The 115,343-nt window shown below is 61.4% G+C and carries 78 protein-coding genes and 2 pseudogenes (1 of these 80 running past the window's edge); 29 read left to right on the top strand and 51 right to left on the bottom strand.

Annotated elements, in window-relative coordinates; translation table 11 throughout:
* Positions 1 to 401: the 5' end (the start) of a LysR family transcriptional regulator gene (locus BV106_RS28270; protein WP_038170589.1), read on the bottom strand. The gene continues 478 nt to the left of window position 1, outside the view; the window shows 401 of its 879 coding nt (coding positions 1-401); its start codon is at positions 399 to 401; its stop codon lies beyond the left edge, outside the window.
* A 174-nt stretch (positions 402 to 575) separates the two neighbouring features.
* Between BV106_RS28270 and BV106_RS28265 the strand changes: the two genes are divergently transcribed.
* Complete coding sequence (locus BV106_RS28265; RefSeq protein ID WP_081892367.1) at positions 576 to 1,253, top strand: response regulator; 678 nt, start codon at positions 576 to 578, stop codon at positions 1,251 to 1,253.
* 121 nt (positions 1,254 to 1,374) lie between these two features.
* Here the strand turns inward: BV106_RS28265 and BV106_RS28260 are convergent, their stop codons facing one another.
* Positions 1,375 to 2,799, bottom strand: coding sequence for a class II fumarate hydratase (locus BV106_RS28260; RefSeq protein WP_038170376.1), 1,425 nt, complete (start codon positions 2,797 to 2,799; stop codon positions 1,375 to 1,377).
* A 356-nt stretch (positions 2,800 to 3,155) separates the two neighbouring features.
* Here BV106_RS28260 and rpsN point away from each other — a divergent pair, with 356 nt between their 5' ends.
* The 3 genes from rpsN to BV106_RS28250 all read left to right on the top strand — a co-directional run bounded on the left by rpsN (position 3,156) and on the right by BV106_RS28250 (position 5,229).
* On the top strand, positions 3,156 to 3,425 hold the full coding sequence (gene rpsN, locus BV106_RS28255) for a 30S ribosomal protein S14 (protein WP_038170375.1): 270 nt from the start codon (positions 3,156 to 3,158) through the stop codon (positions 3,423 to 3,425).
* Positions 3,426 to 3,492: 67 nt separating this feature from the next.
* Complete coding sequence (locus tag BV106_RS37660; protein WP_081892365.1) at positions 3,493 to 3,744, top strand: FmdB family zinc ribbon protein; 252 nt, start codon at positions 3,493 to 3,495, stop codon at positions 3,742 to 3,744.
* 36 nt (positions 3,745 to 3,780) lie between these two features.
* Positions 3,781 to 5,229, top strand: a complete 1,449-nt coding sequence (locus BV106_RS28250) for a hemolysin family protein (RefSeq protein WP_051946436.1) — start codon at positions 3,781 to 3,783, stop codon at positions 5,227 to 5,229.
* A 52-nt stretch (positions 5,230 to 5,281) separates the two neighbouring features.
* Here BV106_RS28250 and BV106_RS28245 read toward each other — a convergent pair whose 3' ends face one another.
* The 5 genes from BV106_RS28245 to BV106_RS28225 all read right to left on the bottom strand — a co-directional run bounded on the left by BV106_RS28245 (position 5,282) and on the right by BV106_RS28225 (position 10,190).
* Positions 5,282 to 5,512, bottom strand: a complete 231-nt coding sequence (locus BV106_RS28245) for a hypothetical protein (protein ID WP_038170374.1) — start codon at positions 5,510 to 5,512, stop codon at positions 5,282 to 5,284.
* A gap of 95 nt (positions 5,513 to 5,607) precedes the next feature.
* On the bottom strand, positions 5,608 to 6,549 hold the full coding sequence (gene nadA, locus BV106_RS28240; RefSeq protein WP_051946435.1) for a quinolinate synthase NadA: 942 nt from the start codon (positions 6,547 to 6,549) through the stop codon (positions 5,608 to 5,610).
* Between the two features lie 299 nt (positions 6,550 to 6,848).
* Positions 6,849 to 8,012, bottom strand: a complete 1,164-nt coding sequence (locus BV106_RS28235; RefSeq protein WP_265596158.1) for a polymer-forming cytoskeletal protein — start codon at positions 8,010 to 8,012, stop codon at positions 6,849 to 6,851.
* A gap of 138 nt (positions 8,013 to 8,150) precedes the next feature.
* Positions 8,151 to 8,669, bottom strand: a complete 519-nt coding sequence (locus tag BV106_RS28230; protein WP_265596157.1) for a polymer-forming cytoskeletal protein — start codon at positions 8,667 to 8,669, stop codon at positions 8,151 to 8,153.
* Between the two features lie 81 nt (positions 8,670 to 8,750).
* Positions 8,751 to 10,190, bottom strand: coding sequence for an FAD-dependent oxidoreductase (locus BV106_RS28225; protein ID WP_038170365.1), 1,440 nt, complete (start codon positions 10,188 to 10,190; stop codon positions 8,751 to 8,753).
* 241 nt (positions 10,191 to 10,431) lie between these two features.
* Here BV106_RS28225 and gyrB point away from each other — a divergent pair, with 241 nt between their 5' ends.
* From gyrB to BV106_RS28210, 3 genes are all read left to right on the top strand, one after another.
* Entirely contained in the window at positions 10,432 to 13,035 is a 2,604-nt protein-coding gene (gene gyrB / locus BV106_RS28220) for a DNA topoisomerase (ATP-hydrolyzing) subunit B (RefSeq protein WP_038170364.1), read from the top strand.
* Positions 13,036 to 13,118: 83 nt separating this feature from the next.
* Positions 13,119 to 15,794 carry a DNA gyrase subunit A gene (gene gyrA / locus BV106_RS28215; RefSeq protein WP_038170363.1) on the top strand — a complete coding sequence of 892 codons (2,676 nt, stop codon included), beginning with the start codon at positions 13,119 to 13,121 and terminating at the stop codon, positions 15,792 to 15,794.
* A gap of 218 nt (positions 15,795 to 16,012) precedes the next feature.
* Positions 16,013 to 16,387: a DUF2237 domain-containing protein gene (locus BV106_RS28210; protein ID WP_038170358.1), complete on the top strand. Its 375-nt coding sequence runs from the start codon at positions 16,013 to 16,015 to the stop codon at positions 16,385 to 16,387.
* A 1,510-nt stretch (positions 16,388 to 17,897) separates the two neighbouring features.
* Here the strand turns inward: BV106_RS28210 and BV106_RS28205 are convergent.
* Positions 17,898 to 18,929 (bottom strand): N-acetylmuramoyl-L-alanine amidase-like domain-containing protein, encoded by a 1,032-nt coding sequence (locus BV106_RS28205; RefSeq protein WP_051946434.1) that lies wholly within the window; start codon positions 18,927 to 18,929, stop codon positions 17,898 to 17,900.
* A gap of 17 nt (positions 18,930 to 18,946) precedes the next feature.
* Positions 18,947 to 19,549, bottom strand: coding sequence for a TPM domain-containing protein (locus BV106_RS28200; protein ID WP_081892363.1), 603 nt, complete (start codon positions 19,547 to 19,549; stop codon positions 18,947 to 18,949).
* A gap of 97 nt (positions 19,550 to 19,646) precedes the next feature.
* Here BV106_RS28200 and fabG point away from each other — a divergent pair, with 97 nt between their 5' ends.
* Entirely contained in the window at positions 19,647 to 20,393 is a 747-nt protein-coding gene (fabG, locus tag BV106_RS28195) for a 3-oxoacyl-[acyl-carrier-protein] reductase (protein ID WP_038170354.1), read from the top strand.
* Positions 20,394 to 20,665: 272 nt separating this feature from the next.
* Here fabG and vccD read toward each other — a convergent pair whose 3' ends face one another.
* The 13 genes from vccD to BV106_RS28130 form a co-directional block, all read right to left on the bottom strand.
* Entirely contained in the window at positions 20,666 to 21,250 is a 585-nt protein-coding gene (vccD, locus tag BV106_RS28190; RefSeq protein WP_038170351.1) for a Verru_Chthon cassette protein D, read from the bottom strand.
* A 44-nt stretch (positions 21,251 to 21,294) separates the two neighbouring features.
* Positions 21,295 to 22,377, bottom strand: a complete 1,083-nt coding sequence (gene vccC / locus BV106_RS28185; RefSeq protein WP_038170349.1) for a Verru_Chthon cassette protein C — start codon at positions 22,375 to 22,377, stop codon at positions 21,295 to 21,297.
* A gap of 14 nt (positions 22,378 to 22,391) precedes the next feature.
* Complete coding sequence (vccB, locus tag BV106_RS28180) at positions 22,392 to 22,889, bottom strand: Verru_Chthon cassette protein B (RefSeq protein ID WP_038170347.1); 498 nt, start codon at positions 22,887 to 22,889, stop codon at positions 22,392 to 22,394.
* A 54-nt stretch (positions 22,890 to 22,943) separates the two neighbouring features.
* A complete protein-coding gene (vccA, locus tag BV106_RS28175) occupies positions 22,944 to 27,068 on the bottom strand; it encodes a Verru_Chthon cassette protein A (RefSeq protein ID WP_265596156.1) in 4,125 nt (1,374 codons plus the stop codon).
* Between the two features lie 255 nt (positions 27,069 to 27,323).
* Positions 27,324 to 30,839 (bottom strand): autotransporter-associated beta strand repeat-containing protein, encoded by a 3,516-nt coding sequence (locus BV106_RS28170; RefSeq protein WP_038170343.1) that lies wholly within the window; start codon positions 30,837 to 30,839, stop codon positions 27,324 to 27,326.
* A 49-nt stretch (positions 30,840 to 30,888) separates the two neighbouring features.
* Positions 30,889 to 32,520, bottom strand: a complete 1,632-nt coding sequence (locus tag BV106_RS28165) for a FecR domain-containing protein (RefSeq protein WP_038170342.1) — start codon at positions 32,518 to 32,520, stop codon at positions 30,889 to 30,891.
* Positions 32,517 to 33,050, bottom strand: coding sequence for a sigma-70 family RNA polymerase sigma factor (locus tag BV106_RS28160; RefSeq protein ID WP_038170340.1), 534 nt, complete (start codon positions 33,048 to 33,050; stop codon positions 32,517 to 32,519). The genes BV106_RS28165 and BV106_RS28160 overlap by 4 nt, the downstream gene beginning before the upstream one ends.
* 310 nt (positions 33,051 to 33,360) lie before the next feature.
* Positions 33,361 to 34,242 carry a hypothetical protein gene (locus BV106_RS28155; protein ID WP_038170338.1) on the bottom strand — a complete coding sequence of 294 codons (882 nt, stop codon included), beginning with the start codon at positions 34,240 to 34,242 and terminating at the stop codon, positions 33,361 to 33,363.
* Between the two features lie 51 nt (positions 34,243 to 34,293).
* Positions 34,294 to 34,938 carry a L,D-transpeptidase family protein gene (locus BV106_RS28150; protein WP_265596155.1) on the bottom strand — a complete coding sequence of 215 codons (645 nt, stop codon included), beginning with the start codon at positions 34,936 to 34,938 and terminating at the stop codon, positions 34,294 to 34,296.
* A gap of 40 nt (positions 34,939 to 34,978) precedes the next feature.
* Positions 34,979 to 35,467: a GNAT family N-acetyltransferase gene (locus BV106_RS28145; protein WP_051946433.1), complete on the bottom strand. Its 489-nt coding sequence runs from the start codon at positions 35,465 to 35,467 to the stop codon at positions 34,979 to 34,981.
* Positions 35,464 to 36,357, bottom strand: a complete 894-nt coding sequence (locus BV106_RS28140) for an alpha/beta fold hydrolase (protein WP_051946432.1) — start codon at positions 36,355 to 36,357, stop codon at positions 35,464 to 35,466. Before BV106_RS28140 ends, BV106_RS28145 begins: the two co-directional genes overlap by 4 nt.
* A 41-nt stretch (positions 36,358 to 36,398) precedes the next feature.
* A complete protein-coding gene (locus tag BV106_RS28135) occupies positions 36,399 to 37,073 on the bottom strand; it encodes a polyphenol oxidase family protein (RefSeq protein ID WP_038170335.1) in 675 nt (224 codons plus the stop codon).
* Positions 37,074 to 37,226: 153 nt separating this feature from the next.
* On the bottom strand, positions 37,227 to 38,243 hold the full coding sequence (locus tag BV106_RS28130) for a glutamine synthetase beta-grasp domain-containing protein (protein WP_038170333.1): 1,017 nt from the start codon (positions 38,241 to 38,243) through the stop codon (positions 37,227 to 37,229).
* 219 nt (positions 38,244 to 38,462) lie between these two features.
* Here BV106_RS28130 and BV106_RS28125 point away from each other — a divergent pair, with 219 nt between their 5' ends.
* The gene (locus BV106_RS28125; RefSeq protein WP_038170332.1) at positions 38,463 to 38,885 is read left to right on the top strand and encodes a serine/threonine protein phosphatase; all 423 of its coding nucleotides are present in this window, start codon (positions 38,463 to 38,465) and stop codon (positions 38,883 to 38,885) included.
* Positions 38,882 to 39,727 (top strand): protein phosphatase 2C domain-containing protein, encoded by an 846-nt coding sequence (locus BV106_RS28120; RefSeq protein ID WP_051946431.1) that lies wholly within the window; start codon positions 38,882 to 38,884, stop codon positions 39,725 to 39,727. Before BV106_RS28125 ends, BV106_RS28120 begins: the two co-directional genes overlap by 4 nt.
* A 445-nt stretch (positions 39,728 to 40,172) precedes the next feature.
* Here the strand turns inward: BV106_RS28120 and BV106_RS28115 are convergent, their stop codons facing one another.
* A complete protein-coding gene (locus BV106_RS28115) occupies positions 40,173 to 40,721 on the bottom strand; it encodes a hypothetical protein (protein WP_038170330.1) in 549 nt (182 codons plus the stop codon).
* A 137-nt stretch (positions 40,722 to 40,858) separates the two neighbouring features.
* Complete coding sequence (locus tag BV106_RS28110) at positions 40,859 to 42,235, bottom strand: Gfo/Idh/MocA family oxidoreductase (RefSeq protein WP_038170572.1); 1,377 nt, start codon at positions 42,233 to 42,235, stop codon at positions 40,859 to 40,861.
* Between the two features lie 102 nt (positions 42,236 to 42,337).
* Between BV106_RS28110 and BV106_RS28105 the strand changes: the two genes are divergently transcribed.
* A complete protein-coding gene (locus BV106_RS28105) occupies positions 42,338 to 43,186 on the top strand; it encodes a hypothetical protein (protein ID WP_265596154.1) in 849 nt (282 codons plus the stop codon).
* A 45-nt stretch (positions 43,187 to 43,231) separates the two neighbouring features.
* Here BV106_RS28105 and BV106_RS28100 read toward each other — a convergent pair whose 3' ends face one another.
* The 15 genes from BV106_RS28100 to BV106_RS28030 form a co-directional block, all read right to left on the bottom strand.
* Positions 43,232 to 44,818, bottom strand: a complete 1,587-nt coding sequence (locus BV106_RS28100) for an ABC transporter ATP-binding protein (RefSeq protein ID WP_038170324.1) — start codon at positions 44,816 to 44,818, stop codon at positions 43,232 to 43,234.
* An 18-nt stretch (positions 44,819 to 44,836) separates the two neighbouring features.
* On the bottom strand, positions 44,837 to 45,751 hold the full coding sequence (locus BV106_RS28095) for an ABC transporter permease (protein ID WP_038170323.1): 915 nt from the start codon (positions 45,749 to 45,751) through the stop codon (positions 44,837 to 44,839).
* Positions 45,752 to 45,769: 18 nt separating this feature from the next.
* Entirely contained in the window at positions 45,770 to 46,897 is a 1,128-nt protein-coding gene (locus BV106_RS28090) for an ABC transporter permease (RefSeq protein WP_265596153.1), read from the bottom strand.
* A gap of 24 nt (positions 46,898 to 46,921) precedes the next feature.
* Positions 46,922 to 48,034, bottom strand: coding sequence for a BMP family ABC transporter substrate-binding protein (locus BV106_RS28085; protein ID WP_081892401.1), 1,113 nt, complete (start codon positions 48,032 to 48,034; stop codon positions 46,922 to 46,924).
* Positions 48,035 to 48,374: 340 nt separating this feature from the next.
* Positions 48,375 to 49,142, bottom strand: a complete 768-nt coding sequence (locus BV106_RS28080; protein WP_063768010.1) for a response regulator transcription factor — start codon at positions 49,140 to 49,142, stop codon at positions 48,375 to 48,377.
* A 19-nt stretch (positions 49,143 to 49,161) separates the two neighbouring features.
* Positions 49,162 to 50,745, bottom strand: a complete 1,584-nt coding sequence (locus BV106_RS36365) for a HAMP domain-containing sensor histidine kinase (RefSeq protein WP_051946429.1) — start codon at positions 50,743 to 50,745, stop codon at positions 49,162 to 49,164.
* Between the two features lie 12 nt (positions 50,746 to 50,757).
* Positions 50,758 to 51,600 (bottom strand): hypothetical protein, encoded by an 843-nt coding sequence (locus BV106_RS28070; RefSeq protein ID WP_265596152.1) that lies wholly within the window; start codon positions 51,598 to 51,600, stop codon positions 50,758 to 50,760.
* 188 nt (positions 51,601 to 51,788) lie between these two features.
* Entirely contained in the window at positions 51,789 to 52,469 is a 681-nt protein-coding gene (locus tag BV106_RS28065) for a hypothetical protein (RefSeq protein ID WP_038170317.1), read from the bottom strand.
* 222 nt (positions 52,470 to 52,691) lie between these two features.
* Positions 52,692 to 67,049 carry an autotransporter-associated beta strand repeat-containing protein gene (locus tag BV106_RS28060; protein WP_265596151.1) on the bottom strand — a complete coding sequence of 4,786 codons (14,358 nt, stop codon included), beginning with the start codon at positions 67,047 to 67,049 and terminating at the stop codon, positions 52,692 to 52,694.
* Positions 67,050 to 67,763: 714 nt separating this feature from the next.
* Positions 67,764 to 68,840: a hypothetical protein gene (locus BV106_RS28055; RefSeq protein ID WP_038170315.1), complete on the bottom strand. Its 1,077-nt coding sequence runs from the start codon at positions 68,838 to 68,840 to the stop codon at positions 67,764 to 67,766.
* A gap of 117 nt (positions 68,841 to 68,957) precedes the next feature.
* Positions 68,958 to 70,031 (bottom strand): SPFH and helix-turn-helix domain-containing protein, encoded by a 1,074-nt coding sequence (locus BV106_RS28050; RefSeq protein WP_038170314.1) that lies wholly within the window; start codon positions 70,029 to 70,031, stop codon positions 68,958 to 68,960.
* A gap of 661 nt (positions 70,032 to 70,692) precedes the next feature.
* Positions 70,693 to 72,579, bottom strand: coding sequence for an aspartate ammonia-lyase (locus BV106_RS28045; RefSeq protein WP_081892357.1), 1,887 nt, complete (start codon positions 72,577 to 72,579; stop codon positions 70,693 to 70,695).
* A 104-nt stretch (positions 72,580 to 72,683) separates the two neighbouring features.
* Positions 72,684 to 73,541, bottom strand: coding sequence for an SMP-30/gluconolactonase/LRE family protein (locus BV106_RS28040; protein ID WP_038170313.1), 858 nt, complete (start codon positions 73,539 to 73,541; stop codon positions 72,684 to 72,686).
* A 78-nt stretch (positions 73,542 to 73,619) separates the two neighbouring features.
* Entirely contained in the window at positions 73,620 to 74,918 is a 1,299-nt protein-coding gene (locus tag BV106_RS28035; protein ID WP_038170312.1) for an MFS transporter, read from the bottom strand.
* Positions 74,919 to 74,944: 26 nt separating this feature from the next.
* A complete protein-coding gene (locus BV106_RS28030) occupies positions 74,945 to 75,649 on the bottom strand; it encodes a C4-type zinc ribbon domain-containing protein (RefSeq protein WP_038170311.1) in 705 nt (234 codons plus the stop codon).
* 263 nt (positions 75,650 to 75,912) lie between these two features.
* Between BV106_RS28030 and BV106_RS28025 the strand changes: the two genes are divergently transcribed.
* Both BV106_RS28025 and BV106_RS28020 read left to right on the top strand, forming a co-directional pair.
* Positions 75,913 to 77,358 (top strand): tetratricopeptide repeat protein, encoded by a 1,446-nt coding sequence (locus BV106_RS28025; protein ID WP_265596150.1) that lies wholly within the window; start codon positions 75,913 to 75,915, stop codon positions 77,356 to 77,358.
* A 64-nt stretch (positions 77,359 to 77,422) separates the two neighbouring features.
* Positions 77,423 to 78,964 carry a tetratricopeptide repeat protein gene (locus tag BV106_RS28020; RefSeq protein ID WP_081892353.1) on the top strand — a complete coding sequence of 514 codons (1,542 nt, stop codon included), beginning with the start codon at positions 77,423 to 77,425 and terminating at the stop codon, positions 78,962 to 78,964.
* A gap of 303 nt (positions 78,965 to 79,267) precedes the next feature.
* Here the strand turns inward: BV106_RS28020 and nagZ are convergent, their stop codons facing one another.
* From nagZ to rplI, 3 genes are all read right to left on the bottom strand, one after another.
* Positions 79,268 to 80,380 (bottom strand): beta-N-acetylhexosaminidase, encoded by a 1,113-nt coding sequence (nagZ, locus tag BV106_RS28015; RefSeq protein WP_038170308.1) that lies wholly within the window; start codon positions 80,378 to 80,380, stop codon positions 79,268 to 79,270.
* A 942-nt stretch (positions 80,381 to 81,322) separates the two neighbouring features.
* Positions 81,323 to 82,810: a replicative DNA helicase gene (gene dnaB / locus BV106_RS28010; RefSeq protein ID WP_051946428.1), complete on the bottom strand. Its 1,488-nt coding sequence runs from the start codon at positions 82,808 to 82,810 to the stop codon at positions 81,323 to 81,325.
* A 168-nt stretch (positions 82,811 to 82,978) separates the two neighbouring features.
* Positions 82,979 to 83,473 (bottom strand): 50S ribosomal protein L9, encoded by a 495-nt coding sequence (rplI, locus tag BV106_RS28005; RefSeq protein ID WP_038170307.1) that lies wholly within the window; start codon positions 83,471 to 83,473, stop codon positions 82,979 to 82,981.
* A 117-nt stretch (positions 83,474 to 83,590) separates the two neighbouring features.
* Between rplI and BV106_RS28000 the strand changes: the two genes are divergently transcribed.
* Complete coding sequence (locus BV106_RS28000) at positions 83,591 to 83,971, top strand: hypothetical protein (protein ID WP_038170306.1); 381 nt, start codon at positions 83,591 to 83,593, stop codon at positions 83,969 to 83,971.
* A 298-nt stretch (positions 83,972 to 84,269) separates the two neighbouring features.
* On the opposite strand, the gene BV106_RS27995 is transcribed toward BV106_RS28000, so the two are convergent.
* The 3 genes from BV106_RS27995 to BV106_RS27985 form a co-directional block, all read right to left on the bottom strand.
* Positions 84,270 to 84,806 (bottom strand): NUDIX hydrolase, encoded by a 537-nt coding sequence (locus tag BV106_RS27995; protein ID WP_038170305.1) that lies wholly within the window; start codon positions 84,804 to 84,806, stop codon positions 84,270 to 84,272.
* 65 nt (positions 84,807 to 84,871) lie between these two features.
* Positions 84,872 to 86,209 (bottom strand): ATP-dependent Clp protease proteolytic subunit, encoded by a 1,338-nt coding sequence (locus BV106_RS27990; protein WP_265596149.1) that lies wholly within the window; start codon positions 86,207 to 86,209, stop codon positions 84,872 to 84,874.
* 150 nt (positions 86,210 to 86,359) lie between these two features.
* Positions 86,360 to 87,085: a hypothetical protein gene (locus BV106_RS27985; RefSeq protein WP_038170304.1), complete on the bottom strand. Its 726-nt coding sequence runs from the start codon at positions 87,083 to 87,085 to the stop codon at positions 86,360 to 86,362.
* A 178-nt stretch (positions 87,086 to 87,263) separates the two neighbouring features.
* Here BV106_RS27985 and mnmA point away from each other — a divergent pair, with 178 nt between their 5' ends.
* The 5 genes from mnmA to BV106_RS27955 all read left to right on the top strand — a co-directional run bounded on the left by mnmA (position 87,264) and on the right by BV106_RS27955 (position 93,044).
* Positions 87,264 to 88,361: a tRNA 2-thiouridine(34) synthase MnmA gene (mnmA, locus tag BV106_RS27980; RefSeq protein ID WP_038170303.1), complete on the top strand. Its 1,098-nt coding sequence runs from the start codon at positions 87,264 to 87,266 to the stop codon at positions 88,359 to 88,361.
* A gap of 734 nt (positions 88,362 to 89,095) precedes the next feature.
* Complete coding sequence (gene menB, locus BV106_RS27970) at positions 89,096 to 89,908, top strand: 1,4-dihydroxy-2-naphthoyl-CoA synthase (protein WP_038170299.1); 813 nt, start codon at positions 89,096 to 89,098, stop codon at positions 89,906 to 89,908.
* Between the two features lie 32 nt (positions 89,909 to 89,940).
* The gene (locus BV106_RS27965; protein WP_051946426.1) at positions 89,941 to 90,822 is read left to right on the top strand and encodes a 1,4-dihydroxy-2-naphthoate polyprenyltransferase; all 882 of its coding nucleotides are present in this window, start codon (positions 89,941 to 89,943) and stop codon (positions 90,820 to 90,822) included.
* A 74-nt stretch (positions 90,823 to 90,896) separates the two neighbouring features.
* Positions 90,897 to 91,859: an enolase C-terminal domain-like protein gene (locus BV106_RS27960; protein ID WP_038170298.1), complete on the top strand. Its 963-nt coding sequence runs from the start codon at positions 90,897 to 90,899 to the stop codon at positions 91,857 to 91,859.
* A 30-nt stretch (positions 91,860 to 91,889) separates the two neighbouring features.
* A complete protein-coding gene (locus BV106_RS27955) occupies positions 91,890 to 93,044 on the top strand; it encodes an AMP-binding protein (RefSeq protein ID WP_038170297.1) in 1,155 nt (384 codons plus the stop codon).
* A gap of 111 nt (positions 93,045 to 93,155) precedes the next feature.
* Here BV106_RS27955 and BV106_RS27950 read toward each other — a convergent pair whose 3' ends face one another.
* The 5 genes from BV106_RS27950 to BV106_RS38935 are packed head-to-tail and all read right to left on the bottom strand — an operon-like array spanning position 93,156 to position 99,585.
* A complete protein-coding gene (locus BV106_RS27950) occupies positions 93,156 to 94,334 on the bottom strand; it encodes a Gfo/Idh/MocA family oxidoreductase (protein WP_038170295.1) in 1,179 nt (392 codons plus the stop codon).
* Positions 94,335 to 94,380: 46 nt separating this feature from the next.
* Complete coding sequence (locus BV106_RS27945; protein WP_038170293.1) at positions 94,381 to 95,853, bottom strand: hypothetical protein; 1,473 nt, start codon at positions 95,851 to 95,853, stop codon at positions 94,381 to 94,383.
* Entirely contained in the window at positions 95,847 to 98,030 is a 2,184-nt protein-coding gene (locus BV106_RS27940; protein ID WP_038170290.1) for a c-type cytochrome, read from the bottom strand. The genes BV106_RS27945 and BV106_RS27940 overlap by 7 nt, the downstream gene beginning before the upstream one ends.
* On the bottom strand, positions 98,027 to 99,034 hold the full coding sequence (locus BV106_RS38940) for a hypothetical protein (protein WP_038170288.1): 1,008 nt from the start codon (positions 99,032 to 99,034) through the stop codon (positions 98,027 to 98,029). The genes BV106_RS27940 and BV106_RS38940 overlap by 4 nt, the downstream gene beginning before the upstream one ends.
* A complete protein-coding gene (locus tag BV106_RS38935; protein WP_038170287.1) occupies positions 99,031 to 99,585 on the bottom strand; it encodes a sigma-70 family RNA polymerase sigma factor in 555 nt (184 codons plus the stop codon). Before BV106_RS38935 ends, BV106_RS38940 begins: the two co-directional genes overlap by 4 nt.
* 430 nt (positions 99,586 to 100,015) lie before the next feature.
* Between BV106_RS38935 and BV106_RS27925 the strand changes: the two genes are divergently transcribed.
* The 8 genes and pseudogenes from BV106_RS27925 (at position 100,016) to BV106_RS27890 (ending at position 111,460) form a co-directional block, all read left to right on the top strand.
* Entirely contained in the window at positions 100,016 to 100,390 is a 375-nt protein-coding gene (locus BV106_RS27925; protein ID WP_038170545.1) for a YciI family protein, read from the top strand.
* A 21-nt stretch (positions 100,391 to 100,411) separates the two neighbouring features.
* The gene (locus BV106_RS27920; protein WP_081892347.1) at positions 100,412 to 101,692 is read left to right on the top strand and encodes a DUF6596 domain-containing protein; all 1,281 of its coding nucleotides are present in this window, start codon (positions 100,412 to 100,414) and stop codon (positions 101,690 to 101,692) included.
* 99 nt (positions 101,693 to 101,791) lie between these two features.
* Positions 101,792 to 102,349, top strand: a complete 558-nt coding sequence (locus BV106_RS36360) for an NAD(P)H-dependent oxidoreductase (RefSeq protein WP_081892346.1) — start codon at positions 101,792 to 101,794, stop codon at positions 102,347 to 102,349.
* Between the two features lie 349 nt (positions 102,350 to 102,698).
* Positions 102,699 to 103,753, top strand: a pseudogene (locus tag BV106_RS27910) (NAD(P)-dependent alcohol dehydrogenase).
* Entirely contained in the window at positions 103,750 to 104,745 is a 996-nt protein-coding gene (locus BV106_RS27905) for an AraC family transcriptional regulator (RefSeq protein WP_038170284.1), read from the top strand. The pseudogene BV106_RS27910 and the gene BV106_RS27905 overlap by 4 nt, the downstream one beginning before the upstream one ends.
* A gap of 305 nt (positions 104,746 to 105,050) precedes the next feature.
* Positions 105,051 to 106,043 (top strand): aldo/keto reductase, encoded by a 993-nt coding sequence (locus BV106_RS27900; protein WP_038170281.1) that lies wholly within the window; start codon positions 105,051 to 105,053, stop codon positions 106,041 to 106,043.
* A 728-nt stretch (positions 106,044 to 106,771) separates the two neighbouring features.
* The gene (locus BV106_RS27895) at positions 106,772 to 110,653 is read left to right on the top strand and encodes a hypothetical protein (protein ID WP_265596148.1); all 3,882 of its coding nucleotides are present in this window, start codon (positions 106,772 to 106,774) and stop codon (positions 110,651 to 110,653) included.
* Between the two features lie 150 nt (positions 110,654 to 110,803).
* On the top strand, positions 110,804 to 111,460 hold the full coding sequence (locus tag BV106_RS27890; RefSeq protein WP_038170278.1) for a hypothetical protein: 657 nt from the start codon (positions 110,804 to 110,806) through the stop codon (positions 111,458 to 111,460).
* A 90-nt stretch (positions 111,461 to 111,550) separates the two neighbouring features.
* Here BV106_RS27890 and BV106_RS27885 read toward each other — a convergent pair whose 3' ends face one another.
* Positions 111,551 to 112,852 carry an SGNH/GDSL hydrolase family protein gene (locus BV106_RS27885; RefSeq protein ID WP_051946424.1) on the bottom strand — a complete coding sequence of 434 codons (1,302 nt, stop codon included), beginning with the start codon at positions 112,850 to 112,852 and terminating at the stop codon, positions 111,551 to 111,553.
* Between the two features lie 490 nt (positions 112,853 to 113,342).
* Here BV106_RS27885 and BV106_RS27880 point away from each other — a divergent pair, with 490 nt between their 5' ends.
* Together BV106_RS27880 and BV106_RS38930 are read left to right on the top strand one after the other, a co-directional pair.
* Positions 113,343 to 114,968: an acyltransferase gene (locus BV106_RS27880; RefSeq protein ID WP_265596147.1), complete on the top strand. Its 1,626-nt coding sequence runs from the start codon at positions 113,343 to 113,345 to the stop codon at positions 114,966 to 114,968.
* Positions 114,969 to 115,163: 195 nt separating this feature from the next.
* Positions 115,164 to 115,343 (top strand): annotated as a pseudogene (locus BV106_RS38930) (hypothetical protein); the annotation flags it as partial.

Raw genomic sequence — 115,343 nt, 5'->3', positions numbered from 1 at the left:
GCGCGCTCCGTCGCTTTTGACCCTTTCTCGAACAGGACGAGCTCGATGTCCGGATAGGTCTCCTTGTAGCGCTTGATCAGGGGGACAAATAGAGTGCCGCTGAGGGGAGGGATGCCCAGGGTGAGCACCCCGCGCTTCAATCCTGCGAGGTCCGCCAACTCCGTCTCGAGAGCGGCGTGATCCCGCAGGAGGTTCTGGGCATGCCGGAAGAGGATCTTGCCCGCGTCCGTCAGCACGATGGAGCGATGCTGACGGGTGATCAGGACCTGACCGACGTCATCCTCGAGCTGCTTGATGACCCGGCTGATGGAAGGCTGGGTAAGCGCCACCTTGGAACTTGCCGCCGTGAAGCCGCCGCGGCGCACCACTTCGACGAAGACACCAAGGGAACGGAGATCCATGCCATACGGTTAATGCATGGAACACATACGTACAATGCATTTCACAAATTGATTGCTTGCGAACACAATCGCCAACGTGAGCGCAACTCCCTACTCACCAATTTCTTACGACGGCGATTTAGTTGCCGATTCCAAGATTTTCATCGGGAAACAACAACCTGACGAGGCGACAAAATGAAACTCTCTAGCGCAAAGGTCTGCGTAGTCGATCCAGATGTTTCTGGAAGGTTCCGGATATTGGAATGGCTGGATGAAGCTGGCTGTCAAGCGGAAACGTATTCGAGCGGCAGGGGATTTCTCTCTGGCTGTCAGGCTGCGAGTCCGGTCTGTGTGATCCTGGAAGTGGATCTCCCGGACATGACGGGTCTCGAATTGCAGCGGCATCTGAAGGAGAGAGGTCGAAGCGATCAGATGGTGTTCGTGACGGCGAGACCGGGAGTGGAAGCCTGTGTCTCCGCGATGAAAATGGGGGCGGTGGACTATTTTTCCAAGCCGGTGCAGCGCGAACCTTTGATGGATGCGGTGAGTCTGGCCCTCAAGCGGTCGGCCAATCTCGCGACCAAGCGGGCCATCCAGAAAGAAGCGCACACTCGGGTCTCCTCCCTGACGCAGCGTCAGATGGAGGTGATGGAACTTCTCATCCGGGGGATGTCCAATCGATCCGTGGCTCAGGCACTGGGCGCGACGGAAGCGACCATCAAGATTCACCGCCGCAGGATCATGGAAAAGATGACGGCAGACTCGCTCCCGGAGCTGGTGGCGATGGCGCGTGAGGCAGGGATCAAAGTCCCGTGGCAGATGACCTTCCGCTCAGAACTGGTGACAGGCATGTCCCTGCGTTCTGCGGATTGAGTTTCCTGTGAGCAGCATGTGCGTGGTTGCTCAAGTATTCAGATTTCAGAGAACGAAAAAGGGTCAAAGTGGCGGAAGCGCACTTTGACCCTTTAAGTTTGGGACAGGGCTGACGGGCAGACTAGCCGCCACCGGCTCCGACCATGCCAGCATCAGGGGCCGTCATGCGAGCGGGATCCAGGGCTTCGGTCAGTTCTGCTTCGGTGATGCCCAACTCCTCGAGGCGTTCCAGGCAGAGTTGCCGGACCGGAGTGCCGGTCTTGGCAGAAAGCTTGGCGATCACAGAGGCCTTGTCGTAGCCAATCTTCGAGTTCAGGCCGGTCACCATGGCCAGGCTGTATTCAATGAGCTCGGCGCAACGCTCGCGCTTGGCTTCGATGCCGTCCACGCAACGCTCACGGAAGATGCCGGCGGCGTTGGTGAGCAGTTCGATGCTTTCCAGCAGCGCGGCTGCCAGGGCGGGCATCATCACATTGAGCTCGAAGTTGCCGTTGGCGGCGCACCACGTGACCGTGGTGTCATTGCCGACGACGCGAGCGCACACCTGCATGAGGCTCTCCGACATGACGGGGTTCACCTTGCCGGGCATGATGCTGCTGCCGGGCTGGGTGGCGGGCAGGGAGACTTCACCGATGCCGCACTGGGGACCGCTGCCAAGCCAGCGAACGTCGTTGGCGATCTTGAACAAGCTGGTGGCAATGGTCTTGAGCTGGCCGCTGGCCTCGACAAGAGCGTCTTTGGCCGATTGGGCTTCGAAGTGATCTTTGGCTTCGCGGAAGGCGATGCCTGTCTTCTCGGCGAGCAGGGCGATGGCCCTGGCCGGGAAGTCTGGGTGGCAGTTCAAGCCGGTGCCCACCGCGGTGCCGCCAAGGGGCAGTTCGAGAATGGCGTTGATGGCCTTGTGGGAGCGGTCCACGGCGAGTTCCACCTGGCGGGCGAATCCTTTGAACTCCTGCCCGAGGCGCACGGGGGTGGCATCCATCAAGTGGGTGCGACCGATCTTGAGCACATCCCAAAACTCTTTGCTCTTGGCTTCAAGGGAGGCTTGGAGCTTCTGGAGGGAAGGGACGAGCTTGTGGAGCAGTTCCTGAGCGACCGCGATGTGAATGGCGGTGGGGAAGGTGTCGTTGGACGACTGCCCCATATTCACGTGGTCGTTTGGGTGAACGGGTTCCTTGGCACCAATCGGCTTGCCAGCGATCTGGCAGATCCGGTTGGAGATCACCTCGTTGGCGTTCATGTTGGTGCTCGTGCCAGAGCCGGTCTGGTAAATGTCGAGCACGAAGTGAGCGTCCAGATCTCCGGCCGCGACTTCCAGGGCGGCCTGCTCGATCAGAGCGGCTTTGTCAGCAGCGAGGATGCCGAGGTCGGCATGCACCTTGGCGGCGGCCCATTTGATAAGTCCGTAGGCGTGCACCACCGGGTAGGGGACCGGCCGGCCGCTCACGGGGAAATTGAGGACAGCGCGCTGAGTAGAGGCGCCGTAGAGTGCTTCAGCGGGCACGGGCATTTCGCCCATGCTGTCTTTTTCAAGGCGGGTACTCATGTCTGATTACATTGCACCTTTCTTCAGATATGTGAACGCGACGGCCCCCGCGACGAGAAAACAAACAGCGATGATCATTCCGATTGTCATGCTGCATGGCATAGCCGGGATTGGCGGGCTTGCCAGATCTTTTTGTCTTTCCGACGAATCGTTTTCGGAATCTCCAGATCCAGCCCGATGCTCCTGGGAAAGCCCCTGTAGGAGTCAGGCCGGGGCCTGGAAAATGGAAAGAGGTTGCGAGTCGGCTCAGAGGAGGGGAAAATGCCCGGATCCCGCTCCGCAGGCCGGAAAGAAAGCACAAACAATCTTCATTTTAGGTTGCGCGACCGCGGGTTTTATATATCTTGGCAAGCTCTATGGCTAAAACGAGCTGGATCGAACGCAACAAGCGCAAACAAAAGACGGTTGAGAAGTACGCGAAACTTCGCGAAGAACTCAAGGCTAAGGGTGACTACGTGGGTCTCTCCATGCTTCCCCGTGATGCCAGCCCGACTCGCCTCGTGAACCGCTGCCGTGTCTCCGGTCGTCGCCGCGCTTTCATCCGCCGCTTCCAGATGTCCCGTCTTACCTTCCGTGAAATGGCTTCCGCAGGGCTCATTCCCGGTGTGACCAAATCCAGCTGGTAATTTCGGTCCAGGTTACATCAATTTGACTTTGCGAAGGTGCTGCGACGCAGCACCTTTGTTTTTGTAGATGCCGACCTACCATTACATCGCCGTCATTCCTGAAAACGGCTGCCCCCGCTGCAGCAAGGGGTTTGATTTGCGACGTCCCATTAGTCGGCCGCCTCTTACGGAGTGCCCCCTGTGCAAGACGCCAGTGAGGAAAGTCATCACTTCGGTAAATACCCCCAGGGTATCTAAACCCATGTCCGTTTCCGACGCCAAAAGTGCAGGATTTACCATCCTGGAGAAGCGTTGTGATGGATCTTACGAAAAACTTTGACACTATTGAGGCGCGGAAAACGCTTCGCGCCGTCTCATGATTCTCTCTCTTTCTACTCTTGTCCTCGCCAGCGCCGCCGAACCGGTGGTCCGGGAGTGGCATCTTTCCGGGGGCCAGGTGTTGTGGCAGATCTCGGTCATCATGTTCTTTGTGCTCCTGAATGGCTTCTTCGTGGCCGCGGAGTTCGCGATCGTAAAAGTCCGGGATAGCCAGCTCCAGGAGGAGATCGACGAGGGCAATCGCGGAGCCAAGTTTGCCCGGTCCGTGACGCGGCATCTGGACGCCTATCTTTCCGCTACGCAGCTGGGCATCACCCTGGCGAGTATCGCGCTGGGGATGCTGGGCGAGCCGTATCTCTCCCACATGCTTCAGCCCCTGCTTTTCAAGGTGGGCCTGGAGAATGAAGCGGTGGTGCGGGGCATTGGTTGGGGTGCAGGCTTCGCCATCATCACCTTCCTCCACGTGGTGTTGGGCGAGTTGACTCCCAAGTCCATGGCCATTCGCAAGGCCCTGGCCACCACGCTGCTGATCAGCCGGCCGCTGCACCTCTTCTACGTGGTGCTCAAGCCCGCGATCTTCCTTCTCAATGGCACCGCCAACTGGATCCTCCGTGCGGTGTTCAAGCTCGACCCGGTGGCGGAAGGGGAGCGTGTGCACTCTGAAGAAGAGCTCAAGCACATCGTGGCGGAGAGTCAGCGGTCCGAGGAAGTAACGGAGACCGAAAAGCACATCGTGCTGAATGCTCTGGCCTTGAATGATCGCGCGGTTCGCGATGTCATGACGCCGCGCAAGGACGTGATCTCACTGGATGTGGATGAGCCCTTCGAGGCCAACTTGAAGATTGCCGTCGAGTCCAAGCACACCCGCTTCCCGCTGGTGGAGGGGCACCTGGACCACACCATCGGCCTTGTTCACATCAAGGACATCCTGAAGCTCGTTCACGAAGGGGGCAAGGACGCCAATGATCTGCGCCGCATCAAGCGCGAGCTCCTGCTCGTGCCGGAGATGATGCCGATCGACAAGCTTCTGAAGTTCTTCCTGGAAAAGCACGCGCACCTGGCTCTGGCTGTGGACGAGTACGGCGGCGGCGTCGGCATCGTTACGCTCGATAACGTGGTGGAGGAAATTGTCGGTGACATTCAGGATGAGTTCGACCTTCCGGTGAAGCCTGAGTTCCGTCGTATCAATACCGAGGAGTTCGAGGTGGAAGGCATGCTCAACCTCTATGAGCTCAATGATCTGACGGATCTTGAACTCGAGAGTGATGAGGTCACCACCGTGGGTGGCTACGTGACTCATTTCCTCGGACACTTCCCCAAACAAGGGGAGACGCTGCGGATTGAGAACTATGAGGTGACTGCCACCAAGGTGGAGGCCCGTCGCGTTGCCCAGCTTCATTTCAAGCGCGTGGAACTGCTGCCTGAAGATGAAGATGAAAAGGCGGCGCGTGAGGAGCTGGAAGCGGCCGAGGAAGTGCGCCAGTAGTCGCGGTGCGGGGAGGCCAGTGGCCCTCCTACGCCGCAATCCTGAGAGGGATTCAGGAAACAAAAATTCCAATCAACAGGGCGGCAACGGCGAGGCCGGCACCTGAGATGGCAATGGTGGCGGAGTCGTCCAAGTGATCTGCCTTGGGGCACCAATGGCCGAGAGTCAGCACTCCGATGGCTGCGCACCATACCTTGGCAACTGGCTCGTCCCATCCGATCTGGTGCAGGATCCAAAGGGTGAGCACTGGTGCGGCAATGATGATGGCCAACCAGGTGCTCATGCGGGCAGAAGGGAGAGGGTGGAAAACAAAAAAGGAGACGTGGGTGTGTGAACCCTCCGTCTCCCTTGGGCGTAGTTCGCGGAAACTAAAATCTACTAGCGGCTCAGCTCCAGCATGCGGAGGATCGGCTTCTCGGCGCGCTTGCGCACCTCTTCGGCCATCTCCACCTGCGGACGAAGATTGAGGAGACAGTTGTGAAGCTTCTCCAGGTTGTTCATCTTCATGTAGCGGCAGTCGGCGCAGCGGCAGTGGCCGGTGGGGCCGGGGATGAAGCGCTTGTTGGGAACCTCGCGCTCCAGACGGTGCAGCATGCCGCTCTCTGTCACGATGATGAAGCTCTCGGCCTCACTTTCACGGCAGTAGTGGACCATTTTCTCCGTGCTGCAGACTTCGTCGGCAAGGAGGCGCACGGCGTAGGTGCATTCCGGGTGGGCGACGACCTTGGCGTCAGGGTATTCAGCCTTGATCTGGTTGATGCTGTCGCGGGTGAACTCCACGTGCACGTAGCAGGCTCCTTGCCAGAGGTCCATCTTGCGACCGGTCTGCTCCATGACCCAGGCACCGAGGTTCTGATCGGGTACGAAGAGGATGGGGCGATCCTTGGGGGCGGCTTCGACAATCTTGACCGCGTTGCCGCTGGTGCAGATGCAGTCGCTCAGGGCTTTGACGCCAGCGCTGCAGTTGATGTAGGCGATGACGTAGTAGTTCTTCTCCTTGTGAATTTCGAGGAACTTCTCGAGCTGCGGGGCGGGGCAGCTCTGCTCAAGCGAGCAGCCGGCGTTGGCGTCGGGCAGCACCACGATCTTTTCTGGGTTCACAATCTTGGCGGTCTCTGCCATGAAGTGAACGCCGCAAAAGCAGATCACATCTGCCTTGGTTTCCTTGGCCTTGTAGGCGAGGCCAAGGGAGTCGCCCACGAAATCGGCCAGTTCCTGAATCTCACGGCTCTGATAGTTGTGAGCGAGGATGATGGCGTTGCGTTGCTTTTTCAGCCGAAGAATCTCTTCGGTGATACTTGGAGCGGCGATTTGAACCATGCTGAATATGGTACGAACGCACCGATTCGCAAGCTGCAACCACGGGTTAAAGGTTTGCGAGCATCCTCAGCAGTGCGGCGATGGGCTGCAGGTGGATGGGTTGTAACGAATTGAAACCCAAGCGTTAGTTTCAAAAACCCCAGCGAGGTCGAAGGGGGTTCCGGGCCCTGCAAAAAAAGTGGGCATAACCCGCTGGACCCGCTGCAGGGGAGCACCAAAACGGGCCCCGAGGGCCTCGGTGAGTGTCGGTGGCTCCAAAAAGCGAACCCGAAGCCAGGGGCTTCGGGTTCGAAATCGGTTTAAGGAGTGGATTTGGGGGCTGGACCGCAGCCTGAGACCAGTGACGAGGCACTGACTTGGCGCGGGGCGCTGGGTTCCACTTTCGGCTCCACGCGGAGAATATTCATGGACCCGTCGAGCTCGCCACCGGGGTCAATGCCGATGGAGCGCGCGGTGACGTCGCCATGGACGCTACCTGTCGCTGTGAGCAGAACCCGGCCGATGCACTGAATGTTTCCGGTGACCTTTCCTTGGATCTCCACTTCGGCAGCCTGGATGGTTCTCGTGAACTGGACCTCGCTACCTTTTTCGATCACCAGTCGATTGCATCGCACTTCACCATCGATCAGACCTGAGGTCTTGAGGGTGATGTCCCCGCTGCAAAAGAGGCTGGCATTCACTTGGCCCTGCTGGACGCGAAGGTCGCGGCAGCGGATTTCGGTGGTTTGCACAACGCCGTTGCGGCGGATAAGCACGTCACCACGAGTGTCGATGGGGGTGCTGTAGTCGAGATTGATGTCGAAATCCTCCATGCAGATCGTGGCGGAGCACGAGGGGCAGGTGGTGGATTTGGCGGAGCGGCCGACTTTGAACTTGTGCTGACACTTGCCGCACTCGACTTCCTTGAAGTACTGCTGGCGGTAGTAGCCCTGCTCCTTCATTTTCTGGAAGGTGCTCTGGGCAATGGGGCCCTGCACCTCGCCAGTGGGCTTCGGGCGTTCGGCTTTTTCTGAAATCTCTGTGCGCTGCAGGTAAGCTGGCTTTTTGAGCGCAGCGAGCCCGAGCGGTTGAGGCGCAGGAACCTGAGGCTGAGGTTGCTGGGATCGTGGGCGCACCCCTGACCGGGTCTGGGCACCGGTGAACAGCGAAGGTGCTGCGGGTTCGGCTTCCTTAAAGCCCATCATGTCACCGAGTCCCAGGGGCAGTTCGTCCTGCAAGGGGGCTTCGGTGGGGAGGAGCGCCTTGAACTCTTCTTGAGCTTGAATCTCAGGTTGAGCGGGCGTGGTCTCCGTCGTGGCGGGGGCGTCTGGCTTCCTTAGCTCGGCCAGGAGGGGATCCTTGGCCGACACATCCATCACCGCAGGAAAGACTGCGCTGGGATTCGGGTTGCACTGGGACGAGGCGATTGCGCGCTGCTTTTCGATTCGCAGGTGCTCCCCGCACTTCTTGCAGAAGGTTGTCACCACCAGACGCGGCTCACGCTGAGCCGCGCCGCAAATGGGGCAAGTGACTTCGATTTGATTTTTTGAGAGTGCGGATTTCTCGTCTTTCGGTTCTCTGACTAGAAATTTTCCAAGCACGTCTTTAGAAAGGGTTGTGGATTAGGGCTTCTGAGGGCCACCAGCGCCGCTGTTCGCTGCCTTGGCGGCAGCGCCTTTGCCCACCTGGGACCGGCCCAGGAAAGTGGCTCCTTCTTCAATCGCCAAGGTTGATGCGGTCACGTCGCCCACCAATACGGCATTCGACTTGAGTTCACAACGTTCTTGTACGGTGATGTTGCCTTCAACTTTACCAAAAAGGGTCACGGCGCGGGTTTTGATCTCGCCTTTGATCAACGCATTTTCGCCCACAGTCAATGCGCCATCGGAACTGACTTCACCTTCAATCTTTCCGTCGATGATCAGGTCGTGAGAAAATTTAATGGATCCTTTGATTTCGACGTCGTTGGCGAGAACGTTCTTGCTGGTGGTCATGAGTGGTTGGGTTGACGATCTTGGTGATTGGTTTGCGGAAGAGGGAGTCTGTGCTGCACCGGAAGTGGCTTGAGAAGCGGCGGAATTCTCGCTGCGCCGTTCATCTTTCATGCCTTCCGTGGGTTGTCCGATAATTTGTTTCAGCATTAGGAAAAAGTAATCATTCTGGAGGAACGGTGTCAATCAATCACTCGGATGTTTTTGACGCCCATGGAGTTATTTCTTTGGTCAAATTTTCGCATCCATTTGTTCCGCAATCTCTTCTGCGGGATAAGTCCATATCTCACTAAGTGTTGGATGGTAGTGGGGTGCGGTGGCAACTTGAGCTGCAGTGGCACCAAGGTGCATGGCCATGGCGATTTCATGGATGAGTTCAGTGGCTTCAGGACCCACTACGGAACCGCCCAAAATCTCACCTGTTTCCGGATCACCCAACAACTTCACAAAGCCTTCCATCTCATCCATCACCATGGATTTTCCATGGTCGTTGAACGGGTAGCTAGCAACGAGATAAGGGATGCGCTTTTCACGGGCTTCAGCCTCGGTAAGGCCTACAACTGCGACTTGTGGATGGGTGAAGACTCCAAAGAGTTTGCACCGGTAATCCATACGATGTTTCGGAGGCTGATTCTTCAGCTTGCTTGCGGCATTTTTCGCTGCGACTTCGCCTTGCTGAATTGCCAGATGCACCACTTCCAAGGGCCCAGTGACATCGCCAGCGGCAAACACGCGGGGATGGCTTGTGATCATTTCCGGAGAAACCGGAATTTGACCCTTGCGATCCAAGTCGATCCCGAGGTTTCCGACTTCCAAATGGGCAGTAGCTGGTGTTCTCCCAAGAGCAACTAGAATTTCTGCGACTTCTGATACTTGCTCGGCTCCTGCGTGCTGGAAATACACTCGTTTTTTACCATCTGGAGCAGTTTCCATACGAAGCAGTCGTGTGCCGCAAAAGATGCTCATTCCGCGCTGCTCGAAGGCGCCGTGCACCACGGCGGCGAGATCGGTATCCATGCCGGTGAGGAGATGGGGGCTGCGTTGAATCACGGATACTTCGCGGCCGATTCCTTCAAGGTAGTGGGCCATTTCCAATGCGATGGCTCCACCGCCCAGCACTGCGAACGAGGAAGGGATGTCCTCGGCGTCCAGGAGCGTGTCGCTTGTCCAGAATCCCACCTCATGGAGGCCGGGTACGGAGGGGACGTTGATGACTGAGCCGGTGGCGATCAGAGCTGTCCCGACCGTCAGGCGGCTGATCTGCCCGTCCTTGAGCGTGACCTTGAGGTTCACGGCGTCATCTGGGGATTCGGCAAACTGGGCCATCCCGCGGATGACGGTAAACCGGCCATCGTTGATCTGCTGCTGGCGGTACCCGGCGAAATCGGCGATGAGATGCCGCTTCCGCTGACGGATGACCCGGGTGTCCACCCCTTGGGAGGAGGCTTGCAGGCCGAATTTGGCCGCGTTCCGGATGACAAGGTTGCGGTTGGCGGACTCGATGAGGGTCTTGCTGGGCATGCAGCCCCGCAGGATGCACAGGCCGCCGAGTTCTTCCGCCCCATCGATGATGGCGGTTTTCAGGCCCAGGGCGACGGCGGTGCGGGCGGCGGCATAACCGGCGCTGCCGCCACCTAAAACGGCGAAATCGAAGTCGGTATCGGGGTGCATGGGAGGGTATGTAGCGGTGTTCTGGATACGAACCAGCGGAAACAAGGGGAACAGGGGGTGTTTCCCCGGGAAAAACCACCAGTTTTCCCTCCCAAAACCGTAAAAAAAATTGGCGCTCCGGTGCCCGCTCGCTAGACTGATCTACCCCGCTAGCGGCGCTTAATTTGCGGCATGGCACGATGGTTTGCCTGCTCGCGACCGCAGCGCTCATTTCGGGGTCGGTATTTTGAGCCAACGACCCATGTCCGACGACAATAACACCCCTGAGATCTTCAACACCGGCATCGCTGACAATCAGGCCTACGGTGCGGAGCAAATTGACAAACTCGAGGGCCTGGAGGCGGTTCGCAAGCGACCGGGAATGTACATCGGCGACCCGGACGAGCGAGGTCTCCACCACTGCGTGTTTGAGGTGCTGGACAACTCCATTGACGAGCATCTGGCCGGCTTCTGCAAGACCATCACGGTGACGATTCATTCAGACGGATCCTGCTCGGTGGAAGACGACGGACGCGGAATTCCGGTGGAAGTGCACCCGAAGTTCGGCATTCCCACGGTGGAGCTCGTGATGACGAACCTGCACGCCGGCGGCAAGTTCGGCCAGGGCGCATACAAGTACTCCGGTGGTCTCCACGGCGTGGGTGCCAAGTGCGTGAACGCCCTTTCCGAGTGGTTCAAAGCCGAGGTGTTCCGTGATGGCAAGGTGTATGCCATCTCCTTCGCTCGCGGCAAGACCGTCGAACCGCTCACGGTGGTGGGAGACCTGGAAGACCCCAGCCGGACGGGCACAAAGATCACGTTCTTTCCTGATGCCGAGATCTTCACGATCACCACGGAATTTCGTTTTGAGTTGCTGGTCAACCGCCTTCGTGAGCTTGCTTTCCTGAACCCCGGGGTGATCATCGTGCTGCGGGATGAGCGGCCTGAGCCCATCCGCGAGGAGACTTTCTTCTACAAGTTCGGCGTGGTGGAGTTTGTGGTGCAGCTGGGCGACAACAAGGTGCTGGTTCATGACAAGCCCGTGGTGCTGCGCGGACAGCGTACCATTGAGGTGGAAGACAAGCAGGACATCTGCTTTGTGGACTGTGTGCTGCAGTATAACGACAGCTACTCGGAGCAGATGCTGTGCTTTGCCAACAGCATCCCGAACCCGGACGGCGGCACGCACTTGAGCGGCTTCCGCAGTGCCATGACGCGGGCGATCAACCAGTTCGCCAAAGCGAACAAGATGGTGAAGGAGAGCGATCCGCCGATCACCGGGGAAGACTGCCGCGAAGGCATGGTGTGCATCCTTTCTGTGAAGCTGCCGAACCCGCGCTTCAACTCCCAGACCAAGGGGAAACTGGTCAACGGGGAAGTGGAAGGCGCCGTGAGCAGCGTGGTTTACGAAGGGATGCAGCAGTACCTGGATGAGAATCCAGGGGTGGCCAAGCGCATCATCGACAAGATCCTCACGGCAGCCCGGGCGCGTGAAGCCGCCCGCAAGGCGCGCGAAACGGTGCGCAAGAGCGTGATGACCGGCGGCGGCCTCCCTGGCAAGCTGGCGGACTGCACGGAGCGCGATCCCGCGAAGAGCGAGCTGTTCATCGTCGAAGGTGACTCCGCCGGTGGCTCCGCCAAGGTGGGCCGTGACCGTCGTGTGCAGGCCATTCTGCCGCTGCGAGGCAAGCTGATCAACGTGGAGAAGGCCCGTCTGGACAAGGCGCTGCAGAATCGCGAAATCCAGGCCATGATCACCGCGATCGGCACCGGGATCGGCGATGGCGCGGATGAAGGCAGCTTCCGGCTCGACAAGGCCCGCTACCACAAGATCATCATCATGACCGATGCTGACGTGGACGGCTCGCACATCCGCACGCTGTTGCTGACCTTCTTCTGCCGCCAGATGCCCGAGCTGGTGCGTCGTGGCTACATCTACATCGCCCAGCCGCCGCTCTACCTCGTGAAGCGCCGCAAGCGCGAAGAGTATGTGCAGGACGACGGGGAGTTGAACCACATCCTCATCGACCTGGGCGCGGAAGAAGTGCGCCTGCGAGTGCTCTCAGATTCGGGTGAAAATCCGATGATGGAGAAAGACAAGCTGAAGCCCATCCTGGACCTGCTTTCTCGCCTCTCGCGGTTCAACGAGGTGATCCGGCGCAACGGGGGCGACTTTGAAAAGTACATCCAGTGCCGGGATCAGGAGACCGGGGCCATGCCCGCCTTCCTGGTGCGCATCCGCGATGGCAATGAGGAGATGGTGAGTTATTTCCTGGGTGACCGGGAGCTTGCCGAGTTCGCCCACGCCAATGCTGACCTGGGCCTCTTTGGTCGCTCCATCGAACATGCTCCCGTGGTGGCTGGAACCGAAGGTGCGGAGGGTGCCGAACCCGCTGTGGCAGAGAAGCCGGCCGCGAAGGACGGACGGACTCGTCGTGCCCGGCTGGTGGAGATTCACGAGGCAAACTCGATCAAGAAGCTCCTGGGGCAGCTCTCCGAACTGGGCCTCTCCCTGGACCACTACAGCAGCCAGGACAAGCCGTTGTTTGAGCTGGTGGAAGGTGAGGGGGACAATGCAAGAGTGCACCCCGTGTTCAGCGTGCCCGGCATCCTGGAAGGCGTGATGAACATCGGCCGCCGTGGCCTTGAAATCCGCCGATTCAAAGGTCTGGGTGAAATGAACGCCAAGGAGCTCTACACCACGACGATGGAGCAGAAGACTCGCAAGCTGTTGCGGGTGAGGCTCAATGAGGAGAACGAGATCGAGGCTGACCGCATCTTCACCATTCTCATGGGTGACGTCGTGGAGCCCCGCAAGATCTTCATCGAAGAGAACGCGCTGAACGTGCGCAATCTGGACGTGTGACAAACGCCCGGCTGACCACCTGACCCCGCAGAACTGCCGGTGAGACCGGCGTTCTCAGCACCGACATCGCACTGCCAATTCTTGTGAGCGAAGACAACATCAAGCCCATCAATGTCGAAGAGGAACTCAAGGGTTCTTTCCTCGACTACTCCATGTCCGTCATCATCTCGCGCGCCCTGCCGGACGTGCGCGACGGACTGAAGCCAAGCCAGCGCCGCATCTTGTATGCGATGCATGAGCTCTCGCTCTATCCGCCGAAGAAGCACATGAAGTGTGCGAAGATCTGCGGTGACACCTCGGGTAACTACCACCCCCACGGTGAGGCGGTGATCTATCCCACGCTGGTGAACATGGCACAGCCCTGGTCCATGCGGGATCCGCTGGTGCATCCGCAAGGAAACTTCGGCTCTGTGGAAGGTGACCCTCCTGCAGCCATGCGTTATACGGAGGCCCGGCTCACCCATCTGGGCGGCCACCTCATGGATGACATGGAGAAGGAGACGGTGGATTTCGTCCCCAACTATGACGAACGTCTCACTGAGCCGGTGGTGTTTCCCGCAGCGTTCCCGAACCTGCTGATCAATGGCGGCACCGGCATCGCCGTGGGTATGGCCACGAACCTGCCTCCGCACAATCTCCGGGAGATCGTGGATGGCATTTGCGCGCAGATCGACAATCCTGAGATCACCTTGCAGGGACTGATGCAGTACGTGCGAGGCCCGGACTTCCCCACGGGCTGTACCCTGTTGGGCACGGCAGGCATTCGCGATTACTTCGAGACAGGGCACGGCTCGCTGCGCATCCGCGGCCACGCCGAAATATCGGAAACGGGCACCAAGCCCCAGATCATCATCACCGCGATTCCGTACGGTGTGAACCGCGCGGAACTGTGCAAACGCATCGGTGAGCTGGCTTCAGAGAAGATCATCCCTGAAGTGACGGCCATCCGCGACGAGTCGGATGAAAACACGCGTGTGGTGGTGGATCTCCGCCGGGAAGCCCGCCCCCAGGTGGTGTTGAACAACCTTTACAAGCAGACCTCGCTGGAGACGACCTTCTCCGTGCACATGCTGGCGATCGACAACCGGCGGCCGCGCCTGCTTTCGCTGAAGGATGCGATCAGTTGCTACATCGAGCACCGCCGCGAGGTGATCATCCGACGCACGAAGTACCTGCTCAAGCAGGCGGAGATCGATGCAGAGAAGCTGGAAGCGCTCCTGCTGGCGCTGAGCCAGCTTGATGACTTCATCAAGATGATCCGCACGGCTTCGAGTCGTGACGAGGCGGAAAGCCGGATCAAGGCCTATACCTTCACCCTGGAGGCCGCTCAGGCTCTGGGCATCCTGATCCGCTCCCAGCCGAGCATTCGTAGCGGCCGGTATGTCTTCACGGACCTCCAGGTGAAGCACATCCTCGACCTGCGTCTCTATCAACTGACTGCCCTGGAGCGGACGAAGCTTCAGGCTGACTACGAGGCCCTGCTCAACACCATCACGGACCTGATGGACATCCTGGCGAAGGAGAGCCGCGTGCTCACCATCATCAAGGATGAACTGGGCAACATCCGCACCAAGTATGGCACCGAGCGTCTCACCAAGATCGAAGCCGCAGAGGGCGAGATTAACATTGAGGACCTCATCGCCAACGAGCGCAACATCGTCACCATCACGCACCGTGGCTTCGTCAAGCGCACGCTGGCCAGTGAATTCCGCACGCAGGCACGCGGGGGCAAGGGCCTGAAAGGCATGGAGACGCGGGAGGCGGCCGGTGAAGATGATGCGGCCGACTTTGTGGAGCACCTCTTTGCCGCGAGCGCGCATGACTATTTGATGTTCTTCACCAACACGGGGCGTGTGTACGTGGAGCGTGTTTATCAGGTTCCTGAAATGGCGCGCACCGGCAAGGGGCGCAGCATCAAGAACCTGCTCAACCTCCGGGCTGAGGAGAAGATCGCTGCGGTGCTCCGTCTTGAGGTGGACAGCGAACATGAAGAGGGCGTGTGGCGCTCTGATCGCTTTGTCCTGTTCGCGACCAAGGATGGCACGGTGAAGAAGACCGAGCTGGCCGACTTCAAGAACATCCGCAAAGACGGAATTATTGCGGTGAAGTTGGATGAAGGAAATGACCTGATCCAGGTCATCCTCACCAATGGCTCCAGTGAGATCTGCCTCGTCACCAGTGAGGGCATGTGTGTGAAGTGTGAGGAAACGGACATCCGTCCCATGGGCCGCGCGGCCGCCGGGGTGATGGGCATTCGTCCTGGCGAGACTGACCATGTCGTCTCCCTGACCGCTGTGGATCAGACCGCGCAGCTTCTGGTGGTGTCTGAGAAGGGCTTGGGCAAACGCACGCCGTTCGAGGAATATCGCAAGACCAATCGTGGCGCCAAGGGCGTGACCACCATGAACGTGACGGAGAAGACCGGCAACGTGGTGGCGGCCATGGCGGTGCATGAAGAGGATGAACTCATGCTCATGACCAGCAGCGGCCAGAGCGTGCGCATCCGGGTGGCGGACATCCGCCAGACGGGGCGCAATGCTCAGGGCGTGAAGCTCATGAACCTGAACGAAGGCGAAACCATCCAGGACGTGGCCAAGGTCATCCCTGACGACGAAGAAAAAGTCGAAGGTGAGATCTTGGGTGGTGAGTCGGGAACTCCTGCCGCCGAGGGGGCTGAGGCTTCTGACGCGGGTGCGTCTGCTCCGGAAACGGCCCAGAGTGAGGGTGAAGCCAGCGGTGATGACGCCGAGGCTTCCTAGCCCACACGGCCTTTAACGGCAGCTTGAATTCAGAGACGCCTTCCTTCGCCGGTTCTGCCGGATGAGGGAAGGCGTTTAAACTTTGGGGACTTGTCGAATCAACTTGAAGTTGAGCATCCTTTTCCTGGCGGGCATGCGATGGTATATTGCCCGTGTATCTCCCGCTTAACGGTGGGAGACTGGTTTCGAACCTTTCGCACCTCTAATTTTCTGCTGCCATGCCAACCAACGTTCTGGGTACTGAACTGAAGTGTTGCTGCAAGAAGCCCCTGACCGGCTTTTACCGGGACGGCTACTGTCGCACTGGATCGGAAGACCGCGGTCTGCACACCGTCTGTGCGGTGATGACGGATGATTTTCTCCTGTTCTCGAAAGCCTGTGGGAATGACTTGCTGACCCCCGTGCCAGAGTGGGGATTCAACGGCCTGAAGAACGGGGACAAGTGGTGCCTCTGCATTACCCGCTGGAAAGAGGCGCTGGAGGCGGGATGGGCACCGGATGTGGTACTGGAAGCCACCCACATGTCGGCGCTGGAGTTTGTCTCGCTGGAGGATCTCAAGAAGTTTGAGTACAAGGACCAGGAGGCGAAGTAGGGGTAGGCTCTGGGACTGGGAGACCTTTAGTCGCTAGGCTGGTGGCTACTTCTGGCACCCCTTCAGGGTGCAATCGTTTGTGCGAGATTACAGGGGACGGGCTCGTGAAACTCGCCCGGCCCCTGGCTACCATCTGGGATGCCTTCGGCATGGTTGACCGCCCGGCGGGAGAATGAGGAAACTCGCCCGGCCTCTGACTACCGTCTGAGATGCCTTCGGCATGTGCTGATCGAGTCGGGAGGGGCTCCAGAACTCAACAGGAAAGGTGGACAAGTCATCGCACCTGAAGAGGGGCGAGGGCGTCGATGCTGAAACTGTGCAGGCAAAGGGACCTCGCTGGCATCCACTCCGGGATGCAAAACTCATTTGGATCTTCCGGAGGTGTCAGTCGCTACGCTCCCTCAACCTCCGGCTAAGGGCTTTGATGCCTCCGGCATCGGGAAGCCCGGTCAGGGGTACGATTAGATCGTAAAAATCAACGCCTCAACTTCCCGATGAGGCGGGCAATGGTTTGCGTGCGAGATTCCAGGGGCAGGGCTCGTGAAACTCGCCCGGCCCCTGGCTGCCTTCTGGGATGCCTTCGGCATGCAACGTTCGTATCGGGAGGGGGGCCAGAAGTTTGAAGCGAGGTTCAGAGACCGTGGCGTGGCCGCATTGTGGGATGAGGACCGTAGGGCATGGGAATTTCGTCTCCAGGTGGCTTGGACGGTTTGTTGAACTCCGTTGGAGTTCCAGTGCTACTCTATCGATACCCGGGGTGGCGACCGCTTAGCGGTCTGACCCCGGGCTGTTTTGTATCACGCCGTTGGCGTGGAGCGCTTGGTGGGAGGTTGATGGCGTTCCGTACCCCTGAGCGTGAGCATGGCAAAGAACATGGCATGTGAAGGAGATTGAGCATGTGCATGTGCATGTGCATGTGCATGTGCTTGTGCTTGTGCTTGCGAGTATCTGGAACGTGCCGTTTTCGACTGGCACGCTGCGCGTCACGACAGTGTCTTGGAGTGCGTGCGGCTCGACGCCGCTTTGGTGGCCCTTGTGATTTCCATGTTGTGAACATCGACAACAGGGAGGATTGGGCTGCTGCAATTCGTACGTGGCCGTGGTCAAGGCGTGCTCGTTCTTGCTGTCCAAGGAGCGGCGGTTTGTGCTTGCACAACCGCCGGGGCTGGCCGGAGGGGAATCGATCCCAAGTCTGCAAGCAGCAATGGGCCTCACACGGCAGTCGGTGTTTGGCGGTCAATCGCTCCGCTTCTCATCGACGGTTGTGCAGGCACAAACCGCCGCTCCTTGGGGGTGCCCAGGCCTTTGGCGATGGCGAGAGGTTGACTGTCGTGCTTGCACAACCGCCGGAGTTGGCCGGAGCGGAACTGATCCCAAGCCAGTCAACGGCGATGTGGCATTACACGGCAGTCGGGGTTTGGCGGTCAATCGCTCCGCTTCCCATCGGCGGTTGTGCAAGCACAAACCGCCGCTCCTTGGGGTGGGGGGCTCAGGCTTTTGGTGACGCTGCTTACCCCTTTCTGGCGACCACCAGCGGGGGCATGCCGGTGATGTATTGGATGCGGTCGGCGTAGTGAGTGGGGTCAATGATCGTGGCCGTCCGGGGCAGGGCGCGGGCCACGATGATGCCGGAGTGGAACTTGAAGCGGTTCAGATAGGTGGAAAGGGAGTCATCCAGCACCACGGCTTTGTGGTTCTTGGAGGCGTGCATGAAGTGCAAAACCCCGTCTTTCGTGCGGTAAGCCATGCCCACATGGGAGCAGTGGCCGCCAGTCTGGTTGGTGACGATGCCGATGATGTCTCCATTTTGGAGGTTCTTCTCCATGGCGGCCACCTTGCTCTTCGGGATGTAGTTGAAGGGGAGGGCGCTTTCCCTCCGCTCAATGCGGCCCATTTCCGGGAGCATGGAGGGGTCGTTTTTCAGGTAGCGGTAGCCCTTCCAGAGCACGGTCATCTCCTGGCACTTCCTGCCCACCATGGGCACCGTGGGGCCGACATCGGAGGTGACATTCAAGACGTTGCCTCGGGCTTCGTTGTCATACCACCACTCGGCGAGGTAGTGGATGCGTTCCAGATAGAAGCCTGTGCAGACGCCCCCGCGGTAGCGGGTCCACTCGATCTCCGCCAGGAGATCGCTGGGAGTGTAGGCGGGTTTGCGGGTCTCGATCATCCGGGCCAGGCCGAGGGCGGTCTCGAAGTAGGTCCAGCAGTCCAGACCATTGAAGTTGCAGGAGGCGGATTCGATCTTGTTGTCGATCTCCAGCGTGTAGCCCACGTAGGGAGTGCCGCGGAGGGCGAGGCCAAACTGGGCCACCCGTTCACCGACGGGCAGAGCGCGCCAGTTCTCCCGGAGGGCTCTGGCCACAAGGGCCTGAAACTTCTCCTCGCCTTTGAAGGTGACGGACTGGGGCAGTTGCTCCCGGGCTTCGGCCTGATACTGGCCGATCATGCCCAGGAAAAAGGCGGCAAACGCGCCTAACGCGGTCTGGACGAGGCGGCTGCGGGAAACGGCGGACTGGTGGAAAGGGGGACGTGAGGCCATAGGGCGAGGCTGGCTACTTAGTAGGCAAACTCGGCCTCCGCGCTCAATGGGGCAGCGACTTTTTCCTCGTGGAGGCCGTAGATGGTGGGGATGGCGCGGCTGATGGCCGCCAGGTGCAGGTCGGCTTGCTCCAAGCACGCCTGAAAGGCACCGGCGGCATCTCCTTTGGCTAGCAGAGGTTGTGCCGATTGCACGATTTGCTCCAGGGTGGCCTGATTCACAAAGGGTTCCAAGCCGTACCCGAGCATGCAGCACAGTTGCATCTGGTTCATCTCCAGGGCGAAAAGGATGATGCGACAGTCGCCCCCTTTTTCCATGGCGCTGATCAGGCTGCCGCGGTTGAGGAGCCAGAAGGTGTAGGCGCGGAGGGGGACTTGCGGCGGAATCTGAAGGGTGACGCAGGAAAATTGGAGCTGCGGGAAGCGTCGTTCCTTCCCGCGGATCATCTCCTGAAGGAGCGCGGTCTGGCCGGGCGTGAGCACGCCTGCCAGATCCGTGACGTCCGGTTGCAACCGCGGCACCATGCCCAGGTGTTGGACGGCGATGGTCAGGTCAAAGCTGCAATGCGGGCACGCCGGGGAGACTTCATGGAGGCTCTGTTGACAAACGGGGCACCGCATGGGGCGAGTGTAGCCGTCACAACTTCAAGAGCAAGAAGAAGGAAATGGTGCCGCATTCTGGGTTGCAAGCCCGCCCGGGCTTCGCTAATGACCCTGAATGAGCAAGCTCCTCAATCGAGTCGCAGTAGTCACCGGTGCCGGCCGTGGGATCGGTCGCGCCATCGCAGAACGTTTTGCCGCAGAAGGCGCGAAAGTGGCCATCGTGAGCCGCACGGAAAACAGTTCCCAAGGGGCTGCTGATGCCATCAATGCCGCTTACCCGGGGGCTGCCAAGGCCTACGCTGTGGATGTGGCCGACGCGGCCGCAGTGCTGGCGCTGGGCAAGCAGGTGCTGGCCGATCTGGGCGCCGTGGACATCCTGGTGAACAACGCCGGAGTCACGCGCGATGGCCTGGCTCTGCGGATGAGCGACGAAGATTGGGACGTGGTGCTCAATACGAACCTCAAAGGAGCCTTCAACCTGGTGAAAGCTTTCCAGCGCTCCATCCTGAAATCCAAGACGGGCCGCATCATCAACGTGGCCAGCGTCATCGGCCTGATCGGCAATGCCGGCCAGTGCAACTACGCTGCGAGCAAGGCGGGCCTCATTGGCTTCAGCAAGTCGCTGGCACGTGAGTTCGCCGGTCGTGCGGTCACCGTCAACGCCATCGCTCCCGGGTTCATCGTCACGGATATGACCAATGAGCTGAACGACGCGCAGAAGGAAGGCGTGCTGAAGCAGATTCCGCTCGCCAGCTTTGGTGAGGCTGTGGACATTGCCAACGCCGCCGCTTTCCTCGCGAGCGACGAAGCGCGCTACATCACTGGCCAGACGCTGGCCGTGGATGGCGGCATGGTGATGTAGTCCGGTGATTCAGTAAATCGGTAAATCAGTCATTCAGTTTTTGTGGGGCGGGCGTGTGTGTGTGCACACCCGCCCCTTTTTTTGCCACTCGGTGCGCAGGGTAAGGGACGATAGCGATGTGTTCTGGCACCCCTTCAGGGTGCTGTTTGTTGACGATTTTCCTGGGGTATCGCTACGCTCAACCCCAGGCTACCGTCTGGGATGCGTTCGGCATGGAATGCCCGTATCCTGGGGCTTCGCCCATCAGTTGGACTCCCAGAGTCCTTCAGGCGTTAGTACAGCTGAACAGCGGCGGTGTGGGGATTGATGACCAGGACGCGGTGGTTGGGGGGTGGTGAGGACTCGTCCTTTATTTCCTCTTCCAATGCGAGAGTGATGCACCAGCGGTCGGTGGCGCCTTTGTCCAGATCCGTGGTGCCGGAAGCCTTTAGCGTGTAGTAGCCATCCGGGATGGTGGTGGACTTGTGCTTGAGCAGGGTGGAGTGCACTTCGTTTTCCAGCACTACCACTCCGGGATCCAGAAAGATGGGCTCACCCACGGGCCTGGCCTCACCGGTGGTGGGCTCCACGGCAAAGATCTGCACACCTCGCAGCCGATTGGCCGGGCTGATGTCGAGCGTGCGTCGAAGCAGGCGGACCTCAAGGCTGCGATTCTCCCGCACGGCCTGGAGGGTGGCGGCCCCGTGCTCACCGGCAAGACGGGTGGCGGAGGCGCTGAGCCGCTGGGACTGGAGGGACTGATTGAGCCCGCCGATGGAGAGGCTCATGATGACACTGGCCACGGCGATCACCACGATCAGCTCCACCAGGGTGAATCCGCGAACGGAGGAACGGAGGGCAGGAGGTGATGAGTTCATGGAAACAAACAGAAAATGAAATTGCGTGACTCGACGGCGGCGGGCTATGGCGTGGTCGTGGGGTTCTTCTGCTTCTCGGTGTGCCATTTGGCCGCCCGGATGGAGACGGTGGTGTTGAAGACGCGATGCTGGAGATTCATGCTGGTCAGGGTGGCGGAGAGTTCGATGAGATCATCTTCAAGCCTGGCCGGGCGGGTGAAGAGCTCATTGTTGACGAGGTTCACCAACTCGGTGGAGAGGGCTTCGTCATGCTCAGCCCGGAGCCAGGAGCTTTCATCCAGGGCCACGAGCACGATGCGGATGGCCGGAGGCAGTTGGTGACGGCGTGCGGCATCCGCATCGGAGATGTTGCCGCTGGTGAGCTGGCAGCTGCGGGTGTCGTAGAGGTAGTCATCCGGCTGGGTGGATTGTCCGGGGAAGGTGGGGCGGATGATGAGGGCCAGGATGTTTTCCGCGAGCGGTTCCGACCGGGTTTGCAACGGGGTGCGGAACCAGGAGTAGAGGCCTGAGGCCGTGGTGGCGGCATGGAGCGCCGGCCGGGTACCTGCGGTGGCGGTGCTGGGGAGCTTGAAGAGGTCAAAGTTCTCTGAGGGCAGGCGGAACTCCATGAGCCGGAAGCGCTTTTTCTCCGGGTGGGTGGGGGAGGCTTCGGTCATGAAGCCGGGTCGGGTGGGGAGGTCGGAGTTGTACTCCACATAGTAGCCCCAGGCGTTGAGGGCCTGGTCCAGTCCGGCACCGGGTTGGGTGGCAGGGTCCAGATGATCCACCCCCAGCGGGGCTTGGAAGAATACGCTGTGGCCGATCGTGGGATTGGCCATGGAGGTGAGCAGCGAGGAGGCAGGACCGGAGACGTAGTGCAGCTCTGACTGGCGCTGATAGTAGGTGGGCTGGTTGGGATCGTTGTAGTCCCAGTAGTTGTTCAGGGTGGCCTGGGAGAGCTGGCGGGAGATGCTCTCAAAGGCTTCTCGCGCACTCCGGAAGGCCTCGGCCTGGGACTTAGTGCGCTGCCAAGTCTGCTGGGTGGTGCCCATGATCTGCACCATGAGCGTGAGCAGGATGGAGGTGATCGTCATGGAGACGAGCATCTCCAGCAAGGTAAAGGCGGGGGCGTGCAGGCGACGGTTCATGGAAGCAACTTGGGTTAGGGGGTGTCATCCATCTGGGCGATCTGCGTGGCGTAGGTGTTGCACCGCGGGGTGCCAAAGTCTGCGGCACTGGAGCCGGTGACGATCTCAATGCGGAGGAGCCGCAACCGGGGATTCGTGGCCGTGCTGCCGGGCAGCGGGGGGGCATCCTGCACCCGGCCCCTGGCGAGATAGGTGACCTGCGCGCTTTCCAGGCCTTCCAGTTCGCCCCCTTGGTAGTCGAAGGCGTAAGTGCGGCTGGAGTAGCCGGAGCTGGTGATCTCCTGCCAGGTGTTCATCTGGGCCTGCCCGGCGAGTGTCTGCAGGATGCGGGCGTGGGCGGCAGTATTGGCAGACTGGCGCATGCCGTCCAGACCCGCCGGAAGGAGGCCCAGGAGCGTCATGGCCACGGTGGCTGTGACGGCCACCGCGAGAGTGACTTCAACAAGTGAGAAGGCGTAGGAACAGCGGTCCCGGCACAGACGGGCTCGCATGTCGGAGAAGACAGGTTTCATGGGGAATGGCGGTGCTCAAATGAGGGTGGGGGTACATGAAGAAGGAACAGAGAATCATGGGGCAAACTGCTTGCGCTGGATGACGCGGAAGCGGTAGTGGTCGTCCAGAGCGCCTGAGGAGTTGCCGGGGTTGGTGATGAAGTTGGGCAGTCCGGTGATGTTGGGATCGAGGTAACGCTCCAAGATGGCGGAGCCGCGGTAGTCACTGGAGATCATGTCCCGCGTCTCGTCCCACCGGCTGGCGTTGGTGGAGCGGGACTTGCGCAGTGCCTGCACGCGGTAGTGCACCTGGAAGACGTTCGACCGCGTGGTGAGACGCGGGTAGAGCTGGTTGTACGGGGACTCACGTGTGTTGTCCCCGGTGAGCTCCATGCCATCCTTCTGGGAGTTCAGGGCACCGTTCCACCAGTCAGTCATTTCCTCGTACTGCGGATTCCGGGAGGGCTTGCCGCCCGCGGCGGTGCTGTAGGTGCGGCCGGGGATCATCTGGGGCACGAGGAAAACTTCGCAGATTTCTGAAGCGGAGCGGAACACGTCCTTCTGGGTGTTGAACCGGTTGTTGAAGGCCTTGAGCGTCTCCGCCACATTCACGTCGTAGCTGGTCTCGAACTTCATCCAGTGACCGGACGACTTGTAGCATTCCTCCACGCCGTTGGTGATGTCGCGGTAGTTGGTCCGGTCGCTGTTGCCCACCCAGGCCAGGGCGGCCGGCAGGGCCCGTACCCGCACGCTGCGGAGGGCGGCATGCAGCGCGGTGGCCCTTTGCAGATGGGTGAAGGGCAGCATCTGGTGATTCATGTTCACCTTGCCTGCGGTGGAGAAGGGCTCGCTGATGGCGTAGGGCTCTACGATGGGCATCCAGAAGGCGTCCAGCAACAGGTGGTCTCGGGGCAGGGTGAACCCGAAGTGATCTGCTGCGCCAGGCTGCTGAAGCGCCAGGGTGCTGCGGGAATGGGGATTGGGGCAGAAGAGGAGTGTCTGCCACGGGCGGGAGACCGCGGTGGTGGCATCGCCAAGCACACCACTAGGCAGGGAGCCGAAGGCGACGGCGGAGGCGATCTGCCGGTTCGGCGAGTAGGCCTTGCCACTGTCTTCGGAGAATCCTCCGCGCTCGAAGTACTTGTTGGCGCTGCCATCATAGCCGCCCTCGTCGGGCTTGTTGATGTAGGCACCGTCCTCCACCCGGCCGATGCCGTTGTCCCAGTCACCGGGATTGCCGGAGGCGTTGTACGCTCCGTTGAGCCTGGGCGGACCGGCCGGCTGGCAGTCCTGCCAGTAGAACACGTTCCTCAACAGGCCATACGGCTTGGTGCTGGAGAGGTTGGGGGAGGAGCCGGTCCATTCCCACCCGGCAGCCTGCCAGGAGTGCTGGGCTCCGTCGGCGATGCTGTCAAAATATCCCGGAGGCGTGATGTTGGGGTGGCCGTAGTGGCCGGTGTGGGTCTTGGAGGCCAGGCGCAGGCTTTGCGCCTCATACATGAAGTCGCCCTTGGTACCGTTGGCATCATAGAAATAATGATGATGCGGTGTGAAATGGTCGGCGGTCACCATCGCCTTCGACGTGATGATACGGTAGTCTCCGCCGCTGGGTGAGCTGGGGCTGGCGTTCACCACGACCGAGCGAATAACGTCGCCCGGGCGGGTCACTTCAGACTGGAAGCTGCCTTGGTCGATGCGGCGCTGCAGCCCCATGAGAGGGGTGTCCTTCCATTCGCCAAGATACAGCCGGGGAGTGCGCAGCTTCACGGTGGGGAAGCGCATTTTGATCGTCTGAATGGGGGTTTCATTGGGACCTGGCGCTGGTCCATACCCGGAGTAAATCTTGATGGTGATTTCCTGGTTGGCGCCGTTTTCGCCGGGGTTTCCGGGAAAGGTGAAGGTGCCCTGCTCGGGATCTACAGAAATCTCCCGGCCAATGAAGGGATAGCAGCTATTCTCATTGGGCGAGCCCACAAACTCCCGCGGAGGCTTGTCCATGATGATCGCCTGAAGACCGGTGTAGGAGGTCATGTGCGCGTTTTCATCCGTGCTACCGTTGGAGCGCTCCGTGCGGACGGTGTTCAGTGATCCGATGTCAGCGAACATCGGGGTACTGCCGTTGACTTTCCAGGTCTCCAGCCCCTCAATGCGGTAGCGGATGTTCGCGCTGTAAGGAGGCATGCCCACCACCGGTGTGAAGGGCTGGATGATGAGGTAGGGCCGCATCTTGAGGGTTCGGTCTGCCCACTTCTGGCCAGGGTCCCCGCTGTCGGGGTAGAGATTCGTCACGCCTTCGAACTTGGCCTTGTTCAGCTCGATGGCGTCAAAGCTGTCGCGCAAGACGGTGTTGTTCTTCGCGCGGATCTCTGTCGGCATGAAGACCACGGCCACCTCTACCACGGTGGGCCAGCGGCCGAAGGCCTTGAGCCCGTCTGGGGGCACGGGACCGCCGTCTGGTACGGAGCGGATCTTCGTGGGCAGGGCGGAACTTTCACCCACCCAGCCACCGGAGGGTCTCACGTAGGCGCGAGGCGGCACGTAGGCATAGCTCTTGGTGAAATCGATCGCCCCACCGCTGTCGCGTTCTGCGTACCAGGAGTTCACCCCCCAACGTTGCAGGTCGAACATCTCCAGGAGGATCTGGTTGCGGTTCAGCTCCCCGTACTTGGTGACAAAGGTGTCGGCCCCGAAGCCCGGCACCGGCTTGGAGGTAAGGGACTGGAGGTAGGCAAAGAGTTGCTGGTTGTGCTGCAGATTGAAGTCCGCATCCGGACTCTGCGATGAGCCGGGGTTGGAGTCTGAAACCCACTTCTGGGCGCGGTACCAGGCGGCGGTCTGGCCGGAGGAGGTGGCGGCGAAGGCAATGAGGCGATCTTTGGTATTGCGGGTGTTGGTATCCGCGAAGAGAGGCCAGAGGCAGATGCGGGGCCGGTTGAAGAGGTTGGTCTCTGGAGCGCGGCTGTGGGCGGTGAGGAAGGCGCGGGCCATGCGGATCTCATTGCCATCCACCCGGCTGGCGGAGTCGTTGGGCAGACGCTGGCCGGAGCCGCTCAGGTTCGAGGCATAAAAGAACTCATCCACGGAGGCGAAGATGCGCTCAGCTTTCACGGGCAGTCCGGTGTTCACATTGACGGCCGCGGTCCCTGCCTGGGAGCTCTGGCCGGCGTTGCCCCAGTTCGTGCGGGGCAGCATCTGGTACAGGTTCTTGAAATAATCTGGATCAGCATAGCTGCCCTCGCCCGTGCCTGCGGTGTAGGCTGAGCTCATCTGCTGCGTGAGGCGGGTGAAGGCGGGGTCAAAGCTCTTCATGACGGTGCTGAGGCAGGTCATGGCCGGATGGCCGGGGAAGCGTTGAAACTCATTCTGGCCGGGCATGAACTTGGCCCAGTTCTGATCCTGCCAGGAGGTGCCCACGGGCACCTCCCAGGGGACGCCCTCACTGGCGGTGTTGATATTGACCTTGCAGGACTCGTCATCCGTCCAGAAGGCGATGCGACCAGTGATCGGATTGTCTGCGGTGACAATCGAGGTATCAAAGAGTGCCTCGCCATTCTGCTCGCCGGTGGGCACGATCAACCGACCGTCTTCGCACACATACATCCAGCGGACGGGCATGGGCAGCGGGTGAGATGCATCCGTGCCGGGCAGGGCGGAGAGGATGCGGGCACCGTCAATCCGGCCGTCAGTGCTGCCCACAAGATCTGCGACCCCATCGGCATTGGAATCAAAGACGCTCACGTCCATGATGGGAAACGTCTTCCTGAGAATGGTCTGGGTGCCGGAGGGCAGTGGGGTGACCACGGGCTCGTTGAGATCGGTGAAGTGGGCTTTCTTTGTCTCCCACCCGTTCAGACTGGCGGCCTCGGTGGTGGAGTCAAAGGTGGCCCCGGCCACCATGGTATCCGAGGAATAGAGCCGATAGGCCTGGAGAAGGCGGGCGCGGTTCAAGGGGCCTGATTCCGTGCCGAAGACCCGGATCATCCCAGGCTGGGAAGTCCAGGACTTGCCATCACCCAAGCCCGATGTTGCCTGCCGGATCTGTCCCATCACCACATTGACGGGGAGGTCCGCGAGGGTGCGCACATCCGTGATGCGGGCATAGGATGATGAAGCGCGAGTTTCCGTGCGGCTCATGGAGAGCACGGCAAGCACGAGCACCATGAGCAGCGCCAGAACGCAGAGCACGGAGATCAAGGCCATGCCTGACGAGGTTCTGCGCTGCGCCCGCATAATGCTACCTGTGGTAGAGATGGACTGCTCCAGGTTCATAGAAATGAAACATGGTGTGTACGATGTAATGACGAATCGAAACTCGATTCAAGACTTAAATCTCAAAAGTGTGCCGCTTGTGCTTCAGCCATCAGTGCATGAGGGAGCGGGCCGGCCGTGCCGGTCACCACCCGCCCGATGAACCGGGGGATGAACGATGTAGGTATGATGAAATAATCTGTCCGATCAGGCGGCGGCGCGGGTGCGACGTCGCCGTTGCAAAGCGATGCTGCCGAGCGCAGCGAGCAAAAGGGTGCCCATGAGCGGCTCAGGTACGGTGGCAATGAGCACGATGTCATTGCCCCCATAGAGCGAGTCGCTGCCGAAATTTGCGTCGTAGAAGAGGGCGAAATCCACGCCGTCCACAGTCACCTTGTAGCCCTGGTGGAATGGGGCCTCCTGGGCGGTGTAGAGGATGCCGGTCCAGTCCCAGACCTCGCTGTTGGCGAAGGTTCCGTTGATGGTCCACGTGCCGCCGTTGTTGCCGATCCAGTAGCGGGTGTTGTCTTCCCGGTCATCGAAGGTGCCTTGAAACACGCCCGAAAGGTTGACCTCTGAACCCAAGGTCAGCCCGCTGCCCGCAGCCATGCGGTCTGAGGCGCCCACGCCGCCGCCGACATGAGTGCCGAGCTGGACGAAATAGCTGCTGCCCTGGGCAAAGTTGACCGTGTTGGTGAAGGTGATGGTGCCCATCCCGTAGCCATTGGTCTTGGCATCATTCCCCGGTGACAGGGTGCCATTGATAATGATCTGGCCCGCAGCCGTGCCGGTGCCGCCGAGGGTGGCTCCGCTGGCCACCGTGACCTTGGAATTGGCCAGTGCTCCGGTGAGCAACAGTGCGCCAGCATTCACGTTGGTATCACCCGTGTAGGTGCTGGTGCCGCCCAGCTTCCAGGTGCCGGCGCCGGTCTTGTTCACGGTCGTGGTGCCGCCCGTCTCGGTGATGGCCATGTTGAAGGTGTTGTTTCCTTGGTTCGTGCCGGTGAAGGTGACCTGGCGGGCGCCGCCGGCTTCAAAGAAGTCAGGGGAACTGGTGCGGGTGAAGGAGAGGGTGGCGTCGATGTTGGAGCCGGAGGCATCGATGAACGCACCTCCGGTAGTGCTCACGCGGATGGCGCGATCGGTGGTCTGGGCGGTGCTGCCCGTGTATTGCAGGGTGCCGCCCCGGAAGATGAGTCCCACGTCGCTGGCGGCGTTGTCCGCGGCGCGATTGCCGATGCTGCTGTTCTCACCGAGGTTGCCGATCTTGGCGACATTCAAGATGCCCTGAGCGAGGACGGTGAAGCCGCCATAGGTGCTGGTCGTGCCAGTGAGATACTGGATGCCGGTGCCGGTCTTGATGAGGTCATCCGCCTTGGTGGCGCCTGTGCCAACAATCAGCCCTGCGAAGGTGCCGTCGCGGTTGCCGCTGCCGAGGGTAAGGGTGAAGGTTTGCAGATCCACCTTGCCCCCGGTGGTGCCGCCACCGCCGAGTGCGCCGATGGTTTCACTGGCATCCAGGCGGAGGGTCGCTGACGCTTCGTTCGCCAGATTGACCAGGCTGCCGTTGCCAATGCCAAAGCCACGGGTGGCCAGGATGCCCTGCAGGATGTTGGTGTCGCCCGTGTAAGTGCTCTCAGAGGTGGTGCCGGTGACATTGCTCAGGATCCAGGTGCCGACGCCGGTCTTGTTGAGCGTGGTCTTTCCGGTGGAGGCGTTCTGGTCGGTGAGCTGGAGGCTGAAGGTGTTGTTTCCTTGATTGCTGCCGGTCAGCGTGAGCTGGCGGGCCCCGGGGTTCTCATAGAGGTCCGGCGAATTCGCGGCAGTGAAGCTGAGGGTGGCCTCCAGGGTGGAGCCGGAGGCGTCAATGAAGGCTCCGCCGGTGGTGCTGATCCGGAGACCCCGATTGGTGCTCTGGGCCGTGCTGCCGGTGTACTGGAGCGTACCCCCTCTGAACAAGAGGCCGATCCGGTCCGTGCCAGTGGGGCCTTCAGCAGACTGCCTGATGCCCAGGCTGCTGGCCACGCCGTAGTCGGCAAGGGAGGCCACATTCAGAATGCCGCTCTGAAGAATGGTGGTGCCGGTGTAGGTGTTGTTTGTGTTGGTGATGTACCAGGTGCCAGAGCCTGCCTTGGTGAGGCTGGTCTTGTTGACGTCCTGATCGGTGAGCTGAAGATTGAATTCGTTCCGGCCAGCATTGCTGCCGGTCAGGGTGAAGGTGCGGGCGCCGACCCCTTCAAACAGATCCGGGGAGCTGATGGCGGTGAACTTCACCGTGGCGTCGATGGCTGAACCTGAGGCGTCGATGCTGCCGCCGGCGGTGCCGATGCGCAGGGCTCGGTTGGTGGTCTGGGCCGTGGCTCCGACGTACTGCAGGGTGCCGCCGCGGAAGACGATGCCGACATCGCCTACGGCGTCCGCTGCGCGATTCCCCAGGCTGCTGGTGGCACCGTAGTCAGCGAACTTCGCGACGCCGAGGATGCCGCCCTCAAGGGAGGTGATGCCCGCGTAGCTGGAGCCGGTGTTGCCCAGATGGATCGTGCCTGCGCCGGACTTGATCACGTTCCCGCTGCCGCTGATGGCGACGCTGAGCGTTTCTGCGGTCGCGCTCGTGTTGGTGTGCTGGAGGTTCAGCGTGGCGTTGTTGACGATGGCGCTGGCCCAGTGGGTGATGGCCCGGGTGTTGTTGTAGTACACCGCTCCATTGGTACGGATGACGAGGGTGCCGCCGCTGATGGTGGTGGTGCCGGTGTGCATGAGCGCTCCCTCCAGGATCTGCGTGCCCGTGCCTTTCTTTTCGATTGAGAGGGCGCTGGTGGTCCCACCATTGCGCACGATTCCGCCGTTGAAGTGGTAGGAATCCGACCCGGCCACATCGAGAATGAGGGTGGAGGGGCGGTTGGTACCGGACTCCGTGGCCTGCACGAGTGTGGTGCTGCCGGTGGCCTGGAGGCCGCCAATGGTCTCGGTGCGTCCTTCCAGGATGAGTTTGGCCCCATTGGAAAGGGTCACGATGGCCGTGTTGGCGATCTGTTCGTCATTGGCCAGGATGATGTTGGCTCCGTGCGCGGTGGCGGAGATGTTGCCCGCGATGGCGTTGACTCCGGCCGACTTGGCCAGGATGAGGGCGCCGGCGGAGAGGGTGGTGGTGCCGGTGTAGGTATTGGCTGTTGTACCCGTGAACCGGAAGCCTGCCGCGTAGTCGCCAGCGGCGCTGGAGAGCGTCAGGTTAAAGTTCCCGCTGATGACTCCGTTGACCACCAGGGCCCGTCCGGCACCCACCGTCCAGCTCTGGTTCGCGTCCAGGGCGACTGCATGGTTCAGGGTAACACTATGGGAACCGGCTTCCACGACGATGCCGCTGGCCCCGAGGGTGAGGACCTTGCTCCCGCCATCATTGATGATGAAGGTAGAGGGGGTGGTGACCGCGGCGAAATTCAAGCCCAGCAGCGAGACATTCTCTGCCAGCGTGAGAGTGGTGGGGACGCCGTTCCCGAACTGCCCGACATCTGCTGATGTGGGAGCGGTGGGGGCATTGCCGCCATCCACCCAATCGGTCGCCGTCTGGGTGATGTTCGCGGTGCCGTTCTTCAGTACCGTCGCGGCAGGCAGTGCCAGCCCGGAGGCAAGCAGGGTCCCTAGACCTGCGGCCAGGGCCAGGGCATGCGTGCGGAACCGGGCCGAAAAGGATGGGGAGCTGGCTGCGAAAATGGGGAGAGCCATGGAGGTGAGGAAGCCAAAAGGAAGAAGAGCCGCGGAGTGAGCGCGGCAGTTATTGGGACGAACTTGAAGCGGGGGCGGGAGTGCTGTCGTCCAGTCTGAAAACGGGGAGGTTCTGCCACTCGAGCTGGTAGCCGTCGCGGGACTCGGAAAAGGCCTTGATGTGGGCGCGGTCCTCGGTGCTGAGGCGGCGGGTCACGAAGGGCGGCAGGATGGGGGATCCGTCGGCGCGCACGTTGTAGGCCGTGCGCCGGTTCTCCACCATGAGGAGGCCGCCCATCTGGCTGCCGACCCGTTCACCCACGACAATGTCAATCCGCGTGGGGCCGTTCATGGCCACCCACTTGCCCGCATAGGCCTTGCCATTGAGCATCGTGCCGTTGCCAAAAGGCTGGCGGAGCGTGGCATCGGGGTGGGGCTCACCAGCATTGATCATCTCATCGCGAGAGCCGTCCAGTACCGGTTGCCCGTTGATGTAGACCGCCAGGGCATCGTCAAAGTAGCCGACGAACCGCCACTCCCCGCTGGTGGGGGGCGTGACCACGCCGCTGTAGTGGGCGATCCAGCCGGTGGGCTGCATGGACTGCTCGGCACCGAGGGTCCAGGGGGCAAGATCCGCCTCCTCCACAGGCATGGCCAGGTAGGCAAAGCGGCGCTGCAGTGGAGGCACACGGAAATAACCCTCCACCTCCCCGGTGGGGAAGCCTGCCGCACCCAGCGCCTTCACCTTTTGGAAATAACGCCCGGAGTCAAAAGGGATGTCCTGCTTCTGAGGATTCTGCTTGAAGTCATAGACGACCCCGGGCAGGCCGGCCCCGTTGCCCAGATTGCAGAAGTCTCCATGAGCCGTGCGGGGGCTGGGTTGATCAGGAGAGGCTGTCACCGGGACTTGCTGGTCCATGGTGTTGCGCAGCTGCTGCACCGTCTCCGGCTGGGTGAAGAACTGGCGGCGACCTCCGGTCACGGCCCCGGGCGGGGAGCCATCGCCCGGCATGGTGAGGGCCTCGCCCTTGGTGAGATTGCGGTGACTGCCCTGGCTCCTGGGTGTGACCACCACCTCGCCCAAGTACACCTGCACCTCGGCGGTGCCGTCGGCATCCACATCCACGCCAAACTCCGTGCCATAGTCAACGATCTTGCCTGCGGGGGTCACGACGGTGAAACCCTTTCCCTCGGGGGAAACCATGGCCAGGACCCGCCCGTGATCGAGACGCAGCTCCTGCGCCGAGGTGAAGCGGAATGTGGCGGGACCTTCCACGATGACGCGATTGCCCGTGGCGGTCTGGAAGCCCACGGCCCCAGACTGGACGTTTTGCAACTTTCCTCGTACCTCGCTGGGGCCGCTCCATTCCGTCCCCTGAGAGGTGATCACGGTGGCGAAGGGGGCGCGACCATCCTGGGTCATCCACCAACCTACGGCTGAGAACAAGATCAGAGCGGTGGCGATGGCGGTGCCAATCCAGGTGAGGCGTTTGTTTCTGATCGCCCGGGCCCGCCTTTCCTCGCGGGTTCCGGCTGCCGCCACGGCCAGGGCGGAGTCCAGATTCAGCATCGCCGCGAAGTCCCGGCGTGCGGCCGGGTCCTGGCGGAGACGCTCATTGAGCAAGCGACGGTCATCAGCGTTGAGCTGCCCGGCGAGGTAGCGGCCCACCAGGGCATCCCAGGGATCGTTGGGGCGGTTCATGGCCAGACCCTCCCCATGGGTCCGCGTTGAATGCACTCCAGCAGCAGGCGTCGCACGCGATGGAGCCATTGATAGAAGCCCGCCACCGTGCGCCCGCTCTGTTGGGCCACGGTCTGGATGGAGACGCCCTCTTCATAGGCCAGCATGAGAAGGTCCCGCTGGCCGGCGTTCATTTTCGCCAGGCATCCTTCCAGGGCCTGGCGTTGCAGTTGCAGGCGGGGTTCTTCTTGAGCCGTTTCCTCGGCCAGACGTTCCAGAACATCGTCGTCCAGCACGAGACGGTCCCGCCCTTTATCCCGGCGCCAGGAGAGCACCTCGTAGCGGGCAATGCCGAATGCCCAGGCGCGGAAGTCGCTGTTCTCCCGGAACGTGGGGAACTTCTCCCAGAGGACCACCGCCACTTCCTGCATCACATCATCGGCATCGGCACGGGAGGGGACCAACCGCCGGACATAAGCGCGGATGGCCATCTCATGCGCGGTAAACACTCGCAGGAATCGGCCATGTCGCTCTGTTTCACCTGGTAGCATAAGAAAGGGGACATGGAGTGATCTCCGCGGCCGGAAGTTTTTTAACGGTAAAAAAACAAAAAGTTTTGGGTGAGGGGATTTTGGGGCCTGGAGATGAGGGGCGGTTTGGGGAGGGAACCCTCGCCTCCCGTACCTGGAAACAGGTGGGGAGGTGACTTGGCCGCGGAGTAAAGGAGGCGGGGGCTCCGGCCCCGCGGTATTGCGGGTAAGCGGAGCGGAGAGGGGATCGAGTGACGTTTGGGGCGTGAGCCGGTTGGCACAACCGGACTACGCCAGAAGCGACGCGGCGGGAGATGCCAGTTCGATCACGTCACTCCGAGACGTAGTCGGGGAAGAACTTCCTCTTGAACCGGTCGGTGGTCCAGACTTCGTCATCCCAAAAGTCCTGTACTTCGAGGTTGCCTTGGGGGTTGTGTACGATGCCCCAGTGGTAGTTCCGGGGTGGGTTGACGGTAGGATCGAATCCAATGCGGACGCAACGGCCAATAACCTTCCAAAAATCCGCCGAGTTGTAGTACGTGGCGGCGTTTTGGGGGCCGGGGGCAGGGATGTCTTCGTTGAAGATCGTGTTGAAGGTTTCAACAAACTGGGTGGCTCTGCGGGTGATTTCCTCGTCCACCTTCCATTCATAGACGGGGGCAGATGGGGCTGCGCTCGCGACAGCCACGACAGCATAGAGGACGACCGATTCACGAAGCGCAGTCAATGCAACCGCATCACTGGACAGGGCTGCCAGGGCTACGAGGGAAAAATCATCCGAGTGGCTGGCCTGCTCGTGGGCCAGGTGCACGATTTTCTCAATGGTCCAGACGGGGGTTCGTTCCAATGCCAGAGTAAGAGGGTCCTGGCAGGCTGGCAGGAGGCAATTGTTCGGCTTCGGGGTGCCGTAGAGAGGAGCCGAGGTGACTTGCAGCAACCGATCCAAGGCGCTGCGGCTGCGTACTTCACCGCTTCGAACGCCCGGCACCTGCTGGAGCGCTCGCATGAGCAGAAAGTACTCTGTGAGCGCATAGCTTTCTGTGTAGTAGCCTTCGACTGGACCCGCAGCCGCCGGGACTTGCAGCTCTGCAGCCACCTGGCGCGCGTGAAGCAGCAGTTCGCCGCTCTCATGGGCTTTCATGCGCTCGCGGTAGAGGTTGTCCAGACCCAGGAGGAAGGTCTGGTTGTCGACGACCCGGACATCTGGCTGCATGGCTTTGGGAGGTCTATTGTTAAAGGATCGAACCTGCTCCGCTCTGCCGTGCTACGGCACGATGGTCACCGGGGTGCCCATGGGAGTTGCTTCATAGAACTTCTCTGCCATGCGGCCGGGCAGGCGGATGCAGCCGTGGGAGGCGGCGTAGCCGGGGAGGTACCCCTGATGCATGCCGACGCCGCCGTAGATGCGCATGAAGTAGTTCATCTTGGCTCCTTCGAAGCGGGTGCCTGCTGGACGCGGGTGTTTGCGGTTGTCCACGTTCTGCACGATGACGTTGCCGTCATAGTCTTCGTAGTCGCCGTAGATGGAGGACTTGTGGTCGATGTCCTTTTCAATGATGCGATAGCGGCCGGGGCGGGTGGAGTACCCTTCTCTGCCGGACGAAATGGGGGAGCCGCCAGCGAGTTCGCCCCCTTTATAGAAATAAACCATTTGCTCGCCCAGATCGATGCGGATGGAGGGGGCGCCGGTCATGTCGTCCGCGTCCCAGAAGGAACCGTCACGCCGCATCATGGCCATGAGTTTGGCGGGCAGTTTCCGGACGTCCTGAAGCTTCTTCTTCCCGTACAAGAATGCGGATTGCCCCGGGGGGGAGGTGCTGCCGGAGTACGTGCTGCAGCTGGTGCCAGTGGCCAGCAGCAGGGCCGATGCGCTGCACAGGATGACGGTGCGAAGGGAGGGGAGTTTCATGGGGGAAAGGGGCAGCTGGCAGGTGGGAAGGCAGGCTGACTCAGACGACCTTGGTGACATCCGACGGGGAGGCTGGGGGCCTTAGAGTCTTGCGCAAAAAGTACTGCGTGTGCCCGGCCGGGAAACCTTCCAGGGAGCCGTAGATCACGTACCCAAGTTTCTCGTAAAGCGGGATGGCCCCAAAGTCGAAGGAGTCGATCCGGGCGTGGCGGCAGCGCTCGTTCAGCGCACAGGCTTCTGCGAGTTCCAGCAGCTCCCGGCCGAAGCCCTGCCCGCGGAAGGTTTCCTCGACCCACAAAAGATCAATCTGCAGCCAGTCCCAGGCAATGGAGCCCAGGAGCCCGCCCCGGATGACGCCCGTCTCATCGCGCATGACGAGATTGAGCGGACGGTAATTCCTCGGGGGGGAGTGTTTTTCGCCTGAGATCGCCAGTTGGTTGAAGAGCTCCTGCGCCTCATCTGAGCTCAGCTCGGGCTCTATGCTGATCAAGGCTGATGGCGCGGCACTGGACGGGGAGGTGGCATTCATGGAGCGGTGATCGGCGGCAGGCTGGCGGATAAGAAAGTTGCCACCCGCGATTCATACTCGGAAGTGGCGAAGCGGTGCAAGTTTACATGCGCGGCACCGGGAATTTCCCAGAACTCCTTGGGGCCAGGGGCCAGGTCATAGATGGCACGACCTTCCCCGATTTTCGCATGCAGATCCCGGGCACCGTGGATGACCAGCAGCGGGCAGGGCACCCGCTGGGCGGCGGCCACGGGGCTGAGTTCTGCCAAGTTCAGGCCCAGCAGCCATTCCGCCTGGAGGGTGAGCAGGGGATGCAACGGACGGGCCCAGGAGCCGAAGCGCATCTCCAGCCGGTTCGCCACGGCCGTGGGGACATTGGCGAAGACTGCCTCCACCACGATGGCCTGGGGAGGGTGTTCGTAGCGGGCCAGCAGTGCGGCGACTCCACCGAGGGAGCTGCCGATGACTGCGACGGGCGTGCCAGGGAACTCCCGCTGGAGCCAGGCGACGGCGGCAGCGGCGTTTTGAGATTCGAAGTGCCCCATGGTGATGTGCTCGCCCGCACTCTCGCCGTGGGCCTGGAGGTCAATGCAGAGGGTATGATACCCCAGTGTGGACAGGAAACGAGCCCGGCCGACCATGCTCTGCCGGTCTGAGCGGATGCCATGCATGAGGAGTACCGCGCCGCGCGCCGCCGAGGTGCCCGGGGCGCGCAGAAGCCAGCCAGCCACGGGGGCCTTTCCTACGCCCGGGAGAGTGACGGATTTCGCGGGATAGCTGGCAGGTGGCGGGCCGATCTTGGACGGAGCGGGTGCGGACAAGTCTCTGCCGATCCACAGCAGGAATCCCGCCGCGGCAATCGAGGCGAGGACAACGACACTGACAATGCGGCGGAGCCAACGACGGAACATACGGTGCTGGGAGAAGAGGGGGCTGATGGGGCTCTCCTGCGCTAGGCTGTGCGTCCCAGCAAGGCGAGCATTCGCCCCGTTTTGCCCTTCTCCACCCGGTAGCTATAATAGAGTGTGGGATCCGAGGAGGTGCAGACGCCATCATCATGCACGTTCTCCGGACGCACGCCGGCGGCGATGGCCTGCTGGCGGATATCGGCGGCGAAGTCCACCTCATAGACGGGTGGCCGGATGCAGGGAGAAAGCTGCACGATCACGTTCTCCGGTTTTGTGCCGAACTCCCGCTGCATGGTGGCGATGGCTTCTCCTGTGATGTTGAGCTCTGTGCCCTTGCGCCCGGAATGGACGATGCCAAAGGCACCTGAGACGGGGTCAGCAAAATAGACAGCCCCGCAGTCAGCCACATAGATGCCCAGAACGATGCCAGGGGTGTTGCAGACCAGCCCATCCGTATTCGGCACGGCTTCAGGGCTGGCGGCGGAGACGACCGCGACCTTATTGCCATGGACCTGGTTGGCGGTCGCGAATTTGGCGACGGGGAAGCCGAGCTCAGTCACGACCTCGTGATGCCAGGTGGTGAGCCGACGGAGGGCTTCCTCGCGGTCCACGGTCACTTCAATCTCGGGGTGACGCAGGGTGAAGGCGTTCCGGAACTGAGGCAGGACGTTCAGCGCGGGGAAGGTGGCCCAGAACGAGGATGGGGCGGGGGTGTCCATGGTAGGAGGGAAGATGGCGAAGATTCGGAGCGGCGGCCAAGTGAATTTTCGAAACTCTGGAGTATGCCCGGAGCGGCCTCTGCGCATCCACAAAAAAGCGGCGTCACCCGGTGAAGGGAGACGCCGCTGAAGGAGAACCAAGTGGCGATCCGATTAAGGAGTCGGCACGGTGGAGATCGTCTTCAGAATGCGGGAAGCGATCTGGTAGGGGTCACCCTGGGAGTTCGGACGGCGGTCTTCGAGGTAGCCCTTGTAGCCGCTATTGATGAAGCTGTGCGGGATACGGATGGACGCGCCGCGGTCAGCCAGACCGTAGGTGAACTTGTCGATGGACTGCGTTTCATGCAGGCCGGTGAGGCGGAGGTGGTTGTCCGGACCGTACACGGCGATATGCTCGTCCATGTGCTTCTGGAAGGCGCCCATGAGGCCTTCAAAGTACTCCTTGCCGCCCACGGAGCGCATGTACTCGGTGGAGAAGTTGGCGTGCATGCCGGAGCCGTTCCAGTCGCCCTTGATCGGCTTGCAGTGGTACTCAACGTCCACGCAATACTTCTCACAGAGGCGGTTCAGGATGTAGCGGGCAGCCCAAACGTCGTCAGCGGCTTTCTTGGAGCCCTTGCCGAAGATCTGGAATTCCCATTGGCCCTTGGCCACTTCGGCGTTGATGCCTTCGTGGTTGATGCCAGCGTCAAGGCAGAGGTCGAGGTGCTCTTCCACGATCTGGCGGGCCACATCGCCCACGTTCTTGAAGCCCACGCCCGTATAGTAAGGGCCTTGAGGAGCGGGGAAGCCTTCCTCTGGGAATCCGAGAGGGCGGCCGTCCTGGTAGAGGAAATATTCCTGCTCAAAGCCGAACCAGGTGCCAGCGTCGTCGAGAATGGTGGCGCGGTGGTTGGTCGGGTGAGGAGTCACACCATCGGGCATCATGACTTCGCACATCACCAGCACGCCGTTCTTACGGGTCGTGTCGGGATACACGGCGACGGGCTTGAGCACGCAGTCAGAGCTCTTGCCTTCAGCCTGCTGGGTGGAGCTGCCGTCGAAACCCCAGTTTGGGAGTTCCTCAAGTTTTGGAAAGCTGGCGTATTCTTTGATCTGAGTCTTGCCGCGAAGATTCGGTACGGGCGTGTAACCGTCGAGCCAGATATATTCCAGTTTGTACTTGGCCATGGATTTTATGCTTAGGGTGTTAGGGTTGGTTGTGCCTTGAGGGCAAATTCCCGCAGGAATTCCTGTAACGGCTCCCGTGGATATCGCACTTTGATGAAGCATATCCCGTGCCATGTGCAATCAAAAGTAGATACAAAAGGCACCTTTTATGCCGCCGATGAAGACATCTTCACAACTGCGTCTTGCGAGCGCCATGCCAAAGTGGAATGGTGAGCGCCAATGCACGAAGTCAAAGACACCGCCAGGGCTAGTGTTCGCATCGGGTATGACGGGCGGGTTCACAAGGTATTTCGCGGGCATCTGGCGAAGGAACGGTTCGAAAACGAGGTCAGGGTGCTGAGGTACCTGGAAGAGCGGGGGTGTGACTTTGTCCCCCGGGTGCTGGAGGCGGAGCCTGAAGCTCTGCGGATGGTGACCACGAACTGTGGAGCCCGGGTGGAGCACATGTCTGAGGGGAGGATGAAGGAGGTCTTTGCCGAGCTGGAGCAGTTCGGCGTGCGTCATGAGGATGCCTTCCTGCGCAACATCACGTACCGCGCCTCTGACGGGCGTTTTTGTGTGATTGACTTTGAGTTCGCCACCTTGCTAGATGAGGAGCCCTCAGCTTCAGCTTCTGCTCCCGCGCTTCCTCAGTCTTCATGATAGAATCCGCTCCCGAATCCGAAATCACCCCACAACACATTCGTTGGTCTGGCATGACGCACCGGGGACGGGTGCGTGCGAACAACGAGGACACCTTTCTGGCCCTCACCTTCGATGCGCATGAGGTGCGCTATCTGGGGAAGATCGGTGAATCCACGCTCAAGGAATCCGACTTCATCTTTGCGGTGAGTGATGGCATGGGCGGGGCCAATTCCGGGGAGTTTGCCAGCAGGATTGCCGTTGAGAAAATCACCCGCCTGTTGCCTCGCAGTTTCAAGTTTTCCGCCCAGCGTCTGGTGCCAGGATTTGCGGACATCTTGAGCCTGTTGTTCGACAGCATTCATGCGGAGCTCACCCGCATGGGCCGGGTGTATGATGAGTGCTCTGGCATGGGGGCGACGCTGAGTCTGGGGTGGTTTACTCCGGGCTGGATGTACTTCGGCCACCTGGGGGACAGCCGGATTTACTACTTCCCGAAAGACGGGGAGATGACGCAAGTGAGCCACGACCATTCGCATGTGGGATGGCTGCGTCGGCAAGGGAAGATCAATGAGCGGGAGGCCAGGACGCACCCCCGCCGGAATGTGCTGCAGCAAGCACTGGGGGCTGGGCACCAGTTGCTGGACCCTCAGGTGGGGGCGGTGAGCTGCCAGCCTGGGGACAGGTTCCTCTTCTGCACCGATGGTCTCACGGATGGGTTGTGGGACCGGGCGATCAAGGAGTTGGTGCTCGATCCTCCGGCCAAGTTACAAGATGTGCCGATGGCGCAGCGGTTGGTGGAGACAGCGCTGGCGGAATCTGGCCGTGACAATATCACGGCGCTGGTGGTGGAGGTGATGTGAAGACTGCGGGGCAAGCCGCAGGAGCAGGCGCGCGGTAGATCGGTTCTGCCAAGGAATCTTGGGTGGTGAAATGCGGTCTGGTGATTCCTCAAAATGACATGTGCCGGAGAAGTCAGGGGAGCGCACGCATCTTGCGTGCTGTTCGCGGCATCTTGCCGGGAACGTCAGGCAAGTACATGACATCGCATTCGCCTGACGTGGAGGTGTTGATGGCGGTGGGGGGAAAGCGCATATCGTCGGCCTTCCCACCTGATCAACTTCTGCGGAGGTACCCAACGTTGACTCGCTTAGGGCTCGTCCACCGTTGGGCTGTGTTAGAGATCCCCGCTGGGGATCAACTTCGAACTGAAGCGGGCATCTACAGGTGGTTCCTTGGCGGCCACCGCAAAACGCGCGCGGTTGGTTAGTTATCCACACGCCTGAACGCCTCAGAGACTCAGTCTCTTCAGGAGTGAAAGCTCAAAGACGGCGACTCCGATTTGACCCCGTAGGCAGAGGCTACGGCACTGGCATTGAACGGGCCCAAATGCAGGCGCTGGATGTGGCTGCTCAGCTCGGACTTGTTGGCGGGAATGTAGAGGAGATGATCGGACCGCATGAACTCCCGCCAGTAGCGGTGGCGTTCGCTCAGCTCAGGATCGTCTTCTTCACCGTCCACAGGGTCGGTGGGGAACTCCTCGGTGAGGAAAATGGGATGGACGGGCTTGTTCAGCTTGGCGGCGAGGTCTCCCTCCAGCGTGTGCAGGTAGGTCATCTCCCGGGCAGGGGGCAGCCCCCGAAGGAAGGGGGTGCTCCGGTAGCCAATGATCTGGATGACCATGTCGGCCGACTGGATCTGCCGCCTCAGCTCTTCCGCATCCGCGGCCTGGGGGCCGGTGGTGGGGGGCTGGAGCACCCGACACCCACGCTTGGCCAGCAACTCCGCCACTTGTCGGCGGGTGCTGTCCAGATCCCGCGTGGGTGCGGAAAGATAGATGACCGGTGAGGGGGTCATACCGGGATAAAACTAAAGGGTTATATCATCCGTGGCAAGTATAAGTTTTTCTTATTCTGGACGCAATTGTTTGTTTTCTATCATCAACGAGATTTGTACGGAGCGAATCCGTGTCAGGTTGCCTCCATTATGGAAATTCAGGAGGGAAATTTCCAGGGGGTGCGATACTCACGGCCAAGAAGTTTCGCAGCGGCGGGGTCGTTGAGGAGCTGTTCTGCGGCGGGATCCCACTTCAGGGAACGGTTCTCCATGAGGGCGATGAGGGCGAGATGCCCGGGGATGGCGCTGTGGTGCGCGGTGGTGACCGGGGTGATGGTGGGCTGGCGTGACTTCACGCAGTCCAGGAAGTTCCGGTGATGCCCTGGGGAACGGTAGAGGGGGCTCTTGATGATATCGTCTCCCAGCTTGGGGGAGGTGAAGGCGTCCACCACCTTGCCGTCTTTGTCGCGTTTTTGGATCTTCCGGCGCAGTTCGTCTTTGGAGGAGTCGTACCCGCTGCGGTCCACCCAGACCCAGCCGTCGGTGCCGATCCACTTGGTACCGCTGCGGATGTCGGGGTGGCCGCCGGCGATGGTCATGGTGATGCCATTGGCGTACTTGGCCTCGGCACGGTACTTGGTGGCGGTGTTCCACACGGCATCTCTGGGCGGGAAGTCGGCCCCGATCGGGATCACCTCGTTGGGGCCAGTGTTGTCGCAATCCATGCCCCAGTGGGCGATGTCGCAGTGGTGGCCGATCCAGTCGAGCAGCTGGCCGCCGCCGATGTTGTAGTTCCAGCGCCAGTTCTTGTGCACGCGGGCCTCAATGTAGGGCTCCATCTGGGCGGGGCCGATCCACATTTCATAGTCCAGGTCGGCGGGAGGCGGGGTGACCTGCGTTTTGTCCCCGGTTTTGGCAAAGTCGTTGTGTCCAGAGGGCAAGCCCACCTCCACACTGGTGATCTTGCCGATCAGGCCGTTGCGGACCACCTCGGCGGCGATGCGGAAGTCATCGCGGGACCGTTGCCAGGAGCCGGTCTGCCAGATGCGGTTGTTGGCCTGCACGGCTTTCACAATGGCCTGTTGCTCGTGAATGGTCCGGGCGAGGGGCTTTTCACCGTAGATGTCCTTGCCGTTCTTGGCGGCTTCCACGGCGGTGAGGGCGTGCCAGTGGTCGGGGACGGCCAGCATCACCGTATCGATATCCTTCCGGGCCATCACTTCCCGGTAGTCATGGTAAGGTTTGCAGTCAGTGTTTTTGTAGGCCTCGTTGATGGTCTTCAGGGCGTCCCCCAGACGGCCCTTGTCGAGATCACACGCGGCTACGATCTGGCAATCGGTTTCGTTGAGGAAGCTTTTGGCATTGCTGGGGCCCATCATGCCCCAGCCGATGACGGCCATGGTGATGCGGTTGGACGGTGCGTTCTGCCCGAAGACGCTGGATGGGACGATGGTCGGGAAGCCCAAAGTGGTGACGGCGGCCGCGCTGGACTGGAGGAACCGGCGACGTGAAGTGGTGGTGGACGGCGTGTTCATGAAGGCCATCACGTGAGGCCCGGGCGGGTTCTTGCATCGACAAAGACACCTCATGCTGAAACATTTGCCTTGCGTGTGGGGGCGGGTGATTGAGGTTTTCGCATGAATCAGTTTCGAGCGCTATTTATGGTCATGGTCGTAGCCGTGGCAGGCATGGGCGCCTGGGTGTGGCAGACCAAGGAGAAGCTCTGGAAGGCGCAAGACGCCCTGGAGCAGGCCGAGGAGATCAAATTCAGCGAGCTGAAGGCTCAGGCAGAACGGCATCGGACGGAGCTGGAGGCGCGCACCAAGGAGCATGATGAAGCCATCCTGGCGATCAACGCAGACTGGGAAGGCAAGCTGGATAATCTGCGCAAGGAAGAGCGCCAGCGGATGAGCGGTGCCTTTGAGCAGTTCGGCGACATCCTGGACGGGAGCAAAAAGACGCTGGATTACATCAACGCGCTGGAACAGAAGGTGAAGGCGGGGCAGGAAGTCTCCAAGGCCGAGAATCAGCGTCTGGCGGTCATCGCCACTGGGCTGGGGTATCTGCAGAAGCAGTATCAAAAGCCGTTCCAGGAGTTTACGGAACTGGAGGCCTATCTCTCGAAGCGGGCCAGTGCCAGCGTGGAAACGCCGGACATGAAGAACGCTTTCTGGAAGCGGATGTTCAGCCGGGAGTTCCGCGAGCAGGAGCGGGAGTTCTACCGCACGGAAGGGGAGCGACGCGGGTTTCAGGAAGCAAGCGCCAAGTTCAACACCGCGTACAAGGCGGCCCAGAAGCAAATGGGGGCCGTGGACCTGAACTTCACGAAGGCCCTGCACGACCTGAACATCGCGGTGAAGGAGAAGAAGACCGAGGATCTGAGTGAGTTCTTCGCGCAAGCCCGGAAGGCGCTCTCCACCCATCAGAAATTGTTGGAGTTCGAGCCGGAGGTGCCGAAGCCGGAGGCGGGGACGGTGAAGCCGTAGGGAGAGTTCAGTTTCAAGTTTTCAGTTTTCAGTGGAGGGGGTGGGTCAGCCATGCCCGGCCATGTGGCTGCCGATGACAGCCACGTCGGCGGTGGCGGTGGGGGTCTCGTAGGTGATGGTGCCGCCGCTCATGACGAGGAGGCGGTCGGTGATTTTGAGGAGTTCGTCGAGATCGGAGCTGACGACGAGGACGGCCACGCCGCGGTCGCGGGCTTCGGTGATCTTCTGGTGCACGAAGTCGGTCGCGGCGAAGTCGAGGCCGAAGCAGGGCTCGGAGACGACGAGGATCTTGATAGGGCGGGTGGAGAGTTCCCGGGCGAGGATGGCGCGCTGGACGTTGCCGCCTGAGAGATCGCGAATGGGCGTGTCTGGCCCGCGAGTCTTGATGGAATAGGCCTCGATGAGGGGAAGGGCTGATTTGCGAATGGCGCGGAAGTTGAGCAACCACTTCCAGCGGGCCTGGGGCGGCTGGTCAAAAGTGCGGAGAGCGATGTTTTCCGCGACGCTGAGCATGGGGGCGCAGGCATTGCGAAGCGGCTCCTCCGGCAGGGTGTGGAATTGATGGGTGAGGATGTCCCGACGGGTGCCGCGGTAGGGCTGATCGTGGGCCTCCAGGGTGCCTGAGGCGGCGGGACGCTGACCGCCGAGCACCTCCATGAGCTCCCGTTGACCGTTCCCTGCGACACCGGCTATGCCCAGCACTTCCCCGGCGGCGAGTTCAAAGGAGACATCCTTCACAGCGGTGATGCCGTTGTCACCTAGAACCGAGAGCTGCTTGACGCGGAGGGCGGTGCGGCGGGTGGATGCGGGAGCAGTGGGCTTTGGGCCTGTCGCCGGAGGTGCGGAAGGGGCGCGCTTGGCTTCGGAGGCTCCGCCCATCATCATGGCTGCCAGGGTGTCACGATCCAGTTCTTTGACCTTGCCCTGGCCAGCCAGCTTGCCCCGGCGGAGCACGGTGACGTCGTCCGCAAAGGAGAAGACCTCGCGGAATTTGTGGGTGATGATGATGATGCTCAGCTTACCCGCCACGGTCATCTGCCGCAGCAGGGCGAGCACCTCTGTGGCTTCAGCGGGAGTGAGGACGGAGGTGGGTTCATCCAGGATGAGGATGCGGCTCTTGAGGTAGAGTTGCTTGAGGATCTCTGTCTTCTGCTTCTCCCCGGCGGCGAGTTCAGAGGCGCGTTTGTGAAGCGGCACCTTGAAGGGGGCCTCTGTGGCCATGAACTCCTCGAGCCGGGCGGTTTCCTGCTTCCAGTTCACGGCGGCGGGCACGTCCGGTCGGGAGAGGACGAGGTTCTCCGTGACGGTCATGCTGGGCACGAGGGTGAAGTGCTGGTACACCATGCCGATGCCGTATTTCCTCGCATCCGAAGGGTGCTGAATCTCCTGCACATGCCCGCCTACCATGATCTCGCCGGAGGTGGCCGGGTGGAAGCCCATGACGCACTTCACCAGAGTGCTCTTGCCCGCGCCATTCTCGCCCAGCAGGGCGTGCACGGTGCCTGGTGGCACGGTGAGGGAGATCTCATCGGCGGCGGTGAAGTCGCCGAACTTTTTGGTGATGCGGTAGAGCTCTAGCGAGGCGGGGGCCTGGGTGAACCTCTCCAGATTTTCCGGTGGGATGAGAGTCATGACAGGAGCGGGGAAAGATTATTCACCCGTGGCGAGAGCGCCCGGGGCACCAGCCAGTGACTTCTTGGTGGAGCAGGTGATGATCATGACGATGAGGGTGAGGACGTAGGGGGAGGCGTTCCAAAGGTAATAACCGGTCTGGATGCCGGCTGCCTGGAGGGCTGGCCCAACTGACTGGGCACCGCCGAAGAGCAGTGATGCCACGAGGCACATCTTGGGGTCCCAGCGGGCGAAGATGACGAGGGCGACGGCCATGAGCCCCTGCCCACCAGAGATGGCCTCGGTCCAGGCGCCGGGGTAGTAGAGGGAGAGGTACGAGCCGCCTACTGCCGCCAGGCCGCTGCCCGCCATCGCTGCCCAGGTGCGGACCGACTTCAAGGAAATGCCGAGGGCCCGGGCGGCAGATGGCTGGTCGCCTGCGGCACGGATCTGCAAGCCCCAGCGGGTGCTGCGGAGGAACCACGCGAGGAAGAAGGCGGTGAGCAGCCCCAGAAAGAAGAGCGGGCAGATGCGGAGGGCAGCCTGGATCTGGGACGAGCTGCTCCATGCTCCGAGCGGGATGCCGGGCAGAAGGGGGGCGCTGGGCTGGATGTAGGGTTTGCCAAAGAAGAAGGCGATGCCGCTGCCAAAGAGCATGAGGGCGATGCCGACAGCGATGTCATTGGTTCGAGGCAACTGCGCCAGCCATGCGAAGAGCAGGCCCAGCGCCATGCCCGTGCCCATGGCGGCCAGCACACCGTACCAGGGTGAGCCGGAGTGGTGGGAGACGGCGTAGGCCGTCATGGCCCCGGCGAGGAGGGAGCCCTCCTGGCCGAGGTTGATCTTGCCGCTCTTTTCCGTGAGGCATTCCCCCAGACTGACGAAGAGAAAGGGCGTGCCGCCCCGCACGGCTCCGGCCAGGATGGCCAGTGTGACAAGCCAGAATGATTCCATGAGGTGGGTTTTAGGAAATCAGGGTTTGAAGATCTTGAACCGGCCGTAGAGCGAGTCGCTGAACAGGATGACCAGGAACACGAGCCCCTGGAAGACCAGGGAGGTGGAGTCTGGCAGCTTGTGAGCCCGCTGCAGGATGCCGGAACTGGCGAGGATGCCCCCGAGCAGCAGGGAGACTGGAACAATGGCCAGGGGATGAAAGCGGGCGACGAAGGCGACCAGGATGCCGGCGTAGCCGAAGCCTGCGGCCAGGGATTCATTGGCCCGGCCATGAACGGCGGCCACCTCCACCATGCCGGCCACTCCTGCGCAGCCACCCGCCAGGAAACAGGTGATGAGCGTGGTGCGATTGACGGGCAGACCGCCAAGACGCGCCGCCTTGGGGTTGGCTCCTATGAACCGCGCCTGGTAGCCGAAGGTGGTGCGCTGCATGAGGAACCACAGGATCACGCAGGCCACGAGGCCATAACCGAGACCCCAGTGGACGCGCATGGTGAAGTCCCCAAAGGTGATGCGACCCAGCATGATCTCTTCTGCAATCGGGAAGCTGGAAGGCTTGTTCAGGCTGGACGGGTCCTTCATGGGCCCGTTCACCAGGTGGTTGAGGATCGCGATGGAGATGTAGTTGAGCAGCAGGCTGCTGATGGTCTCGTTCACCCCGCGATACTGGCGGAGTCCGGCAGAGAGGGAGATCCAGAGGCCACCCCAGATCATGCCGGAAAGGGCCATGAGGCCGAGCGCCAGATGGGGAGGCCAGGCCGGGACGGCCAGACCGGCGATGACGGCGCCGATGCCGCCCATGACGAGGGCGCCTTCATTGCCAATGACGATCATGCCCAGTCGTGCGGGCAGGGCCGTGCACAGGGCCGTGAGCATCAGCGGCGCGGTGCGCATGAGTGTGTTCTGAAAGGCGAACCAGCTGCCAAAGGAGGCCTTGTAGATGCTGGCGTACACCTTGAAGGGATCCTGGCCTTGGGCTTTGCAGAAGAGGCCAAAGAGGACGAGCGCAAGGAGGATGGCCCCTAGGGGAACGAGGATGGCCTCAAATGCCGGACCCCAGGCGCGTTTCAGCCGGGGACCGGGGGTAGGAGCGGCCAGCCCGGGAGATCCAGGCTGGCCAGAGGAGGTGGCGGAGAGTTCAGCCATCGATGGGGAAGGCTATGGGCCGACTTACTTGGTGCTGCCCAGCACGCCTTCCACCAGCCAGCTCATGGATTCGATGGCGGGATCGTCCCGCTTCAGGGCACCGCCTGCAGGGACCTTGACGTTGCCCTCGTTGTCCTTGAGTTCGCCGGTAAAGACCTCGAGCGTGCCAGCCATGAAAGCTGCTTTGGCCGCATCGGCGTCTGCCTTGGCGGCGTCAGACACGGCGGGGCCATAGGGGGACATCTTGATGAAGCCTTCTTTGAAACCTCCACGGATAAGATGGGGGATGCCGCCGTTCATGAGGGATTTGCCGTCCTGGATCATCTTGGCGTACTTCGAGTACACGCTGCTCCAGTCCCACTCGGCACCGGTGAGGTAGCCCTTGGGCGCAAGAGCGGCAGCATTGGCATGGTAGCCGCAGACGTAGGCCCCGCGGCGCTCGGAGGTCTGGGTGATAACCTTCGGGCTGTCCACATGGCAGGTGAGGACATCGATGCCCTGGTCGATCAGGCTGTTGGCGGCCTCTGCCTCCTTGACGGGCATGGCCCAGTCACCGGTGAAGACGACTTTGACCGTGGCTTTGGGGTTGGCCTTCCTGGCTCCCAGAGCGAAGGCGTTGATGTTCAGGAGCACCTGCGGGATGGGTTTGGCGGCAATGAAGCCGAGCTTGCCCGACTTGGAGGCGTGACCGGCGACGATGCCGTTCACGTACTGGGCCTCATAGATCCAGCCGAAGTAGCTGCCGACATTCTTGGGGTGCTTCTTTTCATCGTAGAGGCCGCCACAGTGGAGGAACTGCACCTCGGGCGCCTCCTTCGCCACCTTGAGGATGTGAGGATCGAAATAGCCGAAGGATGTGGGAAACAACACGGAGGCACCATCGATGTTCACCATGTTGAGCATGGTTTCCTGAACGGCGTTGGTCTCGGGCACGCTGGCCTCCTCCACGACCTTCACGCCTGGCACCTTGCCGACGCCGGCACCGCCTTCAGCATGGGCTTGATTGTAGCCGTAGTCGTCCTTGGGGCCGACGTAGATGAAGCCCATGACCGTCTCGGCAAAGGAGGGAGCAGCGGTGGCGAAGAGGGCAAGGGCGGCGGCGGTGTGGTGGGGGAATCGGGGCAGGAGTCGTCTCATGGTGGGAGAGCTGGTGAGCAAGTGAGGGACGTTGGAGTCGCTTCATAGGTGAGATGACGACGTCAGGCAGGCCCGCGCAGTTGCAGCCCCCGTGCCATGATCGGAGTTGGGTTAAGATGTTGAAATTGTGCGCCTTGTGAAGGTGGTGTTTCCCGGGACACAGGGGAGGGGATGTTCCGCCTGTGGCAGGTGTTGCAGGGTGCGACAATTGGCAAGGGGGGCGGGTAGGGTGGACCCGGAGTAAAGGAGGCGGGGTCTCCGGTCCCGCGGTCTGTGGGGTGGGCGGAGTGGGGAGGGGATCAAGGAACGCTTGGTGCGTGAGCCGGTTGGGACAACCGGACTACGCGTGGGGCGACTTGTTGTGCGAGAGCTCAGGTCTTGAGTCTTGCGTCTTCTCGTCTTGAGTCTCCCGCGAGTCGCGGGCCGGTCGGAACCGGTAGCCGATGCCGCGGACGGTTTCGATGATCTGTGGATTGGCCGGGTCGGCCTCCACCTTCTTGCGCAGGGTGACGATGTGCTGGTCCAGGGTGCGGGAATCCGGGAAATAATCCTGACCCCAGCAGCGGTCCAGGAAGGTATCCCGGTGAACGGGGCGGCCTTTCTCCTGATGCAGGAGGCCGAGGATGGCGGCTTCTCTTGGCGTGAGATCGATGGACTGGCCGTCCCGGGAAGCCCGGAGCTCGTCTGGCCAGACTTCCAGGTCGTGCATCTGGAAGGAGGTGGGGGAATTCTTTTGAGCGGTGGCCGAACGACGGAGGGCGGCGCGGATCCGGGCCATGACCTCCCCGCGGGTGAAGGGCTTCCGGATGAAGTCGTCTGCGCCGAGTTCCAATCCCACAATGACGTCGATCTCCTCCTTCTTGGCGGAGAGGAACAGGATGGGCACGGTAGGATCCTGCCGACGGATCTGGCGGCACACTTCGTAGCCGTCCATCTCAGGCATCATGATGTCCAGGCACAGCAGATGAGGTTGATGACAACGCCAGAGATCCAGAGCCTCTCGTCCGTGACGGGCGGGTACGGGATGGTAGCCCTCTGCCAGAACACAGGCGCACAAAGTGTCCCGCATGATGGCATCATCTTCGGCAATCAGGACGGTGAAGGACATAGGAATGGGGTTCGAGGAGCTAGGCGACGGCCGCGGCTGGCAGGGTGAGGGTAAACTCCGCTCCTGAGCCGGACTGGGCCAGGTGCAGGGTGCCGCCCATGGTGTGGGCCAGCTCCCGGGCAATGGCAAGACCGAGACCCGTGCCGCTGGTGCCCTCACTGGTGTGGTGCGCAAGACGCTCGAAGGGCTGGAAAATGCGATCAGCGGCAGACGCGGGGATGCCGGGGCCATGATCCCGGACGGTCACCCTGAGGGAGTCTGGCTCCCAGTGGGTGGAGATTTCCACGAACCCACCGCTGGCGGCGTACTTCTCCACGTTGGATACCAGGTTGGAGATGATCTGGACCAGGGCGTCTGCATCGATCAGAACCGAGCGGGAGGCATCGTAGGCTGCCTGAACCGTCAGACCAGCCCGCGTCAGGGTCGGGGCAAACTGGTCAAGGGTGCCACGGACGAGGTCGTCCGGGGCTGCGGGCGTGGGGTGATACGGCAGCCTGCCCCGGCTGGCCTGGCTGAAGGTGAGCACATTGTCAGTGAGGCGGGACAGCCTGCGGGTTTCCTCTTCCACCAGATCGAGCCGGCGATCTGCAGCAGCGGGATCACGGGAGAGGCACTCCCGGGCAAGGTCCAGGTTGAGCAGCATGTTGGTCAGCGGGGTGGCCAGCTCGTGGGACACCCGATTGACGAAGCTGACGCGTTGCGTGGCCAGCTGATGAGCCTGCTTCTGACTGCGGGTGACCATGATGCCCAGGAGGGCAAGGCTTCCTGCCATCACACCGGCACCGGCGAGGATGCCGCCGTCCAGATGGGTGCTCGGGGTGATGCGATCCCAAGCCATGACCTGCCAGTGGCCCCAACGTCCAGGGATGGGCGCAGCGATGTCGGGCATCTGGTCTTCGACCTCGGCGAGTTCCGAAGGGGAGGTAAGGGCCGTCTGCCAGGGCGATTCAATCCGGAGGGTGGCTCCGTGGTTCATGAAATAGCGGAGCCGGGGCGCAAGCCACTTCCTCATGTGGGCCTCCGTGGAGTCCTTGATCGCCTTGACATCCAGGGTGAAGGCAATGCCCATGTGGGGGCCCTTGTACTCCCAATATACGGCTTCGGTTGAGCTTCGCACGCCCTCCCAGCCCTGGCGGGGAGCATCTCCTGCTGTGGAGGAGAAAACGCGACTGCTGGCGAGGCCGGTGACCGATCGGGCCATGGCCTGCACTCGCAACGGGCCGAGTGGCTGAACGTTGGGCTCTGATGAGGTCGCGACCTCGTAGTGCAGGGCATTCTCCGGGAGAGGGCCGGTGAGCAGGCTGTAGAGTTTGATCCCCTCGATCTGCTGGCAGTGGCGGATCAGATCCTCAGTGGAGGTGAATCCTGTATCCCGGGCGATGTTGCTGAGGTGTTGAAGATACAGCGCATCGAGCCGATTGACCTCCATGCCGAGGTCTTCGATGAGCTGGCGCAGTTCCTGCCGGTCCACAGGAACCCTCACCGGTACTTCTTTCCTGGCAATCCAGAAACCCGCCCCCAGGACCAGTGCGGCTGCGATGAGCAGACCGGCGAGGGTGAGGGCGGGAGTGGCAGACGAGGGGATGGAGGTGAGCCTTTTCACCGCCAGGACAGCTTAGGGGGTCGCTTGTGAAAAGGCGACTACTTGGATGAGGAGGAGCACTTTTTTCGTCTCGTCGGTGGTGCCGTCGTCCTTGATGGGGCTGCTCACGCCGATCAGCGCGGTCTGGCCGGAGTGCAAGGTCACCGCGGTGGTGATCTTGTTGCTGACGAAGACGGGCTGCTCTGTGAGGGGAACCAATTTGTTGTTGATGTTGGCGCTGCCGTATTCCACCTTTCCGGCGTAGCGGACAAGCTCCGGGGCTACGTTGACATCGACCACCTGACCGTCTTCGCTGAGCACGGGTTCGATCTCCATCCGGGCACCGACGGGGCGCATCTCAAAGGCTTTGGGGTTGAGGGTGGTGGCTGGCTCCTGCACCAGGGAGAAGCGTGGATCCTTGGACTGCACTCCGGAGAGGTCCAGTGTGGAGAGGCCCTTTTCGGTATTTTCCTTGTACTCGGTCGGGTAGATGTGTTCCCGGACGGATTCAACGGCGCACCGCTGACCGCTCCGGGTGGCGCAAGAGACCGTGTCCAGCACCTTGGCGGTGCCGTCCTGCTCGCTCTTGCGAATGGCGGCGATGAGTTCGGCGCTGTTGGGGGACAGTCCCCGGCGGATGAGGGCAAGGGCGTCCTTGGTCTCCATCTCGATCCACTCAACGGTGGTGAAGAGCTGGTTTGTGGAGACGGCTTGAGCAGGCGGTGTTTCAGGTTTCGTCGCCTGGGCTGGAGATTTCTTATAGGGATCGACGGCGTCTTGAGCGTATGACAACGCGGGGAGGGCGAGCAGTGCGGCCAAGAAGGCCAGGCTGCGGCTGCAGGTGAAGGAAGACGGGTGCAGGAATTTGTATCTCATGAGGCCAAGTGTGGCATAAGGTCCGGCTCCCTGAGTCAACGCTGTGCAAAGCGTTTGTAAAAAGCGTGTCAAAACCTGGCCTCAAATCATGAGCAACAAGAAAAAGGGGATGTCGGGTGCCAGCTTTGTGCTGGACGCGACATCCCCAAGATGGATGGAAAAGGCAGTAAGTAGGCGTGATGCCGATACTATTGCGCTGCGGCTTCCCCCTCGGCAGGAACGCTGCGACCCCAGCTGACGAGCGCCAGAAGTTGGCCGTCATCGACCACGATCTCCGCCCATTGACCCTCGTGTCCGGCACCGCGGAACACGTTGGATTCCGTGCTGAAAGTGTGGATGTCGATGGTCTGTGGATGGGGGATTTTCTGCACCTCAGGAGCACCTCCGGGAGGGGTGCCTTTGGAAAGCTTGTAGGCGAGGTCGTTCAGTTGACTGTCAGAAGCTACGGGATCCGTGGATGTCTTCAGAATCACGTGGTAACTCTCATGGCGGTCTTTCTCCTGGTGCTCATACCATCCACCTACCACAGACCAACCGTCCGGTTTGTCAGGAAGTTGACGCTCAGCTTCTTTTTTGGAAAGCTTACCGCGCAACGGGGTGATGCCGGCCTTGTCATTGAAGGGGGGCGAGCTGTTGATGGCTCCGTCAACCGCAGCCAGGGGCGCAAAGAGGCCACCGCTAAAGTTGGAAACATGAAAGTACTGGTCTGAGACGCTGGGATCCAGCAATGACGGGCCAGCCGTCCAGGAGCCGAGGAGGACGCGGCCGTCGTAGATCACGACATGGCTGGTGACACGAAGGGCGATGTAGGTGCCGGCATACAGCACGGCACCTGCCAGCAATAGCCGGACAGGCGTGGGGAGATACATGGAAGGAAGGGTTTTAGTGCGATGTTATCACCGGGCAGGTGATCGCGACGAATAAGGTGTACTCATAAAGGTGTCAATAAATGTCATTTTTTCAGAATGCATGTTATCGCTGCCCATGCGAGGACGATGGGGCGCAGCATGGCCTCAACACCCGCCCCACCGGGGTGGGGGCGTTGCTCGAGATCCTCGTGAACGGAGATGCCTGGTTCCGGCCTGTCGCAATTAACGTTTGCGGCGGAACATCAGGAGACTGAGGCCAAAGGCCAGCAGGATGAACCGGCCTGGCTCAGGGGCGACTACCACGATGCCGCTGGTGTAGAAAAGCGTCATGTCGTAGGTGAGACCGGACGCAAGGGTGGGCAGGATAAGGTCTCCGACAGCACCTCCCACCCGGGCGTTGGTGAGAAGGTCACCACCGTGGCGGAAGTCATTCATGAGAACGGTGCTCCAGTCCATGAGATCGACGACATCGCCCAGTACCGGGTTCCAATTGATGACTTCAATCTGACCATTGTAGTGGAAGTCCACGGTGCCGTTGACCACGAGGACATCGTGGTTTCCCGGAGTGGCACTATTCCATGTCACTTCATTGCTCACCAGGTAGTTCGTGAGCGTGTTGCTGGTCGTGGCCGCGAGGATGCCAGCAGAGTCGTTGACCGTGGCCGTGGTGACGCTGAAGACTGCCCGGGTGGTAGCGGTGGCTGCGCCGTCAAGGGTCAGGTTCCCGTTGATCGTGAGCGTGCCGTTGAGCTCGCCTGCATTGGCCACCAGATCGGTGCCAGCCCCGCCCGGCTTGAGGACACCGGAGGAGTTGGCGCTGCCGCGGTTGCTGGAAATTACCAGGGAGCCGTTCACGGTGCCCGTGCCACTGACGACTCCATCCACCTGGGCACCGCCGGCCACGGCCACCGTATCCAGCACCGCGCCGGTTTTTACCTCGATCCAGCTGGAGTCCGCAAGGGAGGCGCTGGAGCCCATCTTGAAGGTCCCGGCATCCACGGAGGTCTTCCCGGTGTGGGTGCTGGCGGTGTTGAACTGAAGCAGACCGGTTCCTGTTTTGGCAAACTGGCCCACTCCAGCGACCATGCTGGAGATGGTGAAGGTCTTTGTGTCATCCACTTCCACGGTGCCACCACCTGCGTTGAGGCGGACGCCCCGGTTGGAGTTGACCTCGAAGGTTTCCGCCACATGCAACGTGCCGCCGTTGAAGGTGAGGTTGTCAGACCCGATGGCGGCCGTGCTGGGGGCGGTGCCCAGGGCCGCATCGGCGAAGACCTTCAGTTTGCCACCGGTCAAGATGTTGCCACCGTTGTGGGTGTTGCCCACGGCAAGGCTGGTGCCGGAGGCGGTGGCCTTGGTGGAGAGTTCGACAGAGCTGCTGCTGAGAATACGGGAGATGGTGGCTCCGGCCGGGATGCCTGGGCCGCTGACGGACATGCCGACGACCAGATTGGCAGTGTTGGCGATCCCGGTCACGACCGTGCTGTCTGCGGTGACAACGGCGCTGAGTGGAGCGGAGCCGAGCGTTAGTTCTCCGGCGCCCACCTTGTTTAGCTGGATGGACTGGGCCAGGACACCCGTGTAAGTCGTGCTGGAGCCGTCTGCACCCGTGCTCAGGGTGGTGCGGGTGGTGGCACCACTGGTGATGATGCCGGAGCTGCCGGAAATGCTGCCGACGATCTGGTGGAAACCATTGAGGTCCAGCACGCCGTTGGCCGTGGTGGTGACCCTTCCGGTGCCGGGGAGGGTGTTGTCCGCCCCGGCCATCAGCACGCCTTCACGTACGATGGTGTCTTTGTAAGTATTGGTGCCAGCCAGGAGGACGACGTCCTGACCGATCTTCGTGAGGTTGAAGTTGCCACTGATGTCGCCTTTGATCTGGAGCATCGTACCTTGGAGGCGGGGATCGAAGGGGTTGTTGTAGGCGTTGACCTTGCCGATGTCGTAGAAACGGTGAGCGCCACCGCCCACGTAAGGTTGACCGAGGAAGCTGTCTGCCAGCAGGTTGATGTCGACATTGCTGCCGAGGGTGCGGATGACGGCAATCTCATCCAGGTCAATGGCGAGGTAGCCCATGACGGAGCCCCCGTTGAGCCCCAGTGTCTGCGTGCCGGTCTGGTCCGCATTGATCTGCAGGTGCACGCCGCTGGCCAGGTTGAAGCCCGTTGCCCGAGCCCCGTCCACTGACCAGCGCTCGATGGATCCGTTTTGCTGGACCAGGGTGGCCGTGGAGGCGTAGTTGGCGACGGCGACGTCAATGGCACCGCCGTTGTCGATGATGGCGGTCATGGCGGCAGTGCCGAAGGAGCCATTGCTGGAGACCCGCACGGCCCCTTCGTTGACGGTGAAGAAGTGACTGCCCGAGAGGCCGTTGGCTCCGGACATGTCGCCCAAGTAGAGGACCCCGTCGCCGAGCTTGGTCACATCGTAGTCACCCTGGTTGTTGATGAGGGCGGGAATGACGCCCACGGTGGAACCCGGCCCAAAGCTGGAGGCATCAACATAGAGGGCATAGTCGTCAAACAGGCGGACCTCTCCGGTGAGCAGGCGGGTGCGGCTGCCGTCCACGCGGAATTGCAGCACCCCGGGCATGGTCATGCCGGCGGTGTAGGTGGTCTTGGCGTCGATGTTGCCGATCTGGTACTGGCGGTCATTGGCCGTGACGGCGCGAATGGTGTTCTGGTTCCAGGCAGTGATGGTGCCGTGGTAGAACCGGTTCAAGGAAGCATCACCAAAGACGGCGTTGCCCGTGGAGTTGAGGTTGAACCGCAGTTCCGTTTTGAAGTTCTGGTCGCTGCCGCCGTCTGGGTTCACGAAGCCGTTGAGCACGATCTCGTTCGTGCCGTTGGTGCCGAGGCCGTAGCTGGTCATGACTTGCAGCGTGCCGCCGTTCACCGTCCAGGTGCCGGCGAAACTGGCCTGGTCCTGGGCAATGGTGAGTACGCCGGCGTCATTGCCCGCGGAACCAAACTTGGTGATGCCACTGGCCTGGATCTGACCGTCGATGGTGAGGGTGTTTTGATCAATGTAGATGAACGCCTCGCGCAGGCTGCCCGCCTTGCCGAAGATCAGATTGGTGCGGATGACGTTGGCGTTGTCGGTGGTGCCGGCGATGAGGCCGCCGCTGCGGATGGTCAGGGTGGTGAAGAGGTTGGCCGCATCCGCGACAATGGAGCCGCCCGAGCCGCCAAGGCGGACGGCCAGCACGTCGGTGTCAGAGCCGAGGGTGGCGGTGACGGCGCTGACATCGAGGATCTCGGTGCCGTTGTTGGCCATGGTGACGGAACCGCCGAAGGCGGCAGTCCCGGCAGTGACGGACGTGATGCCAGCGTTGGCGATGGAGCGCCCGGCACCGATCGTCTGGTTCGATGTTTGAACGCGCAGGTAGTGGTTGGCAGTGGTGGTGCCGTTGGTGAAGTAGGTCTGGATGCCGTTGGTGGCGTTGTAGCGGGTGAACTGGCGTTCGGAGCGGCTTACAATGTAGGGGTTGAGCATGTCCGCATCATTGCCTACGAGGGAGCGGAGATCGGTGCCGGCGGTGCTGCCAGACTCCAGTGCGATGCCAGTTCCCACCGTGCCAACGCCAGCGCTTACCATGATGCGCTCCACGTTGGCGGCATTGTTGTTGGCGTTAGTGGCGTTGGTGCCCAGGATGTTGGCCGTGTGGGTTAGAGTGAGCGTTCCGCTACCGGTGCGCAGCAGAGAGGCAAAGACGAACTCAGCACCATCGTCGGCCTGGCGTACGACCCGGGCGGCGGAACCGCGATCGAAGGTGACTGCTCCCACCGTCTCGCTCTGACCCGTGGTGTTGGCAGTGACCCCCTCACCGGCCAGCTGGATGACAGAGCCGTTGAGGGCGATGCCGACATTGTCCGCCCAGCGGCCCTGGTTGCTGTTCACGGCGGTGGAGGTGACGCCGTTGTCGTTGTCAAAAAGAAGCCGGGAACCGATGTGGAACACCACGGCGTTGCGATTCCCTGTGCCCAAGTTGTTAACGTTGGATCCGTTGCTGCTGAAGTACTGCAGGGTGCCGACGAGCTGGACGGTGGCGGTGCCAAAGGGGGTGGACGCCGAACCGAATCCACCTTGGTTGGTCTGAAGCGTGTTGCTGGTGAGCTGGATGCCGTTGCTTTCCCCGAACCGGTTCCGGCTTTGAGTGACCTCCACCAGGGTGCCGGTGAAGTTGTTGCTGTTCGTGATCTGCACTGTGCCGCCGCCCTGGAAGGCAAGGGCCTTGCCAATGAGCAGGTTGGCCGACCCCGTGAAGACGTTGGCCTGGTTGAAGATGATCTGGCCATCACCACCACCCAGGCGATACACGTTGCCAGCACCCACCCCGAGGGTGGCGTTGGAATAGGTGGCATTGTTGAAGACACCGCCGCCAAGGAACCAGTAGCCGCCAAAGAGCGAGCCCATGTCGAGGCTGCCGGTGTAGGTGACCCCTTGAAGGTTGATGACGCCACCATTGGAGCCCCCACCCAGGGTGTTGACCACACTGCCATTGGCATTGCCGCTGGTGACCGCTGCTGCGCTGAGGAAGCTGGTGGGATTGGCAGTGTTCAAGGCTGCGCCAGTCAGGCTGAGCACGGCGGTGGCCGTGCTGTTGCTGTGAAACTGGCGGATGGTGGCGGAGCTGTTGTTGAGGTTGGCAAGGCTCTGTACATGAATGGAGGCACCGGGTGCGATGTAGATGCCACCGGTCCCGGTCGAGCCGGTCGTGAAGGAGTCGTTCACGGTGTTGGCCCGGAGGATCCCCTGGGAAACCTGGATGCCACCACTGTAGGTGCTGGGCGCATTGTAGTTGTAGGTCAAAGTACCGGCCCCGTACTTGTAGATGAAACCGGACCCGCTCACTTCAGTGTTGGCCAGCTGGTTGCCGAACACCAGGGCACCGCGCACGGAGCTGGCGTCAAGTTCCGTGTCCGTACGGATGATGGGGTTGTCATTGATGACCACGTCACCCACCCAGCGGAGCTGGACGTTGCCGGACTGTTGAACGATGATGAACGGACTGTTCTCAGTGCGCAGGACAGAGGAGGCGCTGCCCCAGAGATGGGCGATGGTGGTGGTGCCAGACACGCGGCGAACATCAAGGATGGTGCCGTTGCCGCGGACGGTGAGCATGCCATTGGGATTGCTCATGTAGTTGACCAGACCGGTGTCCCCGCGCGAGCGGAGGGTGCCGCGATTGATTTCCACCGGGCCGGTGCCGAGGTGGGCGCCATTGACTGCGCTGACCATGTCCACGAGACCTTCGTTGATCACGATGCCTCCGGTGAAGGTGTTGACCTCTGAGTCAAAACGGAGCTCCTGGCCACCGGTCTTGACCAGTTTTGCGCCACCGGAGACGACGCCTGCGAGACGCACCGTGTTGCTGGAGCCGCCGACGTTGATGTTGACGAGAGTGCCGCCCAGCGTGGTGGTGCCAGTAAAGGCGAGGTCGGCGTTGTTGCCGTTGCCAAAGGAAATAAGGGAGCCGGTGCTGCCAGCGTCTTCAAAGATGAGCTTGGCCATGGTGAACTCCACGTCCTGGCCGCTCTGAACAAACTCGGCGAAGGGCACGCCAGCGCCCATGATCAGGTCCTTGTTGAAGTTCACGGCGCCGGAGGCGACGGTGAGATTGAGACGGGCGTAGCTGCGCCGTACCCCGCCGCCGAAGTCACGATTCTCGTGATAATCGCTGTGGAGAGTGATGGAGCCGAGCCCATTGGCGGAGGCCACGCTGTTGAACTGGAGGATGCCACCGTTGAGGGTGGCATTTCCACTAAAGGTGTTGTTTCCGCTGAGGTTGAGCTGGCTCACTCCGGAAACGATGAGGCCGGCGGCCGTGATGTTTCCTGAAATCGTATGGGTTTGCAGGCTGGTGTTGCGGCTGGTCCAGATGTAGGCGTCCACGGCGCTGCCGTTGGCGAAGTTGAGATTGGTGCCGATGGTGATGCCAGTGTCGGCCGTTCCGGGGAAGAGGATGAGACCACCGCTGCGGATGGTGATGGCACTGCCCGCGTTGATGTTCTGGCGGGCGCGGAGGGCGAGAATGTCCGCCGGTGCCGATGGGGTGGCCACCGCGGTGACATCGACGATGGCCGTGCCGTCGTTGGCACCCGTGCTGAGATCGGTGCCGGCACTGGTGACATTGAAGGTTGCCGCGCTGAACCCCAGCACGGAGTCATAGGTCGTGAAGGTGTAGGGGATGTCTGCGCTGCTGGTAGCGGTGACAAACCGGGGTGAAATCATGGCCTGGGTCACGGCGTTCACCGTGATGAAGGCCGGGATGTCGGCCGGGTTCCCCATCAGCACCTTGCGGTTCGAGGCGCCAGCGGGATTGAGCACGGTGTTGGTGAGGGCGCGGAAGGTGAGCACCGAGCCTGCATTCATGCTGATGGCGCCGTTGATGAGAAGGTTGGTGGCCCCGGCCGTGCGACTCTCCAGGTAGATTTCACCGCCTCCAAAGACGTTGAGGCCCCCGATGATTTCTGTGGTGTCCCGGGAGTTGGCGTTGACGATGTTGAGTTGGGAACCCACGAGGGTCATGGCGAGGTCATCCTGCCACTTGTTGGTGAGAGGGCCTGCATTGATGCCGGTGCCGACGCTGGTGTCAGAGAGGTAGTTTGACTGGGAGCTGACGAAGGGGGCAAAGCCGGCGTCATAGTCGAGTCGCAGGCTGGAGCCACCGCGGGCGATGTAGTCGATGACCTGCTGACCGCTGTCATCGGTGAGACGGCCGGAGCCATTGAGCTCGACGCGCGCGTAGTTTTCGATGCTGGTGGAGGGGGAAAGATCGGCCAGCACCCGGAGCACGTTGGCGATGCCACCGGTGGTGCGGTTCGAGTGAACAACGGTCTCACCGGTGTAGTTCTGGTCCGCGTTGATCATGACAATGGCTGCGGAGCTGCCGGGAGCGGCGCCAAGGGTGCCCATGGACATGCCGACCTCGACGCGGGCGGTGCCGGTGAGGACATTGGCGCGGCTGAAGTTGAGCTGCTGAGCCCCGCCAAAGAAGCGGTAGGTATTGCCCGCCCCGGCACCCAGGGTGGCCGCGTCGTAGGTCACGTCGAAGTCTTCGGCGGCGAGACCCCACATGCCGTTGCCCACCATCGCCAGATCGATGACCTGGGTGTAGCGCCCGGGATGGACGCCGTTCTGGCTGCTCTGGCTTCCCGTCATGAGGGTGAGGGCGCCGCTCGTGGTGCTGCGCAGGTGGTAGTTGGCCAGGCTCGCGTCGTTGATCATCTCCAGACGGCTCTGGTTGGCGTTGGCCACTCCTGGAGCACCGGCGCTGCGGATGTAGAGCAACTGGTTGGCATGGAGGTTGGTCTCGCTAAGGCGGATCTGGGAGTTGGGGTTGATCCAGATGTCACCAGTGCCCGCTTTGGCCGTGCTGTTGTAGGTGAAGGTGTTGACGTTGTGGACGTAGTCGTATGCTAGGTTGCGGGAGCCAAAGAGAAGGCGGCCGCCGGTGACGACGGTGCCGCCCGCGTAGTCGTTGGTTGAGTTGGCAATGGCCAGGTTCCCGGCCTCGGTCTTGTTGAGGGTGTAGCCTTTGTTGCCTGATCCAGTGATCTGTCCGCTGAAGGTGGTGTCGTTGGAAATGGCCAGCCTCGCGTTGTTGGTCATGGTGGTGGTGCCTGCCACATTGACGCCGACCGTGTTGGCATTGGAGAAGGTGACCGTGGTCTCGTTGACCGTGAGGTTGTTGATGTTGATGAACTTGTTCTCGGTGAAGGCTCCCACGGCGTAGCCGCTGGCGGAGTTGATCGTGCCGCCATAGAGGACGTTGACATTCACACCAGTGTTGAGGGAGTTGAAAATGCCCGTGCCAAAGTCTTCGGCGATGAAGAAGCGGAGTTCACCCCCGCGCAACGTGACCAGCGTACCGGAGGGGATGGAGCTGGTGGTGGTGGCGAGGAACTGGTCATTGACGACATAGGGGAGGGGGGCTCCTTCGGAAATAACAAAGCGGGCGATGCCCTGGTCCACATAGAGGTTGCCAAAGCTGTTGGGGTTGGCTGCGTCCACGTTTTGGAAGTCGAGGGCGCCTGTTCCCGTTTTGATGATGGTGCCGGTGCCGGTGATCTGGCCGGCGAAGACGGTGCTGGTGCTGTCATCGCCCACGATCAACTGTCTGTTCCCCAGCTGGAGGGTGCCCTGGCCTGCTAGGCTGCCGATGCGCTGGTCGAAGCCGAGGGTGCCCATGTCGAAGGTCGCACCGGCGGCAATGGTCAGGCCGGAGGCGATGGTGAGGCCGTTGGTGGTGCGGCGACCCAGGGCATTGGTGGCCCCGGCGCGGAGGGTGCCCCCGATCACGTTGGTGGCTCCGGTGTAGGTGTTGCCCGTGCTGCTGAGGATCAGCGTGCCCTCGCCGGTCTTGGAGAGGACATTGGTGGAAAGAGTGGAGATGGAGGATGTGAGGGATGAACCCCGGATGGAGGCACTGATGGTGGAGGTGCTGCCGCCGCCCACGTACAGCACGGTCTCAGAGGCATTGGTGAGGATCCGTCCGTTGGAGATGCCCGCACCATTGTTGAGGATCAAGCCGGCCACCGGGTTGTTGGTAGCGGGGTTCGTGTTGCCAACATCGCCGAGGCTCAGGTCAAAGTTCCCAAGATTGATGCTGTTGTTCGTGCGCAGGGCGAAGACGCTCTTGTTCGCAGTGAGGGTGGTGGCGACGTCGTTGTCGAAGACAGAAACAGCCGTCGTGGCGATCAGATTGAGATCCCCCTGAGTGGTGCCGGGTGTGTAGGTCTTGGCGATGACATTGGTGCCGCTCATGTTGACAAAGTTGCCATCCGTGACAGCGGCGCTGGTCTGGGTGAGCAGCCAGGGGGAAAGGATGCCGTTGATCGTGGCCGGGGCGGTGGAGAAGGTGAGGCGTTCCTCGGTGCCGAGATTGCCGAACTGAGGAATGATGACCAGAGCCCCGCGTCCAGTGCGGGTGAGCTGCCCGGAGCCCGCCGTGATGGTCAGCTGGGTGTTGATGCTGTCCCCGGAGGCGAGATCGCGGAGGTGAAGGTAGCCACCAAGGTTCGTGCCGCCAACCGTGAGCGTGGCCAGCGAGGTGTTGGTGGTGACACCGATGCCGGTGAGCTGAAGGGTGCCGCCGGCAATGATGAGGTCATTGGTCGCCGCGCCAAAGGGGGAGGCCGCCGCCTGGGCAATGCCTTCGAGCGTGCCACGGGCCACCGTGAGGTCCGTGCCGGAGGAGGCGTTGCCAAAGGTGTTGGCTCCAGAGAGGATGACCCGGCCCTGGCCGTACTTGAAGTAGCTCACGGCGGTGGTGGAGCTGGAGGAAATAATGCCCGAAAAAGTCGTATCCCCGCCAGTTGCCGCATGAAATCCGATAGAGCCGCCCGCTCCGGAGTTGCTGAAGGTGCCGGAGAAGGTTTTGGAGCCGCTGTCCATGCCGCCGAAGATGCGGGTGACCGTGGAGTTGGACACGATGTTGTTGGCGATCGTACGAGTGCCGGAGGCGTACACGTTGTGCGAGCTGCCGCCGGTGGAGGAGACGGTCTTGGCTGCGGCACCGAGGGCGAGATCGTGGGCGAGGACCAGCGTGCCGCTGCTGATGGAGACGGATGTGGTGGCAGAACTGAAGCTGTTGCTTCCGCTCAAGGTGAGGATGCCTCGCCCCCCTTTTGTAATGGCGGTGGTCACCGTGGTGCTGTCGATGCTGCCGCTGATTTCGAATTTGCCCTGGTCCACGTTGATGGTGAACGTTTCCGCGGCGGCACCGGTGATGGAGTAGGCGCCGGTTGACTTGAGCGTGCGGCCCTGCAGTGCCTGGACGCCGAGAGTGCGGGGGCCGCTGACGGTGACGGCGCCGTCAAGGGTCTGGGTGCCTCCGGTAAGGCCAGTGTTCGTGATGGCCCCGGTCAGGAGAGTCTGCTGGCCGGCGGTGCCGCTGGTGAAGGAGATGGCCCCGAAATTGTAAGATGAGTTCAGGGCGTCGTTGCGAAGGTGAAGGGCGGCGACTTCCGTGGCGGTGGCGCTTCCGTTGCCCAGCACCAGGCCTCCCGAGGAGAGGCCTTGTGTCCCGGTGAGAATGACGGTGCCTCTCTGGATGGTGGTGATGCCAGTGAGGGCCGAGGTGCCGTCGATAATCAAAGTGCCGGTGCTGTTGCTCTTGGTGAGATTAATTGTGCCAGCCCCTGACTGGGCGATGCCGTTCTCGAAGCGAGTGAAACCGCCTCCGATGTTGATGGCCAGGGTGGCCGTCCCTGAGCCGCTGTAGTTTGCGGTGACGGTGTTGAACTGGATTTCGCCGTTGGCTGAGGCGTCCTGCACTTCAAAGGTGCGGGTGGCGCCTCCTACGACACCGATGCCAAGGGTGCCAAACTGGACGGCATAGGAGCGGCCGCCGCCATCGGCGTCCACCCGGATGCGGGAGTCGCTGATGACATTGAGGTTCTTGCCACTGTAGCTGTTGTTGACGTTGGTGTAGCCGCTGTAGCCGCTGTTGCGGAAGGCAACCAGACCGTTGGCGACAGCGCCCATGTCCAGGTTCACCACAGATCCGGTGCCCATCGCCAGCCCGCTGGCGACGACGGCGGTGCCCCCGTTGCCAAACGTGACGGATCCCGCGAAGTTGCTCTGGTCACCCTTGAGAAAGACGGCGTGGCTGGTGGCTGAGATGTTGGACAGACCGGTGGCGTTGGGGGCGCCAATGATCATGCCCGTGGCGGTGCCGAGGACGTTCGCCTCCAGAGTGAGCACCCCGGCAGCGTTGTTGCTGGCGACGCTGGACTCACTGCCTCCGCCAAAGCGGTAGAGGCTCCCTTGCCCGGCGGAGATGGCGGTGGCGATGGAGCCGTTGGCCCCTGTTGTGCCGATCCAAATCTGGGCATTGGGGGCCGCAGCGTTGGTCTCGGCGATGAGGTCATGCTTTAGCGCCCAGCCGTCCAGCACCAGCATCGCCTTGTCGTTGGTATTGTTGCTGAGGCGGACATTGAGAATACCCGTGCCGGTGGTGTTGAAGTCAATCAGGGGGACGGCGGCGGTGGTGCCTGAGAACCCCGTGCCCAGGACCAGGGTAGGCATGCCGGTAGCGGTCTGGCTGGCCAGGGAGAGGATCTGATTGCTGCCAATGTTCTGCGGTCCGTCGAGCCGCAGCACCGCATCGCGATTGGCCGTCACGGACAGGTCGATGTTGTTTCCCGCAACGTTGGCGCCAAGGGTGGCATTGCCCCGGAGCCAGGTGACCCCGTCATTGAGGGTGGTGCCGCCGAGATAATCGTTCAAGGACCCGGAGATGATCAGGACTCCGTTGCCTTCCTTCACAAAGCCACCGTTGGTGATGCGGCCGCTTATTTCCTGATGGATGCCGTTGACGGTGAGCTGGCGGGAGGTGCCGGAGAGGTCCACCGTGCCGGCGAGGTCTGTCTTTTCCAGATAGGCGGCACTGCCGATGGTGGAACTGGCGGTGATGAGGACGTCATTGAGGACCTTGCCGCGGTAGCCAAGAGCGTTGAAGATGCCGCCTCCGTTCAGGACGATCTTGGCGGAGCCAAGTGCGGTCGAGGATCCCACTCCCAGCAGTCCGGAGTCCACCTGAATGCGGTCAGTGGAGGCGAAAGTGTTGTTTCCTGCAAGCTCCACGCTGCCGGTGGCACCGACCTGGGCGATGCGGAGGCTGCCGCCCGAGATGTTGCCGGTGATCGTGGTGGTGGTGTTGGTGTGAGCGATGATGGAGGCAATGCCTTCCGTAGGGGCGGCCAGGTTGACGGCACCGGTAAGGATGTTCCGCCCCGTGCCCGTCGCATCACCGAGAGTGAGGCTGTCGTGAATGGTGATGCTGTTGCCCAGGACCAGCGGGTTGCTGCTGTTCCCGGCGAGGATGCCGTTCACCACGGTGATGGCGTTGGCCGTAGGCAGGGCACTGCTGCTGCCGGAAACGGAGTTTACAAGGCGGATGGTACCCTGATGAAGAAACAGGCCACCGGTGAATCCGTTGGAGCCGGTGAGCGTGAGGACACCGGCGCCGCTCTTGATGACGGCAATGCTGCCATTGATCGAGGAGCCAATGCCGAGAGCGTTCGAGCCGATGAGGTGAATGAGGAGCTCATTGCCACTGCCGACCAGCAGACTGCCGCCTGAGATGCTGTGAGCCGTGGTGGTGGCTGTGCCGCTGACCAGAATGCCGCCGCTGTCGATCGTGTAGCTGAACCCGGCCTGGGCAATGGTCTGGTTCCCAGCGGCCGCAGTGGACGAGATATTCAGGGAACCGGCGGTTCGTGCTCCTCCGAAGGTGGTGGTGGCGGCGGTGGCAGCGGCGATTTTGGCATGGTAGGTGGCGACCGTCATGCTGCTTTCGAGAAAGGCTCCGCCTGCATTGTAGTCGGTGGCGGCGAAGGCGGTCACACCGTTGGTGGCGTCGTACTTCGCCCACTCGGCGGCCGTACCGGAAGCCGCCGTGCCCACCGTGGCCCAGCCTCCGATGAAGCCAGCCGCAGGGGCGGAGCCATTGAGATTGGTGAGAATGATGCGATTGCGATCGCTGGTTCCGAGGAGTCCTGCGTCGGCGGAGTTGAAGTTCACCACACCGCGATTCGTGCCAGCCGTGCGCACCAGGTTCGTGATCGTGAGGATGGAGGTGTCCCCGACGGTGGCGCTGGCTCCGTCTGAGGTGATGGTGTTGTTGCCCCGGTTGAGCGTGATGGCACCAAGCGTTTCCTCATAGTCGAAGCCGGCAGTCGGGGTGGTGTCGAAGAACAGTGTGCCGCCGTTCAGGGTGATGCCCGCGGCATTGTTGACGCGATCGGTGCTGATGCCCCCTGCGGCGGTACCGTTGAGGATGCGAAAAGTGCCGCCCGACTGGACGTTGATGGCGGTCACGGCGGCCAGGAGACTGCCTGTACTGGCGGCACCTGAAGAGCCGGCGATGACGGAACCGCCCACAATGTTCAGCGTGCCTGACCAGGAACTGTTGGCGCTGCCAACGATGTGGAGTGCACCCAGTCCGGTCTTGTTGAGGTTGCCTGTGCCGGTGATGGTTGCCGCGGTGTTGTTGAAGAGCACAAAAGTGCCGCCAGCATCGTTGACCTGGATAGTGGAGGCCGCAGTGATGGCGACTCCCATGTTAGTCTGTGCATTCTGCTGGTTGGTCCCCGTGTAGGCGAGCGTGCCACCGTTGAGGGTGATGAATCCTGCGCCAGCCGCCACGGTGCCAGGGTTGTTGCCAAGGTTGGCAGGTGCCCCAAACGCCAGCACGCCCTGGTTGATGGTGATGCCGGTAATGGTGGTGTTGGTAGCGGAAAGTACCAGACGACCATTTCCCGCCTTGATCAATGCCCCACCGGAGATGACGCCGCTCAATGTGTCTGCCACCGTGGTGATGGTCGTGGGAACACCAGAGGTGTTGGTGGTGATGGTACGGGTGCCATTGAGGTTGATGGTGCCACTCAGGGTCAGCAGGCCGTCGTAGCTTCCCGCGTTGAGAGGGTTGCCTCCGAGGGTCAGATCTCCATTGAGCAACCATGCGTTGGTCAGGGTGCGGGCCGTGTCGGAGGCGATCGTGGCCCCATTGACGGTGACCTGACCGGCTCCCAAGGCGGTGGTGGTGCCAACGACCACCGTGCTCCCAGTCCCGAGCGTGAGTGTGGATTGCGTGTTTGCGCCCCGCAGGTGGAGCGTGCCGGTCCCTGCCACGCTCAGGCTGCCACCGGATACGGCTCCGGTGATGAACTGATTGCCTGTGACCGTGATGGTGCGGGGCGATCCGGCACCAAGATTGACGGTACCACCCAGCATGAGAGAGCCTGAGCCCAGTGCTCCAAGGTTGAAGTCGGCGTTGGCGATCAGTGCATTGGCCAGGGTGCGGAGGGAGCCCGAGTCAGATCTCAATGTCGCCGTGCCTCCAGAAGCGATGGTGACGGTACCGGTGCCCAGGGGACCGGAGCTGATGGATGACCCGGCAAGGCCGCCGACGGTGCTGGAGGCGACCGTGACCGTGCCGTCAACCAGGGTGGTGCCTCCGTTGTAGGTGTTGGCTCCACCCAAGAGCAGCGTGCCTTTGCCTTCTTTGCTCAACGTGGTGGCCCCCGAAACGGTTCCGGTCAGATTGAGCTGCCCTCCCGTGGCCACATTTACGATGGTGGGATCTTGCAGCTCGACGGCGGCCGAAATCACATCCGTGGCGGTGCCGGTCTTGTTGATGGCAGCGTTGCCACTGGTGACGTCCAATAGGAACTTGCCTGCTGTGCCAGGAGCGATGGTGTAGGCGTGGCTGGAATCGGCGTCTCCGATGTTCAGAGTGCCCAAGGTGATGGGCACACTGAGGATGATGGTTTGGCTTCCGGCAATGTTGTTATTGAGATTGGCGACGTCCCCCACTTGATTGGGGATGGGGCCCAGGATGAACGGATCTTCTGAGGTGCCTGCACCGATGACGCCCCACGGTGGCACGAAGGGGGTGTTGGCATTGCCCGCATTGGTGTCCAGCCAGTAGTAGGTCCCGCCACTGGTGGCCACCCAGGTCCCGTCCGCAGCGGTGATCCCGGGCGCGAACAACCCTCCCCAGGCTGCTGCGATGGCCGCAATCAATGGGGCCTGAAGGATTCGGAAAGCAGGGCGTCGGGAGGAGTTCATGGCAGTCGCGAAGGCGAAGTTTTTGAGGTCAGAAAAGAGAAGTAGGGATGATAGAGGCACCCCTGGGAGAAAAGACACGGGCCACCGCCGCATCGCCCGGCCGGCTGCGCAGAGACGGTTTGGGCACGCGTTTGTAGCCGCAATGTGAAGCGCGGGTAACGACGATGTGATAACTGGACGGAATTTTCTCGAAATGAATGAATCCAGAAATACCAAAAAGCTCCGGTTCTAGAAGAAGAAAACTTTCGATCCGAGAATAAATATTTCTAAGAAAAGTGGCTGTGTTTAGCTGCCATAATTTCTCGATACGTCGTAAATGCTCGTTTGATGAGGATCGAACAAACAGTGTGGCCAAGCTCGATGGGAGCGGGCCTTCTGTCCGCCTGAGGTGAGTCAACCAAACGCGGGTGTTCTGGGGTGGGCACCCTGGAATCGACTCTGCTCAGGTCGAGATCAGTCCTCGAAGGGGATTTGTAGCACAGCCCAATGTTGAAGGAGCCCTAAGCGAGCCGAGGTTCTGTTCAACGCTGAAAGCGTTGCGGGGATGCTCCCTCTCCTTGGCGTCATCCTTGCCGCGAGATGCAGGATCGAGACATGGATGCCTATTCAGGTAGCGAAATCCGAAATGCGCTTGGCTTTCCCTGGGCTAAAACAAGCAGGGGCAGCCTGCGCAACAACGCGCTGACCGCCCCTGTCTGTACCGGCTATGCCGGGTTATTTACCGTTAAAGTAGATCATGATGGCCACGATGATCAGGCCCAGCAGGGTGACGAGAGCGACCTTGATCCAGCTGATGGGGTATTCCCCGGCAATCTTGCCAGTGGAGCCGTTTACGGTGACCTGGTAACTCTTGGCCCCATAGGTGTAAACCAGCAGCCAGACGGGCAGCAGGATGTGCTTGAAGGTCTGGGCTGAGTAATCGGCTTGAACCTGGAGGTTGCGCTGGGTGTCCCCGGGAACCTGGGAGGCACAGATGCCGCGGACGGCGGAGTCCATGCGGGACCGCGAAGCCTGGGCGGCACCGATGAGGTCAATCTGGTACTGTTCCACCACCCAGCCTGAGAGATAGCCTGGATCATAGGGCTTGATGTCGGTGGTGGTGGGGAAGGGTTCGAGCTGACCCAGGAGTTTCTCATGCACGCCGCGCGATGCGGGTACGAGGGTATCATCAAAGAAGTGCTCCAGTGCGCCACTGGCATGCTCCCAGCGGACACGGCGTTCGGATTCGCCCTTGGAGTTGCGCACATAGTAGTAGTAGCCGGCCTCCGCCTCCCACTGGGCGGCCACCTGGGCGTCAAAGGTCCAATAAGGGAGGTAAACTCCATGAACCGTATCCGTGAGGGCCTTGCCCTTCAGATTGTTCGGGGCAAACCAGTGGCTGCCATACCACTGGCGGATCTGCTCCCGCACGGCTGACTCGGCGAGATTGAAGGGGAGCAGTCCAGAGGGGCGGATGGGTGCCTTGATATCATCCACCGCCATGAGCGACGGGGATCCGCAGAAATCGCAACGCTGGGCGACGCGCTTTTCATCGAAGACGGAGATGGCATTGCAGCTCTGGCAGCGGACGGTTTTGCGCTCGGCGGCCCAGCCGCGATCATCGTCTGAGAGATTGCGCAGTCCCTCGATGAGATCGCTCTCAGCGACGAGGCTGCCATCGGCCTTGATTTCGGCCGGGGATTCGGTGCCACAGTACGGGCAGATGAGCGCCTTTTTGCCAGGGTTCCACACTGCCTCAGCACCGCAGGCCGGACAGGAGAACTTGTTGATGGCGGTAAGATCAGAAGACATGGGAGTCAGGGGCGTGGCGTGGCTCGCGGGCAGCAAAAGGACCGCCAGTCTGTGCGTTCAGGCACAGGTGGCGGTCCAAAGAGCGGGGCAGAGCCAGGCGCACTGTCCTTAGGAAGCCTAGTGTTTCAGGAAGTCGTCCAGCGCGGCGCGGGTGATACGGTAGGCGCTGCCAATCTTTTTGCCCTTGAGGTCACCGGAGTCGATGCTGGAGATGACGTCTGCCTCTGTAACACCTAGAACCTGGGCGACCTGAGCTGGCGTGAGCACGTCCACATTCAGCGCTGGAGCCGCTGCGGCTGCGGGAGCACCACCCGGAAGTGGGGGCGGAGCGCCTCCTCCTCCTTGAGAGAGGTTGGTGTTCTTCATCATCTCCTGCGCCATGGCAAAGCCCATGGCCATCTCGGCCGGGGCGCCAGCGCCGCCGCCCTTGGCCATGCCTTCGGCCATCTGGAACTTCACGTAGTCGTTGAGGTTGCCGATCGCGCTCATGCTGCTGCGCTTGTCGATGGCGGCTTCCACTTCCGGCGGCACGCTCACGTTCTCCAGGATGAAGCTGGGGAACTCGATGCCGTACTTGGCCTGCAGGGTGGGGTTGATGAGCGGCAGCAGGGCATCCCCCAGATCCGTGTAGCGGGTGGCGAGGTCCAGCACCGGGATCTTGGCGGAGGCGATGGCGTCGCTGAACACGCTGACAATGCGGGAGCGCATGGTGTCGGCGAACTCGTCCAGGCGGAAGTGATGGTCGGAACCGGCTACTTCCTTGAGGAAAAGCTTGGGATCGACGATGCGGAAGTCAAAGGTGCCAAAGGCGCGGGCCCGCACGATGCCGAAGTCCTGGTCGCGCATCATGATGGGGTTGCTGGTGCCCCACTTGTTGCCCGTGAAGAGGCGGGTGGTGACGTAGTACACGTCCGCCTTGAACGGGGAATTGAAGCCGTACTTCCAACCCTTGAGGGTGCTGAGGATCGGGATGTTGTCCGTGACCAGGGTGTGCTTGCCGGGACCGAAGGTGTCGCCGAACTGGCCGAGATACACGAACTGGGCCACTTGCGATTCCCGCACGATGAGCTGGGCGCCGTTCTTGATCTCCTTGTCTTCGTCCACGAAGCGGTAGGAAAGCGTGTCGCGAGAGTCATCAGTCCACTCGATGATTTCGAGAAACTGTCCTTTGAAATAATCCATCAGGCCCATGATCGTGAGGTAGTTGAGGTTGTGGGAGTCCCGTCTGGTGAGACAGGGGGTGCAGGTAAAGGTTCAAGGATTTGTGACGGGGTGTCACCGGTTTTTTCCAACTGGCATGGCGCGTTGCCGGAGGCGGAGGGGGAAATCGGTTGGAAATTTGATTCCGCGGTTGGGAATTCGGGTGAATCGGACGTTTTTTGGTGGGAGTGCGTCCCCGTTGTCGTCAAGCCCGCTGCGGGGGAGACGCCAGACTTGAATGCTGTGGCATGCGGACTCGCCCCATGTTGTTCACATCCAGTGGACGTGCGACTGAGCGGGGCTGGGAACCCCCGCCTCCTGTACTCACGAACAAGTGACGGGGTGACTTGGCCGCAGAGTAAAGGAGGCGGGGTCTCCGGCCCCGCGGTCTGCTGGGTCAGCGGGGCGGGGAGGGGATCAAGGGACGATTGAGGCGTGAGCGGGACTGGGAACCCCGACCCGCTGCGCGGGAGACGCCAGACTTGAAGACACAAGACGCCAGACTTGAATGCTGTCGCATGCGTGGACGCGCCCCATGTTGTTCACATCTGGTGGACGCGCGACTGAGTGGGGTTGAACCCCCCGCCTCCTTCATTCCAGGGACAAGCTTCAGGGTGGCAAGTCTGTGAAGGTGTGCCCCTCCCCACCCATCTCAAATATCCGCGGCGGGCGGGGCTTCGGGAAGCTGACGGGGATGGGTCATGTTCTCTGGCTTGAGCAGGTCTTCCAACTGCTCGCGGGTGAGCCAGTTTTTCTGCAGCACCAGATCGTACACGCTGGACCCGGTGGCGAGGGCTTCGCGGGCGATGGCGACGGAGCGCTCATACCCCAGCACGGGATTCAATGCGGTGGCGAGGCCGATGGATTGCTGCACGTACTGCATGCAGCGGTCTTCGTTGGCTTCGATCCCGGAGATGCAGCGGCTGGCAAGAATGATGGCGCCGTTGCGCAGCAGGGTGAGGCCAAAGAGCAGGTCGAAGGCGATGACGGGCTCGGCCATGTTGAGCTCAAGCTCGCTGGCCTCAGCCGCCATGGAGATGGTCATGTCAAAGCCGATGATCTGGTAGCAGATCTGGTTCACGGCCTCGAGGATGACGGGATTGACCTTGCCGGGCATGATGGAGGAGCCGGGCTGCATGGCGGGCAGGCGGATCTCATACAAGCCACAACGGGGGCCGGAGGAGAGCCAGCGGAGGTCGTTGCAGATCTTGGAAAGCTGGACGGCGGCGGTCTTCATGACGCCGCTGAGCATGGAGAACTCTCCTGAGTCTTGAGTGGCCTCGACAAGGTTTTCCGCGAGTTGCACCGGCAGACCGCTGACATCTGCCAGACGGCGCGTGCAGATGTCTGCATAGCTGGGAGGGCTGTTGATGCCGGTGCCGATGGCGGTGGCGCCCATGTTCACATACAGGAGATCTGAAGCGGCACGCTCCAGATGACGCAGGCCGTCACCGATCATGACCGCATAAGCTCCGAACTCCTGACCGAGCGTCATGGGGACGGCATCCTGGTTCTCCGTGCGGCCCATTTTCAGTACATGACTGAACTGGGTGGACTTGGCCAGCAGGGCTTCGCGCAGATCCCGCAGGGCGGAAAGGGTGTCCCGCACCGTGAGGTACACACCCAGCTTCACGGCGGTGGGGTACACATCGTTGGTGGACTGGGAGCAGTTCACGTGATCGTTGGGGTGGCAGAACTGGTACTGCCCACGCTCATGGCCCATGAGTTCCAGGGCACGATTGGCGATCACCTCGTTGGCATTCATGTTCGTGGAGGTGCCGGCACCGCCCTGAAACATGTCCACCACGAACTGGTGGTGCAGCTTGCCCTCGATGATTTCATCGCACGCTGCGGCGATGGCCCGGGCCCGGTCTTCCTTGAGCACGTGCAGCTGCATGTTGGCGAGGGCGGCGGCCTTTTTCACAAAGGCCAGCGCCACAATGAAGTGGCGGAAGTGATGCAGCTTGATGCCGGAGAGCGGGAAGTTTTCCACCGCCCGGAGGGTCTGGATGCCATAGTAGGCGGAGGCGGGGATGTCGCGCTCACCCAGGAGGTCGTGCTCACGACGAAATCCGCTCAAGGTGGGTGCCTGCGACATGAGCAGGGAGAGTCTGCGGTTGGACTCGCGAAGGCGGCGGCCGACGTGGCTGGCCACGTTCCCGCAGATGCGGTAGAACAGCCCCGGCGAAGTCGCGCGGAGTTGCTGCACACGGTCGATGGACAGTTCCCATATCACGCTCCCTGAGCGGGTCATGGCGGTGGTGGCGTGAGGGAGGTCGTCAAAGAGCACCCCTTCACTGAGGAGGCTGCCCTCTGCTGCCGTGGCAATGTGCACGGACATGCCGCTCAACCCGTGACTCAACTCGACCTCTCCCTCCAGCACCAGGCCGAACCAACGCCGGGGGGTGGACTCGTAAAAGAGATGATCGCCGGCCTTGTAGGTGCGTTCTTCACCCAGAGCCAGCACTCCTTGCAATTCCTCCGTGGTCACGCCCATGCGGGCAGCGGCCTCTGCCACGGTTGTCGCACTCAATTTCATGGAGCAATCATGAGGCGGGAGGGGCGGGCATGGCAAGCTCCCGGTTCCAGGTTTGCTGGGTCCATGGGTGGACGACCGAACCAGGAACCGGGATGGAATGCCTCTTAACCCGCGAAGGGCACGGCCGGGACGCCCTTGGCACCCGGACGAGTGACAAAGAGACGGCCGGCGAGAGGTTCCTCGAACTTGGCCTTTCCGGTGGTGATGTAGAGGTCACCCAGATCCTCTCCGCCAAAGGCGCAGGAGGTCACCTCGATGCAGGGCAGGGCGATCTCGGCCTCCACTTTGGCGGTCTTGGGATCAAAGCAACGCACGGCGGAGCCATGGCAGAAGGCCACCCAGAGGCGGTCTTCGCTGTCGATCGTCATGCCATCCGGGGAGGCGTTCCATTGCGCGGTATCGATGGCAATGCGTTCGTTCGAGATCACGCCCGTGGATACTTCGTAGTCGAAGGCCAGCACGTTGCGACGTGGGGTGTCGATGTAATACATCGTACTCTGATCGCGCGTCCAGACGATGCCGTTGGAGACCGTCACGGGGCTGAATTTGTTCTCGATGGTGAGATCCGGAAAGAGGCAATACAGGGAGGCCTTGGGGGCCTTCACATCGGTGGGCATGGTGCCTGCCCAGAAGCGGCCTGCGGGGTCGCACTTGCCGTCGTTGAAGCGGTTGTGGGGCAGGTGGGGTTCAGGATCAACGATGAGTGTGATCTCTCCGGTGGCCTCATCCAGGAAGGAGATCCCTTTGTCGCCGCCGTACACGAGGCCTCCTTTGGCCCGGGGCACCACGGTGCCGACGCGTTCGCCTGCGTCCCAGATCTTTTCTTCACCGGTCTTGGGATTGAAGCGGAGGATCTTGTGAGCCTCGATATCCACATAGAGGAGGGTATCGCGATCCCAAAGGGAGCCTTCGCCCCAGGTGGAAATGTGGTTGCCGACAGGTTCGGGAGTGGGAATGGACATTGGGGTTCCTGTTAGCACGGCTCGGGGTGATTGGAACCGGGGAATTCTGAATTTGCACTGGGGTGGCACCCCTGGCGATCAGCCCATTGGCGGGTTTTCACCCATCACGGGAGGCAGGTGTTTTTTCCGTACCTCGGGGATGGAATGCAGAATGAGGATGGAGACGGTGGCGAAGAGGCCGCACATGAGGGTGAGGGCGTGAAAGCTGCCGCTCTGGGAGTAGACCCAGCCGCCCAGGGTGACGGAGCCCAGCAGGCTGATCATCTGGAAGAAGGCGAGCATGGCCTGATAGGTGGGCCGCCGCTCAAAGGGGCACAGTTCTGCGCTGAAAGTGAGGTCGCCCACCTTGTCCACAAACAGACCGAACCCCCAGACGAAGAACACGGCGAGGAAGGCGGGAAAGCTGCTGACGAAGGGGAGGGTGAGGCAGAGGCCGAGACACAAACAACGGGAGAGGAGCATGGCGACCTTGCCCCCGTGGCGGTTCCCCCACCACCCGGCGAAGAGGTTCCCGAAGAGGGAGCCGATCATGGTGGCCAGGACGAGGTGACCGATGGCGGCCTGGGGCTGGTGGGTCACCTCCAGGGCATGGATGCTCATGAAGCCCGCCAGCATGAGGTAGCCCATGCCGGTGAACCGGGCGAGCACCAACCGGATGAGCTGGGGTTGTGACTGAAGCATGCCGGGCAGCGCCCTGAGGTAGGGGCCGTAACGGAAGGGCAGAGGGGATCTGCCCGGGAACGATGGCGAGGCTGCTGGAACCTCATCGCGAATCCGCAGCTGGGCCAGAAGTGAGAGGGTGAGGAACCCGAAGCAGATGAGGTGCAGCGTGGAGTAGCCGTGAGCCCCGGGCTGGTGGGTGAACACCCAGTGGATGACCGGGCCGGCGGCGAGGCCGATGACGCCCTGGATCATGTAACGGATGGCCCACCCTGAGGCGCGGAGGTGCTGGGGGATGAGGCGGGTCACCCACTCCATCCAGGCATTGACCCCCACGCCACCCACAACACCGGAGACGATGGGGGTGAGGACCACGAGGGTAAGGATCGCGCCCGAAGCCTGTGGGGCCAGCAGCATGACAAGCCCGGTGATGAGGTAGGGGAGCCGCTGAAGGACGCCGAAGAAGACGACAAACGGCTTGAGCCGCCCCAAGCGCTCCACCAGCGGTGCCACGAACAGGCCGGGCAGCGCGTAAGCGGCGGGGAGGAGCACGGGCATCAGCGCGATGAGCGCATTGCTCCCGCCCAGGGACTTCACCATGGCGGGCAAAACCGTCTCGGGCCCCAGAAAGGCAGAGCCTGACATGTAGAGCCCGCCTTCCAGACAATGCATCCAGAAGTTCCGCCGGAGATTGGGCTGGGCGGCGAGACTCTTCACGGCACCGACGAGGTCAGGGCGTCAATTCAGCCTTCAAGGTACAAAATGCGCCCGCACTGCTCACAGTAGGTGATGTCGGTGTCTGCGCGCAGGGCGCTGAGAGTGCCGGAGATCACCTTGACGTGGCAGCCTTTGCAGGCGCCTGCCTCCACAAGGACGACGGCGGCATCCCCCTTGCTTTTGATAAGGCGGTCGTAAGTGGCCAGGGCGAGGCCATCAATGGGGCCAGCGAGATCGAGCCGCTCGGCACGAAGTTCGCCCAGTCGTGCCTCAATGGCCTTGGCGCGCTCGCCCAGTTCATTGATCTCTTCCTGCACGCTGGTCTTGGTGGCACTGAGCTTCTGTTGGGCGGAGGCGAGGCCTGGTTTCACGGTCTCCAGTTGCTCCATGAGCTCCAGTTCCTGGTCCTCCAGATTGAAGACGTCTTTGCCGTAGCGCTCGATCTCGTTCCCCATCGCGCGGAACTCCTCGTTTTTCCGCGTGGCGAACTGCTGATCCTTGAGCCGGAGGATCGTGTTCTTCCGGGTCTGGATGTCCAGTTCGAGGTTTTTGATCTTGAGTTCGACTTCGCGGACCTTGCCCAGGGCTTCGGCCACTGCGGCTTCATCGTCGGCCAGGCGGAGTTGGGCGCGCTTCTGCAGGGTCGGGATGTCCTTGAGATCCTTGCTCAGGTTGCGAATGCGCTGGTCGCGGTCTTGCAGGACGAGGAGTTGCTGGACGACGGGGAGCATGGATGGATGGGGGGCCGCTGGCCTGAGGGCTGTTGGCTGGGGTGGAAAGATTGACTGTGAGCGTTTTGCCACGAAGCGGTGGCATTGGCAAGACGAGGATTTTTTATGTCAGGAAATCCGCGGTCATGGTTGGGTGTTGACATGAAAAAAACTGACGTTGAGGGTGGAGGATGAGACTGCAAATCAGTGCAAGAAATTCTGCCGGATGGCGAGATGGTCGCAGTGGGCGGAATGGTCGGCAGCTACCGGGTGTGCTCCTTGTCGTGGTGGCCTTTCTTTGCAGCATCTCCAGCCTTTGGTCGCAATCGGTGGGGTATCAAGAGGCACTGGCCCAAGCGAGAGTGGCGGCGAAGCGTGGGGACTATGAGGCGGCGGTCCGCTACTACACCAAGTGCATCGGCTTTGAGCCGGGAATCTCGGTGCCGCGGATGGAGCGCGCGAACGCCTACCATCATCTGGGCAAGCTGAGCCTCGCGATGGTGGACGCCGAGGCGGTGATCAAGTTGAAGCCCCGGTCGCTCGATGGGTATCTTGCCAGGGGTACAGTTCGCTTTCGGCAGGGAGAATTGTCCGGGGCGATGGAGGACGTGGGACGAGTGCTGAAGATCAACCCACAGGATGCGGATGGCTACGGACTACGTGGGAAGATTCGTCACGCGATGCGAGACTACGACGGGGCGGTGGCTGACTACACGCAGGTGACCAAGCTCAATCCCACGGACATGGGGGCGGTTTACAATCGCGCCTCGCTGTATGCAGACTTGCAGCAATACAAGCTCGCGATCAGGGATCTGGAGTTGGTGGTGAGCCTGCAGGCGAATGACATCCAGGCTTGGTATATGCTGGGGACGCTGTATGGCAGGACGGGGCAGCATGAAACCGCCGTGGCCACTTTCACGAGCATCCTCAAGGCGAATCCCAACATCGCGGAGGCGTATGCACTGCGGGGGATCAGTTATTCAAACTTGAACAATGTGGAGAAGGCGATGGTGGACCTGGGGCAGGCGTTTGCGCTGGGAACTGCTGATAAAGGCATTCTGGCGCAGGCGCATACGACGCGGGCCCTCATCTACTTTAACAGTCGTGAGTTTGCCAAGGCTGAGGCGGATTTCAGTGCGGTACTGGAGTTGATGCCGGGCAACTGGGAGGTCAGGCAAATCCGGTCACAAGTTTACATGATATTGGGCCAGACGGACAAGGCGCTCTCTGATGTGAATGCCTTGGTGGCTGGGGACCCAACACGGGCTGAGGGGTACTATCGCCGGGCGCATGTCCTTGGTCAGATCAATGACCACAAGGCTGCAGAGGCAGCGTGCACCAAGGCGCTGGAGTGTGATCCCAACTTCGCACCTGCTCTGGCGTCTCGCGGGGCGTCGCGTTTTCAACTCGGCGACATGGACGGGGCGCAGGCTGACTTGGATGCCGCAGAGAAGCTGGATCCGAAACTCGTCGATGTTCATCGAGCACGGGTCTTCATAAGTATGGAGAAGAAGGATCTTGCCGAAGCGGAGCGCCATGCCACGGCCGGGTGTGAGTACTCAGGCTGGAAGGATCCCAGCCAGGTGCTGCTGCTGGCGGGTGTTTGTTGCAGAGCGGGGAAGTTTGAAGAGGGCCGGAAATGGATGGTGAAAGCGGAATCCCTCGGAGTGGCGCCCGCGGAGCAACACGAACTGGAGAGGCTGCGTGCCGGTCTGGCCGGGCGACGTTGAGCTTTCCTAGAGGCTGTCCCGCAGCTAGGATGGATGGGACGACTGCTGCCCCCCAAGTTGCTTCATGAGTGCCCCCCGCAGATTTGAAATTGTGACGACGCCAAATCGTATCGTTCGCCAGGGTTTGACGCTGGTAGGATTGATTCTCCTCCTTGGCGGGAGTGGCATGGATAGCCTGGCTGCGCAAGAAGGTGGCGGGCGGGACTGCGGCAAGCTGGTCACGGAGTACGTCGGCAAGAAGGAGTTTCAGAAGGCGCTCACGACGTGCAACCAGTGCCTGGAGCAGAGCCCGGCTGCGGTGAATCTGCTGTGTCTGCGTGTTCAGATCCACTACCACATGGGCAACCTGAACAAGGCCATGACCGAAGCCAATGACCTGGTGCGGAGGTTTCCCAGCTATGCAGGAGGTTATACGACCCGGGCCGAAGTTCATTTTCGCGCAGGCGCGTATGCCAAGGCGCTAAAGGATGTGGAACAGGGGCTGAAGCTCGATGGGGCGTATGCCCAGGGATACACCCTGCGCGGCAAGATCAACATCGTGCTGAATCGTCCCGAAAATGCCATGCTGGATCTCAGCATGGCGGCCGAGCTGGATCCCAATGATCCCTCAGCCTTCTTCAACCGGGCAGTGCTGCATGTCTCCAAGAAGAGGTACGAGGAAGCTACAGCCGACCTGACGAAGGTCCTCAAGCTGGACCCGGAGGATCATCATGCCAGGGTGGAGAGAGCCGTGCAATACGGCAAGCTGGGGCAGTATGAGAAGATGGTGGATGACTGCACCCTGGTGCTGGAGAAGATGCAATCTGAACCGGCGGTGTATCATACCCGTGGAGAGGGGTATGCCAATCTGGGTGAGAAGGACAAGGCCATCGCTGATTTTTCACAGGTGATCGCGCTCGCTCCATCCGACTTTCGTGGCTGGGTGGCGCGGGCGCTGGTGCACCGGAAAGCGGCGGAGTTGAAGGAAGCCATTTCTGATCTGGCCACTGCCATCAAACTGCGGCCAGACGACTGGGAGCTGTATTCCACACGCGGAGAGCTCTACAGTGAACTCAGGGACGGGGAAAATGCCCTGGCTGATGCCAGTCGTGCCTTGAAACTACGCAGCAACCGGGCGGAACTCTACGCGAACCGGGGGAATGCGCGTCATCTGCTGGGTCAGTCTGACCAGGCTCTGGCGGATCTCAACAAGGCGCTGGAGATGGCTCCCAAGTCTCCCTTTATCTACAACTCACGAGGAAACTTCTATCGTGATCTGGGGAAGCGGGACCTTGCGATTGCCGACTTCATCAAGGTGGCGGAACTCGATCCAAGTATTGGTCTGGCCTACAGCAATGTGGCGCTGGTGTATCTGGATGCGGGCGAGGCGGAAAAGGCGCTGCCCTATGCCACCAAAGCGTGCGAGGTGTCGAACTGGCAAAACGCGTTTTGCCTGGATGTGCTGGCCCGCGTTTGTCTTCCCCTTGGTCAGTTTGCAGAAGGGCTCAAATGGCAGCGGAAGGTGTTTGAGCTGGGAGGACTGCCTCCCATTTGCTTGCCGGATGCTCAAAAGCGCCTGGCAGAATTTGAGCAAAAGGCGGGTGCGGGTGCTGAGACGGCCAGGTGATGCATCGAACCGTGAGGTTCGCGCGATGCTGTGGGAGTAGTCCGACGGTCCCCGTCGGTTCAGTCGCCGCGGGAATTGAGGGGGGGCGAGTGAGATTGCGGTTGTTCGTGCCGGAGACGTGGGGGCGGTCGGTGGAAGGGACCGTGTTTCACGCGGTTCCCCTTCGTTGACTGAGCCGGTTGGCACAACCGGACTACGCCCGTGGCGATGCGGAGGGGTGATTCATTGCGATATAGGAAATAAAAAACCGCCGTCCCGGAGAAGGAACGGCGGTTGGTGAGCACTGCTGAAATCGTGACTGACTCAATACAACTCCACGGGGGAGCGCTTGCCGTCTTCCACACTGAGGTTCTTGGCGCCTTCTTCGCCCAGGGTGTCCACGCGGAGCTTCCAGATGTCGTCGTTGATGGCGGCGAACTTCTCGATGCTGAACTTGTCGGGGAAGGCGAGCTTCTTCTTGGTCTTCTCCAGCCGGATGAGGGCGTCGTGCAGAATCGGATCCGGCACGCCTTCCAGGTGGCGGCGGGCTTCTTCCACCATCTCCAGGCGGTGGCAGATCATGACCATGTCATTCCCGGCCTTCACGGCTTCCTGAATGGCTTGCTCGAAGGTGACTTCATTGAGGATGGCGCCCATGTCGAGGTCATCCGTCATGGCCAGGCCGTCGAAGCCAAGCTGATCGCGCAGGAGCTTCTGCACGATGTTGTGGGAGAGGGAGGCGGGCCAGCGCTCGTTTTGCGGATCGTAGGCGCGGTAGTTGGCGTGGCAGACCATCACGCTGTCCAGCTCGGGCAGGAGGGTGCGGTAGGGGAGGAGTTCTTCCTTCTCGAGTTGCTCTGCCGACTTCTCGATGATGGGCAGGAATTCATGCGGGTCGCACTCGGCAGGACCGTAGCCGGGGAAGTGCTTGGCGCAGCTGAGGACGCCTTCCTTGCGCATGGCGCGGTTGAAGGTGCCGGCGTTGTCCACCACCTGTTGGGGATCGGTGCCGTAGCAGCGGCCCTTCAGGGAGTTGTCCGCGGTGTCATCGTAGCTGATGTCCAGCACCGGGCAGAGGTCGAGGTTGATCCCGAAAAGGCGGAGCAGCCTGCCAGTGAGCTGGCCGTGGCGCTTGATGAGGAGGGGATCGCCCTTCTGGCGGAGCTGCTGGGCGTTCGGGGGCTCCTGGCCGATGTAGCGAAGGCGGGAGACGCGGCCGCCCTCCTGGTCGATGGTTATGATGGGCTCAATGTCGCTCAGGTCCCGGAGATCATCGCAGAGCTTGCGGAGCTGGGTGGCGTCCTGGAGGTTGCGGCTGAAGAGGATGAAGCCGCCGGGCTGGAGCTTCTTGAGGCGTGCGGCGGTTTCTGAGTCGAGTTCTGGGCCAGGGATGCCGGTAAGGAGAAGCTGGCCGAGGGTGTTGGCGTGAGCGGACATTTTCGGTAGATCTGTGAGTCAGTAATTCGGTAAATCAGTAAACCTGTGGGGCCGGAGCGCCGGGGAGGGGAGGGCCCTCGGTCTGCCACAGTGACGCCGTAGTCACAAGATCTTGCAAGTGGGATGCGAGGGCAAATCTGGGGGGCGGGGCGTGAGGAGGCGGGGCATCAGGAAAAGGAGGGGGGCATTCCTGTCCCGGTCCCTGGCAAGCGTCCCATGAGGTGGCGTAGTGGGGCGAGGTCCAAGCATGGCGCTGGCCGGGAATCTTGGGATGCACGTGATCTCGCATTCGCCTGACGTGGAGGTGTTGATGGTGGTGGGGAGGACGCGGATGCTGTCGGCCTCCCCACCTGATCATCCTCGGCGGAGGTTCCCAACGTAGACTCGCTGGAAGCTCGTCAACGTTGGGCTTGTGGCCGAATCCTCTTCGAGGAAGAGCTTCGACTGAGCGTGTGGACCGTGGACGGCGTCGGTTGCCCGGTGGCCACCCCGAGCGCGGCGGTCGGTCGGTTCTCCTCACGTTGACAGCTGCATTCGTCGTTGTTTCCTCGATGGATGGACTTGATTTCCGAAGTTAGATCAGCAAGCCATGACAGCATTCCTGAGGTGTCCATCGCATGCGGGACAGTCGCATCTGGGTGATCCGAACGGTTTGTAGAACTCCGTTGGAGTTCCATCGCTTCACCGTTGAAACCCGGGGTGGCGACCGCTTCGCGGTCTGACGCCGGGCTGTTTTGTATCACGCCGTTGGCGTGGAGCTGCCGTTGAGCCAACACGAGTCAGCCCTTGTTAACCTGATGCGTATGCGTGTTGCGAGGGCTCGCATCTGCCGCCCTGCCAACCACCGCAACACACCCGCAAGCTGACCCCGTGCCCTCCTTGCAGTCCATCTCCAACACCTTGACCACTCACGCACTGCCTACTGCCCACTGATTTACCGGACTACTGTCCTTCATCCGGATCGGGCTCGCGTTCGAGGAACTTCATGTACTCCGCGATGAACTTCAGCGGGACGTCGTCGGTGGGGCCGTTACGGTTCTTGGCCATGATGAGGACGGCTTTGCCTTTCTTGGCTTCCTCTTCCTCTTCGGTGCCGACTTCGGTCTTGCTGCCGGCGTAGTCGTCACGGGTGAGGAGGCCGACCATGTCGGCGTCCTGCTCGATGGAACCGGATTCGCGAAGGTCGCTCAGCATGGGGCGGCCGCCTTTGCGCTGTTCCACAGCTCGGTTGAGCTGGGCCAGCACGATGATGGGGATGTCCAGTTCCTTGGCCACGCCTTTGAGGCCGGCGGAGATTTCTGCGATTTCGATCTGACGGTTTTCCTTGGCTCGCTTGGACCCGGAGGTCATGAGCTGGAGGTAGTCAATGGTGATGAGGCCGATGTTGTGCTGCTTCTTCAAGCGGCGGGCCTTGGCGCGGAACTCCATGATGTCCAGGCCGGGCGTTTCATCGATGAAGATCTCTGACTTCTGAAGTTGACCGCACGCGGTGGTGACGGCGCGCATCTGCTCACGGTTGAGCAGACCGCTTTTGAGCTTGCTCATGTTCACCCCGGCACGGCCGGCAATGAGACGCTGAACCAGCACGGAGGCGCTCATTTCCAGGCTGAAGAAGGCCACGGGGCGCTGCAGTTCGACCGCGACATACTCGACGATGTTCATGCAGAACGAGGTCTTGCCCATGGAGGGACGGGCGGCGATGACGAAGAGTTCCCCACCCTGGAGGCCGGTGCTGAGCTGATCGAGCTTCCGGTAGCCGGTGGAGAGGCCGTTCATCTGGCCGGGGTTGAGCAGGAGGTGCTCAATGGTATCCACCGCCTCCATGATGTGCTGCCGGAGCGGCTTGATGGTATCGCGCGACTCGGTGTCCTCACGGACGCTCAGCATGCGCTGCTCCACGCGGTCAAGCAGGAGGGGGACGTCCTCCTGGTACTCGTAGGCATTCTGGATGCTCTCCGTGCAGGCGGTGATGATACGACGCAGCAGGTGCTTGTCGTGCAGGATGCCCTTGTAGTACTCGTAGTGGGCCGGGGTGGGGACGAAGTCGTATAGGTCTGCCAGGGTGGCGGGGCCGCCGATCTTGTCGATGAGGCCCTTGTCGATCAGGTAGTGCGACAGGGAGACGAGGTCGATGGGGCGCCCGTCGTTGTTGAACTCCCGCAGCACTTCATAAATGAGGCGGTTGGCGGGGTGGTAGAAGGCCTCCACCGCAAGGGACGTCAACGCGTCGTTGATGAGGTCCGTCGGATTCTGCAGGAAGCAGGAAAGCACACCCTTCTCCGCGTCATCGCTGAAGGGCATGGCGCGGTTGATGTCGCTGAGCGGATCAACGTTTTCTCCCTTTTTCTTGCCCTGGCCTCCTTTTTGCAGCGCCGGGGCATTGGCGGCTGCCGGGTCAAACGGAGTAACATTGGAGGCGGGCTCTGGCATGGGACGGGGGACGAGCCTAACCCAATGTCAGATAGTGAGCGAGAAAGAATCGATGTGAACTTCTGTGAACAACACAGGATCACACAGATAAAAAGAAACCCCACACAGCAGGGCTGTGTGGGGTTTGAAAAAATGGCTGATAACGAGCCGGGCCGGAAAAGGCTTCGCTTATTCCTCAGTCTCTTCGGCTTCGGTCTCTTCGCCGTCCGCTGCGGTGACGGTGATCTTCAGGAAGCAGTTGACCTGGGCGTGAAGCTTGACGGGGACTTCGAAGACGCCGGTGCTCTTGATTGGCTTATCGAGGTCGATCTGGTGACGGTCGAGTTCCACCTTGGCGGCGCTCTCGGCAACAGCCTTCTGGATGTCGATCGTGGTGATGGAACCGAAAGCCTTGCCAGCCTGGCCGGTGGCCAGCGTGAGCTTCAGCTTCAGGCGCTTGAGCTTGGTGGCGATCTTCTCAGCTTCTTCGATCTCCTTGGCCTCGCGCTCGGCGCGGACTTTCTTAAGGGTGTCAAGCTGGCGGAGGTTGCCCTTGTTGGCAGCATAGGCCTTGCCCTGAGGGATCAGGAAGTTGCGGGCGAATCCGCCTTTCACTTTCACAACGTCGCCCTCGGCACCGAGATTGGCGATTTTCTCCTTCAAAATGATATCAACGGTGGGCATACGATTGCTGGTTGGGTAGAGTGGGGCAGGGAGGATACCTAGCTAGGAAAGGCTGTCAAATGCTGGGTGAAGTTTTTGGGAGTTGACCGTTCACAGGGGTTTTGGTGGACTGAATGGATGAAATTGCCCCTTCTCTCGATTCTCGTGGCCGGATTCACCGCGATTGGAGGCATGCCTGGGGATCTCTCCGCGCAGACCCCGACGCCAACGCCGCCTGCGAAGGAAGCTGCGCAGGAATACCGGATCACTCTGCGGTCCGCGGCTGCTCCCCACCAGGTGGCGACCCCCGATGACAAACGGAAGAACTGGTTCGTAGAGCCGGGGCTGACCTTCGGAGGAGCGAGCGGAAAGCGTTTTCTCGTGCAGAAATTCGAGAGAAAAACCGTGCCGGATCCCGTGGTGGGGGAGATGGACAAGAGCGAAATGACCGTGCTGGATCAGGCGACAGGGAAGGTGCTGGTGCTCGTGATGGGCGAAGCACAGACGGTAAATCGGTAATTCAGTAATTCGGTAAACCAGTAATTCAGTGGGAGTCGGAGGGGGCGGCAGGATGGTGGGACGTGGCTGCAGCCGGTGAGTCGGACCGCCGCAACTCCTTCGGAGTAGGATTGCCTCCCTGCATTCCCAACGTAGACTCGCTGGAAGCTCGTCAACGTTGGGCTTGTGGCCTCATTCCCTTCGGGAAAAGCTTCGAAGGCGGATGGCGTTCGCTGTGTGGGATGATGCGACCAATTGGGGCGAAGCTCAAGTCTTGAGTCTGGAGTCTTCCAGTCTTGTGTCTCCCCGCGCAGCGGGGCTACGGTTGACTCCCGAGCCAGAGGAGGCCCATGACGGACATGCCGTCGCGGATGGTGCCGTTGCGGGCCATCTCGATGGCTTCTTCCAGGAGGACCTTTTTCACGTCGATCTTTTCCGTATCCTCCGGCGCGGCCTTGGTGAAGCTCAGACCGCGGGCGGTGTAGATGTAGGCGACCTCGTTGGTGGTGGAGTTGGAGAGCTGCATGCCGTCCAGGATGAGCTCGTAGCTCTGGGCGATGATGCCGGTCTCCTCCAGCAGTTCGCGTTTGGCGCAGTCGACTAGCTCCTCATGCGCGGGGCAGCCACCCTCGGGGATCTCCCATTCGTAGCTCTCGTGACAGTAGCGATACTGGCCGACGAGCCAAGTGTAGCCTTGGTCATCGATGGGGATGACGCCAACGGCGCGATTCTGGAACTCGACCACGCCATAGATGCCGGGGCCGCCGGAGGGATTGATCACCTGATCCTCACGGATACGGATCCAGGGATTGTGATACACCTCGCGGGTGGACAGGGTGGTCCAGGGATTCTCCATGCAGTCGGGTTGGGAAAGGCTGCCGGAGGCGGGACCACCCTGCGAAAAGGGTGGGCGGACTTACCTCACGGTGCCCGAAAATAACCGTCCGGATTGTAAAGCCAATAACAATCGCGGGGATTCAGGCGGGGCAGGGACATGTAGGGGCGGCCTTTCTCGTCCGCCTGCGCCTTGAGCTCCGTCACTGGACCGGTGCCGCGGGCGCTGGCCTCCATGCCGTCGTCGGCGCTGATGCCGCCGGTGCCGGGCGTTTTGGAGACGACATCCGGGCTCTTGATGGTGCCTGTTTCCTGGATCTCATCCACAATGTGGTCCACCCACTTGAGCTTTTGGGCGTTGTCGCCGAACTCGCTCCAATCACCGCTGGATGCGTGGGCATACATTTGCTTGATGAGTTCCTCACGGGAGATGCCCATCTTGACCGCGACTGGGTCAGCCAGACGACGCCACCATTCTTCCATCTCCTTCAGCCACTCTTGTTGCTGGGTGAGATTCCCACCGGCAAACGAGTGGATCTGGTGGTGGAGGATGACGGTGTTCGAATACGCGTAGGAATGCTTGGCCACGGTGGCGATGCAGGCGGCCATGCTGGCGGCGAAGGACTTCACCACCACATGCACCGGGGCCTGGCTGCCCTGCATGGCTTTGACGATCTTATAACCTGCCATGACGGAGCCACCGGGGCTGTCATCAATGACGAGGAAGATGGGGAGCTTGGCATCGCGGTTGTTGAAATAATTGATCCGGGAAACAATGTTATCCGCCGTGCGCATGCTAATAGGGCCGTTGAGGGCGATGCGCCGGTCTGACATGACCAGCTTGCGCCCCTGCAGTGGCTCCGCGAGATAGACGGGATCCGACATCGCGTAGTTGCGGGCCTCTTCCTCCTCTTTCTCCAAGGCGATGCCGGAATTGATCCGGGCAATCTCCTTCTGGGTGGCGTTTTCAATGCGGCGGATCTCGGCGAGTTCCGTCTCGACCTCGGCCTTGGCGATGCTGCTCTTGAGCAGGGCGCGATCCAGCGCGCGCTTGTCCTCCTCCAGGGCTTTGTCTTCGGCGAGTTTTTCCTGATACTCTGCCAGGTCCTGCTTCGCCTTCAGCTCGGCGAGCTGGGCCTGAAGGCGGATGGTGTTGAGCTTGGAGGGGCTGAGCTCCTTCTCCACAGCGGCCTGGGCCAGCGCGAGCTCGGTGGAGAGCTTCTCCTTCTCCACTGTGAGGCGGCCGACTTCCGCTTTCAGCGCCTCAAGCGTGGGTGCTGGTGCGGCAGTTTTTTCCTCGCACTGCTTTGCTTGCAGTTCGAGCAGGTCTTCTACCGGCAGACCGGCGTTCAGGGCTTCTGCCCGGGCGGAGGAACCCGCAGACACGAGCAACAACAAGGCGGCAAGACGAATCGTCGGATGCATGGGCAAGGTGGGGTTGACGCACACTGCTTTTCTGTTTCCCGTGGCAATCATTGCGATTAGCCACGGTGACAATTATTTTGAAAAGCAGTACACGTGCCAAGCTAACGGGCCGCGATTGTAGCGTCCCGCGGCCACATGCCCATCCCAAAGTTACGGAGCTGTTGCTTTTGTCGGAGATGCTGGTGGAGCGGCTCCGCTGGCGGCGGTGGAGTGCAGGATGATGGAGGAGCCATCGGCGCTAAACTCAAAGCTGGTCACCTTCTCCAGCACGGCTTTGACGTGAGGCTTGAGTTTGGCAACGTTGAGCCACGGGATGGTCTTGAGATGGAGGAAGAAGCCAAGGCTGACCTCCTTGCCCGGCACGGTGAGGGTCTCCATGTGCAGGTCCAGGGCGTTGTTTTCAATGACGGGCTTGAAGCCGCTCTTGCCGACCAGGAAGCGCTTGGGGCCATCGCTGCCGGGGAGGCGGTTGATCTGCCAGCAGAGGTCGGCCATGAGGAGCTGGGCCTGGGGATCGATGGCGGTGAAGCGGGCGATGCCGCGGTAGTCGGCCACTTCCTTTTCGCCAGCGATGACGATCAAAGCATTGAGCTCATCCACACTGAGGAGCAGGGGCACAGCTTTTCCATTGGCGGTGGCGTCTTCAAAGGAGTCCAGCTTGGTGAGGAGGGCTGCTTTTTGTTCCTCGCTGAGGGTGGGAGTGGGCAGCGGAGGCGCATTGTCGATCGTGAACTGGCTGATCTCCTTGTCCTGCCGATAGCCGCTGTAGAGGGTCCAGCCGACGATCCCGCCGAAGGTGCAAATGGCGATGATAAGAATGGCACAACCGTAGAACGGGCTGAAGGGGCCGGTAGGTTCTTTCTGAGCTTGAGACATGGGAGTTGGTAGCGCGTGCCGGGGGAAAAGGAAAGGGGGGAAAACGTGACGAGAGGTCGCACCTGACAGGGTGGTTGGGGATTGACACAGGGCCCGGGGCAAGCGAGTACGCGGGTCCCTTTTTTCCCCGCCCGGCGTGGGATATCGGGCGTAACTTTCCCTTACCGTACTGATTCCCATGAAGATCCTAGCCGCGCTGTCTGGAGGCGTGGACAGCAGTGTCGCCGCCGCCCTGCTCGTCCGCGAGGGGCATGATGTGTCTGGCGCGTACATGAAGAACTGGATCAACGAGGAGAACATCATCGGTCACTGTCCCTGGCAGGAGGACATCGAGGACGCTCGCGCCGTGGCGGACCAGCTCGGGATCGAGTTCCGCGTGGTGAACCTGATGCGGGAGTATCGGGAGAAGGTGGTGAAGTACCTCCTGGCCGGATATCAAGAGGGGATCACGCCCAACCCGGACGTGATGTGCAACCGGGAGATGAAGTTCGGCGTGCTCTGGGAGTGGGCCAAGGATCAGGGGTACGATGCCATCGCTACCGGCCACTATGCCCGCTGGGAAGCGCCTGCTGAAGGCGGGGGGCACCCGATCGTGCGACGTGGCGTGGATGGCAACAAGGACCAGACCTACTTCCTGGCCATGATGCGGCCGGAGCAGGTGGAGATTGCGCGTTTCCCCATTGGTCACCTGCCCAAGGCGGAGGTGCGGGTGGAGGCCTCACGCCTGGGGCTGAAGACGGCCGAGAAAAAGGACAGCCAGGGGATCTGCTTCATCGGCGAGGTGAAGATGGAGGACTTCCTGCGCACCTTCGTGGCGGACAATCCGGGGAACATTGTGAATCTGGAAGGCAAGGTGCTGGGTGAGCATCGCGGCCTGCATCTCTACACCCTAGGCCAGCGCAAGGGGCTGCGGGTGCCCTCCAACCTCTACAAGCAGGCCTATGTGGTGGTGGCCAAGCGCCCTGCCGCCAATGAACTGGTGGTGGCAATCGAGCACGCGGATACGCCGCTGCTCTGGGCGCGAAAGGCGATCCTGACGCAGATATCCACGACTGGGCCGGACATTCTAGTGCCTCGCCGCTTGGATGCCCAGCCGCGGTATCGGTGCCCGGCCGGGGCGGCGACATACACGCCGTTCCAGCGGGAAGACGGCTGGGCCGCGGAGCTGGTGTATGACGAGCCCCAGCGGGCCCTCACACCCGGGCAGATCTGTGGGTTGTATGATGGGGATCAGCTGCTGGGGGGGGCGGTGTTTGAGTCGATCGGGTATGAGTAGAGCGGCTGGAGTGGTGGAGTAGAGGGATCGGGATTGGAGTGGTGGAGTGGTGGAGTGGTGGAGACCGACGGTCGGACGGGGCGCAGGCAGTTTGGGCGTGCGTCCCTGCGGCGACTGAGCCGGTTGGGACAACCGGACTACGCCTGGAGAGCTGTTCGGGAGTAGTCCGGATGTGCCATCCGGTCAGGCAACGGAGCGGTGACGTGGCGGACATCGATAGTTATGCTGGCTGAGGCGGACGGGCGTAGATGCTTGGGCGTGCGACCCTGCGGCAACTGAGCCGGTTGGGGGTGAGGGGAGTGAGGGAGAATTGACTTGAGCAGGCTCGGTGCGCTGCGATCTTTTGCCATGGATCCTCTGGACTACGCGGCACTCTTGGATCACCACGGGAAAGGCACCTCAGATCAGTCAGGCTGTGCGGAGGATTGGGAAGCTGTTGCCGCCATCAAGCAAGGGATAGCGACGGCGCTTTCGGGAGAGGGACGGCCCCTCGCGGAGTTTCTTGACGCGATGCGAGTAAAATATGCGGTGGCCCGCACCAGGGACGGGCACTGAGCAGAGGGATCGGGAAGCTGTTCGTACTCCGAACATGAGGGCTCCGGAGCGCGGCGCGGCGACATTGCGCCTCCAGACGTACAAAATCTGCGAAACGGGATGCTTCCACGCCAAGCTGCGCTAAAGCGTTCCTTCCCGACCTACGACCTCGACACCCTTCCTGACAACCGACCTTGACCATGTGGACCTCCGTTAAAGAATACCAGGACATCAAGCTGGAGAAGTCCAGCGACGGCATCGCGAAAATTACGATCAACCGGCCGGAGGTGCGCAATGCGTTCCGTCCGCTGACGGTGCATGAGCTCTTGAATGCCTTTGACGTGGCGCATGAGGATCCCGAGGTGGGCGTTGTCATCTTGACGGGCGAGGGGCCGGATGCCTTCTGCTCTGGTGGAGACCAGAAGGTGCGCGGGCACGCAGGATACGTGGGCAGCGATGGCGTGCCCCGCCTGAATGTGCTGGACCTGCAGAAGAAGATTCGCGGCATTCCCAAGCCGGTGATCGCCATGGTGGCGGGCTACGCGATCGGTGGTGGCCATGTGCTGCACATCGTGTGCGACCTGACCATCGCGGCGGACAACGCCCGATTCGGCCAGACGGGGCCCAAGGTGGGCTCGTTCGACGGCGGTCTTGGCAGCAGCTACCTGGCCCGCATCGTGGGGCAGAAGAAGGCGCGCGAGATCTGGTACCTGTGCCGCCAGTATGATGCGCAGCAGGCGCTGGACATGGGCCTGGTGAACCACGTGGTGCCCTTGGCTGAGCTGGAAGAAGAAACCGTGAAGTGGTGCCGTGAGATCCTGGCGCACTCGCCGCTGGCGTTGCGCTGCCTGAAGTCCGCCCTCAATGCGGACTGTGACGGCCAGATGGGCCTGCTGGATCTGGCGGGCAATGCGACGCTGCTCTACTACATGAGCGAGGAGGCGAAGGAGGGCAAAAATGCGTTCGTGGAAAAACGCCAGCCGGACTTCTCCAAGTTCCCCCGCGTGCCGTGAGGCGGTTCAAGATCTAACGCAGGCCTTTCATCATGAGCGCCGGAAAGATCAAACCCTGGATCCTGGCAGCCCGTCCCAAGACGCTGGGGGCCGCCGTGGCCCCTGTGCTGGTGGGCTCCACGCTGGGCTGGAAGCTCAGCGGGGAGTTCTGCGTATGGCTCATGCTGGCCACGCTGGGAAGCTGCATCTGCCTGCAAATCGCCACGAACTTCTTCAACGATGCCGTGGATGCGATGAAGGGGAGCGATACCGAGGAACGACTCGGCCCGGTGCGTATCACGGCCTCCGGCATGATGTCCGCCGGCGCGGTGATGAAGGCGGCGGTGCTTTTTCTGGGAATCGCCAGTGTGATGGGGGCGGCGCTGATCTGGCAGTGTGGCTGGCCCATTCTCGCCATCGGCATTCCCTCGCTGTGGTTCTGCTATGGCTACACAGGTGGACCCGTGCCGCTGGCTTATCGCGGCCTGGGGGAGCTGTTTGTGGTGCTGTTCTTCGGCCTCATCGCGGTGACTGGTTCCGCGTTTGTGCAGAGCGGGCAGTGGCATGTGGAAGCGCTCGTGGCGGGTCTGCAGATTGGCTGTCTCTCCACGGTGCTCATTGCCATCAACAACCTGCGGGACGTTGAGGAAGACACCAAGACGGGCAAGAAGACGCTGGCCGTGCGCTTCGGCAAGACCTTCGCGCGGGTGGAGATCACGCTGCTCTACCTCGTCACTCTGGGGCTCTGCTTCTACTGGCAGACTCCTGCCGTGCGCTGGGCTCCCTTTGCCATCGCATTCCTTGCCGCCGCTGGACTGGCCACCGCGATTTGGAAGACAGAGCCTTCTCCCCGCTACAACAAATTCCTCGCCATGGCCGGCGCCTCCCTCCTGGCCTTCTCCTTCGCTTTCATCGCCGCATTGATCTGGGGTTAGCGAATTTTCCTAAACTCCTAAACCAGGGCGAAGCCCGCCTCAACCAGCGCAGCGCCTCAACTTCCTCCCCAACCATGTCCTACTACATTCATCCGTACACGCTGTACTCCCGCGGTGCGTTGAATGCGGTGTCGCAGCGGCGGGAGTTTCACGGGGTGCTCATCATGGTGAACGGTGGGGTGGGGTGCCTGCATCCTTGGCCGGAGTTCGGCGATCCGCCGATCAAGGATCAGCTGGACCTGCTGCGGGATGGCGGTACGTCCAAGGTGATCGAGCGCGCCCTGCGCATGGCCGCAGTGGATGGCGAGGCGCGCCGGGCGGGTGTCAGCTTGTTTGAGGGGTTGGAGATTCCGCCGTGTCATTACTCGTGGGATCAAAATCAGCCCAGTGAGCCGCAGATGCGCCGCGTGGTGGAAGAGGGCTGGGGGGCGATCAAGACCAAGGGCTGGAACAACGTGGGCGAGGTGCTGCGCTGGCTGGACAGCTTTGCCGCCAAGGCTGCGGGCTCGGCTGTGAAGCTGCGCGCGGACTTTAACTCCTGCCTGGAGCAGCATCAGTTCCGCAACTTCATGGAATGGATGTCGCCCCGGGTGCGGATGCGGCTCGACTTTGTGGAAGATCCCTTTCCCTATGATCCCGAGGCCTGGGAGGACATGCAACGTCGCTATGAGGTGGATCTGGCCCTGGACAAGGCGCTGCGCGGTGCGGATGAGGGGTTCAACGTGGCCGTGCTCAAGCCCGGGCGACGGGAGTGGCGGGAGATGCTGGACGGCGTGCCGGAGCGCGTGCGGGTGGTGATGACCTCCGCCATGGATCACGCCATCGGCCAGAGCTTTGCCGCGTACGAGGCGGCTCTCGCCTGGCAGCAGGTGGGGGATCGCATGGACCTGTGTGGGCTGGCCACGGATCATCTCTTTGCCAAAGACTCCTTCTTTGAGCGTCTGGGTGCGGCGGGCGGATTGCTCAAGGTGGATCGCAGCGGCACCGGGCTGGGCTTCAATGAGGTGCTGGACAAGCTGGCCTGGCTGAAGTTGTAGGAGTGAACCTTTCCGGCACAGACGACTGATATGCTGCACACGCATCAGGAAAACGACGCCTTCTGGCAATCGGCGCGCTTGCATCTGGCGCTGGCGCCGGGGGAGAATGCGCCGGAGAGACTGGCGGAGATGGCTCAAGCCCGGGCCGACACGGCGGGCTTGTGTTATTTCAAAACTTCCGGGAGCGAAGGCGTGCCCAAGTGGGTGGGCCTCTCACGGGAGGGCATGCTGACCTCGGCACGGGCAGTGAATGAGCATCTGGAGTCCACGTCGCAGGACCGTTGGCTCCTCGCCCTGCCCACCCATCATGTGGGCGGCTGCTCCATCCTGGCCCGTTGCCATGTGAGCCGTGCTGCGTGGACGTTCCTGGAGGGGAAATGGGATGCGACCCGGTTCGCTGCCCAGTGTGCAGCCGAAAAAGTCACGCTGGTGTCCCTGGTGCCGACACAGGTGTATGATCTGGTGGCGGCCCGACTTCCCGCGCCGGAGTCGCTGCGGGCCATCGTCGTGGGGGGCGGCGGCATGAACCGCGAGGTGGCGCTGCGGGCTCTGGAGCTGGGCTGGCCGGTATTGCAGAGCTTTGGCATGACCGAGACGGCGTCGCAGATTGCGACGGAGCCGCTGGAGCATCTGAGAGCGGGCTTTGATCCGGATTCGCTGGAGGTTCTGCCCTGCTGGCAATTGGGCACGGATGAAACGGACCGCTTGACGGTGCGGGGGAGCGCCCTTGCCAGGGGCTACATGGTGCGGCGCGATGGGGCCTGGCAATGGGAGCCAATTAATGCGGAGGCTGGACTGGTCACGCGGGATCGCGTGCAGATCTGGCATCATGGCTCGCGGCAGTTTCTGCGTTTCCTTGGGCGGGAGGCTTCGTTTGTGAAGGTGCTGGGGGAACTGGTGAGCCTGCCTGAACTGCAGGCGAGGCTTGAGAAGATCTGCCTGGAGGAAGGGCTGGCTCCGGCCTCCTGCGTGATCTGGCCCGTGGCCGATGACCGGCAGGAGACGCGGCTGGTGCTGGTGGGGGAGATGAGCGAGGCTGCCTTGGAGAAGCTGCGGGTGAACTTCAATGAAGGTGTGCCAGGATATCAGCGGATGAGTGAGGTGCGGGGTGTGGAGTTTATCCCTAGAACCTCGCTGGGGAAAGTGGATCGTGTGGGGCTGGAGACGTTATTGAGACAGGATTGACAAGATTTTTGAAGGATTAACAAGATTGAGCTCAGGGCGGTCTGGCGACTTCTCAAAACGACCTGTGCCGGAGCAGCTCGGGGAAGAGCTTCGACTGAATGACTGGCTGTGCTACTTCCAGGCGCCAAACGGATTCTCGGGCTGTTCCAGCGGGAACTCCACCCGCTTGCCGCCGCGAACGTGGGAGAGCATCACGGAGGTGATCATCTCCACCGTGAGGCGGCCATCCACCGCGCTGCAGAGTGGTTGGCGGTTCTCCTGGATGGCGGCGATGAGATCGCGGGCGCCTTGTTCGTGACTCATGACGATGTTGCCGATCTTGGCGTTGGGCTCCGGTTCACCCACGCCGGCGGCGGTGATGGGGACCCAGGTACGTGGCTCTGCCACCGGCTGGAACGGATTCCCCAGAAGCAGGTGGGCGAGCGGCGTGTTGTCCACCCGGATGTCGATGATGCCCTTGGTGCCGATGAGTTGCAGCCCGAACCCGACCTTGGCATCGCCGGCGTCTTGGACGGAGTCAAAGTAGATGGGCACCCCGGACTCAGTCTCAAAGCGGGCATGCACGGCATTGCCCGCAATGGCGCTGAAGTCCTCCTTGGTGCGGATGACGTCTGCAGGCGTGACGGGCCGGGAATCGAGGAGTACCTCGGCAGAACAGGCCGTGGGGCGGCCGGTGAAAAAGGTGGCGAGGTTCAGGACATGCGAGCCGAGGATCCACAGGTCCTCCAGACCGCCGCGCCGGTCTTCCTTGCCCCGGCCCCTGAGTTCGAGGAGTCGGCCGATGGTGCCGTCATTGACCAACTGCTTCACCACGGGGAGGGTGGGATGCCAGCGGTTGCGATGGGCGAGGGCCAGTTTCACCCCATGTTTCTCGCAAGCGTTGACGATGTCATCCGCCTCAGCCAGTGAACGGCAGAAGGGCTTCTCCATGTAGATGCCGCGCGCGCCGCTGGCGGCGACCACCAGGGCCATGTCGCGATGCAGGCTCATGGCGGGACATACGGCGACGATGTCAGGTTTCACCTGTGCGATTTCCCGGTAGTCGGCGAATCCGGTGGTGACGTTGAGCTTCTTGAGCGTGGCCTCGAGTCCTTTGGGGTTGGGATCGGCGACGGCGACGATCTCCACCTCCGGGAGACGCAGCCACATGCTGTCCAGGCTGTGGCCGTATTTGCCGTGGTTGCTGTCGCCGAGGACGGCCACGCGCCATTTCTGCGGGGGATTCGCCGCGGTGAGGGCGGTTGAGGCCGTGGTGGCGGCCAAGGTGGTTAGGAAGTGACGACGAAACATCTCGGTAAGAAGTAAAGGGTAAGAGGTAAGTGGTGAGCTGCGGCACTCAGGACTTGGGGATCTTGTTGAGCGTGTAGTGCGCGATGTCGGGCGTGAGGGGCTCGTTGTCGGAAGAGTGGAGACCGGTGACCTGGAGTTCGTGGATGTAACCTTCGCGCAGCGGGGTGACTTTGAGATCGACGGTCAGGCCATCGGGGGAGAGGCTGGCTATGTGGAGAGTGGGTTCCTTCTCATCGATGTCGGGGCCGCCGTACTCGGCATGGTACTCATAGGTGTAGCTGCGCATTTTCCAGGAGGCAGAGTTCAGGGCCTCTCGAGTGACCGGGCGGGTGAAGGTGCAGCGGAAGCCTTCGGGCCGGGCCTCCATGGTGCGCATGGCGAACGGAGTCTTTCCGTTCCAGACGACGCGTTCCACACCGTAGGACTTGCTCCCCACGGAGCTCCAGCCCCGGCTGGTTTCGCCGACAAACAACGAGCCATCCTCGCCAAACTCCAGGCGGAGAACACCGGCCTGGAATCCCTGCATGAAGGGGAAACAGGCACCCTGATACTCTCCCTCCACCTTCTCCAAGTACACGCGGTTCACCCAGGCTTGCGTGAGCTCCCCCACAAAGAACTGGCCGGTGAACGGGCCGAACTTGCCCCCGGTGTCATCGAGAGCGAGGTCGGTGGTGCTCATCCCCATCTTCCGGTAGGGGAGCCACACGGCGGCGGGCTTGTAGATGGGCATGCGCCGGGCGGCTTCTGGGATGGGCACGTTTTCCACGAGCTCGGTCGGCGCGGCAAAAGGTGCTCCCGGCAGGGTGGCGGAGGCAAAGGAGGCGGTGTGCCCGTGAAAGGCACCCTGGCGGATGTGATGAATGCCGCAGGCGGAGTTCCAGTGGCCCTGCTGATCCGTGTAAAAGACATCGCCCGCCTGATTGATGCCAACGCCACAGGGGGAGCGCATGCCGCCAGAGACGGGTTTCCATGAACCGTCGGGGGCGATGCGCAATCCGTAGCCCCGCCAGTTCTTGTCCCGGGTCACGGCATCTCCCATGGTGCAGTTCAGCGTCACCCACATGTTGCCAGCAGGATCGAACTTGGGTCCGTAGGCGTACTCGTGGTAGGCGCCGGAGACCCCCCAGCCCTTGGCCGCGCAGTGGTACTCGTCCGCCACGCCGTCGCCATTCGTGTCCCTCATGCGGGTGACCTCACTACGCTGGCTGGCGTACAGGGCCCCTTCGTGATAGGCCAGACCCAGGGGTTCGTGGAGCGCACTGGCGAAATGTCGCCAGCCCACCTGCCGCCCGTCTGGGGTATAGGGGTGATCGGCGATCCATACCTCACCCCGACGGGTGGCCACCGCGAGCTTTCCACCAGGCAGACACGCGAGGCCACCGGCCTCCAGCACCAGACTCTCTGGTGCTTCCAGGGGAATACGACGATAGTTCTCCTCCGCCGACAAGGTGGGTGGAATGAGGGCGAGCAGCGCGATGCTGCCCAGCAAGGCTGGGAGTAGGGGAAAAGGGGCTACCATCTGATTTCCTCCGTGAGGGTCGCCGTGCCTTCGTGGAATTGCAGCATGATCGGCGAAGTGTCCGCGCCTCCCGAGGCGACACGTATCTTCATGCCCGCGGGCGGTTTGGCGTGAAACTGCACGGGCACGGGTGGAGTGGGACCTCGAACATCCAGACGGCGCACCAAGCCGCCCGATGCAAGAGGCTCCAGGCGATCTTCGATCTGCAACGGCCCCAACTGGTACTCGAACACGGGGACACCCTCCTGGGTGAGGTGGTAGCCACGGAACTCCGGCTTCGCGCCGGGATCCTGGGGCAGGGTGAGGATGCCTGCCTCATCCAGCCTCACCAGGGACTCGCCCAGCGGTTGCTCCATCTTTACGTAGCGTTGATTCCAGGTGCCATCGGCGTCCAGGAACTTCCCGCGCCAGGCCATGGACCAGCGTACCTGCAGCGCGTCGAAGGCGGCGTTCATGCCACCGGGGAATCCCACGGCGATGGCGTGGGTGCCGGTGCCTTTCAAAAAGGTGCGGAAGACCAGCGGCTTCTGCTCCGGAGTGAGCAGGTGCGTGGCCCGGTCCGCCATGCCGGGTGGGGGCAGGCTCTCATCCACCTCGAGGAGATAACGGCGGATGCTGTCGATCTGGCGTTCCGCGGTGCCGCCCGCCAGCGCGGGGTTCATGGGCTTGCCCTGGGGCCAGAAGGGGGGCATGCGCGTGCCGGTGGCGAAGCCTGCGGGGTTCAGAAGAAAATCTCTCATCCACTCTGGGCGCAGGCGCTTGGGCATCTGCGCCAGATCATAGGCACCGATGCCCAGCGAGGGCTGGCCATTGATATCATGACAGACGATGCAGGCGTAGCCCCCGGTGCCGACGAGCTCCCGGCCCCATTCGGCGCGACCGGTGAGGTCTGGGTTCTTTTCCCTGTGCAGGGCATACCGTGGTTCCTTAGCCTGGGCGTCCGCCTTGGCCAGTAGGTCGGGCAGATGTTTGGCCAAGTCATCGCCGAAGTCTGGCATCTTCACCCGCATGTAGGTGCGGACGAGGTCCCTGCCGCGGAGGACGCTTTCCAGCGCGGTTCGCTGAAACTTGCGCCCCACGCCATCCAGGGGAGGAGGGAGCCGACCCAGATCTCCCAGATCGTCCTTGGTGGAGTGGAAATGCCCGGCCACCTCAGGTGTGGGGCCGCCCAGATCGTCGCGGGTGTGGCAGGCGATGCAGTTGCGCTGGAGCAGGAGATGCCGGATGGCGGCCTTCGGGTCCTGCTCAGCCGGAGCCGTGCGGGAGGTGGTGATGGAGGCGCGCAGGGCCTCACGCTGCTCCTCACTGAGTGTGTACTTGGGCACGCCTGCGGTTTGAGAGTCCGCGGGGGCGAGGCAGCCCTGATGGAAATCGGCAAGAGGCGGCACGGGGCGGTCTTCAGCAGGTTTGCCATGGCAGGAGACGCAGCCCAGGGAGTGGTAGGCCTTCCGGCCACGCTGTGCCCGGGCGGTGTCCTGCTCAAAGGGAGGCTCAGCGGGTGGGGGAGCCGGAGCGAGGTAGGCGGCCAGATGAGCGGCGTCCTTTTTGCCCAAGCGCTGATCCGGCATGCGGCCGGAGGGGCGCACCGTTAGGGGGCTCATGAGGAACTTGGCCAGTGCTCCCGGTGCGTATTTTTCACCCAGATTCGTCGGCAGATGGGTGCCATGACAGGCCACGCAGCCGATGGTCTCGAAGACGGTTTTGCCCGTCTTCGAGGAGCCAACAATGGGCTCCACGTTGCGACGTTGTTTGGGACGCAGGCCCATGAGGTAGTGGGTGAGATCCTCCACTGTCTCGGCACGTTGAGGGGCATTCATGCCGGACAGCAAGTCCGGCATGGTGGTGCCAGATTTGACCGCGGAGGGGTCCATGAGGTACTGGCGCAGCCAGGTGGCGCGCAGACGGTCGCCTGCAGCGGAGAGGTCAGGGCCGGCCTTCCAGCGCAAGGATTTGGCGGGGGCAGAGGATGATGCTGCCGCAGGTTCATGACAGGCGGCGCATGACAGTTCGGAATAGAGCAGGGCTCCGGCCTCGGCTGGCTGGAGCGGGGTGCCTGCCTTGCGCAGGCGCTCGTAGGCGGGAACCTCGGCGCAGACTTCTGCTGCGGTGGTGGCGGCGGCCGTCCAGAGGGCCGTGCTGGCGACGATGATCGCGATGCTGGGGAGGAACCTGATCACGGTGTGGGGTTCTGGGAAATGACCTGGAGCTTCACGTTGTCCACATAGTGGGTGCCAAACTGCACCGGACCATCTGGCGCATAGGGCTTGGTGCGGAGGACGGCCAGATGCACCAGCACATACTGGGTCTGGGGCGTGATGGAGACTTCCACGTTGGTACTCTTCCAGGTGAGGTTGCCCTTGAGCGGGAACTTTCTCAATGCCGTGGCAGACCCGTTTTCCCGCACCCAGGGCAGCGTGAGTGGTTGCGGGGCTTCGTTGGGATTGGTCTCCAGCGTGCACAGTTCCACGCTGCAGAGGTATTCCTCATTCTCTGGGTAAGGGGGGGCGTTGAAGCTGGCAGTGAGGCGCAGGAGGGACTGGGTGTCTTTTACCAGATTCCTCACATCCACCAGACGATAAACATCGCCCCAGGCGCTGCGCTTGGCGTCCTCCCCGGAGTGAGTGGCGCTGTTGAAGCGGAGCATGTGACGTCCACCGCGGGGCGAGACATCGTGCTCGGCGGTCACTATCTGGGCGTCATCGCCAGTCCAGAGATCGATGGTGGTGGGGAGGCCGGGCGGCGTCTTCAACTCGGGATGGCGCAGCCGGGCCTGCACGTCGCTTGCTGGCTCAAAGCCCTCGACGAACAGCGTGATGCCCTTTTGGCGCGGATTGGGAGAAACATAGGCCCATACGAGCGTGGCACTGAAGAGTCCCAGCATGAGCCCGGCGGCGGCGGCCGTGGCCAGTGGGCGCCATTGCCGCCAGGGAGATCGGGTGAGGGAGGTCGGGGCGGGGAGCGGTATCGGGGACGGTTCGGCTCGCGTCATGAAGGAGGTGGCATCCGCGGTGGCGCTGAGGGCGAGATCAAGGTGGACGAGATCCAGATAGAGCGTGCGCAGGGCTGCATCCGCCTTTAGCGCGTTTTGCAGGATGGTTGTTTCCTCTTGCGAGGTCTGGCCGGTCATGTAGCGCTGCATGAGATCCAGCCAGTCAGAGGTGGGGGGAGTAGGCTGGGTCATGCGAGGTGGGGGCCTTCCTCTCCCCGGGTCATGGAGCGGCGGACGCACTCCAGCAGGAGCTGGCGGGTGCGGTGCAGCATCTTGTAGAGGGCCATGGGGGACTGGCCACGCTGCTGGGCCAGATCATCCATGCGGGTGCCTTTGGTATAGGCGCTCAGCACAAGCTCTCGTTGAGCGGCGGGCAGCTTCTGTAGGCAGCCCTCCAGGGCATCCTGCTGGGTCAGGTGGCGCTCCTGATGCGTGAGGGACTCATCCGCGAGCTGATTCACCAGGTCGTCGTCAAACACGTGTCGATCTCGACGAAGTTTCTGGAGATGCTTGAGCACTTCCAGCCGGGCCACGCCATAGGCCCATTTTTTGAAGTCTTGTGCCGAGTCGAACTTCTGCCACAGCACCACCAGCACATCCTGCAGCACGGCGGAGGCGTCTTCACGGGAGGGCAACATGGCGCGGATGAACGTGTGCAGGCCCGCCTGGTGCTCGGCTAGGAGACGCAGGAACTGCCCATGCGGATCCGGGGTGGGCGATGGTGAAGCTGAAGGCGGTGGCATAGGGGGAAGGGCAGGGGGAGCCAGGCTCCCATAGAGATAGCCGCCAAAGGGGCGGAGTTTTGCCGGAATATTTTTGGGAAAGGGGATTGGAGCGGGGCAGCAGGTCAGACCGCCACAACTCCTTCGGAGTAGACCTCGTCTCTCTCTTACCCACCGTAGACTCGCTGGAAGCTCGTCAACGTTGGGCTTGGAGCCGAATCCTCTTCGAGGAAGAGCTTCGACCGGCTGACAAGAGACTCGGCTATTGCTACTCTGGGCACGGGGAAGGTTGACCCGGTGGAGAGCCCTTGGCACTGGCGTCTCGTGTTTCTTCGACCGCCCGAGTATTCTTTTTCCCAATTGTCGAAATGCCTTCCGGTGAGTCGTCATCCCTGTGTAGCGCGGTCAGATGAACTGGTCCGCCTCCACTCAAACTCTACCGAAACATCACATGAAGTACGCACTGCTTGTTCATCAATCTCAGGAAGTTTTTGACCGTCGCGATGACGCGGCAGTGCTGGCCGCGGGCAGGGCCTATGGCCAGGCACTGCAGGCGGCGGGTATTTTTGTGGGGGGCGCTGGGCTGGAGTCGCCCCTGGCGGCCACGACCGTACGGGTGCGGGATGGCCAGCGCCAGGTGCATGACGGCCCGTACGCCGAGTCCAAGGAGTTCCTGGCGGGCTTCGGCATCATCGATGTGCCGGATCTGGACACGGCACTGGAGTGGGCGGCGCGTCATCCGGCGGCGGCCTTTGCCTCGGTGGAGGTGCGGCCGCTCATGGGGTCGCATTTCTCTGTTGGCAGCCCGGCGGCAAAGACTGCCTGATCACCCGTATTGCCACCGGCCATGGACGTGTCTGACCCATCACCTGCCGCAGTGCCAGGAGTGCTCGATGAGAAGGCTCATCGAACCATCGATGCCCTCGTGCGACAGTCCTATGGCCGGCTGCTGGCTTATCTCGCAGCCCGTACCCGGGACGTGGCAGGGGCAGAGGATGCCCTGAGCGATGCGCTGGCTACGGCGCTGGAGCGCTGGCCCCGCGACGGGGTGCCGCAGAAGCCGGAGGCGTGGCTGTTGCGGGTGGCGGGCAACCGGATCACGGATGCGATACGTCATCAGCGGGTGAAGCAGAACTCCGAGGCCCACTTGCAACAACTGGCGGAGGAAGTGCGCACGGTGGCCGACGCAGGTGATCCCTTCCCGGATGAACGTCTGAAGCTGCTCTTCGTCTGCGGCCATCCGGCGATCGATCCCGCGGTGCGCACGCCGCTCATGCTGCAAGTGGTGCTGGGGGTGGATGCGGCACGGATTGCCTCTGCCTTCCTCGTGTCTCCCGCCACCATGAGCCAGCGTTTGGTTCGAGCCAAGAACAAGATCCGCGATGCAGGCATCGCCTTCCGGGTGCCGGACCCGCCGGAATGGGAGGAGCGGCTCTCCTTTGTGCTGGATGCGATCTATGCGGCGTACACGACCGGTTGGGAAAGCCTGCTGGAAGCGGGGTCCACTCAGCATGGGCTGGCATGGGAGGCGATTCATCTGGGGCGCACCCTGGTGCAGCTCATGCCGCAGGAGCCGGAGGCGCTGGGGTTGCTGGCGCTCATGCTGCACTGTGAGGCGCGCTGTGCCGCGCGGTATGATGGGGAGGGGAACTTTGTGCCGCTGGATGAGCAGGACACCTCACTCTGGTCACGACCGTTGATGACCGAGGCGGAGGAGTTGCTGCGGCGGGCATCGGGTTTCAAGAAACTGGGGCGCTATCAACTGGAGGCGGCCATCCAGTCCATCCACGCCAGCCGGGCCCATACGGGCAGTCTGGATTGGGAGGAGATTCTGCTGCTCTACGAGGGGCTGGTCCAACTCACACCCGGCATCGGTGCCATGGTGGGGAGGGCGGTGGCTCTGGCCCAGGTGGGCAAGGCGGATGCTGCCTTGGCGGCGCTGGACCTTTTGCCTGAGGGACGCGTGGCAGACTATCAGCCCTACTGGGCGGCCCGCGGCCATGTGCTGGAGATCCTGGGGCGGACTGGGGAGGCTCGTGAGGCCTGCCTGCGGGCCGCCGGTCTGGCCGATGACCCGGGCATGAGAGCCCATCTCTTCAAGAAGGTCGAGAAGTTGGGTGGAAGATAGTCGGCAAGGTCATGCGCGGGCCTCTACTGGGCTGGAGGTTATAGGAAATATATATGCCGGCGGCTGCCGGCTTGGAATCATTGATCCCTGTTTGAATTTATGAATACAGAACTGACATCATCTTCAACGTTGCGCACTTCGGTTGCTGCACCGGCTTTGGCCATCCTCGGCAGTGCGCGGAGCGAGGGCAACACGGCCCGTGCCTTGCAGCGACTCTTTGAGAGCCTCCCCTGCGAGGTGGTGGATCTCAATCAGGTGAGGATAGCGCCGTTTTCCTACAGTCAGCAGTACTCCGACGATGACTTCATTGGCATCATCGAGCAGATGGTGGAGGCACCGCTGATCGTGTTCGCCACGCCCGTGTATTGGTACTCTTACTCGGCACCGATGAAGCAGTTCATCGATCGATTCACGGACCTGCTGTACTCCCGCAAGGATCTGGGCCGCCGGTTGCGGGGGCGGAAGGTGGCGTTTCTCACCACAGGCTATGCCCCGCGGCCAAACGAGGTCATCCAGGCGGCCTTCGGCAGCTTCTGCGACTACCTGGGGCTGGAGCAGGTGGGCATGGTGTATGCGCAGGAAGGGACGGTGTTCTATGATGAGGTGCCAGTGGAGGCAGTGCGAGAGTGCTGCAAGGCGCTGGCGAATGACTCCTGAGGCGGCGTCGGGTGTAGTCCGGTCGTCCCGACCGGCTCAGGCAGCGGAGGGGACAAATGTGTGATATCCGCGAACCTGCTGGCCGGCCTGGCCGTGCTCTGGTCTTTGTCCGAGTGTCCCTTTCAGCGACTGAGCCGATGGGGACCATCGGACTACCCCTGAGGCGGCGTCAGGAGTAGTCCGGTCGTCTCAGGCAGCGGAGGGGTTGTTGATAAATGGCTCAGGTTGAGTTGGTTGCCGTTGTCATTGCGCTGCCGCAAAACACGCCAAAAACATCTGGCGCGTTTTGCAAGTGGTGTGGCGCGTCCTGCTAGTGATAAAAAAGGGGCGGCAGGCTACGGTGGTGAACATGAAAACCAACTCAGTTCACGCCTTTGCTGCGCAGTCCGCCGCCAGTGCTCTTGGTTCCCACAACATCGCCCGCCGGGAGCCGGGGCCCTGGGACGTGGAGATGGAAATTCTCTACTGCGGCGTTTGCCACTCGGACCTGCACCAGGCCCGGAATGAATGGAAAAACACCATCTACCCCTGCGTGCCGGGGCACGAAATCGTCGGCCGGGTGACGCGGGTGGGGCCGAGGTGGAAAAGTTCAAGACGGGCGATCTCACGGCTGTGGGATGCATGGTGGACTCCTGCGGGAAGTGCGACAACTGCCGGGCAGGTCAGGAGCAGTACTGCCTGTCGTACCCCACCTTCACCTACAACGGCGAAGACAAGATCCTGGGCGGGCACACGTTCGGGGGCTACTCCACCAGCATCGTGGTGGATGAGGCCTTTGTGCTGCGGGTGCCGGAGGGCTTGGATCTTGCAGCGACGGCTCCGCTGCTGTGCGCTGGCATCACCACCTACTCACCCCTGCGCCACTGGAAGGTGGGCCCGGGCCAGAAAGTGGGCGTGGTGGGGCTGGGCGGCCTGGGACATATGGGTGTGAAGTTTGCCCGCGCCTTTGGGGCGCATGTGGTGCTCTTCACCACCTCGCCCAACAAGATTGAGGACGGTCTCCGCCTGGGGGCGCATGAGGTGGTGGTGTCCAAGGATGCCAATGCCATGGCCAAGCACACGGGCAGCTTTGACTTCATCCTGGATGCGGTGTCCGCCCAGCACGACATCAATGCTTACCTCAGTCTGCTCAAGCTGGATGGCACCCTCACGCTGGTGGGCGCGCCGGAGGAACCGCTGCCAGTGGCGGCCTTTAACCTGCTGCTGCCGCGCCGCAACTTCTCCGGCTCAGCCATCGGTGGCATCGCGGAGACGCAGGAGATGCTGGACTTCTGCGCCAAGCATCAGATCGTGTCGGACATCGAACTCATCCCCATGCAGAAGATCAACGAAGCCTGGGAGCGTCTCCTGAAGCAGGACGTGCGTTACCGTTTCGTGATCGACATGGCCTCGCTGAATTCATGAACCAGCACTTCCGCATCTCCAATCTCCTGGCAGCCAGGCTGGCAGAGCAGGGGCTATTGCTTCCGGCTCTGCTGAGGCTGGCGGGGCTGCCTGCGGGCTTCTTCGATCAGGAGAGGATCCTGGCCACGACGGCGGAGCTGTTTGCCCTGTACCGGGCCATCGGTGAGATGAGCCCGGACCCGGGCATCGGCCTGAAGCTGGGAGTGGAGGAGCGGATCGAGCGCTACCACCCCACGGCGGTGGTGGCCGTCTGCAGCCGTTCCTACCGGGACGCGCTGCAGCGGATGGCGCGGTACAAGCAGCTGACCTGCCCGGAGCAGATCCGGTTGACGAAGGCAGGGGAGGAAACAACGGTGGAGTTCGTCTTCACGGCGGCAGAGGAAATAGAGCCCGAGCTGCTGGTGGACGTGGCGCTGTCCTGGATCCTCTCTGTGGGGCGTCGGGGGACGGGCGGGCAGATCGTGCCGCTCCGGCTGGAACTGGCGAGACATGCCCAGAACCGCGAGTTGCTGGAGCAGCACTTCGGCTGTCGGGTGCGGTACAAGGCGGGGCGGAATGCCCTGGTGTTTCGCGACCGGGATCTCGACCGGCCCTTCGTGACCCACAACGAGGAACTGCTCGCCGCCCTGGGGCCGCAGCTGGACAACGAACTGGAGGCGCAAACCAAAGGGCTGGATCTGGGCGAGCAGGTGCGGCATTGCCTCAAGCGATCCCTCGCAGGCAGGCGGCCAACCATCCAGGACGTGGCACAGGAACTGGGGATGAGCTCTCGCACCCTTCAGCGTCGGCTGGGTGAGGCCAGTCTCACCTTTCAGAAGCTGGTGGAAGATACCCGGCGGCAACTGGCGCATCACTACCTCCGCCAGAGCACGGTGGAACTCAGTGGCGTGGCCTTTCTGCTGGGCTATGAAGACTCGAACTCCTTCTTCCGAGCCTTTCACGGTTGGGAAGGCACCACGCCGGGTGAGTGGCGGGGGATGGTGGCGCGCTGAAGGGAAGCTCAATGTAGTGCAGAGCTTTAGCTCGGTGTTGGATGACGTGAGTCGCGCGACTGACGCACTAAAGTGCTGAACTACTTTGCTTACAGATGACGCATGGCGTCTGGCAGCGCTGCTCAGGTGCTGCGGTTTTATGAAATCAAAAGGGGTGCCAAAGCGGTGTCAAGCCACCGGCACTCCGAAGACGCTTCGCGCATTTGGCTGTGTTGAGGGGTGTTGTCTTTCCTTTGGCATCGGTGCCGACCATTCCCCTCATAACTCTTAACTCATAACATCTAACGTTTAGCACTTCACTTCTTATGAAAACACGCAAACTTGGAAACAACGGCCTTGAAGTCTCAGCCATTGGCCTGGGCTGCATGGGCATGAGCTTTGGCTATGGTTCGCCGAAAGATACGCAGGAAATGATCGCGCTCATTCGCGCGGCGGTGGACCGCGGGGTCACCTTCTTTGACACGGCGGAGGTCTATGGGCCCTTCATCAATGAGGTGCTGGTGGGCGAGGCCTTGGCGCCCTTTCGTGATCAGGTGGTGATCGCCACGAAGTTCGGCTTTGACGTGGGGTCTGACTTTGGCGGTACTCCTGGTCTGAACAGCCGGCCAGAGCACATCAAGCACGTGGCGGAGGCCTCGCTGAAGCGGCTGAAGGTGGAGGCTATCGACCTCTTCTACCAGCATCGGGTTGATCCGGCGGTGCCGATTGAAGACGTGGCGGGTGCAGTGAAACAACTCATCGAGGAAGGCAAGGTGAAGCACTTTGGCCTCTCGGAAGCCGGTGCGCAGACCATCCGCCGTGCCCATGCGGTGCAGCCGGTGACCGCGCTGCAGAGTGAATACTCTCTGTGGACGAGGACACCTGAGAAAGAGATTATCCCCACGCTGGAGGAGCTCGGCATTGGTTTTGTGCCGTACAGCCCGCTGGGCAAGGGCTTCCTGACCGGCAAAATTGACCAGAGCACCAAGTTTGACAGCGCCGACTTCCGCAACAGGCTGCCCCGATTCACGCCGGAGGCAATGAAGGCGAATCAGGCCCTGGTGGATCTGTTGGGGGCGATGGCGGCGAACAAACACGCCACGCCAGCGCAAATTGCCCTGGCTTGGCTCCTGGCGCAAAAGCCCTGGATCTCGCCGATTCCGGGCACCACGAAACTCCATCGACTGGAGGAGAACCTCGGCGCGGCAGAGGTCGAGTTGACCGCGGACGATCTGCGGGAAATCGAAGTCGCGGCTTCACAGATCACCGTGGAAGGGGCACGGTATCCTGAAGCGCTGGAGGCGCTGGCGGGGAGGTAGGGCCCGATGCGCGGGAGACACAAGACTTGAAGACACAAGACGCAAGACGCAAGACCTGAATGCTGGCGCAAACTTGTACGCTCCCCACTTTCGCTTACTCCATCGGACATGCGCCTGAGCGGGGCTAGGAACCCCCGCCTCCTGTACTCACGAACAAGCTACAAGGTGACCTGGCCGCAGAGTAAAGAAGGCGGGCAAACAACGCCGAAATCCCGTGGCGCTTAGCACTTTTCACCCTGAACTATTAACTTCCGCCTTCGTCAGCCTGTTCTTTCGGGAAGAGGATCTTGCGTTTGTCAGGGCCTCGTCCTGGAGCTTGGCCAGCACATTGGGCAAATGCCGCGGGTGAATTCGCTATGCGAGGAGCAAGTTTTAACCGCAGTTGCATGGGGAGGGAAAGGGGGCACTCTGGCTAGCATGGTTATCCGGGGTGGGCGCGTGACCATGGGGTTGTTTTGCAGAGTTTTGGTACTTTCCGCCTTGAGTTGTAATATGATTGAGGGGAGTCTGCCAAAAAAATGCTTTATACGATGCGATTGATATTTTTCTCTTTAGCACTGGCTTGTTGTATTGTTGTGTCAGGATGTGGTGAATCCCGCAATCGGGCGGAATCATCGGCCGCCTTGTCGGACAGGAACGAGAGCAGTCGCGACACCGGACCGCGAAAGGAGGATGGTCCTGTAGCAGCACTGCCAGCGGCACCAGTTCAGGAGCCTTCCCGTGCATCCGTGGCTGCGTCGGGAACTCCGCCAGCATTCACGCTTACGCCGGAACTCGCGGCTGGTTCGTTGCGGTTGACGATCACCGTTGGCGGGGCTATCCGGCGGTCCTACGGGGCCGTGATCCTCGCCCCGGAATTGTGCGAGCCAGCAGTTCCGCGGCAGGTATCGGGGAGGCTGGCGATGGCCTGGCTTCCGGACTACGATGAAACTGCGCTGCGGGATAGGTCCTGCAAGATCACGGTGCAGCGCAATCTTTTGGTGGATGAGGTACAGCCGAGCTTCATGCAACGCCCCGGCACGCTGGTGAGCTATGATGCGGCATCGCGAATCGCGGTCGTGGCTTTCATGGAGTCCTTTCCCTACAGCCAGGACGGTCAGGTAAAGAAGGCTTCCACCTTCGGAGAGATGTATGCCTTGCTGCCACTGCTTGCCGCTGAGGGAGCCATCGGCCAGCCTGGAACAGGACCGGTACGCATCCCTCCGATCTCGCAAGAACTGGTGAATGTCCGATTGGCGGGAGACAGACTGTATTGCGACAGACTGGCAGAAGTGAGCCAGCAATTGCCCCGGACGATTGCGATCTTAGGGGCAGATGGCGGGCTGGCGGGTTTTGCGATGCCTGAGCAAGATGCAAGCTGGAGGTACCGGCAGGCCAACGTCTCACTTGTGGACATCACGAGAGTGCGTTTCTCTCCTGAATCAGTGCAGACAGGCCCCCTGTCGGGCGACACTCTGCCGCTTAACCTCAAGGGGAAGCTGTTTGACATCTTCAATGACTCGCAATCTTTCAAGGTGGCGTATCGAGTGACGGAGCCTTGGAAGCTAGGGAACCCAGGAACACCCGTGGTTCCCGTGCCGGAGTCAGGAATGCCGCTTGCGCTGGATGGGGCGCAGGAAGTGCCTGTCGACTTTGATAGCCAAGATGGGGAGATGCACTTTTCTCTGAAGCCGCAACTGGCATCAGCGCATACGCAAGTCAGCTATGAATTGCAAGTGGTGGCCCGCAGCAAGGACAACCAGATCATTGGTCGGTCCATCCCGTTCGGAGTAACGATCACTCGGACCGGGGTGGAGTACTCTTGCCACGCTCATGGCATCAAGCATGAGCGGGAGATCGGACAACCCGCTTCTACGGGAAGCAGAGTTGTAGACTCAGTTTCGACGAATCCTTTGACGGTTAATCAAGAAGTGCCGTCGAAGGCGCCCTTGGGGCACGGGGAACTGGTAAGTTTGAGGGCAGAAACGAAGATCACGCGAGTCGTGGCAACGAGGGGTGGTCGCGAACTATTGCTGAAACTGGAGGGGGCTCCGTACTGGAAGCGGCTCTCTCTTGAGAAACGGGATTGGCTGCCGCTGCCCGCGGAGCCACTGGAAGAATGCAGGGTGGCGGGGAACGAGGAGTCCCTCTTTGTCTTGGTGCCAAAGGAGCGCCGCCTGACCCGGTATGATGCTGCAACCCTTCAGCGTGAAGTCAGCATCCAGATTCCCGAGCATCTGACGCCGGTCCGGTTGGCGGCGGGGGCGGTCTCCACTCATGGGCCTATAGCGCTCGTTTGCGAGGAGAGTGTTTTTGCTTGTGACCCGAAGACATTGGAAATGGCTTTCACTGGATTGCCGAGTGGCTCCCGCCGATCTCTTGTTGGTGACAGAATTGACCATGTTCTCTCGGGTGATGGGCGGTGCCTGTTGACTCTGAATGGTAGCTCAATCTCTACCTCAGAAAACTACGAGGACTACTACCGGGGCTTTAGGGGACGCCCTGGATACGGCCAGTCGGCTGGCAGCAAGGGAACGGTGTCTCCCTCGATCATCTGGGATCATTTTCACGTGGAAGTGCCGCTGCCAAGTGGGGCGAAACGCAAGCTGCTTGTGCGGGCCACTCAAGAGAGCTCCTTCAGCTTGTCGGAGACAGTTCGGCCCTTGCTGGAAGCGCCTCTTTACGTGACTCTGCAAAAGGCCCAGCCGCAGCTGCCGCCGCTGCCGACCGTCCTTACACTTTACTCGGTGATTGATCAGGCTCTGGTCTGCAGTGTGGCCACCCAAGAGTTGACGGAGATGAGTAGCGGGAATTTGGAATTGTCGGTGGGAAGTGTGTTTTTTGATCCGTACAGCCGGTCGGTGGCCATTTGGGGTCACGACGGCAATGTGACCGTACGACGACTCAAGCAGAGGGATCTGGCGGCAACTGATGCCCCGATCTTGCTAAACTTTCCCGACGGGGTGGCGGCCAGGGGCAGGAAGTACTCGTTTGCTCCGGAGGTGCTTGGGCCTCCGGGATGGAAGCTACAGGTGGCACCCCTGATGCAGGGTATGCAGATGGATGAGCGGGGCAGGTTGACCTGGGATGTGCCAGCGGCATTTGTTCCCAGCAAGGTCGAGTTGAACTTGAAACTCGTGGGGCCCACTGGAAAGGAGGGCACTCAGTTTAGGCATACATTGATGATTGGCGGTGTGCCGCCATTGGTGGCTTACCCAGCGGTGCAGGGCGGTTCAGACATGGCGTCAGCTGTGGCGAAGATTGCGTCAGGGGAGGCTACGCCTCCTGACTTCGTGCACTTGGAGTCCTGGATTTACAACAGTCCGCGCCGTGTCGTGGACATGTCTTCAGGGCTAAATGAGTACGTGACGCTTCGCATGGAAGACGGGACTTTGGAGCTCTACTCGACAAAGGATCGGCGAGTGGTCGGGAGTTACCGCCCGTCGGCGAAAACGGGGCTCTTTCTGGCGGGAGATTATGTGCTGGCATATGAACCTGCGGTCACTTCTCTGACGCGACTGTCTCTGCCGGATTTTAAGCCAGAGCTTACGGTGACGGTTCCAGAGAGGGCGCCTCTGAAGGGGCTGGCAGTGGGAACGCAGCCGGATAGCCCTGTCTCCCTGGTCTTGGATTACAGCAAGGCGGCGGGCTTCAATGGGAAGAAGATGGACCAATTTCGTCTGGTAGTGTTGGAGAATACGACCCTGACCAGGGGAAACAAGTGGGCGCAGCCGTCGTCCGAGACAAAGGGGACGACGGAGTGGCTGGCCGGAGAGGGTTTCGGACAGGCCTACTGGCTCCTGACTGAGGTGCCGGTCCAGATCCCCTGCTCAGCGGATGGGCGGGTGCTTTGCCTGTCGTCGGGCCAGGCGATAGTTTCCCCAAGCCTGACAACAGGGGTTTCGTATGCCCAGGGTGCGAGGGTGGGGAACTTGGGGCAAAATTTAAGTCTATACAATGTAGAATCGAGTGCCCAATTGCAGGCTTCGCCAACGGGGGACAGGTTGTGGGTGGGGAGTTCAATGTTCATTGGTGCCAGGTGGCTGGGGTTTGACAATCCGGGCAGGCGAGATGCGGCCTACAGCAGGTGTGGCAACTATGTCGCGCTGGCAGGGGAAAAAGAAGGGGACGTAATTTCCTTAGTCTGTCCGGATCATTCCCGCACACTGATGACCCTCCACAACATTGGTGTGCTCAGGATTGATGACGCTTACGGATCCTACAGTGAGAATGGCACCCGGGTGTTGCCCTGCGGTGATCGTAACCTCATCGTGGTGCGAAATCACAAAGGCAGCATGCTGCAGTTTATCAAATGCGATCTGCCGGCGGTGTTAAAGCAATCGGCACCAGAGACGGTCGTGGTAACTTCCCATGCGATGCCCTTTGCGGCACAGGGCCGTCAGATGGAGTACAAGATCACCGTCAACAACCCTGAGGCTGTGGCGACGATGCGCCTTCGTGACACTGTGACTGGTGCCGCGGTGAGCGCTGGTGGTGTTTTCACCTACCGCGCCCCCAACATCATGAAGGAGGCTTTGGCATTGACCATTGTGGTGGAGATCGTGATGAAGGACGGCACGGTGATTCCGCACGAGTTTCCGCTCAACGTGATCGCCTATCGGGGGAGTTGAAAAATTGAGCGGTCCAACCTACTTCAACTGTAGGCGCCTAGAACTTGATGCACGTTCTTGATCGCCATGTTGTCTTCGCTCACGGCGGCACTGCGCCGCTTCACATCCTTGTGTAATGGCAGGGATCCCAGCCGGAGTTTTCAACCACCTATGAAAATGTACGTTAGTCTGACCAGAATGTTAGTGATGTTGGCGGTCTTGACGCTCGGGACAGGGCTCAAGGCCTCGGATGACGCTGCCGTTGCCGGATTGTTGGCTCAAATATCTCAGGCTGTAGGGCAACGCTGGACCGTCCACTATGACGTAACGGACAAGCTGATAACGCTAGCTAGCCACGACGGGGTGGTGGGGGTGCAGTCTGGGCTTAACAGCAGTCTGATGGCTGATGATACTCCTTCCACCTTGCTTTTGTACATTGCTCCAAAAGTTGACGAGAAAGACTGGGTGGAAAAGTGGAAAGAGATCAATCGAGAAGTGGGAGAACTGCGCGCAAAGGCCGCTCGGGAGCTCCCGAAACCCACTTACAGGCTTGATTTCAGAATGTTCGCTCCGGTAACGGAGGCTGAATGGAAGTTGAAATTGGAGTTGCAACAAATCGAACGTCAACACCGGCTGTTTCCAACTCACCATTGGAAAGATCTGGGGATCGTCGTGATCGAAACGTACGTGGTGGTTCCAATCGATCCCGATGATGAGACTGCTAAGAGGATTCGCCAGGATGTAGAGAGGGTGAAGGGGCTTTTGAAGGCATACCCTTCGAAGGCTCTCCATCCGGGGGAGGTCATCGCTTCTGGGCGATGTGACTAGACTCAAATCGCCGATGTTGCATCGTTCCATGCGAAGATTGTGAGCCACCACAAATCATGCGGTGGCCCATACATCCCCGCAGGTGAGCACTTATTTCACCAAATCCCCCAGCAGCAGCAACCCACCCAGATACCACACGTTGTCCTGATACTTCGCCGGGTTCTTCTCCAAGTCCGGGACATTCTTCGGGAAGAGGATTTTGCGCTTGTCGGGAGCCTCGGCCAGGAGCTGGGCCTTCACGTGGTGGCGGCCTTCGGGGGCGCCGGTGAGCAGCAGGGAGGTGGCCAGTCGGTGGTAGGTGCAGTGGGCATCGATGCGGGCCAGCTTCTTCGGAGGCAGGGCGTCCACCGTCACTTCCAGTTGTCCGCCATCGGGTCCCACGAGGTCATAACCGGCCACGTGTGAGCCCTCGAACTCAAACTCAAGCACCGCATCCGGGCCGGTGGCCTTCCACATGCCGGGGAGGCGTTGTTGATAGCCTTTGCCGATGGGGTGGGTGGGCATGTCGATCTTCGTCCAGCTGCCTTTCAGCATGTTCTGGGTGATTGGCACGAGCTTGGCCTTTTCCCAGTTGTCTGCCCGCAGGGGCGCGATGAGGGCGTGGGGCTTGGCACCGGCACCTTTCTCGGCAATGACGGGCCAGGCGCGGGTGATCGCCTGCAGGTAGAGCTCATGCCCGGTCTCCACATGAGGGTGCACGCCGTCTTCGGAGAAGATCATCGGTGCGCCGGGCTGGGCAGGGCCTTGGGGCTTGGGAGCCTTGAAGATGAGTTTGCCCTCCTTCTCCAGGCTGGCCACGCCGACGCCGAAGTGGATGCTGGGAATCTGGTAGTGGTCGGCCACGCCCTCCATGGCGGTGGCGGAGCGGGAGGCCTTGCCGGCCTTCAGGTCATTCAGGAAGGGCTCGCTCAGAGTGTACACAAAGCAGATGTCTGTGGCGGGATCGACCTTCCAAGTCTGGCGGACGATGCCCTCCATGCACTTCTGGATGCGGGCCGGTTCAGCTCCGCCATCGTTCACGGCGAACTCCACGAACATGAGGTCCGGCTTGTGATCCAGCACGTCCCGCTGCACACGGAACACCCCGAGGTCAGACCCCGTGCCCCCGATGGCGGCGTTGATCTCCGTGAGCTGGGCCTTGGGGAACTTCTCCTGGAGCCACTTGAGGGACTTCACGCGCCAGCCCGGCGCGGCGGTGATGCTGCCGCCCAGGTAGCCCACCTTCACGGGCTGACCGGCCTGGAGCTTGGCCAGCACATTGGGCAGACCGCCGCGCGGGGTGACCTCGGCCGCCTCGCGGAGGACCGGGGGCGATTCTTGGGCGGAAAGATAAGGCAGCGTCAGTAGGGAGGCGGTGCAGCCGGTGATGAAGGAGCGGCGGATGAGGTTCATGAAATGGGAAGCAAAAGGAGAGGGCTGAGCGGGAAGGTAGGAAAGGAAATTACGCCATGCGAGGAATAAATCTTCACCGCAAACACATGGCGTGGCAGGGGCCTGCAGTGCCTCCCGTCAGGAGAGGGGGCCCCGGTAGCTCTGATGGCGCACTTCGCTGCGCCACGCGATCATCTTCACCTTCACCTAAACTATTGCCAATGGAAAGAAGGGGAGGTTTTCGCCTGCATTGCGAGACGCTGCCAACCTTGACTTTGCGTTGAGCGATGTGCCTCGAGGCTGCATTGTCTTGATGATCAATTGTCGCAAGTTTAAGGAAAAAAAGTAGTCCCCGGCAGCATTTTCAGGTTGTCGCCTCTAGGGGGACGCGGTACGCGGAAACATGATTTTCCCCCGCGGATTCGGATCGTCACGCGCTGTCCGTTATGGTCTGATTGCATTGCTCGTCATTTCCTCAATGCTGGCAGGGACATCATTGCTGTTGAGTCCGGTGAAAGGACGTCCTTTGACTCTTGAGGAGTTCCGTGAAGGGAAGGTAGCCGGGGCGGTGTTCACCCGGCTCTCCAAAAAGGAATTTGGGAAAAAACGGTATGGGCTTGAACCGGGTGTGTGGGTTTCAGGAAAGCGGGCGATGGAAGTGGGGGCCGTGGATGAGCTGTCACGGGCCAACGAGCCTGCCTTCCGCGTGAGGGAGGGTAACGCGCTCTATATCAACGAATCTCTTCGGAAGTTGCTGTCCTCCGGGAGTGGGGATGTGGTCCTGGCGCTGGATCTGCCCGGGGCGGTCATGCGGACGGCCCACCTGGGTGGTTCGGCGTTTCTGCTTCTAGGCATGCTGGCGCTAATGCGGCATATGGGAAAGGGCCAGGCTGTGGGGGCGCCTGTCTCACAGACAAAACGTCTGCATGCCCTGGATTCCCTGCGGGGTGTGGCGGCGATGTGCGTATTTCTGTTCCATGCCTCGGGAGTGATGTTTCCTGGATCCTGGTTCACGCTGGGAAAAGTGAACACTGAGTACGCTGTGCCAGCGGTGGCAAAATGGATCATGACCCCGCCTTTCTCGTTGGTGTTGAATGGGGAACTCATGGTGCACATCTTTTGGGTGTTGAGCGGCTTTGTGCTGGCGCGGCCCCTGCTTAAGAAGGCCTCTTTTGACTTGGTGGCGAAGGCCACCGCGAAGCGATATTTCCGGCTGCTGCCGCTGCCTTTCATCACGACAGTGGCTTCTTTTTTCCTGTATACCTCTGGCGGGTTTTTCACCGGCCATTTTAATGATCTGTCCCGCTTTGACTCCGGAATGTTCACCATCGGGATGGTCCCGATGACTTTCACGAGCATGTTGTGGGAGGCGGTATTTTTGGGACGAGGATTCAACGCACCGCTGTGGACTGTTCAGCTGGAGCTGGTCGGATCTCTTGCACTGTTTGGCCTGATTGCCTGCACACTGTCGATGGCCCGGCGCGAACTCGTTTGGGGGGCGGTCCTTGCGGTGATGATGTTTGTTTGGCCGCAGAAGTTCATGGTGGATTTCCTGGCGGGGCTCTTCATCGCTGCACACTCCCTGCGCCGCCCGGATTTTCGCCTGGGGGGCGGTGTGGCTCTGCTGGTATTGGCAATGGTGGTCGCCATCGGGTCTATTCATATGTCCCGGGATCTCTCAGGGACGTGGTTCGCGTGGTATCCGTCACTCGGGGTGTGGCCTCTCCACATTGCGGCGACCTTGGCGGTGGGGCTTGCGCTGTATTCCCAGGCTGCCATCACCCTGCTCTCCTGGCGACCACTTGTCTGGTTGGGGGAGCGCTCCTTCGCGCTCTATGTCGTCCACGCGTTGACGCTCCATACGGTGGGGCAGGGCGTCGCGGTCGTTTTCATGAAGATGGGCTTGGCTCCCGTAGCGGCCTCCACGCTGGGGCTTGGATTTTGTGTGATGGCAACGTTCTGGATCTCGGATCTGCTCACCCGCTGGGTAGACTGGCCCAGTGTGAACTTTTCCAATCGGGTGGGCAATTGGCTCATGACCGCCCAGGTTAAGACGGAGTCTGCCGCGGAAGATGTCGTGAAAGAGGGGCTGGTGCCATCGAAGGAGTTGCAAGGAGAGATGCCGTGCAGCCGGTGAAGAAGGAGCGGCGGACGAGGTGCCCAGGCGGTGCCTGGCCACGCCAGGAGATCCACCGGTCCATTCAGGAAACAACTTTCATTGCGATGGGGGCACCTGCGGCAATGGTCGCTCCTACCTGACGAGAAAGTGAGGCATTCAGGCTTGAGTTGTGCTTTGGGAGGGTTGTAGCTTGGTAAAAATTCCCCCGATCTCATGCGATTGACGTCTCCTGCCCTGGTGGCCGCTGTTTGTTTCGTCCTTACAGGATGTGGTGATTCCCGCAAGCCGGCCGAGGTGGGGCTGGATCAAAATGAAACTACCCCCGTAACCAGCGAGGGAGCAGGTGCTACTGCGGTCCCTGCGGCTCCGGCACCTGCTGCACCGGAGCCTACG

Origin of the sequence: Verrucomicrobium sp. BvORR106 (assembly GCF_000739655.1) — a bacterium.
Lineage (GTDB): Bacteria > Verrucomicrobiota > Verrucomicrobiia > Verrucomicrobiales > Verrucomicrobiaceae > Verrucomicrobium.
The sequence above is the reverse complement of the archived record's forward strand: the minus strand, read 5'-3'. Positions and strand labels throughout refer to the sequence as shown.

What these genes read in the sequence shown, in the direction of transcription:
- BV106_RS28265 (WP_081892367.1), top strand. Translation starts at nt 576, where the DNA reads ATGAAACTCTCTAGCGCAAAGGTCTGCGTAGTCGATCCAGATGTTTCT.
- BV106_RS28260 (WP_038170376.1), bottom strand. Translation starts at nt 2,799, where the DNA reads ATGAGTACCCGCCTTGAAAAAGACAGCATGGGCGAAATGCCCGTGCCC.
- rpsN (WP_038170375.1), top strand. Translation starts at nt 3,156, where the DNA reads ATGGCTAAAACGAGCTGGATCGAACGCAACAAGCGCAAACAAAAGACG.
- BV106_RS37660 (WP_081892365.1), top strand. Translation starts at nt 3,493, where the DNA reads ATGCCGACCTACCATTACATCGCCGTCATTCCTGAAAACGGCTGCCCC.
- BV106_RS28250 (WP_051946436.1), top strand. Translation starts at nt 3,781, where the DNA reads ATGATTCTCTCTCTTTCTACTCTTGTCCTCGCCAGCGCCGCCGAACCG.
- BV106_RS28245 (WP_038170374.1), bottom strand. Translation starts at nt 5,512, where the DNA reads ATGAGCACCTGGTTGGCCATCATCATTGCCGCACCAGTGCTCACCCTT.
- nadA (WP_051946435.1), bottom strand. Translation starts at nt 6,549, where the DNA reads ATGGTTCAAATCGCCGCTCCAAGTATCACCGAAGAGATTCTTCGGCTG.
- BV106_RS28230 (WP_265596157.1), bottom strand. Translation starts at nt 8,669, where the DNA reads ATGCTGAAACAAATTATCGGACAACCCACGGAAGGCATGAAAGATGAA.
- BV106_RS28225 (WP_038170365.1), bottom strand. Translation starts at nt 10,190, where the DNA reads ATGCACCCCGATACCGACTTCGATTTCGCCGTTTTAGGTGGCGGCAGC.
- gyrB (WP_038170364.1), top strand. Translation starts at nt 10,432, where the DNA reads ATGTCCGACGACAATAACACCCCTGAGATCTTCAACACCGGCATCGCT.
- BV106_RS28210 (WP_038170358.1), top strand. Translation starts at nt 16,013, where the DNA reads ATGCCAACCAACGTTCTGGGTACTGAACTGAAGTGTTGCTGCAAGAAG.
- BV106_RS28205 (WP_051946434.1), bottom strand. Translation starts at nt 18,929, where the DNA reads ATGGCCTCACGTCCCCCTTTCCACCAGTCCGCCGTTTCCCGCAGCCGC.
- BV106_RS28200 (WP_081892363.1), bottom strand. Translation starts at nt 19,549, where the DNA reads ATGCGGTGCCCCGTTTGTCAACAGAGCCTCCATGAAGTCTCCCCGGCG.
- fabG (WP_038170354.1), top strand. Translation starts at nt 19,647, where the DNA reads ATGAGCAAGCTCCTCAATCGAGTCGCAGTAGTCACCGGTGCCGGCCGT.
- vccD (WP_038170351.1), bottom strand. Translation starts at nt 21,250, where the DNA reads ATGAACTCATCACCTCCTGCCCTCCGTTCCTCCGTTCGCGGATTCACC.
- vccC (WP_038170349.1), bottom strand. Translation starts at nt 22,377, where the DNA reads ATGAACCGTCGCCTGCACGCCCCCGCCTTTACCTTGCTGGAGATGCTC.
- vccB (WP_038170347.1), bottom strand. Translation starts at nt 22,889, where the DNA reads ATGAAACCTGTCTTCTCCGACATGCGAGCCCGTCTGTGCCGGGACCGC.
- vccA (WP_265596156.1), bottom strand. Translation starts at nt 27,068, where the DNA reads ATGGCCTTGATCTCCGTGCTCTGCGTTCTGGCGCTGCTCATGGTGCTC.
- BV106_RS28170 (WP_038170343.1), bottom strand. Translation starts at nt 30,839, where the DNA reads ATGGCTCTCCCCATTTTCGCAGCCAGCTCCCCATCCTTTTCGGCCCGG.
- BV106_RS28165 (WP_038170342.1), bottom strand. Translation starts at nt 32,520, where the DNA reads ATGAACCGCCCCAACGATCCCTGGGATGCCCTGGTGGGCCGCTACCTC.
- BV106_RS28160 (WP_038170340.1), bottom strand. Translation starts at nt 33,050, where the DNA reads ATGCTACCAGGTGAAACAGAGCGACATGGCCGATTCCTGCGAGTGTTT.
- BV106_RS28155 (WP_038170338.1), bottom strand. Translation starts at nt 34,242, where the DNA reads ATGCAGCCAGATGTCCGGGTCGTCGACAACCAGACCTTCCTCCTGGGT.
- BV106_RS28150 (WP_265596155.1), bottom strand. Translation starts at nt 34,938, where the DNA reads ATGAAACTCCCCTCCCTTCGCACCGTCATCCTGTGCAGCGCATCGGCC.
- BV106_RS28145 (WP_051946433.1), bottom strand. Translation starts at nt 35,467, where the DNA reads ATGAATGCCACCTCCCCGTCCAGTGCCGCGCCATCAGCCTTGATCAGC.
- BV106_RS28140 (WP_051946432.1), bottom strand. Translation starts at nt 36,357, where the DNA reads ATGTTCCGTCGTTGGCTCCGCCGCATTGTCAGTGTCGTTGTCCTCGCC.
- BV106_RS28135 (WP_038170335.1), bottom strand. Translation starts at nt 37,073, where the DNA reads ATGGACACCCCCGCCCCATCCTCGTTCTGGGCCACCTTCCCCGCGCTG.
- BV106_RS28130 (WP_038170333.1), bottom strand. Translation starts at nt 38,243, where the DNA reads ATGGCCAAGTACAAACTGGAATATATCTGGCTCGACGGTTACACGCCC.
- BV106_RS28125 (WP_038170332.1), top strand. Translation starts at nt 38,463, where the DNA reads ATGCACGAAGTCAAAGACACCGCCAGGGCTAGTGTTCGCATCGGGTAT.
- BV106_RS28120 (WP_051946431.1), top strand. Translation starts at nt 38,882, where the DNA reads ATGATAGAATCCGCTCCCGAATCCGAAATCACCCCACAACACATTCGT.
- BV106_RS28115 (WP_038170330.1), bottom strand. Translation starts at nt 40,721, where the DNA reads ATGACCCCCTCACCGGTCATCTATCTTTCCGCACCCACGCGGGATCTG.
- BV106_RS28110 (WP_038170572.1), bottom strand. Translation starts at nt 42,235, where the DNA reads ATGAACACGCCGTCCACCACCACTTCACGTCGCCGGTTCCTCCAGTCC.
- BV106_RS28105 (WP_265596154.1), top strand. Translation starts at nt 42,338, where the DNA reads ATGAATCAGTTTCGAGCGCTATTTATGGTCATGGTCGTAGCCGTGGCA.
- BV106_RS28100 (WP_038170324.1), bottom strand. Translation starts at nt 44,818, where the DNA reads ATGACTCTCATCCCACCGGAAAATCTGGAGAGGTTCACCCAGGCCCCC.
- BV106_RS28095 (WP_038170323.1), bottom strand. Translation starts at nt 45,751, where the DNA reads ATGGAATCATTCTGGCTTGTCACACTGGCCATCCTGGCCGGAGCCGTG.
- BV106_RS28090 (WP_265596153.1), bottom strand. Translation starts at nt 46,897, where the DNA reads ATGGCTGAACTCTCCGCCACCTCCTCTGGCCAGCCTGGATCTCCCGGG.
- BV106_RS28085 (WP_081892401.1), bottom strand. Translation starts at nt 48,034, where the DNA reads ATGAGACGACTCCTGCCCCGATTCCCCCACCACACCGCCGCCGCCCTT.
- BV106_RS28080 (WP_063768010.1), bottom strand. Translation starts at nt 49,142, where the DNA reads ATGTCCTTCACCGTCCTGATTGCCGAAGATGATGCCATCATGCGGGAC.
- BV106_RS28070 (WP_265596152.1), bottom strand. Translation starts at nt 51,600, where the DNA reads ATGAGATACAAATTCCTGCACCCGTCTTCCTTCACCTGCAGCCGCAGC.
- BV106_RS28065 (WP_038170317.1), bottom strand. Translation starts at nt 52,469, where the DNA reads ATGTATCTCCCCACGCCTGTCCGGCTATTGCTGGCAGGTGCCGTGCTG.
- BV106_RS28060 (WP_265596151.1), bottom strand. Translation starts at nt 67,049, where the DNA reads ATGAACTCCTCCCGACGCCCTGCTTTCCGAATCCTTCAGGCCCCATTG.
- BV106_RS28055 (WP_038170315.1), bottom strand. Translation starts at nt 68,840, where the DNA reads ATGTCTTCTGATCTTACCGCCATCAACAAGTTCTCCTGTCCGGCCTGC.
- BV106_RS28050 (WP_038170314.1), bottom strand. Translation starts at nt 70,031, where the DNA reads ATGGGCCTGATGGATTATTTCAAAGGACAGTTTCTCGAAATCATCGAG.
- BV106_RS28045 (WP_081892357.1), bottom strand. Translation starts at nt 72,579, where the DNA reads ATGAAATTGAGTGCGACAACCGTGGCAGAGGCCGCTGCCCGCATGGGC.
- BV106_RS28040 (WP_038170313.1), bottom strand. Translation starts at nt 73,541, where the DNA reads ATGTCCATTCCCACTCCCGAACCTGTCGGCAACCACATTTCCACCTGG.
- BV106_RS28030 (WP_038170311.1), bottom strand. Translation starts at nt 75,649, where the DNA reads ATGCTCCCCGTCGTCCAGCAACTCCTCGTCCTGCAAGACCGCGACCAG.
- BV106_RS28020 (WP_081892353.1), top strand. Translation starts at nt 77,423, where the DNA reads ATGAGTGCCCCCCGCAGATTTGAAATTGTGACGACGCCAAATCGTATC.
- nagZ (WP_038170308.1), bottom strand. Translation starts at nt 80,380, where the DNA reads ATGTCCGCTCACGCCAACACCCTCGGCCAGCTTCTCCTTACCGGCATC.
- dnaB (WP_051946428.1), bottom strand. Translation starts at nt 82,810, where the DNA reads ATGCCAGAGCCCGCCTCCAATGTTACTCCGTTTGACCCGGCAGCCGCC.
- rplI (WP_038170307.1), bottom strand. Translation starts at nt 83,473, where the DNA reads ATGCCCACCGTTGATATCATTTTGAAGGAGAAAATCGCCAATCTCGGT.
- BV106_RS28000 (WP_038170306.1), top strand. Translation starts at nt 83,591, where the DNA reads ATGAAATTGCCCCTTCTCTCGATTCTCGTGGCCGGATTCACCGCGATT.
- BV106_RS27995 (WP_038170305.1), bottom strand. Translation starts at nt 84,806, where the DNA reads ATGGAGAATCCCTGGACCACCCTGTCCACCCGCGAGGTGTATCACAAT.
- BV106_RS27990 (WP_265596149.1), bottom strand. Translation starts at nt 86,209, where the DNA reads ATGCATCCGACGATTCGTCTTGCCGCCTTGTTGTTGCTCGTGTCTGCG.
- BV106_RS27985 (WP_038170304.1), bottom strand. Translation starts at nt 87,085, where the DNA reads ATGTCTCAAGCTCAGAAAGAACCTACCGGCCCCTTCAGCCCGTTCTAC.
- mnmA (WP_038170303.1), top strand. Translation starts at nt 87,264, where the DNA reads ATGAAGATCCTAGCCGCGCTGTCTGGAGGCGTGGACAGCAGTGTCGCC.
- menB (WP_038170299.1), top strand. Translation starts at nt 89,096, where the DNA reads ATGTGGACCTCCGTTAAAGAATACCAGGACATCAAGCTGGAGAAGTCC.
- BV106_RS27965 (WP_051946426.1), top strand. Translation starts at nt 89,941, where the DNA reads ATGAGCGCCGGAAAGATCAAACCCTGGATCCTGGCAGCCCGTCCCAAG.
- BV106_RS27960 (WP_038170298.1), top strand. Translation starts at nt 90,897, where the DNA reads ATGTCCTACTACATTCATCCGTACACGCTGTACTCCCGCGGTGCGTTG.
- BV106_RS27955 (WP_038170297.1), top strand. Translation starts at nt 91,890, where the DNA reads ATGCTGCACACGCATCAGGAAAACGACGCCTTCTGGCAATCGGCGCGC.
- BV106_RS27950 (WP_038170295.1), bottom strand. Translation starts at nt 94,334, where the DNA reads ATGTTTCGTCGTCACTTCCTAACCACCTTGGCCGCCACCACGGCCTCA.
- BV106_RS27945 (WP_038170293.1), bottom strand. Translation starts at nt 95,853, where the DNA reads ATGGTAGCCCCTTTTCCCCTACTCCCAGCCTTGCTGGGCAGCATCGCG.
- BV106_RS38940 (WP_038170288.1), bottom strand. Translation starts at nt 99,034, where the DNA reads ATGACCCAGCCTACTCCCCCCACCTCTGACTGGCTGGATCTCATGCAG.
- BV106_RS38935 (WP_038170287.1), bottom strand. Translation starts at nt 99,585, where the DNA reads ATGCCACCGCCTTCAGCTTCACCATCGCCCACCCCGGATCCGCATGGG.
- BV106_RS27925 (WP_038170545.1), top strand. Translation starts at nt 100,016, where the DNA reads ATGAAGTACGCACTGCTTGTTCATCAATCTCAGGAAGTTTTTGACCGT.
- BV106_RS27920 (WP_081892347.1), top strand. Translation starts at nt 100,412, where the DNA reads ATGGACGTGTCTGACCCATCACCTGCCGCAGTGCCAGGAGTGCTCGAT.
- BV106_RS36360 (WP_081892346.1), top strand. Translation starts at nt 101,792, where the DNA reads ATGAATACAGAACTGACATCATCTTCAACGTTGCGCACTTCGGTTGCT.
- BV106_RS27905 (WP_038170284.1), top strand. Translation starts at nt 103,750, where the DNA reads ATGAACCAGCACTTCCGCATCTCCAATCTCCTGGCAGCCAGGCTGGCA.
- BV106_RS27900 (WP_038170281.1), top strand. Translation starts at nt 105,051, where the DNA reads ATGAAAACACGCAAACTTGGAAACAACGGCCTTGAAGTCTCAGCCATT.
- BV106_RS27890 (WP_038170278.1), top strand. Translation starts at nt 110,804, where the DNA reads ATGAAAATGTACGTTAGTCTGACCAGAATGTTAGTGATGTTGGCGGTC.
- BV106_RS27885 (WP_051946424.1), bottom strand. Translation starts at nt 112,852, where the DNA reads ATGAACCTCATCCGCCGCTCCTTCATCACCGGCTGCACCGCCTCCCTA.